92 protein-coding genes, 3 tRNA genes and 1 pseudogene (2 of these 96 cut by a window edge) are annotated in these 115,343 nt (G+C 33.3%); 44 read left to right on the forward strand and 52 right to left on the reverse strand.

The features are described from left to right. The 5 genes and pseudogenes from KF896_01565 to KF896_01585 form a co-directional block, all read left to right on the forward strand. Positions 1-184: the end of a serine hydroxymethyltransferase gene (locus KF896_01565; protein ID MBX3042381.1), read on the forward strand. The gene continues 1,112 nt to the left of window position 1, outside the view; only the last 184 of its 1,296 coding nucleotides appear in the window; the start codon falls outside the window, past its left edge; it ends in the stop codon at positions 182-184. A 105-nt stretch (positions 185-289) separates the two neighbouring features. Continuing rightward, positions 290-1,363 (forward strand): ATP-binding protein, encoded by a 1,074-nt coding sequence (locus KF896_01570; protein ID MBX3042382.1) that lies wholly within the window; start codon positions 290-292, stop codon positions 1,361-1,363. Between the two features lies 1 nt (position 1,364). Further along, positions 1,365-1,880, forward strand: coding sequence for a hypothetical protein (locus tag KF896_01575; GenBank protein ID MBX3042383.1), 516 nt, complete (start codon positions 1,365-1,367; stop codon positions 1,878-1,880). Positions 1,881-1,989: 109 nt separating this feature from the next. Then, a complete protein-coding gene (locus KF896_01580) occupies positions 1,990-2,214 on the forward strand; it encodes a hypothetical protein (protein MBX3042384.1) in 225 nt (74 codons plus the stop codon). Next, positions 2,211-2,629 (forward strand): annotated as a pseudogene (locus KF896_01585) (nucleotide-binding protein). The gene KF896_01580 and the pseudogene KF896_01585 overlap by 4 nt, the downstream one beginning before the upstream one ends. A gap of 198 nt (positions 2,630-2,827) precedes the next feature. Here KF896_01585 and KF896_01590 read toward each other — a convergent pair. Next, positions 2,828-3,181 (reverse strand): hypothetical protein, encoded by a 354-nt coding sequence (locus tag KF896_01590; protein MBX3042385.1) that lies wholly within the window; start codon positions 3,179-3,181, stop codon positions 2,828-2,830. A 107-nt stretch (positions 3,182-3,288) separates the two neighbouring features. On the opposite strand from KF896_01590, the gene KF896_01595 reads away from it, so the two are divergent. Further along, positions 3,289-4,467, forward strand: a complete 1,179-nt coding sequence (locus tag KF896_01595) for a hypothetical protein (protein MBX3042386.1) — start codon at positions 3,289-3,291, stop codon at positions 4,465-4,467. On the opposite strand, the gene KF896_01600 is transcribed toward KF896_01595, so the two are convergent. The 11 genes from KF896_01600 to KF896_01650 all read right to left on the reverse strand — a co-directional run bounded on the left by KF896_01600 (position 4,468) and on the right by KF896_01650 (position 17,024). Continuing rightward, positions 4,468-5,625: a PAS domain S-box protein gene (locus tag KF896_01600; protein ID MBX3042387.1), complete on the reverse strand. Its 1,158-nt coding sequence runs from the start codon at positions 5,623-5,625 to the stop codon at positions 4,468-4,470. An 18-nt stretch (positions 5,626-5,643) separates the two neighbouring features. After that, entirely contained in the window at positions 5,644-7,389 is a 1,746-nt protein-coding gene (locus tag KF896_01605; GenBank protein MBX3042388.1) for a HAMP domain-containing histidine kinase, read from the reverse strand. Positions 7,390-7,432: 43 nt separating this feature from the next. Beyond that, positions 7,433-8,374 carry a hypothetical protein gene (locus KF896_01610; protein ID MBX3042389.1) on the reverse strand — a complete coding sequence of 314 codons (942 nt, stop codon included), beginning with the start codon at positions 8,372-8,374 and terminating at the stop codon, positions 7,433-7,435. A gap of 20 nt (positions 8,375-8,394) precedes the next feature. Next, complete coding sequence (locus tag KF896_01615) at positions 8,395-9,270, reverse strand: N-acetylneuraminate synthase family protein (GenBank protein ID MBX3042390.1); 876 nt, start codon at positions 9,268-9,270, stop codon at positions 8,395-8,397. Positions 9,271-9,306: 36 nt separating this feature from the next. Then, positions 9,307-10,119, reverse strand: a complete 813-nt coding sequence (locus KF896_01620) for an SDR family oxidoreductase (GenBank protein MBX3042391.1) — start codon at positions 10,117-10,119, stop codon at positions 9,307-9,309. Then, positions 10,120-11,454, reverse strand: a complete 1,335-nt coding sequence (locus tag KF896_01625; protein ID MBX3042392.1) for an aminotransferase class III-fold pyridoxal phosphate-dependent enzyme — start codon at positions 11,452-11,454, stop codon at positions 10,120-10,122. It lies immediately after the preceding gene. Positions 11,455-11,471: 17 nt separating this feature from the next. After that, positions 11,472-13,430, reverse strand: coding sequence for a 1-deoxy-D-xylulose-5-phosphate synthase (locus tag KF896_01630; GenBank protein MBX3042393.1), 1,959 nt, complete (start codon positions 13,428-13,430; stop codon positions 11,472-11,474). 14 nt (positions 13,431-13,444) lie between these two features. After that, entirely contained in the window at positions 13,445-14,212 is a 768-nt protein-coding gene (locus KF896_01635) for a glycosyltransferase family protein (protein ID MBX3042394.1), read from the reverse strand. Then, positions 14,209-15,291, reverse strand: coding sequence for a hypothetical protein (locus KF896_01640; GenBank protein MBX3042395.1), 1,083 nt, complete (start codon positions 15,289-15,291; stop codon positions 14,209-14,211). The genes KF896_01635 and KF896_01640 overlap by 4 nt, the downstream gene beginning before the upstream one ends. Positions 15,292-15,499: 208 nt before the next feature. Beyond that, on the reverse strand, positions 15,500-15,961 hold the full coding sequence (locus KF896_01645; GenBank protein ID MBX3042396.1) for a DUF2141 domain-containing protein: 462 nt from the start codon (positions 15,959-15,961) through the stop codon (positions 15,500-15,502). A 1-nt stretch (position 15,962) separates the two neighbouring features. Further along, on the reverse strand, positions 15,963-17,024 hold the full coding sequence (locus tag KF896_01650) for a metallophosphoesterase family protein (protein ID MBX3042397.1): 1,062 nt from the start codon (positions 17,022-17,024) through the stop codon (positions 15,963-15,965). 232 nt (positions 17,025-17,256) lie between these two features. On the opposite strand from KF896_01650, the gene KF896_01655 reads away from it, so the two are divergent. Both KF896_01655 and KF896_01660 read left to right on the forward strand, forming a co-directional pair. Then, positions 17,257-18,858 (forward strand): hypothetical protein, encoded by a 1,602-nt coding sequence (locus KF896_01655; GenBank protein ID MBX3042398.1) that lies wholly within the window; start codon positions 17,257-17,259, stop codon positions 18,856-18,858. A gap of 20 nt (positions 18,859-18,878) precedes the next feature. Further along, complete coding sequence (locus KF896_01660; GenBank protein MBX3042399.1) at positions 18,879-19,715, forward strand: Omp28 family outer membrane lipoprotein; 837 nt, start codon at positions 18,879-18,881, stop codon at positions 19,713-19,715. Between the two features lie 2 nt (positions 19,716-19,717). On the opposite strand, the gene KF896_01665 is transcribed toward KF896_01660, so the two are convergent. Beyond that, on the reverse strand, positions 19,718-20,470 hold the full coding sequence (locus KF896_01665) for a glycerophosphodiester phosphodiesterase (protein ID MBX3042400.1): 753 nt from the start codon (positions 20,468-20,470) through the stop codon (positions 19,718-19,720). A gap of 155 nt (positions 20,471-20,625) precedes the next feature. Here KF896_01665 and KF896_01670 point away from each other — a divergent pair, with 155 nt between their 5' ends. Then, on the forward strand, positions 20,626-21,069 hold the full coding sequence (locus KF896_01670; protein MBX3042401.1) for a CBS domain-containing protein: 444 nt from the start codon (positions 20,626-20,628) through the stop codon (positions 21,067-21,069). 77 nt (positions 21,070-21,146) lie between these two features. Here KF896_01670 and KF896_01675 read toward each other — a convergent pair whose 3' ends face one another. Next, entirely contained in the window at positions 21,147-23,216 is a 2,070-nt protein-coding gene (locus KF896_01675) for an AAA family ATPase (protein ID MBX3042402.1), read from the reverse strand. Positions 23,217-23,226: 10 nt separating this feature from the next. Beyond that, positions 23,227-23,964, reverse strand: coding sequence for a UDP-2,3-diacylglucosamine diphosphatase (locus KF896_01680; protein ID MBX3042403.1), 738 nt, complete (start codon positions 23,962-23,964; stop codon positions 23,227-23,229). Between the two features lie 95 nt (positions 23,965-24,059). Between KF896_01680 and KF896_01685 the strand changes: the two genes are divergently transcribed. Further along, positions 24,060-24,698: a CoA pyrophosphatase gene (locus tag KF896_01685; protein ID MBX3042404.1), complete on the forward strand. Its 639-nt coding sequence runs from the start codon at positions 24,060-24,062 to the stop codon at positions 24,696-24,698. Here KF896_01685 and mfd read toward each other — a convergent pair. Further along, positions 24,689-27,982 (reverse strand): transcription-repair coupling factor, encoded by a 3,294-nt coding sequence (gene mfd / locus KF896_01690; GenBank protein ID MBX3042405.1) that lies wholly within the window; start codon positions 27,980-27,982, stop codon positions 24,689-24,691. The two genes, KF896_01685 and mfd, sit on opposite strands and share 10 nt — an antisense overlap. Positions 27,983-28,004: 22 nt before the next feature. Continuing rightward, on the reverse strand, positions 28,005-29,342 hold the full coding sequence (hflX, locus tag KF896_01695; protein MBX3042406.1) for a GTPase HflX: 1,338 nt from the start codon (positions 29,340-29,342) through the stop codon (positions 28,005-28,007). 107 nt (positions 29,343-29,449) lie between these two features. Here hflX and KF896_01700 point away from each other — a divergent pair, with 107 nt between their 5' ends. After that, complete coding sequence (locus tag KF896_01700; GenBank protein ID MBX3042407.1) at positions 29,450-29,710, forward strand: hypothetical protein; 261 nt, start codon at positions 29,450-29,452, stop codon at positions 29,708-29,710. A gap of 66 nt (positions 29,711-29,776) precedes the next feature. Here KF896_01700 and KF896_01705 read toward each other — a convergent pair whose 3' ends face one another. Next, a complete protein-coding gene (locus KF896_01705) occupies positions 29,777-30,283 on the reverse strand; it encodes a hypothetical protein (GenBank protein MBX3042408.1) in 507 nt (168 codons plus the stop codon). 179 nt (positions 30,284-30,462) lie between these two features. On the opposite strand from KF896_01705, the gene recG reads away from it, so the two are divergent. Next, complete coding sequence (recG, locus tag KF896_01710) at positions 30,463-32,718, forward strand: ATP-dependent DNA helicase RecG (protein MBX3042409.1); 2,256 nt, start codon at positions 30,463-30,465, stop codon at positions 32,716-32,718. Positions 32,719-32,733: 15 nt separating this feature from the next. Here recG and KF896_01715 read toward each other — a convergent pair whose 3' ends face one another. Beyond that, positions 32,734-34,482, reverse strand: a complete 1,749-nt coding sequence (locus tag KF896_01715; GenBank protein ID MBX3042410.1) for an ABC transporter ATP-binding protein — start codon at positions 34,480-34,482, stop codon at positions 32,734-32,736. Positions 34,483-34,757: 275 nt separating this feature from the next. On the opposite strand from KF896_01715, the gene KF896_01720 reads away from it, so the two are divergent. Next, complete coding sequence (locus KF896_01720) at positions 34,758-35,165, forward strand: hemerythrin family protein (protein ID MBX3042411.1); 408 nt, start codon at positions 34,758-34,760, stop codon at positions 35,163-35,165. A 57-nt stretch (positions 35,166-35,222) separates the two neighbouring features. Here the strand turns inward: KF896_01720 and KF896_01725 are convergent, their stop codons facing one another. From KF896_01725 to KF896_01740, 4 genes are read right to left on the reverse strand one after another with little or no spacing between them, the layout of a single operon-like run. Next, positions 35,223-38,126, reverse strand: coding sequence for a cache domain-containing protein (locus KF896_01725; GenBank protein ID MBX3042412.1), 2,904 nt, complete (start codon positions 38,124-38,126; stop codon positions 35,223-35,225). After that, complete coding sequence (locus KF896_01730) at positions 38,123-38,899, reverse strand: metallophosphoesterase (protein MBX3042413.1); 777 nt, start codon at positions 38,897-38,899, stop codon at positions 38,123-38,125. The genes KF896_01725 and KF896_01730 overlap by 4 nt, the downstream gene beginning before the upstream one ends. Before the next feature lie 8 nt (positions 38,900-38,907). Then, positions 38,908-40,818, reverse strand: coding sequence for a cation acetate symporter (locus KF896_01735; protein ID MBX3042414.1), 1,911 nt, complete (start codon positions 40,816-40,818; stop codon positions 38,908-38,910). Then, on the reverse strand, positions 40,815-41,099 hold the full coding sequence (locus KF896_01740) for a DUF485 domain-containing protein (protein MBX3042415.1): 285 nt from the start codon (positions 41,097-41,099) through the stop codon (positions 40,815-40,817). Before KF896_01740 ends, KF896_01735 begins: the two co-directional genes overlap by 4 nt. 341 nt (positions 41,100-41,440) lie before the next feature. Here KF896_01740 and KF896_01745 point away from each other — a divergent pair, with 341 nt between their 5' ends. From KF896_01745 to KF896_01765, 5 genes are all read left to right on the forward strand, one after another. After that, positions 41,441-43,486: a methyl-accepting chemotaxis protein gene (locus KF896_01745; GenBank protein ID MBX3042416.1), complete on the forward strand. Its 2,046-nt coding sequence runs from the start codon at positions 41,441-41,443 to the stop codon at positions 43,484-43,486. 19 nt (positions 43,487-43,505) lie between these two features. After that, on the forward strand, positions 43,506-44,546 hold the full coding sequence (locus KF896_01750; GenBank protein MBX3042417.1) for a hypothetical protein: 1,041 nt from the start codon (positions 43,506-43,508) through the stop codon (positions 44,544-44,546). 3 nt (positions 44,547-44,549) lie between these two features. Then, positions 44,550-46,226 (forward strand): PP2C family protein-serine/threonine phosphatase, encoded by a 1,677-nt coding sequence (locus KF896_01755; protein MBX3042418.1) that lies wholly within the window; start codon positions 44,550-44,552, stop codon positions 46,224-46,226. A 2-nt stretch (positions 46,227-46,228) separates the two neighbouring features. Further along, positions 46,229-46,798: a phosphatase PAP2 family protein gene (locus KF896_01760; protein MBX3042419.1), complete on the forward strand. Its 570-nt coding sequence runs from the start codon at positions 46,229-46,231 to the stop codon at positions 46,796-46,798. 122 nt (positions 46,799-46,920) lie between these two features. Next, the gene (locus KF896_01765) at positions 46,921-47,610 is read left to right on the forward strand and encodes a hypothetical protein (GenBank protein ID MBX3042420.1); all 690 of its coding nucleotides are present in this window, start codon (positions 46,921-46,923) and stop codon (positions 47,608-47,610) included. 20 nt (positions 47,611-47,630) lie between these two features. Here KF896_01765 and KF896_01770 read toward each other — a convergent pair whose 3' ends face one another. From KF896_01770 to sppA, 3 genes are all read right to left on the reverse strand, one after another. Continuing rightward, positions 47,631-48,737 (reverse strand): alanine racemase, encoded by a 1,107-nt coding sequence (locus KF896_01770; GenBank protein ID MBX3042421.1) that lies wholly within the window; start codon positions 48,735-48,737, stop codon positions 47,631-47,633. A gap of 17 nt (positions 48,738-48,754) precedes the next feature. After that, positions 48,755-49,198 carry a GNAT family N-acetyltransferase gene (locus KF896_01775; protein MBX3042422.1) on the reverse strand — a complete coding sequence of 148 codons (444 nt, stop codon included), beginning with the start codon at positions 49,196-49,198 and terminating at the stop codon, positions 48,755-48,757. Positions 49,199-49,631: 433 nt separating this feature from the next. After that, positions 49,632-51,608 carry a signal peptide peptidase SppA gene (gene sppA, locus KF896_01780; GenBank protein MBX3042423.1) on the reverse strand — a complete coding sequence of 659 codons (1,977 nt, stop codon included), beginning with the start codon at positions 51,606-51,608 and terminating at the stop codon, positions 49,632-49,634. Between the two features lie 162 nt (positions 51,609-51,770). Between sppA and KF896_01785 the strand changes: the two genes are divergently transcribed. After that, the gene (locus KF896_01785) at positions 51,771-52,424 is read left to right on the forward strand and encodes a hypothetical protein (protein ID MBX3042424.1); all 654 of its coding nucleotides are present in this window, start codon (positions 51,771-51,773) and stop codon (positions 52,422-52,424) included. A gap of 155 nt (positions 52,425-52,579) precedes the next feature. Here KF896_01785 and KF896_01790 read toward each other — a convergent pair whose 3' ends face one another. Beyond that, positions 52,580-53,761, reverse strand: a complete 1,182-nt coding sequence (locus tag KF896_01790; GenBank protein ID MBX3042425.1) for an aminotransferase class I/II-fold pyridoxal phosphate-dependent enzyme — start codon at positions 53,759-53,761, stop codon at positions 52,580-52,582. Positions 53,762-54,087: 326 nt separating this feature from the next. On the opposite strand from KF896_01790, the gene topA reads away from it, so the two are divergent. The 9 genes from topA to KF896_01835 all read left to right on the forward strand — a co-directional run bounded on the left by topA (position 54,088) and on the right by KF896_01835 (position 65,580). Then, on the forward strand, positions 54,088-56,421 hold the full coding sequence (gene topA / locus KF896_01795) for a type I DNA topoisomerase (GenBank protein ID MBX3042426.1): 2,334 nt from the start codon (positions 54,088-54,090) through the stop codon (positions 56,419-56,421). Between the two features lie 150 nt (positions 56,422-56,571). Further along, positions 56,572-58,761: a tetratricopeptide repeat protein gene (locus KF896_01800; GenBank protein MBX3042427.1), complete on the forward strand. Its 2,190-nt coding sequence runs from the start codon at positions 56,572-56,574 to the stop codon at positions 58,759-58,761. A gap of 146 nt (positions 58,762-58,907) precedes the next feature. After that, complete coding sequence (locus tag KF896_01805; GenBank protein MBX3042428.1) at positions 58,908-59,621, forward strand: response regulator transcription factor; 714 nt, start codon at positions 58,908-58,910, stop codon at positions 59,619-59,621. Beyond that, positions 59,621-61,363 (forward strand): HAMP domain-containing protein, encoded by a 1,743-nt coding sequence (locus KF896_01810; GenBank protein ID MBX3042429.1) that lies wholly within the window; start codon positions 59,621-59,623, stop codon positions 61,361-61,363. Before KF896_01805 ends, KF896_01810 begins: the two co-directional genes overlap by 1 nt. Next, positions 61,360-62,028: a phosphate signaling complex protein PhoU gene (gene phoU, locus KF896_01815; protein MBX3042430.1), complete on the forward strand. Its 669-nt coding sequence runs from the start codon at positions 61,360-61,362 to the stop codon at positions 62,026-62,028. The genes KF896_01810 and phoU overlap by 4 nt, the downstream gene beginning before the upstream one ends. Before the next feature lie 62 nt (positions 62,029-62,090). Then, a complete protein-coding gene (locus KF896_01820; protein ID MBX3042431.1) occupies positions 62,091-62,714 on the forward strand; it encodes a sigma-70 family RNA polymerase sigma factor in 624 nt (207 codons plus the stop codon). Positions 62,715-62,805: 91 nt separating this feature from the next. Then, positions 62,806-63,747 (forward strand): hypothetical protein, encoded by a 942-nt coding sequence (locus tag KF896_01825; GenBank protein ID MBX3042432.1) that lies wholly within the window; start codon positions 62,806-62,808, stop codon positions 63,745-63,747. 1 nt (position 63,748) lies between these two features. Further along, positions 63,749-64,489 carry a glycosyltransferase family 2 protein gene (locus KF896_01830; protein ID MBX3042433.1) on the forward strand — a complete coding sequence of 247 codons (741 nt, stop codon included), beginning with the start codon at positions 63,749-63,751 and terminating at the stop codon, positions 64,487-64,489. Next, positions 64,486-65,580: a glycosyltransferase family 4 protein gene (locus tag KF896_01835; GenBank protein ID MBX3042434.1), complete on the forward strand. Its 1,095-nt coding sequence runs from the start codon at positions 64,486-64,488 to the stop codon at positions 65,578-65,580. The genes KF896_01830 and KF896_01835 overlap by 4 nt, the downstream gene beginning before the upstream one ends. A gap of 187 nt (positions 65,581-65,767) precedes the next feature. Here KF896_01835 and buk read toward each other — a convergent pair whose 3' ends face one another. Both buk and KF896_01845 read right to left on the reverse strand, forming a co-directional pair. Continuing rightward, positions 65,768-66,838, reverse strand: a complete 1,071-nt coding sequence (gene buk, locus KF896_01840) for a butyrate kinase (GenBank protein MBX3042435.1) — start codon at positions 66,836-66,838, stop codon at positions 65,768-65,770. Between the two features lie 18 nt (positions 66,839-66,856). Then, entirely contained in the window at positions 66,857-67,753 is an 897-nt protein-coding gene (locus KF896_01845; GenBank protein MBX3042436.1) for a bifunctional enoyl-CoA hydratase/phosphate acetyltransferase, read from the reverse strand. Between the two features lie 201 nt (positions 67,754-67,954). On the opposite strand from KF896_01845, the gene gap reads away from it, so the two are divergent. Next, positions 67,955-68,956 carry a type I glyceraldehyde-3-phosphate dehydrogenase gene (gap, locus tag KF896_01850; GenBank protein ID MBX3042437.1) on the forward strand — a complete coding sequence of 334 codons (1,002 nt, stop codon included), beginning with the start codon at positions 67,955-67,957 and terminating at the stop codon, positions 68,954-68,956. Positions 68,957-69,024: 68 nt separating this feature from the next. On the opposite strand, the gene KF896_01855 is transcribed toward gap, so the two are convergent. Both KF896_01855 and KF896_01860 read right to left on the reverse strand, forming a co-directional pair. Next, positions 69,025-69,243: a hypothetical protein gene (locus KF896_01855; protein ID MBX3042438.1), complete on the reverse strand. Its 219-nt coding sequence runs from the start codon at positions 69,241-69,243 to the stop codon at positions 69,025-69,027. Between the two features lie 299 nt (positions 69,244-69,542). Beyond that, positions 69,543-74,144: a choice-of-anchor D domain-containing protein gene (locus tag KF896_01860; GenBank protein MBX3042439.1), complete on the reverse strand. Its 4,602-nt coding sequence runs from the start codon at positions 74,142-74,144 to the stop codon at positions 69,543-69,545. A 307-nt stretch (positions 74,145-74,451) separates the two neighbouring features. Between KF896_01860 and KF896_01865 the strand changes: the two genes are divergently transcribed. Continuing rightward, positions 74,452-76,290 carry an ABC transporter ATP-binding protein gene (locus KF896_01865; protein MBX3042440.1) on the forward strand — a complete coding sequence of 613 codons (1,839 nt, stop codon included), beginning with the start codon at positions 74,452-74,454 and terminating at the stop codon, positions 76,288-76,290. 4 nt (positions 76,291-76,294) lie between these two features. On the opposite strand, the gene KF896_01870 is transcribed toward KF896_01865, so the two are convergent. Genes KF896_01870 through KF896_01880 form a run of 3 tightly spaced genes read right to left on the reverse strand, consistent with a single transcriptional unit; the run spans position 76,295 to position 79,824 of the window. Continuing rightward, entirely contained in the window at positions 76,295-78,217 is a 1,923-nt protein-coding gene (locus KF896_01870) for a TlpA family protein disulfide reductase (protein MBX3042441.1), read from the reverse strand. A 10-nt stretch (positions 78,218-78,227) separates the two neighbouring features. Continuing rightward, on the reverse strand, positions 78,228-79,085 hold the full coding sequence (locus tag KF896_01875) for an LOG family protein (protein ID MBX3042442.1): 858 nt from the start codon (positions 79,083-79,085) through the stop codon (positions 78,228-78,230). A 22-nt stretch (positions 79,086-79,107) separates the two neighbouring features. Then, complete coding sequence (locus KF896_01880; GenBank protein ID MBX3042443.1) at positions 79,108-79,824, reverse strand: SDR family oxidoreductase; 717 nt, start codon at positions 79,822-79,824, stop codon at positions 79,108-79,110. A gap of 72 nt (positions 79,825-79,896) precedes the next feature. Between KF896_01880 and KF896_01885 the strand changes: the two genes are divergently transcribed. The 3 genes from KF896_01885 (at position 79,897) to KF896_01895 (ending at position 82,200) form a co-directional block, all read left to right on the forward strand. Next, complete coding sequence (locus tag KF896_01885) at positions 79,897-81,951, forward strand: S8 family peptidase (GenBank protein ID MBX3042444.1); 2,055 nt, start codon at positions 79,897-79,899, stop codon at positions 81,949-81,951. 87 nt (positions 81,952-82,038) lie between these two features. Next, positions 82,039-82,111, forward strand: a tRNA-Ala gene (locus KF896_01890). Between the two features lie 14 nt (positions 82,112-82,125). Then, positions 82,126-82,200 (forward strand) — tRNA-Asp (locus KF896_01895). A 31-nt stretch (positions 82,201-82,231) separates the two neighbouring features. On the opposite strand, the gene KF896_01900 is transcribed toward KF896_01895, so the two are convergent. The 3 genes from KF896_01900 to KF896_01910 all read right to left on the reverse strand — a co-directional run bounded on the left by KF896_01900 (position 82,232) and on the right by KF896_01910 (position 84,900). Further along, the gene (locus KF896_01900; GenBank protein MBX3042445.1) at positions 82,232-82,702 is read right to left on the reverse strand and encodes a hypothetical protein; all 471 of its coding nucleotides are present in this window, start codon (positions 82,700-82,702) and stop codon (positions 82,232-82,234) included. Between the two features lie 150 nt (positions 82,703-82,852). Next, positions 82,853-84,103, reverse strand: a complete 1,251-nt coding sequence (locus KF896_01905; protein MBX3042446.1) for an OFA family MFS transporter — start codon at positions 84,101-84,103, stop codon at positions 82,853-82,855. 377 nt (positions 84,104-84,480) lie between these two features. Further along, positions 84,481-84,900 (reverse strand): response regulator transcription factor, encoded by a 420-nt coding sequence (locus KF896_01910; GenBank protein MBX3042447.1) that lies wholly within the window; start codon positions 84,898-84,900, stop codon positions 84,481-84,483. 234 nt (positions 84,901-85,134) lie between these two features. Here KF896_01910 and KF896_01915 point away from each other — a divergent pair, with 234 nt between their 5' ends. The 5 genes from KF896_01915 to KF896_01935 all read left to right on the forward strand — a co-directional run bounded on the left by KF896_01915 (position 85,135) and on the right by KF896_01935 (position 88,581). Next, the gene (locus KF896_01915; protein MBX3042448.1) at positions 85,135-85,635 is read left to right on the forward strand and encodes an archaeosortase/exosortase family protein; all 501 of its coding nucleotides are present in this window, start codon (positions 85,135-85,137) and stop codon (positions 85,633-85,635) included. Beyond that, entirely contained in the window at positions 85,602-86,252 is a 651-nt protein-coding gene (locus KF896_01920) for a hypothetical protein (protein MBX3042449.1), read from the forward strand. The genes KF896_01915 and KF896_01920 overlap by 34 nt, the downstream gene beginning before the upstream one ends. Positions 86,253-86,359: 107 nt before the next feature. Continuing rightward, positions 86,360-87,799 carry an aldehyde dehydrogenase family protein gene (locus KF896_01925; protein MBX3042450.1) on the forward strand — a complete coding sequence of 480 codons (1,440 nt, stop codon included), beginning with the start codon at positions 86,360-86,362 and terminating at the stop codon, positions 87,797-87,799. Beyond that, entirely contained in the window at positions 87,789-88,226 is a 438-nt protein-coding gene (locus KF896_01930; GenBank protein MBX3042451.1) for a hypothetical protein, read from the forward strand. The genes KF896_01925 and KF896_01930 overlap by 11 nt, the downstream gene beginning before the upstream one ends. Beyond that, a complete protein-coding gene (locus KF896_01935) occupies positions 88,216-88,581 on the forward strand; it encodes an MmcQ/YjbR family DNA-binding protein (protein ID MBX3042452.1) in 366 nt (121 codons plus the stop codon). Before KF896_01930 ends, KF896_01935 begins: the two co-directional genes overlap by 11 nt. Here KF896_01935 and KF896_01940 read toward each other — a convergent pair. The 6 genes from KF896_01940 to lnt all read right to left on the reverse strand — a co-directional run bounded on the left by KF896_01940 (position 88,571) and on the right by lnt (position 93,002). Further along, positions 88,571-89,017: a hypothetical protein gene (locus KF896_01940; protein MBX3042453.1), complete on the reverse strand. Its 447-nt coding sequence runs from the start codon at positions 89,015-89,017 to the stop codon at positions 88,571-88,573. The two genes, KF896_01935 and KF896_01940, sit on opposite strands and share 11 nt — an antisense overlap. 28 nt (positions 89,018-89,045) lie before the next feature. Continuing rightward, the gene (locus tag KF896_01945; protein MBX3042454.1) at positions 89,046-89,684 is read right to left on the reverse strand and encodes a response regulator; all 639 of its coding nucleotides are present in this window, start codon (positions 89,682-89,684) and stop codon (positions 89,046-89,048) included. Between the two features lie 32 nt (positions 89,685-89,716). Beyond that, complete coding sequence (gene csrA, locus KF896_01950) at positions 89,717-90,007, reverse strand: carbon storage regulator CsrA (protein ID MBX3042455.1); 291 nt, start codon at positions 90,005-90,007, stop codon at positions 89,717-89,719. 16 nt (positions 90,008-90,023) lie between these two features. After that, positions 90,024-90,443, reverse strand: coding sequence for a flagellar assembly protein FliW (gene fliW, locus KF896_01955; GenBank protein ID MBX3042456.1), 420 nt, complete (start codon positions 90,441-90,443; stop codon positions 90,024-90,026). Positions 90,444-90,572: 129 nt separating this feature from the next. Continuing rightward, a complete protein-coding gene (locus KF896_01960) occupies positions 90,573-91,328 on the reverse strand; it encodes an OmpA family protein (GenBank protein MBX3042457.1) in 756 nt (251 codons plus the stop codon). Positions 91,329-91,370: 42 nt separating this feature from the next. Further along, positions 91,371-93,002, reverse strand: coding sequence for an apolipoprotein N-acyltransferase (gene lnt, locus KF896_01965; GenBank protein ID MBX3042458.1), 1,632 nt, complete (start codon positions 93,000-93,002; stop codon positions 91,371-91,373). A gap of 123 nt (positions 93,003-93,125) precedes the next feature. On the opposite strand from lnt, the gene KF896_01970 reads away from it, so the two are divergent. From KF896_01970 to KF896_01995, 6 genes are all read left to right on the forward strand, one after another. After that, on the forward strand, positions 93,126-96,554 hold the full coding sequence (locus KF896_01970; protein ID MBX3042459.1) for a T9SS type A sorting domain-containing protein: 3,429 nt from the start codon (positions 93,126-93,128) through the stop codon (positions 96,552-96,554). 90 nt (positions 96,555-96,644) lie between these two features. Then, a complete protein-coding gene (locus tag KF896_01975) occupies positions 96,645-97,253 on the forward strand; it encodes a bifunctional nuclease family protein (protein MBX3042460.1) in 609 nt (202 codons plus the stop codon). 21 nt (positions 97,254-97,274) lie between these two features. After that, complete coding sequence (locus KF896_01980; GenBank protein ID MBX3042461.1) at positions 97,275-98,000, forward strand: FkbM family methyltransferase; 726 nt, start codon at positions 97,275-97,277, stop codon at positions 97,998-98,000. Between the two features lie 85 nt (positions 98,001-98,085). Continuing rightward, positions 98,086-98,159 (forward strand) — tRNA-Met (locus KF896_01985). Between the two features lie 252 nt (positions 98,160-98,411). Continuing rightward, a complete protein-coding gene (gene lpdA, locus KF896_01990; GenBank protein MBX3042462.1) occupies positions 98,412-99,812 on the forward strand; it encodes a dihydrolipoyl dehydrogenase in 1,401 nt (466 codons plus the stop codon). Positions 99,813-99,977: 165 nt separating this feature from the next. Next, a complete protein-coding gene (locus tag KF896_01995) occupies positions 99,978-100,427 on the forward strand; it encodes a hypothetical protein (protein MBX3042463.1) in 450 nt (149 codons plus the stop codon). Between the two features lie 49 nt (positions 100,428-100,476). Here the strand turns inward: KF896_01995 and KF896_02000 are convergent, their stop codons facing one another. The 9 genes from KF896_02000 to KF896_02040 all read right to left on the reverse strand — a co-directional run. Continuing rightward, entirely contained in the window at positions 100,477-102,660 is a 2,184-nt protein-coding gene (locus KF896_02000) for a T9SS type A sorting domain-containing protein (GenBank protein ID MBX3042464.1), read from the reverse strand. A 475-nt stretch (positions 102,661-103,135) separates the two neighbouring features. Then, on the reverse strand, positions 103,136-103,225 hold the full coding sequence (locus KF896_02005; GenBank protein ID MBX3042465.1) for a nucleotidyltransferase domain-containing protein: 90 nt from the start codon (positions 103,223-103,225) through the stop codon (positions 103,136-103,138). 98 nt (positions 103,226-103,323) lie between these two features. Beyond that, complete coding sequence (locus KF896_02010; protein ID MBX3042466.1) at positions 103,324-104,550, reverse strand: hypothetical protein; 1,227 nt, start codon at positions 104,548-104,550, stop codon at positions 103,324-103,326. A gap of 277 nt (positions 104,551-104,827) precedes the next feature. Then, positions 104,828-106,915, reverse strand: a complete 2,088-nt coding sequence (locus KF896_02015) for a T9SS type A sorting domain-containing protein (GenBank protein ID MBX3042467.1) — start codon at positions 106,913-106,915, stop codon at positions 104,828-104,830. Between the two features lie 72 nt (positions 106,916-106,987). Then, entirely contained in the window at positions 106,988-107,734 is a 747-nt protein-coding gene (locus tag KF896_02020; GenBank protein ID MBX3042468.1) for a hypothetical protein, read from the reverse strand. Positions 107,735-107,748: 14 nt separating this feature from the next. Continuing rightward, the gene (locus KF896_02025) at positions 107,749-108,897 is read right to left on the reverse strand and encodes a response regulator (GenBank protein MBX3042469.1); all 1,149 of its coding nucleotides are present in this window, start codon (positions 108,895-108,897) and stop codon (positions 107,749-107,751) included. 1 nt (position 108,898) lies between these two features. Beyond that, positions 108,899-110,086 carry an HDOD domain-containing protein gene (locus tag KF896_02030; protein ID MBX3042470.1) on the reverse strand — a complete coding sequence of 396 codons (1,188 nt, stop codon included), beginning with the start codon at positions 110,084-110,086 and terminating at the stop codon, positions 108,899-108,901. 3 nt (positions 110,087-110,089) lie between these two features. Then, positions 110,090-112,243, reverse strand: a complete 2,154-nt coding sequence (locus tag KF896_02035; protein ID MBX3042471.1) for a response regulator — start codon at positions 112,241-112,243, stop codon at positions 110,090-110,092. A gap of 11 nt (positions 112,244-112,254) precedes the next feature. Then, positions 112,255-115,343: the 3' portion of a PAS domain S-box protein gene (locus KF896_02040; protein MBX3042472.1), read on the reverse strand. 1,381 nt of this gene lie beyond the right edge of the window; the window shows 3,089 of its 4,470 coding nt (coding positions 1,382-4,470); its start codon lies off the right edge, out of view; the stop codon is at positions 112,255-112,257.

A 115,343-nucleotide genomic window follows, 5' to 3' on the forward strand; every position in this document is an offset into this window, starting at 1 on the left:
ATCGGGCATTCGTCTTGGCACTCCTGCAATGACTTCACGCGGTTTCCGTGAGGATGATTTCCTTTATGTAGCCGAGTTGATTGACCGCGTCATCACAAACATTGACAACAAAGCCCTACACGCAGAAATCACCGAAGAAGTAAAACGCTACACAGCTAAATTCCCTCTGCACCAGAAGATGTGAGAAAAATAAATTTGTAGGGATGAGATTATTCTTGTCCCTACTTTTATATCCAACTAAATCCACTCTAAAATCGTTATAATGTATATAATTTTTCAGGTGCTGTAAATGAGTGAACATTTTTTTAGTAAGGTTGAGATTAAGAATTTCAAATCAATAGAATACATTGAATTTGAATGTAAAAGAATCAATGTATTTATCGGCAAACCTAATGTCGGTAAGTCATGTATTATTGAGGCACTATCCTTGCTTGCAAACCCGGATTTATTATTTCAGCAAGATTTAAAATCTGTGATTAATTTTGAGGATAATTCTAATTTATTTCACAATAATATAAACAGAAATAATATTAGCATTAGAACTGATAATTCAATCGCTTTAATGAATTATGACAAAAATTATAACTTTCTAAAATCAAATAATAAACTATTATTAGAGCCATCAAATCATTATTTATTTGATGATTTTAAGAGTATTAATGAAATATTTAATCAATTTAAACAGAAGTATGGTAATCCTGATTTAGTTTTATTAAATCCTTACAACTCAGACATTCATTATTATCAAATAACAGAGCATTTGAATGATTTTTCTGGCTTTACAAAACCATACAAATTTAAGGCAAATATAAACTATTTAAGCAAAGATAATTTAAGTTTGTTAATTCCTAATGGGAATAATCTGTTTTGGATTTTATCACAATATGAAGATTTACAAAATGAATTTGCTGAAATCCTTGGTGAATACAATTTAGATTTAGTCTATGACCCAAGTAAAAATCTATATTTCAGCCAGAAAAAATTGCAGAAATATAACGTATCACAAATCCCATTCTCAATGTTAGCTGATACAATACAGAGGATTATTTTTTATTCAGCAGCAATCGAATCAAACAACAATTCAATTTTATTATTTGAAGAACCTGAGGTAAATTCTTTTCCACCATATATACAAGAGCTTTCGAATAAAATTCTATTGAGCAAAACAAACCAATTTTTTATAACAACTCACAGCCCTTACTTACTTACAACTTTACTTGAAAGTTCAACTAATGAAGTTATACTAAATATTGTGGGTTACAAGGATGGTAAAACAACAATTTATCAAACAAGTTCCGATGAAATTAGCGAGCTGTTGAGTTATGACTCCGATATCTTTTTAAATATTGACAGATACATCTGAAATGAAAAATTTTCCGATTTTTATTGAGGGTTATCTTGATGAGTCCATCATAAATCAAACTGTGGATTTAATTGCAAAACAAAGCAAATACCAAATTACGCGAAAAGACTTTTTCATTGACAGAGCGAAAGGTATTAATGCTGTTCTTAATAGAGTTATCAAAATTGATAAATCTTGTATTGGAATTATTGATGACGACAAAGTAAAATCAAATATTATTGATAAATTCCAGCATTGTGGTTCTTTGGGAAATTTGAATTTCTACTATTCAGGAAATCATAATACTCACAAGTTTGTAATTGTTTTTGTACCTGCAAGCGAAAAGTGGATTATTGATTCTGCAAATACAATTGGAATAGACAACACTACGACAACTTTAAAAGAATTTACAAAATTCAGTAAATCACATATAATGATTGAAGAAATTCAAAACATTGTTAAGAAGGTTATCTTTGGTGAGGCGAGGAATGCAGTCATTTTTAGAAGAATAATTTTTGGAATTATCAAAAGGTATTAATTTTTCTTAGGAATATCTACTCCCCGCTTCGGAATGAGGCGGGGAGTGGGTTAATAATATTAATCATAATATTTCGTTTTAAATCATATAATAATTATTAGGTGACGTTATGGAAAATTTTATTATTGAAAATAACAAAGATGAGTTAATATTCAAACTGAAAAAATCTGACTTTGACAGTAATTTTATTCTCTCATTAATAAAGAACTTAGAAACTGAAAGTCTGGCTCAAAGATCCGGTTTTGATGAATCAATATTATCAATAGCTGAAGAAATCAAATCTAATTGGTGGAAGCAGAATCGAGATGAATATATGAAGGATGTTTCTATTTGAAGAGCAAATCATCAATAGTTGATACTAATATCATCTTTTCAGCTCTAATACCCCTATTGAGTCTAAAATTAGAAGTTGTCTCATTGACTCAAATTACCAATTTTATTGTCCAAATTATGTGATTTATGAAATTTATGCTCATAAAGAAAAGATGATTAAAAATTCCAAACTTTCAGCTACTGATTTTTATATTCTAATGAGTAGAATCATTGATTTCATAAGATTTATTCCTTCAAGTTTGGTTTCTTATGAAAATAAAAAAAAGGCTTTTGAACTTTGTTTTGATATTGATGAAAATGATGTTCCATTTATTGCATTATCATTAGAACTTGATATTCCATTATGGACAGGAGATAATAAATTGATTTCAGGTCTTAAAGAAAAAGGTTTTAACAATTTTTTTGAGCTCAAATGAGAATTGAATATTATCCCGAAACTGATACACTTTATATTGATATTAATGATACTGAAAAGAAATTTTGAATATTAAGAGAAACCAATATTCATTTAAAGTCGCAGAGTGAGTAATTGTCAGCTACCAACCACCCCATCCCAAAACCTCAGTTTTAGAAGAAAATAATCCAATTTTTTTATTAAACCTTAATTAAAGCGTTTAATCAAGTTTTTTTCCGGGATATCTTTTTATATATTCTGTTTCGCTTTGCATTTTAAGGCTTGTACCTTCCTTAATCATTTTATTTCCTTCCTGGATTTTTGCTTCGGATTGGTTAAGAAGTTTTTCAGCTTCTTCTTTCATCTTAATTGCTTTTTGCTTGTCTTTCTCACCATCAGAAACAAGCTTTTCACCATTAGTTATCATTTTATCTCCATCTTCCCACATATCTGCAAGGTCAAGTTTGAGATTTGCTCCATCTCGCATCTTGTCTGCTGCTGTAGGTTTTGAAGTTGAACATGATACAAATAATACGAACGATATTAATACTAATATTTTTGATTGAAAATTCATTTTAAGAGACCTTATATTATTAACTATTATTTATTAACGCATCAAAGGATGTTATATTATTACAATAACATTTCAATCTTAAGGAAATTTTGTTATTTTTGCAAATTATGAAAAATACAATATCAGAACAAACAAAAAAATTTATAAGAGATAACTTTGAAAATGAGCCCTATCAACTTTTATTGAATAAGGTACATATTCCAGATATTGATATTGCATTTGCAGTAAATGAAATTCAATGTCGAAAGAAATTATCTCACAAAATGTCTGATTGGGCTGATAATTATGATTTAATTATGCCTCAGCCTAAGAATATCGAACAATCATCAGGTTTCTTGGCAGCAAAATATAAATCTAATCTTTTTAAGTATGAAAAATCGCTTGATTTGACAGCAGGCTTTGGTGTGGATTCATATTTTATTTCCTCTAATTCAAAAAGTCATATTTGTGTAGAATCAGATTTATCTTTACTGAATATTCTTGTTCATAATTTTGAGGCTCTTTCAGTTCAAAATACTCAGTTTATAAATATTTTTGCCGAAGATTTCTTAACAAGTAATATATTAAAATTCGACTATGTTTATATTGACCCTGACAGGCGCGATAAAGCAGGAGAGAGGAAATTCAGTATTAATGAATGGCAGCCTGATATATTGAAAATTTTCCCGGAATTGAAAGGAATAACTAAATTTTTGCATATCAAGCTTTCACCAATGATGGACTTAACTGCAGTAATGAAGTTGTTTCCGGAATTATCAAAAATTTATGTAATTTCAGTCAATAATGAATGTAAAGAACTTTTGATTGAATTTGATTTTACTGCATTAAATCTTTCTAAACAAATTGTAGCTGTCGAATTAAGTGATAGCCCTTTCGAGCATATTTTTAATTTTAATGATAAAATTGACATAAAGACCGAGTATCCGAAGAAATACATATATGACTCACACCCTGCAATTTTAAAGTCAGGATTTAGTGATTTTTATGCAGGTAAATTTGGTTTGTCAAAGATTGGAGTGAATACTCATATTTATACTTCTAATGATTTGATTGAGGGATATGCCGGCAAAGTATATCAAATCATCGGACTGACAAAGCCTGACCGAAAAGAAATCATGAAATTTTTACCCGATATGAAAGCTATTGTAATCAGAAAGAATTTCCCTCTTAAAGTAGCTGAAATCAGAAAAAAATATGGTATAACTGAAGGAGAAGAATATACCATATTTGCTGTAAAACTTAGTGATAACAAGAACAAGTTTCTTGTAAGTAAGAGAATAAATTAACTACTTAAATGAAATATCTGCATATTTCGGAAAAAATACTGAAAATATTGAGCCACTTCCTTTTGTGCTTGATACGCTAATAAACCCATTGAGCTTGTCAACCAGCCTTTTTGCTGTTGACAGACCAAGTCCAAGCCCTTCATAATGTCGGTCGTGTCCTTCGCTGATTTGTCGGAAAGGTTCGAAAATTGTATCAAATTTAGAGTCACTTATACCAATCCCTGAATCTTCGACTGATATTTCAATGAATTCTTTGTCGTTAATTTTTGTTCCAATTATATTTACACAAATATTACCTTCATCAGTAAATTTAATAGCATTGTCTATTAATTGATAAAGAATTTGATAAAGGCAATTTTCATCAGTAACAAGACCTTTTACAGAGATATCAATATTAATATCAAATTCAATTTTCTTGATTTCAATAATTGGCTGAAAAGTATTTTTCAAATTATTCAGAATTTCATATAAATCAACATCAATATTTTCAATTTGAAGTTGATTACTTTCAATAGCTGCTAATGTTACAACTGAATTCAAAGCCGCATTTAATCTTTGGGCTGAGTGATATATGTCATTAAGCATATCAGATTCATCATCCGAATGTGCATTTTTTGATAATATTTTTGTAAAACCTAAAATACCATTTAAGGGAGTTATAAATTCATGACCAACTAAACCAAGTATATTTGAAGTAAATTGTCTGGCTATAGAATTTCTTTCTTTCTCAATTAGAAGCTCATTTTGTAATTTTAATTCTTCAGATATTTTCTTGCTGATACCATAAATTCCTCTAAATATCCCGTATTCATCATAGATAATATTTCCTTTAACCTCGACCAGAACAATTTCACCCGATTTTGAGATATACTCAATCTGAATATTATCAAAAGCTCCGTCCTGTAATTTTGTAGTTGAAACAAGTTCATAAATTCTATTAAGCTTATCTATTGTGGTTTCTGTGTATTTTTGTTCTTTGGAAAGCAGTATAAATTCCTCTTTTGTATAACCTGTGATACTCTCTATTGCAGGACTTATAAAAACCAGCCTGAAACTTTGGTCAATAATCCAGAAAATATCATTAGAATTATTAAACACAAATTCAATAAATTCAAGATTTACAATATTGTTAATTAACTTACTTGTCATTTTATTCATAATTATTAGATTCCTTTCTTACTTAAATGCTATGGGAATAGTAAAGTGAAAAGCGCTGCCTTCACCTAATTTACTATCTACCCAAATTTCCCCGGAATGTTTTTCAACAAACTCTTTACATATTATTAACCCTAAACCTGTTCCACTTTCCTGATTTGTTCCAACAGTTGAAACACTACCTTCAAGTTTAAACAGACCTGAGATTAGTTCCTTCGATATACCCACACCATCATCAATAATTGATATCCTGCAATAATCACCAATTTGCTTTGTTCTGACAATTACATTTCCATTTTCTTTTGTAAATTTAATAGCATTTGTAATCAGATTTCTTAGAATTGTGTTAAGCATATTTGGGTCAGCATATACATCAATATCACTTTCAATTTCACCTGATAAATTGATAGACTTACTAACTGCAGCAGCATTCAAAAGCTCTAAATTATGTTGCAAGATCTGTGTAAGTTCAAGATTCATAGGGTGATACTGTATCAAACCCCGCTGAGTTCTTGACCATAGAAGCAAGTTCTCCAATAATTCAAATAGTCTCTTGGCAGTATTGTTGACTCCATCTAAGAATTCCTTGATTTCTTCACGGCTCAGGTCTTGAAATGTCTTGACCAGGAAGGCTGATACACCCATAAAAGCACTGATTGGATTTTTTAAATCATGAGCAATGATTGAAAAGAATTTGTCTCTGGTTGCATTAATTTCCTTTAGTTCAGAATATTGCTCATTAAGCTTGTTTTGCTGATTTACAATTGTATCATTTGCTTTAGCAATTTTTTCGGTCATAATATTAAAAAATCTTGCAACCTCACCAATTTCATCATTCGATTCTATTTTGACTTTGTAGCTTAAATCCCCATCAGCGACTTTAATTGTTGCATCTTTTAAATGGATTAAAGGTTTTGTGATACTTCTTGCTATTAAAACCGACAAAATTATGCTTACAAAAATTGAAATTGCAAAAATCGGGACTAGTGACATCACAAAATTATCTATTACTTCGCTTTCACTTATTACAAGATTAGTTATCAGTTTTTCAATATCATTTTCTATTAGACTCATCTGCTGCTCTAATTCGGATAGCTTTTCAAAAATTATTACAAATTCAGCAAATGATTTATCATAATCCTTTGCCAAACTTATAAACTCAACTTTATTGCTTTTAGTCATTTTTGACTTTTCCACTTCTTCAACAAACCTGTTTATTAAATGATGCACCTGGTCAGCATATTCTTCTCTGCCCCTCATTATATAGTCTTTTTCCCTTCTGCGCGCCTGCAAAAGAAAGAAAAGAAGCCGGTCATCATTATTATTTCTCAGGAATTCTTCGAGTTTATGGATTTTATCTCTGAATTTCCCTTCAATACCAGTATCCTCACTCAGACCGAATTCCCTGAATAAAACATCATATTCTTTAATTAAATCTTTATAAAATTTCTTTAGACTGTCAAGTGAAAATAACTCATCAATACTCGATAGCTCTTTTGAAATACTATCATAAATTTCCAGATTAACATTAATCTGACTAATATTATTATTGTAAATCTCAATAAAGTCGGAATCACGCCTTAAGAGCAATTCTAACCTCATATTTTTACAATTATTTAATGTTTTCTCAAGGTCAAGTAGATTTTGCTTTTTATCATTCAACCGAAAAGAGTATAATGATAAGAAAACTATCAGTAGCAGGAAAATTTCGATCATACTACTGAATATTATCATTTTGCCGAACATAGAAATTTTTAGTTTCAACATAATTTTCACTTATAGTTAGTAAATTTCGAAATTGTTTAAATATTTATCTGTTGCTTAATACTTTCATATTTTCTAATGCATCATCTAAATTGCCTTCAGCCAATTGATTAAGTATGATAATGGCTTGCTTAATCGGTTTAACAATTTGTTTTGATGTAACATAAGAGTAAATAACTGTTAATATAATTGAAACACCAATAACAGAAAATATTAATATTTTGTAATTGATAATATTTTGTGATTCTTCAATAATGATGGTATTCAATTTCTCGCTCAATATTATTTCATTTGTTGTAATTGATTTATTTAATTGAGTAATTTTATCTCTTGTATCAGCAAAAAGTAAAAAATATTCTAAATATAGCTCTAATAAATTATTTAAATCATTTTTATTGTTGTCACCAATATTAGACTCCTTGATAACAATTTGCATCGTTGAAATAAGTTCCTGAACTTTGTCAACATACTCGGATCTACCTCTAATTATAAAATCTTTTTCTCTTCTTCTTAATTGCAGTTGAAGGATTTGGAGGTCTTTATGATTGATACTTTTAAGATAGGTTTCCAAATTATGCACACTTTCTCTGAACTTACCTTCAATTCCTGAAGTTTCATCTAATCCAATTTCAACCAAAAAATTTGAATACAAATCAATATTATTGAAATATTCCGGAATTAAGATATTTAAGCTTCCAAAATCATTATTTTGTGAAGCCTTTTCAAAGGTAGCCATAAAGTTTTGTTTTTCATGTTTAATCTTAAGTTCATTCTCTAAGAATATAGCTTTGTAAGAATCATCTTTTTGCGAATTTAACTCAATTCTCAATTTTGAAATATGAATAAATATTTCATTAAGAAATCTCAAATTCCCCTGATACTCATAAAGGCTATATACTACATTAGCAAGAAATACAGTAAACAGCATCACAGAAATTATGATGCTGTTTAAAAGCAATATTTTTCTAAATAATGATAGTTTTGACATTTTAGAATAAATATAATTTACTACAAAACTCTTCTTAATTTAGCTCTTACCGGAAGTTCACTATCATAAACCCTTTTTACTCCATCGCCAATAGATGACTCAATGTCACGGATATTGCTGACAAGCCTAATGAAACCACCAATCTCAACTGAAGCAGCCTGATCTGTACCCCACATAGCTCTATCGAGTGTAATATGACGCTCCACAAAGTTAGCTCCCAGTGTTACAGCTGCAAAAGTTGGTGCTAAGCCTACTTCATGCCCGGAATAACCAATCGGAATTTCATTAAATGAATCTTTGTAAGTTTGGATGCATTTTAAATTCAACTCCTCAATTTTGCATGGATATGTGGATGTTGAATGAGCCATCATCAGATTGTACTTTCCAATAACTTCCAATGCATTATTGATTTCATCAATTGATGACATACCTGTAGAAATCATAAGTGGTCTTCCGGTTGAGCGGAATTTCTTAAGAAGTTCATGGTCAGTCAAAGATGCTGATGGTGCTTTATAAAATGGCAAGTTGAATTCTTCCATAAAATCAACTGAAGGCTCATCCCAGCAGGAAACAGTCCATTGAATTTTACTTTTAGCACAAAATTCATCAATTTCAGCATATTCATTTATTCCGAATTCCACCTTATACCGATAATCAATATATGTCATTCTTCCCCAAGGTGTATCACGCTCTAAATTCCACTGATCTTTTGGAACACATAATTCAGGTGTTCTTTTTTGAAATTTAACACAGTCAGCTCCGGCTGCAACTGCACCGGAAATAATTTTTTTGGCAATTTCAACAGAGCCGTTATGATTAATACCAATTTCTGCTATTATGAATGTAGGTTGTCCGTCACCAATTATTCTATCGCCTACTTTTACACTTCTTGACATTTGAATTCTCCAATTTTTTAATTTTAAAATAGTTTATTACCAAGTTGTCCAGCCGCCATCAGCGACAAGATTGTGTCCGTTTACATATTTAGATGAATCTGATGCAAGATAAATCAAAGCCCCGGAATAATCATCAGGTTTTGACATTCTCCCGGCAGGAGTCATCGAAGAATATTTTTTAATAAAGTCTTCAGATTGATTATTTTCAACACCGCCCGGAGATAAACAATTAACTCTAATACCACTGGTTCCCCAATAAGAAGCAAGGAATTTAGTCAGCATTATTACAGCTCCTTTGGAGCTTGGATAAGCACATGATTTGTAAAATTTTTGCCTGCCTTCGGAATCAATATACAAATTTTGATTCGGTGCTGTGATGCCATAAGTAGAAGCAATATTTATAATTGAACCACTGCCGTTTTTTGCCATAATGCTTCCAAAAATCTGACAACAAAGGAATGTTCCCGTTACATTTACATCCATAACTTTGCGGAACAATTCAAGCGGATAATTCTCGAATTTTGAATCTTCGAGTGCGTTGATTGGATTTTCAACCATATCGTTGATTGCTGCATTATTGACAAGAATGTCAATTTTTCCGAACCTGTTTATAATTTCATCCTTTGCTGCAATCAAGTTGCTTTTGGATGTAATATCACATTCAATCGCAAGAGATTCATTTGGCAGTTCAAATGCAATATCCTGACAGTCATCTTTGTTTAAATCCAAAAGGACAACTTTGGCTCCAGCATCAGATAATACTTTTGAATAATTTCTTCCCAATAAACCGCTGGCACCGGTTACAATAGCAACCTTACTTTCGAGTGAGAAAATTTTGTATGCTGACATCTAGAAATTCCTTGGCTTAGTGTTAAAATTTCCAACTTTTCTAAACACAGGTTTGAGCATTTCACCCTTCAAATACGACTCGGGATTTCCGCTGTCAACAGCTTCTTTTAATAAACCAAGACAGTGTTTATAGGCTTGTAAAGTATAATCAATATCTATCTGAGAATGACTGAAACTCATATTATGAAATCCTCCCCAAAGTATTCCGCATTTTATCAACTCTTGCTGAAGTATAGATTTGAGGAGCAATCCATTATGGTCAGGATGATTGAATACCATCATACTACGAAAATTGTATCCTTTTGCGAAAGTATAATCCATCGAAAGTTTTTTAGCAATTTCATTATAACCGTCTTTTAGCAACTGCCCCTTTTCATTCAAATATGAAATTACATTTTTATCTTTGATTTCATTTATTGTGGCAATAACTGCAGCTAATGAAAGCGCTTCGCCACCAAAAGTTGTATAAAAAAATACATCATTTTCAAATAAATTCATAATTTCAGATTTGCCGGAAATTATCGAAACAGGCATTCCGTTTGCAACAGCTTTTGAGAAAACTGCCAAATCTGCATTGATTCCGAAATATTCCTGAGCTCCGCCTAACGCCATTCTGAAGCCTGTCCACATCTCATCAAAAATCAGTACGATTCCTTTTTCAGTACAGATTTCCCTTAGTTTGTGCAAGAATTCATTTTGTGGCTCATCGAAAGTGACCGGTTCGAGAATTACAGCAGCAGTGTCCGAATCAATTGCAGCGAGAAGTGATTCAATATCGTTGTAATTGAAAGTATAAGTCAACTCTTTGGTAACTTCAGGAATGCCAATATTTTTGTCGGTTACAGCTATATACCAATCATGCCAGCCGTGATATCCACAACAAAGAACAGTGCTTTTTCCGGTGTATGCTCTCGCAGCTCTGATTGCCGCACTTGTAACATCAGCACCCGATTTGCTGAACCTGACTTTTTCTGCATTAGGTATTACTTCGCTAATAAGTTCAGCAGCTTCTATCTCAAGATAATGAGGGAGAGAAAAAGTAATACCCGATTCGAGTTGCTTTTTGATTGCTTCATCTACAGCAGGATATGAATATCCGAGCGAGAGGGGACCTACAGCCATTGTAAAATCGAGATACTCATTGCCATCAACATCAATAATTTTCGAACCAATTGCTGATTTTGCAAATATTGGAGCAATCCCTTTTACATATTGAGAGGTTCCCTTCGCAAGAGTCTGAGTTTGTGAAGGAATAAGTTCCTGTGATTTCCCGAATAATCTTAAAGATTCCGAAATATCAGGATAATTATCATTAAATTTAATTGTATTTGTCATATTATTTTCCTTTTCTATTATTGGGGCGCTTCAACACTGTAAATATGATTGCTTTCTGTTTTATCAATAGTTTTTGATGTAATTCTTTCGCATAGTGAGTGTGAATCAAGTCTGTGATATTTTAATACTTCATGTGGAACACCACAAGCAGGGTAATCATCAAGTCCTATTTTTTCAAATCTATCGAATTTGATTCCATTTCTTACTAATTCGTAAAGGATTCTATCGCCTAAACCACCAAAGTTAGAATGGTCTTCGAGAACAAAAATATCATTAATACCTGAGCATACTTCAATAAGCCAATTGCTTTCAATTTTGTTAAGCCATGGCATATTCACAACTTTTAAAGAAAAACCATTTTGTGATAATATTTCCTGAGCACTAAGAATTTCATGAAGGATCACAGGACCATAAGCAAATACTAATGCATCATTTCCACTTGTCAAAACTGTTCCTTCGCCGAATTTAAAAGAGTAGTTTTCAGGAAGTTCAATTTTACGTGGAGATGGACCTATCACCATTCTCAAAGCGACATTTTCAGTTGCGTCGTTGACAGCATACCTTACTGCCAATCTCATTTCTAGCGAGTTGCAGGGCTGTATAACAGTCATATTCGGAATTGCACCAAGAAGGCTGATATCTCTTACACTTTGGTGCGATTTGCCGGGTCCGGCAGGTATCATCCCTGCAAAGTGTGTGGCATAAATTATTTTTGTATGCTCGCAGGCATTGTTGTAAATTTGCTCGTTTGCTCTTGATGTCAAAAATGATGCAAAAGAACTGACAACAGGTATCAGACCACAGCGAGCCAAACCACCTGCCATAGAAACCATATCCTGCTCAGCAATACCATTTTCAATAAATCTTTCAGGATATTTAAATTCAAATTTTCTCAATTTACAATCAGCCGATAGATCAGCATCCATTACAACTAAGTCTGACCTTTCATCGGCAAGATTGCATAATTCATCTCCGAAAGCATCTGTTATATATTCTCTGTAAGATAGGGGAGATTGCTTGTTAAATTCCTCATAGAAGGAAAATTTTATATCACCTAATCCAAGGCTTTGAGAAGTTTTATTAATTCGGCTTTTCAGCTCATTAACACCCGTTTCAAAATGCTCGTCGTCAGGAGCTCCCGAATGCCATTTGTAGAGCAATTCTCCATGCTCATCTTTGTTTCCCGATTCAAGGAATGATATGCCTGCACCTTTTACAGTATCAGCTATTATTAGCTTAGGTTTATCAGTTATCAATTTACTTGACCGTATAGCATTCTGAATTTCATCAAAATTATTTCCATTGATTCTCTGAACATTCCACCCAAATGCAAGTCCTTTTGCTGATAAATCCTCAATATTATTAATCGAGTCAACAAGTCTGTCAGTTTGAAACTTATTTCTATCAACAATTACTGTGATATTTGTGATTTTTTGATGTGAAGTTGATTGCATAGATTCGTAAATCTGTCCTTCCTGAAATTCGCCATCCCCTGTGAGCACAAATACTCTGCCTTCTGAACCGGAATATTTTTTTGCCCAGGCAAAACCTTTGCCTTTGGAAATTCCCATTCCAAGAGAGCCTGTATTAGATTCGATACCTTTTGTTTTTAAATCAGGATGTCCGTCCGGTCCGTCAATTCTTCGAAGACTCATAAGTTGTTTTTCATCAATAAATCCAAGTGCATAAAAAACAGCATAAAGTCCCGGTACATCGTGACCTTTTGATGAGAAGTAAATATCTCTATCAGGTGATTCCGTGCCGAGTTCTAAAATATTTAGCTCGTTCAGGTATAAATATACTACAATATCCATAGCACTGAAACTTGAACCAAGATGACCCGAACCTGCTTTTTTTACAGATACAAAGCAGTTGTAGCGACACATTGCCGCAAATAGTTCCGACTTTTGTTTTTGGGAAAGATTGGAATTTAATACTTTATCAAATTCTGTTTTTTTAATTATATCAAATTGCATTGTTAGTTATCCCGTTATTTTGTTTGTGAATATATTGAATTGTACCAAAATTTTCCATTATGAATTTTGTTAAATTCCTTTAGTTCTGGTTTGCGGTTGAGTAATTCGAGAATATCATTTAGATTAAAATATTCATTTTGAATTGACAATTCCTCATAAATTGCTTTTATAAAATCAAAATCCTCCGGATAATCAACTGTCAACCTTATTTCTTTAGAATAATCAAGACCGTTCTCCCATTCAATATTGGCAATCCTGAAAATATTCGAATTTTCCAATATATAAGGTGTTGTATGTTCTCTCTGGTGAGGAGATTTTGCTTCTATCCACATTCTTTCAAGTGCCTGAAATGACATAATTTCAACATCATTTCCATCGGGATGAGTCGGGGGATGAAGATTGCTGACATAATCATAATTTGGATGATTATTCATATAAAAGCCAACAACCTTATCTATTATCTCAGGGTCAATAAGTGGACAGTCTGATGGAATTTTAATCACGGCATCAGCATGCATCAACTTAGCTACTTGGTAGTGTCTGTCAAGAAGGTCATTTTCATCACCTCGAAAACATTTCAGTGATAATTCAGCAGACAAATTTTCGATTAGGTCATCGTTAGGATTTGTAGTAGTCGCTATAACAAAATCAGTTAAGTATTTAGATTTTAAAATTCTGCGTGCTTCAATTTCAAGCAGAGTTCTATTTGAAATCTCCTTTAAAACTTTTAAAGGAAATCTTGTTGACCCACAACGCGCCTGCATAACTGCAAGAATTATCATACCACACTTGCAACTAAATTTACAAAAGCATTTCTTATTGGCTTAAGTGGCTGAAATTTTAGTAAATTTGCTTTTTTTCTTTTTACTTTATTGCCTATTAATATCCTGCATTCATTAGCAATATTTACAGCTGAACTTCCACCATTCTGAAGGGGAGAAAGGCTTATTAATTCATCAATATCAATCTCTGATAATACTTCCTTGCCGAGTGCAATACCGGTATAAACAACTGTGGAATACTTCGTTATAAGTACATCACAATTTGCTATCATCTCATGAATATTTCCGCTTGAGTAAACAATTGCATCAGGTGCAAGTCTTTTAATTTCCCGGGTCGCACGCTCTACTTTTTCATTAGGATGAAGTTTGAAAATCAGCTGCCTTCCATCTGCTATTTTTATAGCATTTTTGATAAACTTACTTCTGTTTTCATATTTGAATGTTTCTCTTGCATCACTTGTAGCTACTAATACAAAGTTTCGATGCGGGAAGTTATTTTGAGTATAACTTTTGCAATTATCGTAGTTTGGTATTCCTGTCACTCTTATCTTTTCTGCTCTGACACCTTTTTTGATAAATTTTGCTTTATATCCTTCAGAGGCTACACAAAAAATATCATATTCATCGGAAAGTCCCATAACTGATGTAGATGCCAAGTATTGAGGGAATTTGAAATATTTAACAAGTAAATATCTTAAATCTTCCGGGTCAGTCATACCTTCCTGTACGTGGACTATTTTTGTATTTTTTATATTTCTTGGAATTATTAGATCTGTGCATGTAACAACTAAATCATAATCATTCGCTTTACCGTAGTAATCAATTTTGAGATTATTGTCCTGAAAATACTTTACAGTTGATTGTTTTATTGGTCCGCTAAGCGGTACAAAATTCAATAAATCTTTTTTTGCAAGAAAGTCAAGTAACCCATCTGCATACATGTGTGTGAAATAACAATCCATCTCAGATAATTCTCGGGAAATTGCATGTAGCATTGTAGTTGTATTCATCGTGCCACATATAAAAAGAACTTTTTTATTCTTAATTATAATATTATTGTGAATATTGTACTCAATCATTTTTGCTCCACTATATGACTACAAATAAAATACAAATGTAATGTTTTGGTGTGAAGATTAAATAAACTATAAGTTAATAGATGCAAGTATTTTATATTTTTAAATTATGTTCCTAATTATTAATTATATTAAACATTTAGATGATGTTTGTCATAACAAATATTTAATTCTAAACAAATATATTAACATAATATTCAGATTAAGATTGTTAATATCTCATTTCGACATTAATTGTAATGTCATTATTGTCAAGAATAAAACTGCACTCATCAAAATTTGGAAGTCGCATAAATAGTTTTACATTATTTGAAATTCCCCAACCCTCAGTAGGAAGTCCAAGGATATTTGTGTCCATCTTTTCATTTGCATTCTCATCATGATGCACCGAAAAGCAATATGTATCATAAGGTAAATCATTAAATGACAGCCGGCAAATACCATCCTTAATTTCTATGACTTGCCTTTTGTAGCACTGTAATGTTTTCTTAGGAAAAAAATCTTTTCTTTCACTATTATATAAATGTACTCTCACGAAGCCTGAGTCACTTTTTATGCCACTAACAACAATATTCAGATTACTTGATTTATTCTTTTTTGGAGATTCATTGTCATCTCCAATCAATGGTGAAAAAAAAAGTAAAAGCAAAGCAAAAATATATTCAATTCTCATATTAAGCCAGAAGTTTAATTCTTAAAAAAATATTTTCCAAACTATCTCTTTTCAATATTGCTTTATGGAACGAGGTTGTACCCATACGCTTGCTTACAACTCCGTCATAATCCAAGTATCTTCGGCTTCTTCTTTCGTCAAACCAGTAAACAAGAGAAATTTTGCCTTTATTGATTTCAATACCTGTAGCTCCACGCTTTCCGATTACGCTTCCAGAATTAAATAAGCATGGCACCATAAGTTTATTGTTATATATGCTATTACGCTGATTTGATTTGCGTTTTTCATCATACAGCTTATCAAGCTCGGTTTTATGGGCTTTTATCGTTTTTACCAAATTATCTCTGTTTCCATTCTTGTTTGCATGGAGTTCTGTCAAAAGAAGCTCGATTTTCATTTTCAGAGAATCAATTTTTGAATGAGATTCAAAAAGTGGTCTGTGAGTGTGACCAATTATTGATATAACTTTTTTTTCTGCTGAGAAATTATAAGCAATCTTTTCAGTAGTCAATTTTGATTCATCATCAATTGGTAAAGTCATATTTTTGTAACCAATAGGATTTAAAATATATCTGCCAAACATACTTGAAAGCCTGAAATAATCCTCGAAGAAATTTGTAGTCTGGTGGCCGTGATATACAAAAATTGTATTGCCATTATACTCAAGTCTTACTCCTTCAAAAAGGTTTAAACTATGCTCATCAAAAAAGTGCCTGTGTAAAGCAAAGTCATGATTACCAAATATCTTTATTAATCTGTCTTTTGACCTGAATTCGTTGAAAATATTAAAAACATCACCCCATGCATGAGTTATTTGCGACATTTTGAATTTATAAAGCTCTTCAATATCGCCGTTAAGTATTAGTTTGTAATTTCTTGGCAAATAATGACGGGTTAATATTTGCTTAAATAATTCTGAGTTTTGCTTGAAATCATCCTGATACCCACCGTTTCCGAGATGGACATCGCTGAATATTACATATTTATCTTCATCTGTAATAGAAATTTGTGGACAGCTTTCATAAAGCGTGTTTAATTTTTGAAATATAGTCTCTTTCTTCATTAATCATTTTGCAATTGTAAATTAAGAATTTACAAACTTATAACAATAGCTTGAATATTGAATAAAGATTTAATTAATCATAAGTTAAGAAAAAAAGTGTAATAATATATCTTTGCTATTGTAAATTATTAAAAAAGTGTTATTTTTAAATTTTAAAAATTTACTTATTGAACGATTTATGATTATTAAATATTGTCTCTTAAGTTTGTGTATATTACTAAGTGCACAAATATTGAAATCGCAAGGATTTGATGCCGGTTCAATATCCGGAAATGTGCAAATTGAGGCACAGTCTTATACACCTGACTCACTTATGGGAGCACCTGTCGTAGATGAAAAAATTCTATCTAATGCTTTTGTAAATTTAATTTACAGAAATCAAGGTGTGGAAATTGGTTTTCGATACGAAAATTATCTTAACCCAATTTTAGGATTTGATGCCAGATTAAAAGGTCAGGGTGTCCCTTACCGTTACATAACATATCGTGAAGATAAGTTCGAAATTACAGGTGGTGACTTCTATGAGCAATTCGGCAGCGGTTTGATTCTTCGTGCATATCAGGAAGTTGCTCTCGGCATTGATAACGCAATTGACGGATTCAGATTCAAGCTCCGTCCGGTTGATGGAGTTGAATTTACAGGTCTTATTGGGCAAAATCGTGTATTTTGGGCTAAGGGAGAAGGAATAATACGTGGTGGCAATTTGAATATCGAATTAAATGATTTGTTTCCTGAACTTATGCCTGAAAATTACAGATTCACTCTCGGCGGAAGTGTTGTGAGCAAATATCAACCTGATAGAGATATATTTCTAAAAATGCCTGAAAATGTACTTGCATACTCAGCTCGAGCCGGTGTGATTTCTAATGATTTTGCCATTGATGCTGAATATGCCTATAAATACAATGACCCCAATGCAACAAACAGACAAAAATATAATATTGGTCAGGGACTTATTGTAAAAAGCTCGTTTTATGGTGACGGAATAGGTGTTGCTCTCAATGCTCACTGGATTGATAATATGGATATGAGAAGTGACCGTAATGCCAGAGCTCAGGAATTATTCCTCAATTTCATTCCCCCTCTGACAAAGCAACATGCTTATGCTCTAACATCACTTTATCCATTAGCAACTCAATTTAATAATGAAGCTGGGATTCAGCTCGAAGTTACTTATCAGATACCTCGAGGTTCTGCTATTGGTGGCAAATATGGCACTATGTTGACTTTTAATTATTCTGATGTTTTTACGATTGACACAAACAATATTGATGAATTTACTTATAATTCGAAATTTCTTGGAATTGGTAATAAAAGATATTTTAGAGATATAAATCTTGAAATTTCAAGGAAATGGTCGAATAAGTTTAAAACAGATGCAACTTTACTCAATATTATTTATGACAGAGATGTAATGGAAAATGAGGGTGCACCTCTTTACGGTTCAGTATTTCAAAATGTAATTGTAATGGATGCTCAATATATGTTCGATAATGGTCATTCGTTAAGAGGAGAATTTCAACATTCATGGTCAGTTCAGGATTCTGCAATAATAGAGCCTGAAAATATGAATGGAAACTGGGCTCATCTTTTAGTTGAATATACTATTGCACCAAGCTGGTATTTTACTGTTTACGACCAGTTTAACTACGGTAATGATGACCCTGACAGACGGATACACTATATAAACGGTTCAATCGCCTATTTAACAGGTACAACGAGACTTCAGGTTGGATTTGGTAAACAAAGAGGCGGTATTATCTGTGTAGGAGGTATTTGTCGTGCAGTACCAGCCTCAAATGGTGTGTTTTTGTCACTGACGTCAACATTTTGACAAATTAAGGAGAATTATTTATGAATAAGATAAATTTTATATTTGCATTTTTTATCGCTTTTGCGATCATCGGATGTGATATTGTCGAGCCACCATATAGAAAAGGGGGCGACATCACTCCTGTTGACACAACAAAGAAGAAAGTATTGCTGGAAGATTTTACTGGTTTTCGCTGTGGAAATTGTCCAGAGGCAACTCATGTTGCTGAGATGATAGCTAATCAATATCCCGGAAGAGTTATAGTGATTGCTTTACATGCAGGTCCGCTTGCTGTACCAACTCCAATCAGACGCTATGATTTTCGCACTCAGGAGACAAATGAACTGGCTACTTTTTATGGTTTGATAGCCACACCTTATGGGTTAGTTAATCGCAGACAGTATGTTGGTCAGAATTTACTGGCACCAACGGCTTGGGGCGGATATGTTCAGGAACAGTTAAATGTTGACGCTGATTTAAAAATGTATTTAGAAACTGATTTTAATGAGAGTACACGTGAGATTTCACTTCAGGTTCAGCTTGAATATTTAAGGCAGGGCAATGTCAATCATAATCTTGCTGTTTACATACTTGAAGATAGTGTAGTTCAATATCAGCAGGATGACCGCCAACCTGCGATTCATATATCGGATTATGTACATAATCACGTAATGAGGGGTTCATTTACCGGAACTTGGGGACTTCCTGTTTCGGATGTTGCTGTATCGGCAGGCTCCAAACTTACAGTTCCCTTTAAATACACCATATCATCTGAAAGGGACTGGCGACCTTCAAAACTTAGTCTTGTGGCTTTTGTACATGACAATACTACTAAAGAAGTTATCCAGGTAGAGCAAATTAAGCTTTTTAAAGAATAAAATTACTTCTTATCCAATAGTTTTAATATTATATCCGGGTAGTTGGTTGCAATTGCCCGGATATTATGTTTTAAGACCTTGTTTAGAGTTGCTTCATCATTTACAGTATATACGCCTGTAAAAATATTATACCGTGTAACATCATCGTCCATCTCATCTGAAAGTTCGTTAACTGAGCAAATAAATGCCTCACAACCTGTATCATTTTGTATTTGAGATGGCAATCTGTTATCTCCGGGAATCTTAATTGCAGCTGTATAAATTGAGCTGTTAATTAATTTGATTTTTTTTAAAGCATCATGACTGAAAGAGCCAAAAATAGTATTCATCTGATAATTATTATTGAGAATCATATTTATTAGTTTTTCAACATTTTGATTGAACTTATTACCTGTATTGACCTTTATTTCAATCATCAGGTAGCATCGTCCTTTCAATAATTTAACCACATCCTCCAGAAGTGGGATATGCACCGAATCATAATTACTGGCTGAGGATTTACCAATTTTAAGATTTTTAATTTCATCATATTTAATTTCCGAGATCCTTTTATCAAAACCAGGTGGACAAAAATCATGGTAAACCACAGGAATATTATCTTCAGTAAACTGAATATCTAGTTCAACAATACTAACACCTGATTCTGCGGCATCATTGAAAGCGGCGAGGGTATTTTCCGTAATTGTTCCGGAAGACCCTCTGTGAGCTGCTACCATCAGCGATTTAGTCTGTTCGTATTCGTATAAAGATAGCATTGTCATTCTTCAAAAATTATAAACTAAAAAATATGCAAATATTTTCAAATAAAAAATATATATAATTGTAACGAATTAAATAAGATATTTGTGTTTAATAAAAAAAAGTGTTATTTTGTATTTAGTTTTTTTGCGATTTTTCAAAGAGGTTTAACATGCCTAATAAAGCGAAAGTTTCTGAAATAATGACCACAAATGTGTTCACTGTAAGTATTGATGACACAGTCCGGGATGCCGAACTCATAATGAAAAATGAGAAAGTCAGACATATACCTGTTCTTGAGGGAACAAAAATTGTTGGTATGATATGTGATGATAGAATCAGGGAGTACTCTTTAAGAAAAATTTATGACAGCGATCAGAATTTTGGAGAGGAAGCATTCAATAAAATTACCGACTTCGAGAAAATCATGAATGAAGTAACTCATGTAATTTATCCTGAAGACAGTGTTGCTAAAGCTGTAAAAATATTTGCTAAGCATAAAGTTAACTGCCTGCCGGTTGTGGACTGGGAGATGAATCTGGTAGGATTGATTACCAATACTGATTTGCTTCTATATTTCCACCAATTTCTTGAAGAATTAGAAAGCGTTCCTTAGTAGCTGGTTTTTTGAATGCTATTGATTAAATTTCGATTAATTAATAGAAAAGATATTTTTAATATGATAAATTAATTTTATAATTCAGCTAATTCCTCACTTAATTTATAATAATTGAGCGAGTTACTTAGTTTTAATGCTGCTCTGAGATATTCAGCCGATTTATCGGGGGTAGAATTTTTTGTATTGATTGCAATATTTGCAAGTGTAAGCAATCTTAGCTCTTGTGGCAATTCATTTGATAAATTTGCGGTTTTATCCAAATAGTAAAATACCTTTGGCATATTTCCTGTTTGTGAGAAGTATCCTGCAATAGTATTATAGGCAAGGCATTCCGATTGTACATTTTTGCTTATCTTGAGCATTTCATTGATTGAAAAAACCAAATCTTCAGCATTTTTCAGGTCTCGTACTTCACCTAAACATTTTAATTTAAGACAATTTAGTTGAATTCTCTCGCTTGAATTGAGTTCATTATCCAATTTGCTTAAGACATAATCAGTCTTATCAATCGCTGATTCAAATTTATTAGACAGAATATCTGAAGTAATTGATTTTACATAAAGTTTAAAATCAAGCAGCGAGTCATCGAAAGCGCTATCATTACCGGCATTATTGGAATCTGATACAGATGTTTCAACTTGTTCGGCATTAGAATAATTTCCTAACATTTGCATAAACTCAAGATTGTTCAGGTTATCGGTTTCATTATCAGTTTCAAATTCTCTGAACTGCTGAAATGCATTTTTCAAAGTATCAGGATTTCCATACTTTTGAGCATTTTTAGCTGATTCGAGAAGCATAGATTTGGCAGTTTCTCTATCGCCGGATTCGATGCTGTGAGCCGCTAAATATGGAGCGATATCTACTTTCAACGATTCGTTGTCAGTTTGTTCGTATCTTGTCTTCAGAAATGCCGCTATTTGCCCATGTAGGGCTGTGTATTCCTCATACTCGAGAGAATTTTCAAAGTAAGTATGATAAAATGCCTGAGAAAATTTGAAAACTGTAGTTTTTATGCCATAGCGATGCTCTGGTCCTATACTTTTAATAATACCGGTTTTAGTTTGTAATGATTTTAACTTTTTGATAGCTGTCAATACATCAGTATTCATAAGCTGTGAAACTACAACAGCGGTAAATTCCCGACCTTCAGAACTGCAAATGGCAAGAATATTTCTTTCTTCATCTGATAAAGTATCCAAATGCTGAGTAAAAACAGACTGCACTGTTGATGGAAGAAATTCATTACCTTTGAAATTCATCACTAAATTACCGGAATCATCAAATGGCGGGTATTTCTGGAAGTACTTCAAATATTCGGCGGCTACACCCGGCACTCCGTAAGAATGTTCAAAAATCCATTCTTCAAATTCATCTATATGCTTATAATTTTTAAAATATGATGCAGCAAGTTCGCTGATTTGAGCCTTTGAAAAGGAGTCGAGTTCTATTGAGGATACAGTCTTTCTATCCTTGTAATTCATAATGAAGGACATCAGCGGCATACCGTGCATTTCGAGTGTGCTGCGTTTATAGGCAAGAACCAAAACAATTGGAATATCAGCAAGGTTTTCTGCAAGCAGAGAAATCAGTTCAACAGATTGAGAGTCCGCCCAGTGCATATCATCCATAAAAAAAATAAATGGGAATTTATCGGCAAATGACTGTAAGGTGTCGTAATAATCAGCAGTTGCAGTACTAACTTTTTTCGCTTTCTCTGATGATTTCTCATTTTTGAACTGTCTCCAGTCACGACCGATTTCTTTCACAGCATAGAACACAGTATCAATCAGTGGAATCGAAGCAAGCAGAGTAAGCCCGACATTCTTGGCAAATCTTTTCTCAGGAGTTATATCATTTTTTTCTAGTAAATGCTCAATTGCTTTGGAAAATGGGTAGAGGGGCTGTAAATTGCCGACATTGAACTTGCCAATTGGTGATTGACCTTCAGCAAATACGGACCTAATGCCACTTGAGCCGGTTTTGTAAATATTATGATAATGATTTAATAAATATGTTTTACCAAATCCTGCCTCACCACTTATTATAATTATACTTCCGTTGCCGGATTTAGCATTATTTATGGCTTCATTTAAAATATTACCAAAATATTCATTACCAATCAAAACATTTTCTTCTGCCATGATTTGCCTTTTATTGATTTCCAATAACTAAATTCCGAACAAGTATGTGTTTTATTTCATTTCCATCGAAAGAGACTATTTTGGGCTCTTTAATCCACTCACCGATATTTATGTATTTGCCTGATTTATAATCCTGAATTGATGCCAAATGTCTGTGTCCCATTATAACATAATCAAATCCTTCATCAATTTTACTTTTTGCAAATTCAAATAGTGCGTCACCTTCTGAATAGTGCTTCTTCTGCGTATATTTCCGGCTTTCTTTTGAACTGCCTGAAGCCAAGCCAATTCCAGTATTTGGGTGTAGTTTCATATACAACTTCAAAGAAAGTGGGTTTCTCATCACTTTTTTTAGAAGCAAATATCCTTTGTCTGACGGGTCTTTGCCATCGCCGTGAGAGATGTAGAAGCGTTTGCCGTAATGCTCACGCTCTATATCGCCACTGTGAACCGGTATATTAAGCTCTTTTTCGAAGAAATCGAGATGACCAAAATCATGATTTCCCATCAAATATTCAATTTCGCAATGATTTTTCTTTAAGTCATAAAAAGCTGAAAGAATCCTGAAGAATTTCTTCGGGATTACAGTCTTATAATCAAACCAGTAATCGAATATATCTCCTACAAGATAAATTTTTTCAGCATTCTGCTTGATATTTCGGAGCATTGCAAGAAATAATTCTTGCATTTCAAGCTCTATATTATCGTCATAAACACCTAAATGAACATCAGAAATAAAATAAATCATTAATTGAAACCGATATATAAAAAACTTTTTAAATAATTGCTTTTGCCTTTTTTTTAAAAATATCTAATAATTGTCAATAATTAAAACTTTTTATTATGAATAAATTTTCTGAATACCTAAAAGTACGATTAAAAAATGATTTACCTGCAAAAATTTCTCATATAAAAATGACGCCGAAAATATTTCAGCGAAGTTTCAGGTCATTAGACGCTGCAGAAAATGCAAGAAAAAGTGCAGTAATGATAATTATGACAAACAATTCCGAGCCGGACATTCTTTTCACGCTAAGGAGCAGTAACATGCGTAGTCATAAGGGGCAAATAAGCTTCCCGGGTGGCAGGCTTGATGAAGGCGAATCACCGCTCGATGCTGCAAAAAGAGAAACTCACGAAGAAATCGGTCTCAATCCCGGGCTCCTTGATGTTGCAGGTAGTCTAAGTCCACTTTTTGTGCCGCCTTCAAATAATTTAATTATACCTTATGTAGGGTTTCTTGATAATTATCCCAACTTCAAACTCAGCATTGATGAAGTTGAAGAAACATTCTCTGTGAATATCAGGCATTTTACAGACTCGCAAAACTTAAAAATTACGAAAGAAATTCTTGAAGGTTATGAGGTTGATATCCCTTTTTGGGATGTTGGGAAGAAAACCCGTCTTTGGGGTGCAACTTCAATGATACTTCAGGAGTTGATTGATATATACAATGATTGGACAAACGCAAATCAGGTGTAAGAAAGCTCTGTAATTTTCTTGATTTTCCAGATGTATTCAAGTGTTTCATCTCTTTTCCTGAGCGGAATTTCAAGAAAGACTTTTTCTTTTGCTTGTCTTAAACTGACTCCTTCTGTCTGGTTGAGGTAATCCACAATATGAGGGAATACTTCATCATAATATTCTTTGAAATCAGAAGGAGGAAATTCGCAAACCAGTTTATTATGCTTAATTATCAATCTTGTAAATCCGGTAGTGAGAGCCGCAATTCTTAACCTCACAGCAAAAACCAGATTCTTTGCTGGCTTTGGCATTTTGCCGAACTTATCCTCAATTTCATTTACAATATCTTCCAGTTCAGATGTATTTTTTAGTGAGTACAATTTTTTGTAATACATAAATCTATCTGTATCGCCTTTGATATAATCAGGTGGGAAGAGAGCATCTTCATCTGTTTCGATGGCAATTTCCTCGTTGAGATATTTTGGTTTATCATCAATTGGACTTTCACCGAAAATATCTGAAAATTCAGAAACTTTGAGCTCATTAACAGCTTCGTCTAATACTTTTTGGTAGAGTTCAAAACCTATATCAATAATAAAACCGCTTTGCTCTGCACCAAGAAGATTACCTGCTCCGCGAATCTCCAAATCACGCATCGAAAGCTTAAATCCACTTCCAAGCTCTGTAAATTCTTCTATTGCCTGAAGCCTTTGGATTGACTTTTGCTGTAATTTGTGAGCAGGTGGAGCAAGAAGGTAGCAATATGCCTGTACATTTGACCTGCCGACACGTCCACGTAACTGATAAAGTTCAGCTAACCCGAAATTCTGGGCACGATTGATTATCATTGTATTTGCATTAGGAATATCTATGCCTGACTCAATAATTTTCGTAGCAACAAGAATGTCATATTTACCTTCGATAAACTCCTCCATTATTTCTTCCAAATCACTTGGCTTCATCTGTCCGTGTCCGACAGCTATATTCAGGTGTGGTAAATATGCTTTAATATCAGTGGCAATTTTTTGAATATCCTCAATTTTATCACTTACAAAAAATACTTGTCCGCCCCGCTCAATTTCAGTATTGATTGCCTGAATTATTATATCTTTATCCCATTCGATTATTTCGGTAATCACGGGAATTCTGTTTCTCGGGGGAGTTTCGATTAAACTCAAATCACGTGCACCCATAAGCGAGAAATTCAGGGTACGTGGTATTGGAGTTGCAGTAAGAGTAAGTGTGTCAACATTTGCTCTGAGCTGCCTTAGTTTCTCTTTGTGACCAACGCCAAAGCGGTGCTCTTCATCAACAACAAGTAGTCCTAAATTTTTAAATTCAATATCTTTGCTTAAAATTCTGTGAGTACCAATCAAAATATCAATTTTTCCTTGCTTTATCTTTTCGGTAATTTCGATTTGGTCTTTTCTTTTTCGGAATCTGGAAATTACATCAACATTAACAGGATATTTACTCAACCTGTCTTTGAATGACATAAAATGCTGCTGAGCAAGAATAGTCGTTGGAACCAGCACTGCTGCTTGCTTGCCGGATTGAACTGCTTTAAATGCTGCCCTAATTGCGACTTCAGTCTTTCCGAAACCGACATCACCACAGATTAACCTATCCATCGGTGAAGTACTTTCCATATCTGATTTTACATCTTCAGTAGCTGTAGCCTGATCCGGTGTATCCTCATATATAAATGATGCCTCAAATTCACTCTGCCAGGTTGTGTCAGGAGGAAAAGCGTATCCTTTTTGAGCTTTACGCTCTGCATAAAGTTTAATTAAATCGCGTGCAATATCTTTAAGGCGTTTCTTAGTGCGTGCTTTTCTGCGAAGCCAGTCGGTGGAACCCAACTTAGACAGTATAGGTGCAGCGCCATCTTGTGCTGAATACTTGCTTAATTTCCCTATATAATTCAAATGAACATATAGCATATCGCCGTCTGCAAACCTGACCCGTGCACAGTCCTGCATAGAATCGCCAATTTTTATTGTCTGGAATCCATCAAATATACCGATACCTTTATCTTCGTGGACTACATAATCACCTATTCTAAGCTCCTGCAGTTCTTTGAGAGTCAGACTCTTGCTTTTTCCGGAACGCTTGGAATCATAAATCCTGTGACGCTCAAAAACTTCATGCTCGGTGAAGTATGCCGCTTTTAATTCATCTGAAATGAAACCTTTTGAAAGTGATTCGCTATCCCAATTTACTACTTTGTCAAGTATTTCATCATTTAAAACAAAATTTGTATTATCTTCTGACTCACTTATATCTGCTACTGTGGATTTTATAAGCTGCTTAAATCTGTCAAGATGTATCTTGCCTTCACAAGAAAGAAATATTTTGAAATTTTCAAGTGATAATCTATTTATCTCATTTGCCAGAATCTTCACAGCTCCGTTGAATGAAGGTTGATTTACTGAATTAATCCCTGATTTTGAACTACCAACAGGATTTAGTATTAATGATTTTACATTCTTGCCACTAATATTCTCAAGAATTTCGCTTGGGTTAACATTATCATCAAAAAATAAAATTGTGTCTGAATCAATATAATCATAAGCTGTTTTGTCATCTTCGAGGCTATCTGAATCTATAAACATACTGTCAAGGAATTCAACAGAGTCAAATTCTCGGATACTTCGTTGGGATAGAACTTCAAATTCCCGGATTGAATCAATGTCATTACCCCAAAATTCTATTCTGAGCGGATTTGTCCAGCCAATAGGGTAGAGGTCAATAATGCCGCCTCTTACAGCAATTTGTCCTTGCCCACTGATATAATCCATTCTTTCGAAACCATTTAAAACCAGACTTTTAATAAAAGAATCATAATCTGTATTATCACCTTTTGAAATTTTTCTGTAATGTCCTTCAATTTTTTGGTTTGATGGTATTTTATGATAGAACATTTCAGGTTGACAAATCAAAATATTTGAATCATTTCTGCTGAATGAGATAAGACCTTCGATTAAGCTGTCGAGCATACTGCCTGTATTGCTGACTTTGCTTCTCAGGCTTGCCTGAGGCTCTTTAATTAGGTTAAGATTGCCGGTAAAACCGTATAGTTTAATATCATGAAATACATCATCAAGTCTTGAAATATTATTCGATATAAAGATAGTATTACCTGCCAAATCTTCACTAATTGACAATATAAGCAAAGAAATCAATGAGCCGGCAGAGTTTTTTAAATGAACTTCATTTTCTGTGCTGATTTGAGATAGCAAACTCTTGTAAGAATCATTTTTTTTAATTAGCTTTAGAATTGTACCGAGATTTTTATTCATAGAAATTAAATCAAATTAACTATTATTTATTGATGAACAAACCAAATTTATTATTGAAATATTCAGCATCTTCCGGTTTTACTCTGACTTTGAAAGTGATACCTTCATCAGTGTCAATACGCTCAGTAATTTCAGCGCATTTATACAGAAGTGCTATCATTTCCATACGGTCATAGGGAAGTCTGAACTCGACTTCTTTGCTGTGCTCATTATAAACATCCTGCATTTTATCGAGCAAAGCAGTGATATTCATGTTCTTCTTGGCTGAAATAAATATTGAATTTTCATATTCATTTTTTATTGAATTCAATCCGATATATTCATCCATTAAATCAACTTTGTTAAGAACCAGCATCGTCGGTTTCTCGAAAATTTTCAGAGAATCAAGTGTGGCTTCAACAACTTTAATCTGGTCGCGAAAATATGGATGCGAAACGTCAACGACATGAATTATGACATCTGCTTCAGCAGCTTCAGCAAGTGTGCTTCTGAATGATGCAACAAGATGCGTCGGGAGTTTTCTGATGAATCCTACAGTATCGGATATCAACGCTTCCATACCCGCAGGCAGAAGAAATTGGCGGACAGTTGTATCAAGAGTAGCAAATAATTTATCTTCAACATAAACTTCTGCTTGAGTAAGTACATTCATCAGTGTAGATTTACCTGCATTTGTATATCCAACAAGTGCAAACCTTGGAAATTTAGACCTGTTACGACGCTGAATTTCTTTATTTCTTGAAATATCGTCCAGCTTGTCCTTCAGCATTTGAATTCTTTGCTTTACCATTCTCCTGTCGGTTTCAATCTGAGTTTCACCCGGACCTTTAGTGCCGATACCACCAAATTGCTTTGACAAGTGAGTCCACATTCTCGTGAGTCTGGGCATCATATACTGGAGCTGAGCTAACTCTACCTGAGTTTTGGCTTCATTTGTTCTTGCATGATTTGCAAATATATCAAGAATAATTCCGCTTCGGTCAATAACTTTTATTTCAAAAATTTTCTCGAGATTTCTGAGCTGTACAGGAGATAAATCTTCATCAAATATTGCAAGATTAATTGAGTTTTCTTTTACGAATTCTTTAATTTCCTCAGCTTTTCCGGAGCCTATCATTGTTACGACTGAAGGTTTGGCAAGCTCCTGTACAAATCGTTCAATAATCTCAGCTCCGGCAGTTTCTGCAAGGAATTCGAGCTCATTAAGATGCTCGTTAGTAATCTCGCGGTCAGAACCTTTTTTTACAACTGAAACAACAATTGCTCTTTCTCTTAAAATGGTATTGTCTATCAAATTTATCCAAAAAACAGTGAATATATTTCCAATTTTTAAATGACGATTTAACTGTATATTTAGCATTGAAAAAAATAAACTAAATAAATTACAATTATTTGTGAAAAAATCGTTTGTATATGAAAAAATTTTATTATATTTGTTTTATTGTATAAGTGTATGAGGAAAATAAGATGCAAATAGAAGGCTTAAATTATCAGTCTCCTGAATTCACAAGACCTGTGGAGCCGGTGAATAATACTGAAGAGCTTGAAAAACAGAATCCGAATATTCAGCAGAATATTCAGGAACAGGTAGTTAGAGATGCTACTCAGACTCCAACAACTCCAACAGCACAGAATACTCAGGTACTTGCTACGGTACAGGGTGCTGCGACTCTTCAGTCAACTGCACAGCAACAGATCAGACAAGGATTTCTTGATATTAAAATATAGTAAATTTGACAATTTTGAAACTAAAGAAAAACGCAGAGAAGTTCATTGAACTTCTCTGCGTTTTTTTTACATCTTCAATTTTCCGATGGAATTTAAAATTTCTGCCAATTCTGTTGGTTTATTTGTTCCTATCAGCAATTTTTTATTATCATTGAACACCAGTTGCAAACCTTGATTTCCGGATGTATTAAACGCTCTGTTTTGCTGAAAGCCGCGCAAACCCCAACCGCCATATTCTACAATTGGTCTGTATTCACGGACATAAGATTTGCTGATTATATTCCATGGATAAAATTTGAACTCAAGGTGAAATGGGAAAAGCCTGACGTAGATACCGCTTTTTTCAATTCTCGTATCCAGTTTTACAACAGCAATTAATAATGTAAACAGAAATGTAACTGATGTAATAATAATCAGCCCGACATCGCTTGCAGGGTTATTGCCAACAGGATTACCATAATATAGCTGCTGAATCAAAGCCCATACGGAGAAAGCATTTAATCCTATTATAAAAGCCCAAATCCATATTTGTGTAAATCTCTGCTTTTCTGTGTATATTATTTCGCTGCTCATATTATTCTCCGATTTATCAATATTAAATAATCTCACCACATTTACAATTACGAAATGGAATTTAAAAATGTTTCAAAATAATGCTGATTATTAAAAAAAATCATAATTACTTGATTTACAGCATTTAATTTATTATTTTTATATTAATGAAAGTTGTTATTAACTAAAAATACTAAAAATTGTCGGATAATCAAGAAAATAATTCTTACGAGCAAGACCAGCAATTCCTTGAAAGACTGCAGTTTATCAAGGGTGTTGGTCCGAAAAGGGCTGCGGCGTTAGTTAAAGAAGGTCTTAAGACATCTTATGACCTGCTTACATATTTTCCAAGGGCATATATTGACAGAAGCGGTGCAAACTCTATTAAGCAGGCATCATTCTTTTTATTCAAACAAAATGAATTAGAAAGTTCTCAGACAATATCTGATTTTTCACTCTCGCCTGAAATAACTATCATTGGTCGAATTATATCAATTCACGAAAGAGCATTCGGTAAAAGCAGGAAAATGTTGAAGATTGTCCTATCTGATGGTAGTGGAGTTGCAGCAAGTATCATTTTCTGGAATAGAATTCAATCCTTCAAAAATTTTTACAAAGAAGGAATGATACTCGCTGTCAGCGGAAAACCTCAACAAGACAAATTCAATTCAATTTCATTTACTCATCCGGAAATTGATGTCATTGATGCTGAAGAAGAAGATATTTACAAATCCGGTGGAATTATTCCCAAATACCGCATAAGCGAAAATATGGCAAGTGCTGCTATTGCACTGAAAACAATGCGTGTAATAATGAGAAATATAATTAATGAAGATTTGAAATTTGTTACTGAAAATCTTCCTAATGAAATTTTGAGTAATTACGGACTTCCTGACATTAGAGAAACTATTAAAAACTTACATTTTCCCGAATCAAAAGAAAAACTTGAAAGTGCCAGATTTCGAGTGAAATTTGAAGAAATATTTTATTTTCTGCTTAGAATAGAACTTGGGAGATTGAACATAAAAATTACCGAACAAGGAATTGTTATAAACCCAAAGAGTAAACTGGCTCGACAATTATATGATTCACTTGGTTTTGAACTTACATCTGACCAAAAGAAATTTTTGAGGGATGTTGCTGAGGATATGTCAGGTGGAAAGCCTATGAACCGCCTTTTGCAGGGTGACGTTGGTTCAGGAAAAACAATCGTGGCTTTGCTTTCTATCCTGATGGTTGTTGATAGTGGATATCAGTGCTGCTTTATGGCTCCTACCGAAATATTAGCGGAACAGCATTTCAAAACAATATCAAAATATTTAGAGCCATTTGGTGTTGAAGTTGCTCAGCTTGTTGGCGGGCAAAAAACCAGAGTCAGAAATTATACTTTGGAAAAGATCATGAGTGGCTCAGCCAGTGTAATTGTAGGAACTCATGCTTTATTCCAAAGTGAGATTGAATATAACAAATTAGGTTTGATTGTAATTGATGAGCAACATAGATTTGGCGTAGAACAAAGAGCAGATTTGATTAAACTTAGCCAAAAATCTCATGGAGGTCAGAGGATAGTCCCGCACGTTCTGGTTATGAGTGCTACACCAATACCGAGAACTCTTACAATGACGGTTTACGGTGATTTAGATGTCTCAATAATCAAAACAATGCCTAAAAATCGTAAACCAATACTGACAAAAGTAATATTCGACAGTCAGCTGGAGGAGGTTTTTACTTTCCTTCGTAATGAAATTACAAAAGGCAGGCAAGGCTTTGTAGTTTATCCTCTTGTTGAAAAATCGGATAAAATTGAGTTCAAGGCTGCTACAGAGCATTTTGAACACTTAAGAACAGAAATTTTTCCTGATTTGAAACTTGGACTTCTGCATGGTCAGATGTTCTGGTACGAAAAAGATGAGGCAATGCAATCTTTCCTTGCTAAAGAGTATGACATTTTGGTAGCCACGACTGTCATAGAAGTCGGAATTGATATTCCCAATGCTTCAGTTATGGTAATAGAAGACGCAGAAAGATTCGGGCTCTCTCAGCTTCATCAGCTGAGAGGCAGAGTGGGAAGAGGTGCTGAGCAGTCATACTGTTTCTTGATTACCAAGGATAAATTTAAGTATAAAATGAAATCCGGAGGTAATGATGAATCCGAAAGAACTGCCGCTATAGTTCGTCTAAAAACAATGGAGGAAACTTCTGATGGATTCAAAATCTCTGAAGTTGACTTAAAACTACGTGGTCCGGGTGATGTTCTTGGTACTCGTCAATCGGGACTTCCTGATTTCAAATATCTGGATTTAATCAACGACCATGATATAATTGCAGAAGCAAAACAAGCAGCGGCTGATATAATATCCACTGATCCAAAGCTTAATATGAAGAAAAACGAAATTCTCCGAAATGAACTTTATAAGAGATTTGGCAGAGATAAATCATTTCTGAATATCGCTTGAGAATTATCTTGTATATCAGAACTCATCAAGTTCTTCGGCTATTTGTTGTAGTTTGTTGATTTCTGCATACTTGCCATTAAGTGCAATAAGTTCTTCGTGAGTACCTTCTTCTGCTACACCTCCCAAATCAAGCACAATTATTTTATCAGCATTCTTAACTGAAGATAATCTGTGTGAGATTATTATTGTAGTACGGTTTTTCATAAATTCTTTCAGCTCCCTGAGAACAAAATCTTCTGTACCGGTATCTACTGCCGAAAGTGAATCGTCAAGAATAAGAATTTTTGGGTCTTTTAGCAGTGCTCGGGCTATAGATACGCGTTGTCTCTGTCCACCGGAAAGAGTTACACCTCGCTCACCGAGCATAGTCTGAAATTCATCTTTGAATGTCTTAACTTCTTCAATCAACTTACATTTTCTTGAGGCATCGATAATGTCATCCATACTTGCATTTTGATTGCCAAATCTCAGATTGTTTTCAATAGTATCTGAAAAAAGGAATGAGGATTGCGGCACAAATCCAACTACAGACCTCAAGCTTTCAATGCTGTAAGATTTTATTTTTTTGCCATCAATTAATATATCACCTTCAGTAACATCGAATAAGCGGGTAATAAGATTAACCAAACTGGTTTTGCCGCTTCCGACACTACCAACTATCCCGAGTGTCATACCTGCATCTATCTTAAATGATACGTTCTTAAGAGCGTAGGGGAGACCATCGCCATACTTGAGTGATACATTCTGAAACTCTATATTTCCTTCAGGAATCAGGCTTTCAGTATCTGTTTCCACATCATCAAAAATGGTTGATTTTTGCTCCATCAGACCTCCAAGCCTGGAGGCTGATGCAGAGCCACGCTGAACAAGATTTGTTATCCAACCTATTGCTGCCACGGGCCAGATAAGAAGTTCAAGATAAATGAAAAATTGAGTTAATTCACCAAGTGTAGCACTTCCTTTAATTACCTGATACCCGCCATAAGCCAGGACCCCGAGCTGTGAAAGACCAACAAGAACCATCAAAACGGGCATCATAATTGCTTCAAGGCGGGCAAGGCGAAGATTTTTAAGTAAATATTCTCTGCTCAGTTTAGCAAATCTTAAGTTCTCAAAAGCTTCACGTGTATAAGCGCGAATAACTCTGACGCCTGATATTGATTCCTGAGCCTGAGTTGTCAATCCTGCAAACTGGGCTTGTACATCCTTAAATGCAATATGAATTTTTTTACCTATTAAATAGGTCACATAGGCAACAATTGGAAGCGGGAGCAACCCAACTATTGCTATCATTGGGTCAAGGCTGAACATAAAGTATAAAGCAAATGAAAATGTAGTGATTGTATTAGCAGAGTACATTATCGCCGGTCCGAGAAATTCGCGGGCAGCAGGGATATCGTTGGTTGCATAAGCCATCAAATTTCCGGTCGGATTCTTGTGGAAAAATGTAGAGGATTGTACTTTGATAGAGTCGAACATGTCATGACGAAGATCATATTCAATTTCTCTTGATGCTACAATTATAGTTCTACGAGTCCAAAACATGAAAAATCCACTAAAAAATACTAATATGAGAATTTTTCCGATTTCAGTTGTCAGGTTTTCCATAGTAAAATTGCCTGAACTGATTGTATCTATTGCTCCTCCTACAATTCTCGGAACATAAGTTGAAGCTAAATTTGAGATAGTTACAAACAGAAAACCAAGTAATAATTTGTTCTTATATTTTAATAAATAGGGATAGAGTCTTATTAATTCTTTCATCTGAAAATTTTGCAATTTAAAAAGTGAAAAGACGATAATAAATGTTTATATTTGTTTGATTATCATAAATTCTTAAGTTTTTAAAATAATCAAATAATGTTAAACTTAGCCATCATTATATGTTAAAATCTTCATAAATTTTATAAAGTTCTTAACTGCACATTAACACTAGCTTTATAACAGATTAAAATCAAATTATTAATTTTAATTTTTAAATTAAAATGATTACTTTTGCATAATAAAATTGGTATTTTTTTCTATTAACGGAGAATCTTATGGCTTTAATCAGTTGGAACAATAGCTTGAGTGTTAATGTTACAAAATTTGACGACCAACATAAAGTTTTAGTCAATTTAATAAATGATTTGCATGAAGCAATGATGAATGGAAAAGGCAAATTAGTTATTGGAAAAATATTGCAGGATTTAACATCCTATTCTGAGTCTCATTTTGCTGAAGAAGAAAAGTATTTTGCTCAATATAGTTATCCTAAAACAGTTACTCATATCAAAGAACATCGCGATTTTATCAACAAAGTAATTGATTTCAGACAAGGTTATGACAGCGGTAAATTGTCAATTTCAGTCGAAGTTATTAATTTTCTTAAAACTTGGCTTCAAAATCATATTAATGTGGTTGATAAAGAGTATTCAGATTTCTTCAATTCCAAAGGTCTGAAATAATAAATTATTAATTCAAAAGTAATTTACAAGAAAATAATTCAATTTCAGTCAGGAATTTTAATTGATTCCAAAATCAAACTTAATTTTTGACTGAAATGTTGAAATATTTCCAAGAATTAGTTTAAGGAATGAAATCTCAGTTTCAGAAAGTGTAGAAATATTCAGATAATTACCGGCAGGAAGTCCGTGGGATATATTTCTGGTTTGATTTTTGAACTGTAAATTCATTAAATACTCAAAACTGAGTTTTACATCCTCATAAAAAGCTGTTGAAATATGGTTATTATTATGTAGTGCTTCAAGTCTCAATAATGTGTTGGTTTCATTGATATTAAATTTCATTGCATAAAGTCTTACAATATTTACAAGAAGTCTGAGTGCATTTTTCAAATTGAATTTGTCCGATTGGTTTTCTTTTGATTCGGTCTGAATTTTGCCGAAGATTCCGACCGGAAGTTTGTAATTAATTGACATCAAAGCCATTTGACTCAAAAATGCCGGATTGCTTCTAATTGTAGAATTAATATATTTCCTTAATTCTTCTGATAATTCTGAACTACCATAAATGGACCTGAAATCAAAAAATATGCTTGAATCAATCAGATTTTGTGGTTCAGGTAGTGTAATCCAGCCATGGAAATATTGTTTCCAAACCTGTAATGGCTCATTCCATCTGGGATTTTTAGCCATTATATCACCGGTACATAATTTATATCCAACATAATCAAGCTGTTTATTGACAATCTCTGCCAAATTCAGAAAATAACTTCTAACTTCATCAATGTTATCAGTTAAATCCTTGATAATTATTGCATTATCCTGGTCGGTTGATAAACCCTGTTCTGAGCGTCCTTCACTTCCGAGCGCAAGAAATGCGAATTCCGCAGGAGGATTTCCAAGTTGTTTGATTGAATTGGATATAAGCTTTTTAGTAATTTCTTCACTTAAATTTGTTATCGTTTTTGTAATAATTTTAAGATTAGTTCCGGATTTGATATAATTTTCAATATTATTAGGCAGATCACTAAGGATTTGCTTAAGCTCAAATAAACTCTCTGAAATCTCCGGTTTCTTCGTTATTAAGCCTGAAAAATTCTCCAACAAATATCTAAGAGATGAAATTTTAAGTTGCTTAATCGAGCCGTTGTCATTAATTAGTACGAAAGATTTTTGATTACCTATCAATTCCAAAACACATTTAATGACAGTAATATCGGATTTGAATACATTTTCAATTGTGAAAGATTCAAAAATGCAACGTTCATTAATACTGAATTTTCCACTTGACAATTGATTGAAAATTGTATCTTTTGAAACAAAACCAAATGTTTTATTTAGGTTACTTTTGTGCATCAATACATCAGAATTTTGAAATTCCAATAATTCCAAAGCATCCTTAATTATTAATTCATCACTACATACAGGAATTGAATCTAAACGAACATCTTTTGCTGACAAATTCATTAAAGCAGTTTGTGAGATTAAATAGCTTAATAACTTCTGATTATGAATAGAAATATTTGCTGATGGGGCATTTTCTTTTACAAAACCTTCGATATATACGGTATTGTCGTCATTTTGTTTATTTAAGACAGCACTTATGAATAAATATCTAACGGTCTTATCTTTATTTATAATGCTTGCTCTGAATTCAGGAATATAGCGATTTTCAAAAAGTAAAGAAATGAATTCACGGCGTTCTTTGACATTCTCAAACAAATTGAACAAGTCAATATTTTTGATTTCATCAATTGAATTATATCCTAATATTCCGGCAAATGAAGTATTTGCTTCAATAAGTCTGGCTTTTCTATCAGCACTTGCTTTGAATATGCCATACTTTAAGCCCTCAGAGACGTTATTTGATATTATTTTCATTGACTGTTCAAATTCGGGTTCATTTGTATCTCGAGATAAATCCTTGATTACTATAATTAAGCCTCTGGAACCGGATAAAAATACTTTAGAAAAACTAATAAGCACATTAATCTGATGATTTTCTAAAGCAACTATTTTTGTTTCTATTTTGAAAGAATCATGATCGGAATTTAAAAATTCATTAATTGTCTGCAAGTCATTAACTGAATTACTTGAAATAATACCTTCCAGATTGGGCTTTAGTGTGAATTTGTCAGCACAATTAATCAGTTTGCAAATTGTAATATTTTTGTAAACACATTCGCCGTTTAGAAACAAAAGTGTACCGTCGGTTGATGCCTCGACAAGAGATTTATATTTTTCGTTGGATTCTTTCAGACGTTGTTCGGCTTTATTGCGCTCACGCTCGACTTTCAAATTTCTTCTTGCAATTACAACCAATAAAAATGATATAAGAATGAAGATTCCCAAAGAAATCCAAATCATAGATTTAACTACTCGGCTTATACTGCTTCTCACATCTTCAATATAGACTCCGGTACCTAAAATCCAGTTCCATTCTTTAAATTCCTTAATATACGATATTTTAGGAACAATTTTAGTTGAATCATCCATCCATTGCCACATATAGTCAACATAACCTTCACCATTAATGTTTACTTTTTCGACCATTTCAGCAAACATTTTTTTGCCATTAAGATCGGTGAAATTCTCGATATTTTTTCCGATTAAATCCTTTCGGTATGGGTGCATTATCATATTAGGAACTGTATCAGTAATCCAGATATAGTCCTTATTTGCAGTTCCATAGCGAATACTGGCAATAGATTGAATTGCAATTTCCTGTGCTTCCTGATGAGTTATTAATCCGACTTCTGCATCATGGAAGTGCTTTTCTGCAATACAAATACTTGAATTAATCAGTTCAAGAATCATTTCTTTTTTAGCTTCAATCAAATTATGATTAAAGTATGGAATAATAACTGCGAAAATCAATCCAATAAAAAGCGCCTGAGCAATAAATGCCGGCAAAACTACTGTCAGCAGGAACTTCTTCTTGTCAATATTTTTGATTAATTTCATAGGAAGAAACCGCTGTGTTTAGGAGTTCTAAGTGGAATGGATTCTATCGTTTTTGATTTAGTGTCTAATATTGTGAAACCGTTATCCTGTATGCCATCTGCGATACAAGGAATTATAAACTGAGATTTTGTATCCTCTGAAATTTCCATTAATGCAAACTTTGGATGGTTTACTTTTTTTCCAGTTATTCGAAGCAAGCCATTTGGATGTAAGTGACCTGAAATTCCAATTTTACAATTATTATTTTCAAGGAATTGAAAATGATTTATAAAATCATTTAATTTGACAGGTTTTTTTGTTAAAAATCCTGAAATATCGGGAGCAACTGAATGAGTTAGCAGAATTTTGATTTCTTCATTCTCAATTATATATTTGTTTATAAAATCTTCAAAGAGAGTACTGAATTTGTAAATATTTCTTATAGGATAATCTTTATCATAGAGCCATATAAGCCCGTTACTCAAAGACTTTCTTTCTTTAAAATCAAGTTCATACCAATTATCAGGAAAATGAAATACTGTATTATATTCAGGCAATTTTTTTAGATGAAATAAATCGTGATTGCCGGGCAATACAACCCGGCAATTCACTTTTATAATATCAACACAATAATCTAAATTTTTGCTGTATTTGAAGCTGTAAAATCTTTCATCAAATCCGGATATATCACCGAGACAGACCAGATAATCGCAGTTGTACTTTTCAAGACTTTTAATTGCTGATAAAAGTCTTTCTGCGTCTTCATGTATATCTGAAATGATGCCAATTTTCACATTTTTACTCAGTCTTTATGATTACTACGGAATTTTTTGGTCATTAATGATACTACTATCAGTGTTAGAAATCCAAGTGGAATAGAAATTATACCCGGATTCTTTAAAGGTATAATCGCAGTAGCCGGATCCAGCCCATAAATTTCATACATTGTAGGAGATAATAAAATTATAATCAGAGCAGAGCACATACCTACAACAATAGCCCATGCAATGCCCTTTGATGTGGTTTTTTTCCAGAATAACAGCATTACTATTGCGGGAAGATTTGCTGATGCGGCAATTGCAAAAGCCAGTCCAACAAGGAAGCTTACATTTTGTCCTTGAAAAATAATCCCCAAAATGATTGCAAAAACACCCACAACCACAGCACTAATTCTCCCAGCCATAACTTTTTGATTTTCAGTCATTTTAACTTGCATGTACTTGTCCATCAAATCGTGAGCAACTGCGCCTGAAGATGCAACAATCAAACCGCTGACGGTTCCTAAAATGGTAGCAAAAGCTATTGCTGAAATTATTGAGAAGAGGAGTACACCAAATGCTTTGGAAAGAAGCGGAGCCGCCATATTTGAGTTCTCAGGGTCTAAAGTTCCGTTAACCATAGCACCCGTTCCGAGATAAAGGGTAAGCATATAGAAAAAGCCAATTGCAAGAATTGCAACAATTGTTGACTTTCTTGCGGCACTCTGGCTCGGCACAGTATAGTATCTGATTAGAATGTGGGGAAGAGCTGAAGTTCCCAAGAACAGAGCAAGCATCAGTGAAATAAAGTCAATCCTTGCCCAAAGTGAATTTGGACCATCCATTTTATAGAATAATCCGGGTTTCATAATATCTTTACCGGAAGTAATTTCCTGATAAAAGATTGTAACTTGGTTGTCCTCGTAAGTAAGAATCTTTTTTGTAAATCTTGTTACTTCAGACTGTTCGAGAACTTTAATATAATCAAACGGACCAAGTGGACCGGTTTTTTCAACTTCTTTACCGTCAAATATTATTTTATTCAAATGTCCTACCTGGAAGAATTTTCTTTCTTCTTTTGGAGCACCGTTATAAAGTTTTGTGCCATCAGGTTTTGTAATTATTGAAAGTGCTTCTTCAAGGTAATATCCTTCATCATTTTGCATTAATTTCCACCATGAAGGCGAACCGCTTTCATCAAGATAAATAAATGAATGATTGCCATCATCAACCTGCCCGATAAAATTATACCCTTCATTTTCAATTGAGGTAACTTTACCATTATCAACCTGAACAGGTACTGTCTGGAACTTGTGATAGTTTTCACCCGGCTGAAGATTTAATCCATTATTGAGAACATAATATGTGATGATTATTGAAAAAAGTATAAGCAAACCGCCTTTAATAAACTGCACGTAAGTTGTAGAAGTCATTCCAGCTGTAGCAACTATAAACACTACAATTGAACCAACTAATACCACACCAACCCAGTGAGGAAATCCAAGCAGAGGTGTAATAATAACTCCGGCACCAACCATCTGAGGAATTAAATAAAATATTGAGACAACTAATGTACTGATTGCAGCTGTCAGCTTAATTGCTCTTGAGTCGAATTTAAAATCGAGCGCATCTGTAAATGTATATTTACCCATTCTCTTAAGAGGCTCTGCAACTATAAAAAGTGCAACGACCCATCCGGCAAGATAACCTATGGAATATATAAATCCATCATAGCCATAAAATGCTATCATTCCGCAGATACCAAGGAATGAAGCAGCTGACAAGTAATCACCTGCAAAAGCAATACCATTTACAGCCCAATGAATATTCCCACCGGCAGCATAATAACCACTGGCAGATTTTGATTTACGTGCAAAGAAAAACGAAAGTCCGAGTACAGCAACTACAAATAGTACGAATACTACAATCGCATAAATGGAGACATCATAAATCATTTTATTTCCTCCTCTTTATTGTATAGTCTTTCGTACCTTGTGCAAAAGTAATTGTATGCTAAACCCATTATTGCGGCTAATAAAATCAACCCCATTCCGTAAACAAAAGCAAGGTTTAATCCACCAAGAGTTGCTAAACCCAAGCTTTCGGGGTGAACTGTCCCAATATATACAAATCCTGCATAGACAACAGAGTAAATTATGAAAAGAATTACACCGAGGCGAGTCTTCTTCGGTATGGAGTTGTCTTTTCCCAACTCAACTGCCGGACCATGTAACATCTGATACCTCAAATAATATTTTAAAAAATAATGATTTAAAAATTTTAATTCTTAATATCTTAAAAATATGACATTTGCATCACAAAAAAAAATTATTTATGTTTTTCTTATCAATAATTAGTAATAAATTTAAAGAAATATCATTCATACTAATCCTAATATATTTATTAAGTCTATAATAATCAGATAATTGTTATTCGATGTAATATTGATAGTAATTGAATAATGAAATTGGTAATATTAAAAAATATATAGTTTGTCGTTTTTTTTTATTAAATGAATTGCAATAAACAATAATATAAAGTATTTTTGCATATTGAATTTAGTAAATCAGGCAAATTATGTTTAGAATTCGTGGATTAACTTTTCAGTTATCACTACTGATATTGACTTCAGCAGGTATAATATCAGTTCTACTGTATGGTTATAACTTTTATAACTCAGCAAATATACTATATAAGGAGGTAGATAAAAATGCTACATCAACTGTCGAGAAATTTGCATTTCGAATCGAATCAATAGTTAAAAATGTTGAAAAAGTTGCCTATCTAAGTCGTAATTTTATTGAAGAAACTAATCCTACAGAAGAAGAATTAGAGAGGTTTCTAAGAAGAACTGTCGAAAGGAACAACGAAATTTTTGGTTCGAGTATTTGCTATGAACCGTATATGTTTGATTCTACAATAAATCTTTTTTCAAAGTATTATTATAAAGATGGTGGTGATATAAAATCAGCTGATTTATCATCAGTTAATTATTACTACCCCGAACAGAACTGGTACAAAGTTTCCAAAGAATTTAACACATCAAATTGGAGTGAACCATATTATGATGAGGGTGGTGGCAATATACTGATGACTACTTTTTCAATTCCTATTTATAAGCATACTCTTGAAGGGCAGGTATTTCGTGGTGTTATTACCTGCGATTTATCTCTTACATGGCTGAAAGATCTAATCTCTGAAATGAATGTTTATGAGAATGGTTATGGTTTCTTAATATCAAAAGAAGGACGGTTTATAGCACATCCTGACACTAGTCTCATAATGAACAAAACTATGTTCGACTTGGCTAATGATTCTGCAATACCGGTTCTTAACGAATTAGGAAAAAGAATGATAGCCGGTGAACGCGGAGATATTACAACAACTTCTGTAGTATTAGGAACTAAGTCGCTTGTAAGGTTCTATCCTGTTGAACAAAACGGATGGTCACTTGCTGTACTTTTCCCTCATAAAGAAATATACAGTGATTTATTTTCATTAGGTATAGAAGTCGTTGTGTTTGGATTTCTTGGATTTGTGTTATTGTTTCTTGTTTTGGTCTGGATATCAAAAAAGTTATCAAAACCATTAAATGTCATTATGCAGGCATCCGAAAAGATTGCAATAGGCGACTTGAAAACTGCTACCGAATTATCATTTGAATATAGCGAATTATATAAACAGATTTCTGATGACAGCGGAAAAAAAGGAAGAAAGATTTATAATGAAATTATACGCTTATTCATATCAATAGACCAAATGACTGCTAATTTATATAGATTGATTGGACAAGTTCAGCGGTCAGGTATTCAGGTCGGCAGCTCGACTAATGAGATAACAGCTTCCTCAAGAGAGCTTGAAGCAAATGCCTCACAGCAGGCAGCATCTACAAAAGAAGTAAGCGCTACAAGCAGGCAGATTTCAGAGACATCATCTGAACTTTCAGACTCGATTGACAATATTAACAAAAAAGCTACTTATACATTGGATATTGCACACAAAGGTAAGGAAAGTCTTGCCGGACTCGAAGATGCAATAGGAAACCTGAACCTGTCTACAAAATCAATCACAAATAAATTATCTGTTATAAATGAAAGAGCAAACAAAATTAGCAGTGTTGTAACTGCAATCAATAAAATTTCCGAGCAAACTAATCTGCTATCGTTCAATGCTGCAATCGAAGCTGAAAAAGCCGGTGAATACGGCAAAGGATTTGCAGTTGTCGCACGAGAAATCAGTCGTCTTGCTGACCAAACTGCTGTTGCAACCGAAGATATCGAAAAAATGGTTAAAGAAATGCAATCATCTGTATCTTCAGGCGTTATGGAAATGGATAAATTCAGCGATGAAGTTCGAAAAGGCGCAGGTCATATTTATTCAGTTGCCGAACAGCTTGGAGAAGTAATTGAGCAGGTTAATGATTTTGCACCAAGCTTTAATAAGTTTGCCGGTGGTATGCAGCTCCAAACCGAATCTGCGATGCAAATAAGCGATACAATGACGCAACTTGCTAAAGCGTCTGAGCAATCTAAAGAAGCACTTGCTGAATTTCGTAAGGCAAGTAGTCAGCTTAATGAAGCTGTGATGATTTTACAAACTGAAGTGAAAAAATTTATTTTATAAATTATATTGGGTTGGATTTATGAGAAATTTAGTTCTTATATTAATACTTGTTATAATTGCTTCTTTCGGGTGTTCTCCTGATGAGAAAGTAATTAATCCGGTTGATACAAGCGAGAAAATATTTGTTGCTACCGATGAAGATAATCCTAAGCTGAAAGTGCTTGAAATTCCAAGCCTTAAAGTAATTCATGAAGATTTATTGAAAGGAGTTTTATCTTTAGAAATTAAATCGCCCATCGAAAATATAAAAGAAAATGGTGGCAATGTTTACCTGATTATCCCGGGTGATAATAAAATATTGATTTTAAGAAAAAATGATTTGTCATTATTGACAACTGTGGACTTCTCGGCAGATAATTATGAGCCGATAGATATTGTTTTCCCAAATTCAACAGACGGATATATCATACACAAAAACTCAATTTATGTATCACTTCTGGATATTACTAATTTCGTAGTTGCAAGAAATATAACTGTCGGCAATCCTCCGCACTCTATAGCTCAATCCGGTAATCAGATTTATGTAAGCAATATGCCTGACAATTCTATTTCAGTTGTTGATTCTCGTGACAGAAAGGAAGTTGCCAGAATTATAACTGAGCCGAATCCTGTATTTTTGTCTATGACACCCGATGGAAAAAATGCTGTTTGCATAACTTTAGGACAAGGGAAAAAAGGAGAACCCGTAACACCTACTGCTTCATTTATTCATTATATTGATTTGATTTCAAGAGAAATCATAGGCACTTTCGAACTTGGTTTTGCTCAGATTCTTGCAACAGAACAAATTCCGCAAGGGTTTTTAATAACACCGAAAGACTGGGGTTTCGTGCCTACACGTGATAATTTCTTAAGAATTGATATTCGCTCTAAGGATAGAATAAATTTAGTTACAAAAAGAAATTTTTACTTCATATCTCATGACAAAAAAAACGGTCGTTTGATGCTTCTAAGACAGAACGATTTTGGCACTGATATTATGCTGGCAGATGACAGTTCCGGCGAGATTGGAGACAGCTACCCGCTTCCTTATAAAATCAAATGTGTAAGTATTTTTTAATTTATGGCAAATAACAGCATAATAAATATCAACTCACTTCTAAATCTGACAGCGAGTCTGTATCGTTCGGATGATGAAAATTTTATTCTAAATTCCACTTTGCTTAGCTTGATGGGAAAGTTGAAAATTATTCGCTCTGCTGTATTTCTGAAAATTGAAAAAGAGAAACTTTTTCCGGCTATTATTAAAGGAAATTTATCGGTTGAAAATATCGAATTTTTCGATATTGAGGAATTTAGTAATTTAAATAAAGAATCAAAATATTATCATTTGAAAGATATTGGCGTAGAATATTTAATTCCTGTAAAAGACGATGAAGATTTCTATGCTTTAATATGCTTGGGAAAAAGCTTTTCAGCTATGGAATTAAGTGATGATGAAATTGATTATGTGAACCTTATTTCAAAAATCGCAGCAAATTCCATTAGAAACGCCCGCACTTTGACATCTTATAAATCTGCAAAAATGAGCGTAGAATTGAGGAATCAACTTCTTTCCACACTTTTTGAGGTTTCAAAGGATTTTAGTCAGAATTTTTCTGCCGAAAAAATAATCAAAACTCTTGCACTCAACCTTATGGGGCAGCTTACTGTTTCAAGATTTGCTGTCATTGTTATTGATGAAAACGGCAACAAAAACACTATCGTAAATCGTTTCAATGATAAATTCAATTCCGAATTTTTAGAGATTATTTCTCAAGCAGTTTTTGCCTGCAAGATTGAGGCCTTAAGCAATTACGAAGAAATAAAAAGCATATCGGATAAAATAAAAATTATGGCAGTAGCACCAATGATAGTACAAGGTACAACTCGTGGTATGCTTGTTGTTGGTCCGAAGATGAATGGTTCTGATTTCTCAGACGAAAATTTACTATTCATTGAAGCGATTGGGAATTCTGCAATTTCAGCTCTTGAGAATGAACGGCTGTTCAAGGAAGAACTTGAAAAAAAACGAATCGAAAGTGAACTCGATATTGCACTTGAAATTCAAAAAAATCTTCTTCCCGATAAAAGTCCGGAGCTTAATAGCTTTAAGATTCATGGAATAAGCATTCCATCTCGTCACGTAGGCGGAGATTTATTCGATTATATTAAGCTCGATCCCGATAGATTTCTTGTTGCAATTGCCGATGTTTCCGGCAAAGGAATTCCTGCATCACTCATAATGGCTAATTTTCAGGCGGCTCTGCGAGTGCTTGCGGTTTCAGAAATTGAGCTCGAAGAAATGATTCTAAAAATCAATGACCTTCTATGCCATAATACAGGTGCCGATAAATTCGTTACAGCATTTTTCTGCATTTTTAATGACAAAACCGGCGATATTACATATATTAATGCCGGTCATAATCCTCCAATATTGAAACGCAAAACTGGCGAAATAGAGTATTTAGAGCATGGTGGTCTTATTCTCGGATTTCTTGAAAAACCGTTTAAATATAAAACGGGTAATACAAAAATGGATTCCGGTGATTTTCTTGTACTATTTACTGATGGAGTAACTGAAGCAGAAAATCATGCAAAAGTGGATTACGGAGACTTAAGATTGGCAGATTTACTCATCAGCATTAATGATAAATCACCTGAAATGATTGTGGATGAAATTGTACAAGATGTTAAAAAATATCAGGGTTCTGTTCATCAAAGCGATGACATAACATTAGTTGTAATAGGGAAGGAATAATAATGCCTGAATTTATTCAAAACATTGATACTGCAATTTTCTACTGGATAAACAATGGCTGGTCAAATTCTCTGCTTGATAAAATAATGCCATTTGTTACAACGGTGGATAGTTGGATTTTGATTTATTTGCTTGGATTTTATGTGCTTTTTTTCAAAACCGGTAAAATCGGGAAAATTACAGGAATTACTCTTATACTAACGATTATAATTTCAGACCAGATTAGCAGTTCCGTTCTGAAAGAGTATTTTGGAAGGATTCGTCCATGCCATACACTTCCCGATGTGAACTTGCTTGTAGGTTGTGGTGGTGGAAAATCCTTTCCTTCATCACACGCTGTTAACAATTTTGCTTCGGCTACTGTAACTACATATTTTTTCAAAAAGAATTACATGTTATTTTATTCAATTGCGGCGATTGTGGCAATTTCAAGGGTTTATGTGGGTGTGCATTTCCCGCTTGATATTACTGCCGGAGCAATAATCGGAACTCTGATTGGATTTGGTGTTGCTATCGGCATTAATTATTTTATTACAAGATTTAATTATTCCCATTTTTTTAAAAAAGAGTAAAATAATATATTTTGGTAATAATTAGGGACAATTGGATTATTGCATTTTGTTATCTATTTCAATACAACTGCTTTCTTAACAGATTATAAATTTTTAAAATAAGTTTTCTGATAGGTACAAATATGTTTATAAGAATTATTGCATTTACTTTAATTGCTGTATCATTCATTTCTTGTCAAAGTCTGGTTTATAGTCCTTCAATAAATTTGCCCGATAAAATTCAAAAAGACGAAACGACTTTGATGCTTGCTTATGAAAGACTTCCTCTAACCTATTATGATGAAGCAAAAAACTTGTCAAATGATGGTTTTATGATGTCTTTGCAACATTCATTTTCTGATAAATTTGCTCTTCAGAGTAAATATTTTGCTTCAATAAATTCTATGAAAAATGATATTCGATTTAAGCATGGCGCTTCAATCAGTGGATATTTTTTATTGAGTCAACCCTCATCTGATTATAAGTATTATATCGTGCCTACATTCGGAATGTCATTGGAGGAAAATGAGATTATGCTTGGCACAGGAGGTGTTTGGATTGCTATGCAAGTTCCTGAGTTGTATTTTATCGAACCATATTTTGCACTTGGAGTATTATATGGAAATACATTTTATTCACAATCATACTCTCAGGGTTTCCGCCAATATAATACAAATAACGATGGGATTGCAATTGTTCCAAATATTGGCACTTATATAGCACTAACTTCAAGAATCAAGCTGAATATCGAAATTACTTTGCCATTCTTTAGTAATTTCGATTATTCAGATGCTTATTTTGTACCAACTTTAGGATTCAGATATAAATTTTAGATGCCTTCAAAAAAACAATTTTAATCGTCCTGGCAGAAAATAGTCTTATCTACAAATTTTGAACTCATCAGGCGAGCTACACCCATATAGCTTGGACTAAATGAAATACTGTCACCTACTTTATATTTTGTTGAGCCGTCGGGATTTTTATTATCTCCTAAGTCAAATACTGTAATATCTGATGTTGTACCAATAAAACTGACATCTTCATCATTGGACTCAATATTTTCAATATTTACATCAAGAATTCCAAAATCAACAAGTGCTTTAGAGCTTGTTCCTTCATCATGCGATGAGTTGTCACCGGTATGTCCGACATTACCATCGCTAATTATCCCTTCAGGTAAATATTCTTTTTCCTCGATTTCAACAATAGTTGCCTCGACATTGAATGCATCAGTATGAAGTTCAAGAAATCGTTCATTATTAAGAGGAGAAACACCCAAAAATGCAGATTCACCAATTCGGAAATGATTGATTTCTTTAGGTACTTTACCTTTTTCGATTAAAGGCAACGTGATTGATGTTCCACCAGAAATTAAATTTAGATTCTGATTAAATTTAATATCAATTAATTGCTTATAAAGCGAAAGTTGAAGTAATTTATCAAAAGTAGGCTCTATTCCGTACATACAGCCTAAATTAGTTCCTAAACCGACAATTTCGATATTAGGCAATTCAAATACATTCGAATAAAAATCAATTACATTTTCGTGTAGAATACCTTCACGAAGTTCACCCATCTCAATCATTATTATTGCTTTGTGGATTTTATTCCTCCTGGATGCTGCCTCATTAAGAACTACAAGTGTTTCTATTGATGTATTCATTGAAATATCTGCAACTTCGATTATTTCTTGTGCGTAATTAATTGCAGGTGGTTTGATATACATAGTAATCACATCAGGATTCAGCTCTTTTACAGCTCTCAAACTTGATATTCTCGAATCACCAATTGAATGTATTCCACTTAAATTTCCGGATTTTATGATTTCATTTAAAATTTTTTTATTGCCGGATAATACTTTAGAAATTAATGTCCACTTCTTATCATATTTTGCCATAAAATCATTTAGAATTTTAATATTTTCAATGATTTTGGCACTGCATATATTTAGTTGAGCCACTTTTGAAATTCTCCGAATTATTTTTTATAACGCATTTCTGCATATTTTGTATTAAATCCAATTCTTTCGTATAGTCTCTTAGCAGGATTTTCATACTCAACGTGCAACTTAACATCACCTTCAGTTTCGCCTAAAGCGAAATCAATTATTTGAGCTCCAATTCCTTTGCCCCTTGTTGATTCATGAACAGCTACATAAACCAATATATTTTCGGGAATATATCCGCTCATTCCGGTCTTATTCATTATCAAAGCACCAATCATGTTGGATTTATCATCCATACAAACCAGTGCAAATCCTCCTAAGCCGCCATTTTGCTTAAACGCAAAATCAAGACATTTTGAAATGGCTTCTTTGGAATCGCCAAATTTATCTAAATGCACATATAAAAAATCAATAAAATCTTGTTTCTTGATAACTTTTTCTAACTGCTGATAACTTTCTGTTTTGAATATTTTCATTGTTTTTTCCTTGAATAGTGTTTTAAAAATGCAATAATTTTACCATAGAATTTAATATTAACTATGGTTTGAATTCTGGATAATAATTTTTGTAATGTAACAATAAACTAATTTTGTTACTAAGAAGTAAAAAATTAATAACAAGAAGATAACAATCGTCACAATCTTCGGTTGATTCAGGCATATCAGTTTAATAAATACTCTTTAGAGCACTATTATTTATTTGTTACACATATTAAGACTTCAAAAATACGCATTTATTTTGACATAAGCAAATTGATAACCATAAATTCAATTTATTGTGTATCAAATTGAAGATAATTCAACAAATAAAACTCATAATATTCAAAAAGACATAGAGAGTATCTTAAAAAAACTTCCGAAAGTTTTTTACCTTCGGAAGTTTCAATAATACACATTTAAATTATTATACTTATTTGATATTAATCATATAAGGCATAGCTACCATAGCACTTTCTCTACTTGAGATTTTTGATAATTCGAACATATATTTCATTTGTTGTCTGATGTCATCAGGAAGCATATTCCAGTTATTTATGAATGCTTCAGGAGTAAGCCCCATCATTTTAGCAAGTTCGAGCTTGAATTCTTCATCTTCTTTTTTATCTTCAAGACCCAATAAGCTCAATAATAATTGCATATCATCAACTTTTTCAGGATAGAATCTAACATAAACTTTTTTATCAAGAGGAATACCAAGGCGGTTTTTCACCATATCAATAGATGTATTTAAACCCCCAAGAGCATCAACAAGATTTCTTTCTTTTGCGTCTTCTCCGGTCCATACGCGACCTTTGGCAACCGAGCGTAATTCCTCATAAGTCATACCTCTGCTTTCGGCAGCACGCGTAATAAACCTGTCATAAATTCCTCTTGACAAGCCACGTAGCTTATCCATAGATTGTTTATCATAAGGAAACATTCCGTTCATAAACTGAGCAGCATTGCTAAGACTGATTGTATCTGCTGTCATACCTAATTTGCTCATAGTGCCGCTAACATTAGGAATAGCCATAACAACACCGATAGATCCGGTAATAGTTGCAGGGTGAGCGATAATAGTATCGCAAGCCATTGCCATATAGTAGCCGCCTGATGCAGCAACATCACTCATTGATGCATAAACCGGCTTTACACTTTTGGCACGTATAATTTCATCCCATATTTCTTCTGAGGCAATAACAGAGCCACCAGGGCTGTCAATTCTAATAATTATAGCTTTTACTTTATCATTATTTCTTGCTTTTCTTAAGTTCCTTACAAAATCCCCTGAGCGAATTGTGTAATCACTGCTGAATCCATCGTCTGTATCTCTTCCTGAATTGATAGGACCGACACCATTAACTACTGCAATTTCAATATCTTTATCAAAAACATCTTCTTTAGTAGGTTTTAGGGTTGTAAGATAATCAGATACACCAACCAAATTTAGTTTACCTTTGAAATCCTTATTATAAAGATTTTCTTTATCATCCTGACTAACAGTCAATTTCAGATTGTAAGGCTCATCATTAGCACGATATCTGATAAAATCGCGAACATTCAACTCGGTAGCAAATTCATCAATGAAACCTTCCGTAAGAAGAGAATCTGCTGTATAAATGCCCCTATTCATTACATCTGTGACTTTCTCTTCACTCATATTTCTGTGTTTTGCCACAGAAGAAACAAAATATTTGTTACGCTGTTCAAGAATAACACGGATTTGGTGTTTGGCTGAATCTGTATATTTTGTTTGATTATACATATCTGCAGCTGACTTAAAGTCTTCATAATGCACTACATGATAATCAATACCTATTTTCTCGAAAAATCCTTTCAAAAACAGTGAGGAAGCGCCAAAACCATTAAGTTCCATTATACCTTCGCCGGGCATAAATATTGAGTCAGCCGGAAGTATATTGAAATATTGATTTTCTGCACCTACTTCCATAAATGCATAAATAAATTTTCCGGATTTCTTAAATTCTTCAAGAGCTTCCTGAAGTTCTAATGCTTTAGCCCAACCAAATGCCTCAAAATCTTGCTTAATATAAATGCCCTTGATTTTTTCGTCATCAGCAGCATTCTGAATAGCACGAATTGTTTCAAAAAACGATGCTCCACTACTAGTACCGGTAAATGCTGAAAAAGGATTACTTTTTGCATATTCCTGCATTCCACCTTTGAAAGTCAGATATAGAACTGAATTGTTTTTCACTTCTACTTTTTGTTTTTCAAAAGATCCTCCAATCTGTGATATGATAACGGCAATAAAAACAAAGAATAGTGCTACTACCACACCAATAATCAATAAGGGAATCCACCAATTGCTCGTTCTTCTTCTTTGACTCCTGTGTGGAGGCGGATAAGCCGGCATTTTAGGCTGTTGTTGGTTCATATCTTCCATTTTACTTGTTCCTTATTTAATAAAAAGTTTAATTTATTTTAATTACGTTTATTTTTTGTCATTGTTTCAATTATAAAAATAAGTAAATTATCCCAACAAATACAATAACTTTTAATTATTTTTCTCATATAGTAATTTTTAGTCTAAAAATATGGTGAATTAATGATTTGGAATAATATTAAAACAAATTGGCAAGTGGAATTAAGTAATAAAAAGTTTTTGCCTTATTTCATTTTTTCCGCTCTGAGTGTCGTAATCGGTTTATATATCTTCACTAGATTTTTAGCATTTGTTGAAGACCGGCCGGGTGTAATTTTGCCTGACCCGATTCTAGAATTATTCAATCCTGTTGATATTTCGTGGTTCACTTTTATAATAATGTATTCAACAGTGGTTATTGCAATTATCAGTTTGTTGCAATCGCCAAAAGCTCTTATACTTGGACTCCAGAGTTACGTTCTGATGCTTGCCATACGTATTTTAGCCATGTATTCTATTCCGCTTGAAGCACCGGCTACAATTCTGCCGCTTATAGACCCGTTGGTCTCGGAAGTAGGTGTTGGCAAGTTGATGACTAAGGATTTATTCTTTTCCGGTCATACTGCAACGATTTATATAATGTATTTAGTATCGCAAAAAAAATCTTATAAAATATTTTTCCTGATTGCTACCATCATTATTGGATTTGCTGTTGTAATTCAGCACGTACACTATTCGGTAGATGTAATTGCAGCTCCATTTTTTGGTTATGGTGTGTATAGAGTCGTATATTTACTAAATACAAAGTATTGCTCAATTTTTAAATCAAACAAATAATACACACTTGATTATGTCTGGCAGTGGAGGATCTATAATTTAATGAAAAATTATTAAATATTCTTAGATGTCCAAAATCATTTGTTTGATTGTTGGACATCTAATTTTTAATAGAGAAGAGTTATTATTATGTTGTTATTAAGAAAAATTCCGGATTAAATTCCTGCTAATCCTTTGTCCAGTGCAGCAATCAGGTCATCAGCATCTTCGATGCCGATAGCTATGCGAACAAGTCCATCGGTTATATGCGCTTGCTCGCGAGCTTCTTTGCCCATTGAATTGTGAGTCATTGATGCTGGATGCTGAATAAGCGATTCAACACCACCTAAGCTAACAGCAAGTACAAAAAGTTCTATTGTATCCATTAATTTTTTCCCGGCATCGTATCCGCCTTTTAATTCAAGTGCAATCATCGAGCCGTGACCGGTCATTTGTTTGAGTCCGAGTTCGTATTGTGGATGTGATTTTAGTCCGGGGAATCTTACCCAATCAACTTTTGGATGATTTTCAAGATATTCGGCTACTTTTTGGGCATTTTCAGCTTGTTTACGCACACGTAAAGCCAATGTCTTCAAACCGCGATGAACAAGGAATGAATTGAAAGGATCAATTACACCACCTATTAAATTGGACATTTTCCTGAAATGTTTGTATTCGGCTATGTCATTTAATACGACAATACCTGCAACAACATCAGCATGACCATTTAAAAATTTTGTCATTGAGTGCATGATATAGTCAGCACCAAACTCGAATGGACGTTGATATACCGGGCTCATGAAGGTGCTGTCAACAGAAAGTTTTGCACCACGGCAATGTGACATATCAGCTATTGCTTTGATATCTGCCATTATTAATGTTGGATTCCCGGGTGTTTCTATATGAACAAGCTTGGTATTTGGTTTGAAAGCTGCTTCAATCGCTGCTAAATTTGATGTATCAACAAAAGTAGTATCAACATTATAATGTGTGAACAAATCCTTCAAGATTGTTACAGTTGGACCATATACTGCTTCTGAACAAATTACATGATCGCCTGTTTTTAAGGTTGATGCAATGATTAGATGAACTGCAGCCATTCCGCTGGCGCATCCGATTGCTTTTACTCCGCCTTCCAACGCAGCAACAGCATCCTCCATAGCTTCTACAGTAGGATTACGCATTCTGGTATAAATATAACCTTCTTCTTCACCATTGAAAAGTCTGGCGCCATGGTCAGCTGATTGGAATTTGAATGTTGATGTTTGAAAAATAGGGGTAACTACTGCACCTTCAGGGCTTTCTTTTAAGCCGGCATGAACGCAAATTGTGTCAATATTTAAACTATGATGACTCACTTAATTTATCTCCTAAAAAATTAAAGCAAAATTATTTTTTTGCTCAAAAATAAAATACAAACTTAATATTAACTTTTTTAATATCAAAATATTATTCAGAAATAATTAAATTAATTCCAAAAAGGATAATATATATACTAAGCCATTATAATAATAATACTTTGTAAGTATTTTAATTTATTCTCAAATGGATTGAATCCTTTAAGGAGTTATGAATTTTGCTGGTTTGCATTATTGCCAAAAATCTTTCAAGTGCAATTCAATTTGTTTTTAATCGTAAACTAAATTCTTTTGTTTTACAAAATTTCAAAAACTAACAAATCAATATGAGTGTTGAAAAAAAAATAAAATCACTGGTCATTGTGGAATCGCCGGCAAAAGCCAAGACCATAGAGAAATTATTGGGTAAAGATTTTTATGTTACTTCGAGTGTAGGACATATTCGTGACCTTCCTAAAAAGGAAATGTCTATAGATATTAAAAAAGGCTTCATACCAAATTACGAAATTTCTCCGGAAAAGAAGAAAACAGTATCTGAATTAAAAAAATTAGTAAAAGAAAGTGAAACTGTATGGCTTGCTACCGATGAGGACCGCGAGGGTGAGGCAATTGCATGGCATTTGTGTGAAGCTCTTGGACTTGATTATAAAAAAACAAAGCGCATAGTGTTTCACGAAATTACTAAAACAGCTATCAGTAAAGCTATCCAAAATCCAAGAATCATAGATAAGAATCTGGTTGATGCCCAGCAGGCAAGGCGTGTTCTGGATCGCCTTGTTGGTTACGAACTTTCGCCTGTTCTTTGGAAGAAGGTCAAGAAAGGACTGTCTGCAGGAAGAGTTCAGTCTGTTGCGGTGAGATTAATTGTCGAAAGAGAGCGTGAGATAGAAGATTTTAAATCAGAAGCTTCTTTTAGAATTATTGGTGAATTTCTGACTGAAGAGAATAAAAAATTCAATGCTGAATTAAAAAAACGCTTCAAATCTCTTGAAGAGGCAGAGAAATTTTTAAATCATATCAAAAATTCGACTTTTACTGTGTCAGATTTGATTGTGAAGCCGAGCAAGAAATCACCTTCACCTCCATTTACAACTTCTACTCTCCAGCAGGAAGCCAGCCGCAAATTAGGTTTCTCGGTAAAGCAGACTATGATAGTTGCTCAAAAATTATACGAATCCGGAAAGATAACTTATATGAGAACTGATTCGTTAAATTTATCTGATGATGCTCTCAATAATGCAAAAGATTTTATTTCAAGTGAGTTTGGCAAGAATTATTCAAACCTTAGAAAATTTAAAACCAAGAACGAATCAGCACAGGAAGCACACGAAGCAATCCGACCAACTGATATTTCTGCATCTGAAATCAAAGGTGAAAGAGACCAGTCAAGATTATACGAATTAATATGGAAAAGAACTGTAGCAAGTCAGATGGCTGATGCTGAACTTGAAAAAACGACCGCTAATATTGAAATTTCAAATTCTGAAGAGCTTTTTGTAGCAACAGGCGAAGTTATCAAATTTGATGGCTTTCTGAAGGTTTATATTGAAAGTTCGGATGAGGATAATGGCGAAGAAAATGGGTCAAAAATGCTGCCGAAAATAAGGCAAGGTGAAAATCCTGAAAGAGAAAAAATCACCGGCAGACAGGTTTTCAAGAATCCACCTGCCAGATATACAGAAGCAAGTTTGGTGAAAAAGTTGGAAGAATTGAGTATTGGAAGGCCATCTACTTACGCTCCGACAATTTCAACTATTCAGGACAGAGGCTATGTTGAGAAGGGTGACCGTGAAGGTAAAATCAGAGAATACTTTACTCTTGAGCTGGCAGAAAATCAGGTTACAATCACAAAAAAATCTGAGACAACAGGCAGTGAAAGAGCAAAATTATTTCCAACTGATATGGGATTAGTTGTAAATGATTTCTTGGTTAAATTTTTTCCGGTAGTTGTGGATTTTAATTTTACTGCAAAAGTAGAGGAAGAATTTGATGAGATAGCTGAAGGAAAAATTGAGTGGCAGAGTATGATAGCAGGATTTTATCATCCTTTTCACAAAACAATTGAAAGTTCAGACGGTATTTCTCGTGAAGAAGCCGTCCAATCGCGCGAACTTGGTACTGATCCTAAATCAGGACGTCCAATTTATGTAAAAATCGGTCCATACGGTCCTATGTTTCAGCTAGGCGATAAAGAAGACATTGAAAAACCCAAGTTTGCATCTCTTCCAAAAGGTATGAGAATGGAGCAAGCAACAATATCTGATGCTCTTCAGTATTTTGCCCTCCCAAGAAAAGTTGGTTTAGCTTCTGACGGCAGCGAAATTACAGCTCAGATAGGAAGATTCGGACCTTATGTTAAGTTAGGGTCAATCTTTGCATCTATAAGCGAAGATGAAATATTTACTATCACACCTGAAGAAGCAGAAGCAAGAGTCAATGCAAAAAAAGAATCATCACAAGGTGCAAATATTAAAGAATTTCCTTTAAATGATAATATCAAAGTCAAGAAAGGTAGATTTGGTCCTTATGTTACCGATGGAAAAACAAATGCAAAGATTCCTAAAGGTACAGAGCCTGCTTCATTAACTTTGGAAGAATGTTTAGCATTGATAGAGAATTCGTCTTCTAAAAAGAAAACAACCCGCCGAGCAAAAGCATAATATTTTTGATAAATTTGAACAAAAGCATATAATTCAGATTGAGTTATATGCTTTTTTCCAGTTAAATGAAACATTTTTGAGATTTATGTGTCTTAATGTTAAGATATTTGCAATAATAATTATTTCTAATAAATATATATAAAAAGTAATATGAAATTGAGAAGAATATTAGCTATCATTTTGATTACAGCAGCATCGTATATTTTGATGGGCAGTGCTTGTTCTAATTATACGAATTTCACAACTTACTTCAATACTTTTTATAATATGGAACGGCTTACTTACGAAGCCGAAGAAGAATTTGAATTTCAGGAAGAAAAGCGCAGAGTCCAACCAAGGGTATTTGTACCACAGCCCGAAATATTCGTATCTGAAGAAACTACAATGGGTCCTCCTGCATTTTTGACCGAATTTATAGTTAGTAAACAAAAACGTCAGCCTGTACAGGTAAAACTTGACTCAATAATTATAAAAGGTTCAAAAATTTTAGCAAGAAAAGGAAAGAGCGATTATGTCGAAGGTTCGCTCTGGCTGATGGCTAAATCATTCTTTTATCAGGAAGACTGGCTAAATTCTCAGCTCAAATGCAGTGAACTTGTAGATAAATTCCCTGACGGTGATTTATCGCCGGATGCACATCTGCTTTATACAAAAAATTTATTGATTCAGAGAAAATTCTTAGCAGGCGAAGTTATGCTTTCGCGAACTGTTGATATCGCTTGGCAGAAAAAACGCTATGATATTCTATCGGAAGCTTTTAGAATTGAAGCTGAGCTTGCACTGCTGAATAATGACCACGAAAAAGCATTGAGACCCTACCGAAATGCAATATCGCAGACTGATGACGGCAAGATAAAAGCCCGCTGGCAACTTGATATGGCGGCTCTTTTATTTAGGATTCACAGATTTGAAGCTGCTGAAGCCGCTTTCAGACTTGTTCACAGATATTCACCTGAATATATTCAAAAATTTGAAGCATATTTATATCAGGCTGCATCATTGGGTCGCTTAAAACGATATGATGAAGCTGATGAAATACTTAGAAAGTTAGAGCGAGACGGAAAATATGAAGAGTGGATTGCTCACACTAAAGTGCAGCAACTACAGATTGCACGATTGAAATGGCTTGATACAAATTATGTACCTAATCAAGACGAAGTTAAGTATACAACAGAAGAACTTGCGAAATTTGAAAAAACCGTTGATTCTGCATATTCAAATAATCCGGCATTGCTTACATATTATTACGAAAAAGGACAAAATTATTACGATAGGAATGATTATGTAAGAGCAAGGTCAATGTTTGCTAAAGCTCGTGTAACAAGAACGCCTGTTTTCAAAACAGCGGAAAAAATGTTCCAGCTTATGAATACTTGGGATTTGAAGCAAAAAGCAGCTGAACCACTTCTGGCTAAATTGAAATCCGATGAAAGTGAAGTTACTGATTCAACGCGGCTTGAGCTATGTTCTCATTTGTATGCAATTGGTAGAATTCATGAGGAATTGGATAATAAAGATTCTGTTGAATATTATTTCAAATTAGCTGTAGATAATGCTCCTCTTCGACAGCCGGAAAGTTCGCAGTATTATTATTCTTATTCCCGAATTATGAAAGAAAAAGATGCATTTCTTGCAGATTCACTTCTGGAAATTATTGTCATGAATCATCCATTGACAGAATTCGGCAAAGATGCTCAGCTTCAGTTAGGTTATACAAGTAATTTCGTTATTGATACAGTTGCAGAATTATATACATCCGGATTGAATTTAATGCGGCATGGTGATTATAATTATTCTATAGACCAATTTTCCAAAGTATATTTCAAATACCCTAACTCAAAATACACTCCTGCTTCGGTTTATACAATCGGATGGATTTATGAACGATATTTAAGGCTTCCGGATTCTGCTCTTGCATATTATAAAATTCTGCTTGATGAATATCCTGAGACAGAGCACGCCAAAGAAGTAAATTTAGGCGTTGCTTACAAAATGGCAGTCAATACAGGTGAAATACCCGATTCACTTAAAGAGCGTGAGGTTGTATTTCCACCAAAACCGGTAACTCCTGAAAAAGGTAAAATTAAGCCGGAACGAAAACCACCTGTTCAAAAGCCAAATGCTTTGGACCCTAAACAGTTGCTTAAAGACCCGGCATCAATATTAAAAAGCGCCGAAAGCTTGATTTCTGATCCGGTGGAAATGCTTAAGGACATTGAATTTCCTCCAAAATTAATTGAAAATCCTGATGATATGATTCTTGAGTCACCGTCACAAACGCCAACTCCTCCTGACTCAAATACGTTTGTTGTGCCACAAGTTCAGGAACCAAAAAAGTAATTTTATTCATCTAAATTAAATTATTTTAAAAATTAATATGTTTCATTCTTTAAATTAACGATAAATTAACAATAATTTTATAGTTTTGAATATATTTATTATTCAAAATTGAAAAAAGAAAAATGGAAAACGAAATCATTGATAACATGAATGAAAATTTACCGGGCTTTAAAGCTCCGGCAGCAAAGTTAATTGCTGTAGTTGATGATGAACCTGATATTACAGAACTTTTATCAATTCATCTTACAAAAGCCGGCTACAAAGTCAAAACTTTTGAAGATGCAAACGGCTTATTTAAATTTTTAAAAACAAATACACCTGATTTATTTATTCTCGACCTTATGCTTCCCGATGCAGATGGTTTTGAAATCTGTAAATATTTAAAAAAAGAGGATAAATTCTCTTCAATTCCCGTTATAATGCTTACTGCGAGAATTGATGAAATGGATAAAGTTTTAGGACTTGAACTCGGTGCTGATGATTATGTTACAAAGCCCTTTTCGCCTAGAGAACTTACTGCAAGAATTAAAGCTGTGCTTCGAAGAGATGAAAAAACTGTGAAATCAAAAAAAATCGTTGTAGGAGATTCCCTTACAATAGACCTTCAGAAGTATGATGTTCTTCTTGATGAAAAGAAAATTGAACTTACTTCAACCGAATTTCGTATTTTGAGACTACTATCAGAGCGTAAAGGCTGGGTTTATTCACGCGAGCAAATTCTTGATTATTTAGGTGCTCAGGATAAAGGTGTTTTGGACAGAACTATTGATGTGCATATAAAAAACTTGAGAGAAAAACTCGGAGAAGCCGGTAAATTCATTAAAAATATCCGTGGCATTGGATATAAATTAGAAGACTAATGAAATCCTTATCATGGAAGATATTTTTTGGATTTCTATTGGTAATTTTTACTTTTACCGGACTTATTATGTTTTTTTCATATAAAACAATCAAGCAGTATTATGTAGCAATTGCAATCAAAAACCTACAAACATATAATGATATAATTTCTAGCAATATAATTGAATTCTATGATAAGAATCAACTTAATGAACTCAGAGCATTTTTAATTGATATTGGAAGCAAAACACAAACCAGAATTACAATTATTGATAGTAAAGGTAATGTTGTTTCAGATTCGGATATTAATCCTCAACTAATTGACAATTTATCTTCAAAAATAGATGTGGAGCCTTTAATTTCCGGCTCAGAAATTTCTTACTATTACTTAGACCAAAGCATATTGCATGTTTCAAGCAGAGTCAACATATCGCCTGATGATTTTATAATTCTGAGAGTCGGGATATTTTTCTCTGAAATTATTAATATATCTAAAATTTTAAGAAGTGAAATACTTCTAATTGCAATATTTATAATAATTTTCGCTATTGTATTTGTTTTGTCCTTTTCCTATAAAGTAATAAAACCTATAAGCGAGCTCACCCGTGCATCCAGAAAAGTCGCTCTCGGTGATTTTGACAATAAAGTTTTTATTCCCGGTAATGATGAAATATCACATCTTGCCAGGAACTTCAATCAGATGACTGAAAAATTAAAGGATTATTTTGTCCTTGCCGAATCTCAGCAGGATCAGTATCTTACTTTAATTAGTTCGCTGCAGGCTGGATTAATTGTGCTTGATAAACAAGGTAAAATTGTTATCCATAACAAGAGCTTTGAAAATATATGCAAGACAAACATAGTCAAAGGCAGATTTGTTTGGGAGCTGATTCCTCCAATTGAATTTGGAGATTTAATTAAAGCTGTGGTAAAGAAAAAGAAACATATTACAAAAGAAATAGAATTTCATAATTTGATTTTCATTTGCAGTGCAAATTATATAGAATCCAAAAGTGAAGTTGTAGTACTTTTCCATGATATAACAAGTATAAAAAAACTGGAAAATGTAAAAAGGGATTTCGTTGTAAATGTTACTCACGAGCTCAGGACACCACTTACTGCAATCAAGGGTTTCATTGAAACTCTTGAAGATGATATCGGCTCAGGCCAGGATATTACACCCTACATCGAAATAATAAAAAGACATACAGAAAGATTGATTAGTATCGTGCAAGACCTTCTGACACTTTCTGAGGTAGAACAAAAAACATCTCACATCCAGTTATCGAAGGCAAATATAAGTACTTTATTTGATAGTATGATACGTGTTTTCGAGCAAAAAATTAATACAAAAGGTATCAAATTAATTACTGAAATTGAAGAAGGTTTGCCTGAAGTAATAATTGACCCGTTCAGAATTGAACAAGTGCTCATAAATCTTATTGATAATGCGATTAAATATACAGACTCAGGATATGTCAAAATCACTGCATGTCGAAACGACGGCTTTTTAGTATTAAAAGTCGAAGATACCGGATTAGGCATTCCAAAAGAACACCACAACCGACTTTTTGAGAGATTCTATACAGTTGACAGATCTAGGTCAAGAAAAGTTGGTGGTACAGGTCTTGGGCTTTCGATTGTCAAACATATCATTTTACTTCATGAGGGTGATATAAGTATTGAAAGTGATGCCGGCAGAGGTACAAAATTTATAATTCAGATACCACAAAAAGAGTTTGTTATCAAAGGGAAATTATGATAAATCTTGAGACTGCTTTCGAGATGGAATTAAATATTTTGAAAGGTGATATTTCGAGCTATGTTTCTCTAATTGAGACTATGCTTGACAAGGCTGTAAACGGATTATTCAGCAAAAATACGGATTTGCTTAATGAGGTAATTTTCAGTCATGAACCAAGAGCAAACCGGTTAGAAATAATTATTGATGAAAAGTGTATATCACTTATAGCAAAATATTCACCCAAAGCATCATCACTCAGGAATATTCAATCATTGATGAAAATCAATCTTGATCTGGAAAGAATGGCAGACCATACTGTTAATATAAGCCGTGATGCGATTGATTTATTGAATATTTCTCCAATTCTTTCCCATTTCGAAATTGCTCAAATGGCTGAAGGAACAAGGCAAATGATTCTGTCAGGTTTTAAATCATTCATAGTTCAAGATATTGATCTAGCAAGGCATGTTTGCAATTCTGACAATGAAATTGATTCATACAGGCAAAATATTATGGCTGAAATCATTGCAACAATGAAATCTGACCCAAAAACTATTGAAAAGTCACTTCATTATATCAGTATAATAAGAAATATTGAACGCATTGCCGACCTTGCAACAAATATTGCAGAGAATTCAATTTTTGCAATAAATGGCAATACAATCAAACATTCTTATAAATAATTTTAATTTTTGAACTATTTTTATTACTTTCAAATTCTTGAATTTTGTATTTTAGTATAATTATGTCAGAAATTAAATCTCGCGACAATAATATATCACAAAACGAGGATTTAAAAGTAATCGAAAGAATTCTTGCAGGTGATAATAATGCATTTGGTATTTTACAAAAAAAATACCAAAATGTACTTTCATCCTTAATCAGAAAAATGGTCAAAGACGAAGACGATATAGATGATTTGCTTCAGGAAACTTACATAAAAGCATATAGAGCAATGGATAGATACAAGTCTGATTTTACTTTTTCTGCATGGATTTATAGAATTGCATCAAATACTTGTATTGATTTCTTGCGAAAAAAACGACTTAATATTATTTCTCTTGACAAGCCAATTGCAGGGAAAGATGACGACGATGACGCTATTTATATGGAAATCGAGGATAATTCACTGCAACCCGATACTGAGTATATTAATCAGGAAAGAGTTAAAGCTCTCCAAACTGCTATTGAAAATCTGCCCGAAAAGTATAGAATCATTATCAAATTGAGGCATGATGATGAAATGGATTATAACGAAATATCTAATCGGCTGGATATGCCGTTGGGCACCGTAAAAGCACATTTGTTCAGGGCTAGAAAGATGCTGTTAGATGATTTGAAGAGAATTAATTATATGTTTACTGATTAGCTTTTCCTAACAAAATATCCAATAAATTTTTTAATAGTAATATTTTTACTATTTTTGTTTTTCCAAATTTGTAAAATTTATTATAGAATTAATGAAAATCAGCGGTTTCTCATTTGTAAGGAATGGAACAAAATTATATTATCCTGTTAAAGAGTCTGTTCAGTCAATTTTACCAATTGTAGACGAGTTTGTTATTGCTGTCGGCAATAGTGATGCTGATGACAAATCCCGTGAAGATATATTATCTATTGGAAGTGATAAAGTCAGGATTATTGATACAGTTTGGGATGAAAAATTCATGCAAAAGGGTGCAATACATGCTTTACAGACTGACATAGCTATGAATGCCTGTTCAGGTGACTGGTTATTCTATCTGCAGGCAGATGAAGTTGTCCATGAAAACGACTTGCCTGTGATAGAATCTCGCTGCAAGGAATTCCTTGATGATGATGAAGTAGAAGGATTTCTGTTTGATTACTATCATTTCTGGGCTGATTACGAGCATTATCATAAGTCTCATGGATGGTATCCCTATGAAGTGAGAATTGTGAGAAATAATCCGAAAATACACTCATGGGAAAGTGCTCAATCATTCAGATATTTTGAGCATTACGAAAAGCCCCACCAAAATGAAGGGACACGCAAATTAAGGGTTGTTAAGGCAAATGCAAATATTTACCATTATGGATGGGTCAGACCTCCGGAACTAATGCAGGCAAAAAGTAAAGCGATTGATTCAAATCACAAAGGAATCGAAAAAGCTAACGAGTTATATATCAATAAACCAAAAGAATTTGATTATGGTCCACTAAATCGGGTTCAGAAATTTGAAGGGACTCATCCAAAAGTAATGAAGAATATGATCCAAAGGCACCACTGGAAGGATAAACTCCAGTATTCAGGTGCACCTGATGCTCAAAGAGAACCACACATGCATGAGAAATTCAAATACAGACTTGTTACTTTCATCGAAAATAAAATTTTAAACAGACCTGTGGCAACATTTAAAAATTTTGAGCTTCTAAACAAGTAATATGGAAAAAATATCAGTTGTAATTATTGCCAAAAATGAAGAGAAAAACATCTCAAGATGCCTTGAGTCTGTGGCTTGGGCTGATGAGATTATACTGCTTGACAATGGCTCAACTGATAAAACTATCGAAATTGCCCAAAAATTCGGATGTAAAATTTATGATGGGGGAGAGTGGCATGGATTCGGAATCGCCAAGCGTAGAGCCGTGAATTATGCAAACTTTGACTGGATTTTATCTCTTGATGCTGATGAAGTTGTATCAGGGCAGTTGGCTGAAGATATAAAATTAATTCTAATTAATCCTACATTCAATAACTTTAAAATAAAGCGTAAGTCATTCTATCTAAGTAAATTAATTAAATATTCGGGTTGGCAGAGAGACTATCCTTTAAGACTTTTTAATAAAAATTTTGCAGGATTTAATGAAAAAAAAGTTCATGAATCAGTTATAACAACTTACCCGGTTGGAAAAATCGAAAGCCAGATTTTTCATTATACTTATGATGATTTGAATTCACATTTTCAAAAAATGATACTTTATTCTGACCTCTCTGTCGAAGAAAACAAAGGAAAAAAAGTATCAAAAATTGGCATAATTTTTAGAGGATTCTGGAAATTCATCAATACTTACTTTCTTGATAAAGGCATACTTGATAGCAGACAAGGCTTTATTTTGTCTGTAATGTCATCAATCGGTGTGATGATTAAGTATCTTAAAATTTATGAAAATGAGTCGGAATGAAAAATCTATCTGTACTTCACCTTGATTCTGAGTCTTACTGGCGAGGCGGTCAGCAACAGGCATTTTATCTTCATACGTATCTTTTAAATATGGGAATCAACTCGAAATTTATTTGTAAAACCAATTCGGAAATGCATATAAGACTAATTGAAAAGGATGCACCATTTATTGATTTGCCAATGAGTAGTGAATTTGATTTATTTTCAGCATTTAAAGTAGCTCAGTTGGCAAGGAATAATAAATTTGATGTCCTGCACTGCCATTCATCCAAATCCCATTCAATAGGCTTAATGTCCAAATTATTCTTTTCCAAACCAAAACTTGTTGTATCACGCAGAGTAGAATTTCCAATTAAGAAAAATATATTAAGCCAAAAGAAGTATTTCTCCGATAATTTAAATAGAATTATTTGTGTTTCGGAGGCAGTTAAACGCTCACTTCTTAAATCCGACTTACCTGAAAACAAACTATGTGTTATATATGATGGTATTGATTTGAATAAATTGGAACATAAATTTTCTGATAAAATCAAACAATTATACAATATCTCCGATAGCGAAATTGTTATCGGAACAATTGCAGCATTTTCAGTTGAAAAAAATTACGAGGGTATGCTTAGTGCTATTGCACCTATTTTGCGAGATAAATCCAACGTCAAATTTTGCGCCTTAGGTTCAGGTGAAGATTTCGAAAAGATTAAAAATTTATCAGTTAATCTTGGTATTTCGGAAAAATGTATTTTTCCGGGGTTTGTTAATAATGTTGAGGATTATTTAAAGGTTTTCAACATTTTTACTCTTTTCTCTAAGTCCGAAGGTCTTGGCTCGTCCATACTTGATGCGATGGCAATTGGATTGCCTGTTGTTTGCTCCAAAGCAGGGGGTATTCCAGAAATAGTTAAGCATAATGAGAATGGATTTCTTGTTGAAATTGGGGATAATATTTCTTTAAACACACGTTTGAATCAATTAGTTAATGATACTGTTCTTAGAAAGAAAATGGGTTTAAGATCAATTGAAATATCAGCAGATTTTTCAATTGATAAAATTACAAAAAGACATATTGACTTGTACCATGAATTAATATTATAACCTTAAAATTCTTTATTATTTATCAGGAAAAAATCAATAATAAAGGTATATCTAACATGCATTGTAAAAATAACAAAATATAAATGCTGGATACTTCTTTAATCCATTTTTTATATAAATATGTCCCGACTATTTGATAAAACTGCCGGGACATAATTTAATAGAAATAATATGAATATATAAAATATTAGATATAATTCTTTATTGGTATTTCACCTTTAGTAGCATAATAAACGCCTTCAGTGAGCGCCTGCATTTCGTCTTCTCCCGGATAAATATGAACAGGTGCAAGGAATGCAACTCTTTTGTTTATCCATTTTGTGAGTAATTCTGAATATGCAAGACCGCCGGTAATGAGAATTGCATCAATTCGCCCCGACAGCACTGTAGCACATGCACCAATTTCTTTAGCAACCTGATATGCCATTGCAAGATAAACCATTTGAGCTTGGTGGTCTTCATTCTCAATTCGTTTTTCGACTTCTGTGCCATTGTTTGTACCAAGATATGACACCATCCCACCCGCTCCTGTAATCATCTTGCGAACTTCATGAAGCTGATATTTCCCGGAAAAGCATAATTTAATTAGTGAGCCGACCGGAAGACTTCCGGTTCTTTCGGGTGAAAAGGGACCTTCTCCATCCAAGCCATTATTTACATCAATAACTCTTCCATTTTTGTGGACACCAACAGTTATACCTCCACCGAGATGAACAACTATAAGCGAAAGCTCTTCATATTTTTTCCCATGCTCTCGAGCGAATCTTCTCGCAACTGCTTTTTGGTTAAGTGCGTGGAAAATACTAACTCTTGGCATTTCCGGACGCCCGGAAAATCTGGCAATTTCATCGAGTTCGTCAACAACTACAGGGTCAACAATATAAGACTTGTCTTCCTTTCCGGCACTTTTGGCAATCTCAAAAGCAAGTATTCCACCAAGGTTTGATGCATGCTCACCCATAATACCTTTTCGCAGGTCACGAAGAAGTGATTCGTTTACTTTGTAAACTCCACCCGGAATTGGCTTCACAAGACCTCCACGTCCAACAAAAATGTCAATTGATTTAGGGGAGTCATTTTGTTCAGATAGAAAATCAAGAATGCAATTTTTACGAAATTCATACTGTTCAATTATTGAATTAAATCCTTGCAAATCCTCAACACTATGTCTGAGAGATTTATCATACTTCAAAACCAAATCGTCAAATACTGCAATTTTCGTAGAAGTAGAGCCCGGATTAATAGCTAAAATCTTCATTGTTTTTCTCCGATTATTTTAATATGATGCCGCAAGTGCAATTGACATTAATTTGCTTTTGTCCGAATCGGCTCTAGATGTAAGAACTATTGGTACAGATGCACCCAGAATTACAGCAGCAACTGTTGCACCTCCAAAATATGTAAAGCTCTTGTAAAGTGCATTACCAACTTCGATATTTGGAGTAAATATCAAATCGGCATCTCCTGCAACATCGCTTATTATTCCTTTATGCTCTGTAGCTTCTCGGCTGACAGCATTATCAAATGCGAGTGGACCGTCAATAATGCATCCTTTGATTTGTTTTCTACGATTCATCATAGTGATAATAGCAGCATCTGTTGTCGCAGGCATTTTTGGGTTGACACCTTCGATAGCAGCAATAAGTGCAATTTTCGGATTCATAATACCCAAGCGATGGAACAAATCGACTGAGTTATTAATAATAGCCACTTTCTCGGTAATATCCGGAGCTAAATTTTGAGCAGCGTCAGTCAGTGCGATAACTTTATGATAAAATGGTGTTTCAAAAAATCCAATATGTGAAAGAAGTTCCCCTTTTCTGAGTCCTAACTCTTTATTTAATATTGCTCTCAAATAATCGGCTGTATTGACAAGCCCTTTCATCAAAATTTGTGCAGCATTATCCCGAATTAAGCAAACTGCTGTTTTTGCTGATTTTGCCGGGTCGTTTTCATCAATAAATTCATATTTTGATATATCAATATTTGCTTTATCTGCAATACTTTTTATTTTATCATGATTACCCACTAAAATCGGGTCTGCTATTCCTTCCTTATATGCTGCATCTACAGCGAGAAGTACTGGCTCATCCTCAGCAGCTGCAACTGCAATTTTCTTGTGCGATTTTTGTTTCGCAATCTCTATAAAGCTATTTAAATTTTTAAGTTCCATGATGTCTCCAATAATGATATTTTAATCACAAAATTTTCAATTTCTCTAATAACAAAAATACAAAAAAAGAATGTGAAAATGAAACAATGTTTATTAATTTTTAGTAAATTTAGATAATTATCTAATTTTTATTTACTTTTTTCGTCTTTTTAAAAATGGTGATATATTTTGTTTCATCTTTTTAATAAAGGTAATATTAACATGGCACTAAAAGTTGCGATAAACGGTTTTGGACGTATCGGAAGATTAGTTTTCCGGGAATTAATCAATAGAAATGCAGATGTCGAATTTGTAGGCATCAATGACCTTACAAGTGCAGCCACTCTTGCACATTTATTTAAATATGACTCAGTACACGGCAAATTCAAAGGTGAAGTTTCCGTTGACGGAAATAACATAATTGTCAATGGAATTACTATACCTGTATCAGCTGAAAAAGAAATTACAAATATTCCTTGGCGGAATGTTGATATTGTTATCGAATCAACAGGTGTGTTTACTAAACGCGACCAATTGCTAAAGCATATCGAAACATCAGGAGCAAAGAAAGTTGTTCTCACAGCACCGGCAAAAGATCCCCTTGATGCAAGTGTAGTGCTTGGTGTGAATGATTATGTTATCAAAGGTGATGAAAAATTACTTTCGAATGCATCTTGCACAACGAACTGTCTGGCTCCTATGGTGAAAGTGCTAAATGATGAATTCGGTCTTGAATCTGGATTTATGACTACAATTCACGCTTATACTAATGACCAGAGGATTCTCGACCTTCCTCACAGTGATTTGCGCAGAGCACGTGCTGCTGCAGTAAATGCTATTCCGACTACAACAGGCGCTGCAAAAGCAGTTGCTGAGGTTTTGCCGGAAATGAAAGGCAAATTAAATGGATATGCTGTTCGCATTCCTGTACCGGATGGCTCTCTGACTGACTTAACAGCCGTTCTTTCACGCGAAGTAACTCCTGAAGAAATCAATATTGCAATGAAGAAAGCTGCTGATGGACCGATGAAAGGCATTCTCGAGTATTCAAATGAGCCGCTTGTTTCAAGCGATATCATAGGAAATCCTCATTCATGTGTTTTTGATTCACTGCTTACACAAGCTCGCGGTACACATATTAAGATAGTTGGCTGGTACGATAATGAATTCGGTTACTCAAACAGAATTTGTGATTTAGTTCTTAAGCTTAAAGATTCTATCTGATTTTTTAGAGAATACTTTTCAGAAATGAAAAAGTCAGTCCATAAGTATTGGGCTGGCTTTTTTTATTTCTATTGAATATTATTATTTAGATTGTGCAAAACATCTTTTATCTGCACATATTTTGCCTTAGCCCTCTCAACAGTAGCATTTCTATACGACTCATCCTCATGATACTTCTTTTTGTATCGTTCTTTGATTTTGTTACGATACTCTTCGTCTTGCTGATATTTATCTCTTAGTTTTTTCAGAATTTTCTTCTTGTTGCGTTCGTAGTAAGTCTTTTTCATAAATTCTCAAGTAAAAAAAAATAAAAGTAATAAATATTTAAAGAATTCAAAAAAAAATAATTATTAAAATGACAATTTCAGGTTACATTTTATTACTTAGATGGATCTTAATATTTATCTTCACAAACTATTCAGAAGAACGAAATGTCCATAATACTAATTGAAAAAATATTATCAATTAGCAAAGTATAAGTAAATAATAATATTAATATTTAAGGTTGCAGGAAAGCTTTAGTTACAATTAAGTGAATTGGATTTGAAATTTCAAATAAATGTGCGAAACAGCTCGTCCATATTCACTATCTGTTTACAAGAAATTTTATTGTTTTATTGATAGTTGGGGTTTTTAAATTTATAATATACACACCATTTGAAAACTTGGTTGAATCAACAGTTAGTTCTATATTTCCTGTTTCATTTATAAAGTTTTGATATAAAACAACATTTCCTATAGAATTTGTTATAATTAACGAAGTAAGTCCTTTTTCAATTAGATTAAGTAAAATGTTCAAGTCATTAGAAACAGGGTTAGGGGATACACTTATTATGTTTTCTGAACCACTTGGATTCAATAGTCTAATTCCGCCTTCGAAGCATATTCCCAAAAGTTTGAAGCTGCCATTAACTAAGCTTAAATTCCAAAAGCTATTACTGAATTTAGCATTGTCTATTTCAAGTTCACAATTTTCGGCATTGCCAAGTCCAACTTTAAATTTTATTTTTTCAATAACATTGTTTGAAACATCATATAAATTCAAATCTCTGATTTCGATTTTAGCTAATCTATCATTTATGTGATTAGCAATATAACCTACTGGATTTATCAAAGTAGGATTGAAGTATAAATCAAATGATATTTGGCCAAAATCTAATAAGTTAAAATTATCAGGATTATTAATCATTATCGGAATAATAATTTCATCTCCCGGAAAAGCCTCGTAGCTGCCTATTGATAAGTTTAAGGAAGAAGGAAATGGTAAGCCTGTGAGTTGAACCTCTTTTATATAATTACATTCATCAACATTAACAAGAATGGATTGATTGTAAACATTAGTGTCAAGTGGATTAAATTCAACTGTAAGGTCAAGATGAGAATTAGATTCCAAATAATATGGAAATGGATTTTCTATAATTCTAAAAGGTTCAATAATATTTGATATACCATTAATTGTAATATTCCTTTCAGATGAATTGAATAATCTCAACTTATCTTGGCTGGTATAACCCAATACAGATTTTATTTCAATATTATTTGTAGTCAATTCCGGGAAAACAACAGTGCCCTTCAAGGTGATTTCTAACTTTCTATGGCATATATCGTCTGTTAAAGTGATTTTTTCAACTATTTCTCCGACATTATCAAAACCTTTGAGTATAGCTCTGATTTTTTGAATCTGACCGATTTTAAGATTGACTTCCTTGCTGACAAGTTCTATATTATTTGTTGAACTGATAAGTGCCGATACATCTGTAGTACTTTTATTTTCGATGGTAAATTCAAATTCGATTTCTTCATTAGGGCATAAAACACCAAAATCTATAAATTCTTCAGCTGATAGTTCAACTTTTTCCTTCTTACCGATTATTTCCATAACAAATACTGAATCAGGAACAGCATTTGATGTAACTTCTAAATAAGTGGTTTTCTCGCCAATACTACCGGGACTAAAATCAATCAGAATTTCGGTACTGTCGTTTGGAAGTATTGTTACAGGCAGGATTTTATAAACATTAAAATCATTTTTATCAGGTCCTGTCAAGATTAATTTATTAACAATAAGAGGTGTACCACCAATATTATAAAGCAATATTTCTGTTTGTGCTGTCTCATCGCAAAGAATTTCGAGAGAATTTTGAACACTTGAACTAATTTTAGGAAATGATATTATACCTTCACCAAACAATTGAATTTTTGCAGGTGATCCAAAACTTTCGTAATCAAATAGTATCGTTCCATTAGTTCTGCCCTCCATTGCAGGCGTAAACCTTATATCCATATATCGTGTTTCACCGGGCTCAAGAGAAAAATCTCCGCCGCCGGATATAGTCATAAAGTCTCTGTCATTAGGATAGCTGTGCCTTGTATTTTTTATAACGATGACTTCATCGCTTACATTTTTTATTGTTGCTGATTTTAATGTATCTTTACTGCTTCCGATTTCAACTCTTCCGAAATCAATGATACTTGTTGATAATTCTAACGGGTTATTAACACCTTCTCCACGTATTTTTTTGTATATCTCTTCATTCTGCGTAACAATAACAATATCAGCATTGTACACTCTTCCTTCTTTTGGTGAAAATCTAAATTCACCTGAGTATGAACTGTTTCCTTCAACATGATACACCGGTAAGCCAGATACTAAAGAGAAAGCAAATGCATCGTTACCCCGAATATAAATTGAATCAACTCTGAATTTCCAGTTATCTTTGTTGAAGACAAATTCATTTATAGTGGAATCTTTGGATTGTCCGACATAGCACAGATTCAAATCAATATCAAGAGCATCTGCCATCGGCTTAACTATTGAAAATGTATTGTCAGAAATATCCGATTGGATTTGAATATCATCTAATTCCCACACTTTTACAAGATTATCATCTCCTCCGGAAGCTATCAAAATTCCGAATGGGTCAAACCTTACACTCCGGACTCCATAAATATGCCCTTTTAAAGTTGTTATTAATTCACCTGTTTCGAAATTCCATGTTTTTACAGCCCCATCAATGCCTGCAGATGCTATTCTCATCCCATCAGGACTAATGGCAATACTATAAATAGTTGACTGATGTGCTGATATCGTCCTTATATGTTTGCCTGTTCTTGAATCCCAAATTCTGATTTTCCCATCAATGCCTGCTGATAAAACCTTAGTGTCATCAGGGCTAAATTGAACTGAATATATGTAACTCGTAAAATCCGAGATTGACAAAAGTTCAATACCGGTATTTGCATCAATAACCAAAACTTTTCCAACTGTTGTACCGACAGCAATTCTGTTGCCTGAATAATCATAATCAATATTTAAAATATTTCCATTGATTTGAATCTGTTTTTCAGTAATCCAGGTATTTGTATTCCAAATTTCGATTAAATTGTACCCTGCACTTGCGAGTTTTTTCCCTGACGGATGGTAAACAACTGAACTTACAGTACCATTACTATGAAAATTATTAATTGCTTGTCCCGTATTTAAGTTCCATAGATATAATTCTCCCCAGGCTCCGGATACAAGAAAATTATTATCGGGACTAAAAGTAAGACATTCAACCGAATTCCAGTTACCCTCAAGTTTTTGAATCAGTTTACCCGTATATGCGTCATTTATGTGAATGGTTTTATCATCACTGCCAGATGCTACATATCCTCCGTTTGGACTGAAAGCCACACAATTTACATCATTTGAATGCAAATCAGAAGTCCACAAACAATGATTCTCATTGCTGGACTTTTTCTTAACTTGCAGGACTTTAACTAAGCATTCATTGCTCACAGGAGGTGGAATATCTTCCCATTTATACATCAGGTTGCTGGCATTATCAGCTATTTCAATCCAATTCTTACCATTATCAATGCTATATTCGAGAGTAACTACTTCAGATGGAATTATTCCTTCCCAAGTAATAACAGTATCACTGCCTATAACAAAAAATTCATCACCATTTGGGTGAGTGAGTTTTAAATTTTTTGGAATATTAAAATTATTATAATACCCTCCATTCATAGAAAAAAATGAATTGCAAACATCAGAAAGGATTTCAAAACCAACATAATTAAATGATGAGTCTTTTGGCAGATAAGATAATTTTATATTTTTGGATGTATTTTCTGGTATATTTAGCGGCAGAATTAAATCTCTAAATTCAAAATCAGTAGTAGAACCAAATTTTTGATTTATAGATGCAATATTAAAATCAGAATTAATTGCTATTAAAGTGATTGTTGTATCATATCTTATACCTAATTCTCTTCTACCAAATGTAATTTTATAAGGAGTTACTTTCAATTCAGCTAAAGAATTGTCCGGAGGGAAATATTCGCTGTAACCTTGAATACCATCCCATAATAAATCAACTCTGGTTTTTTCGGAGAAGCAGGTATTATTGCTCAACCACTCAATCGTGCAGGGAGAATCATTTTGAACAATTTGTAAAATATTTTTATAAACTTCTTCAATCTCACTTATGGTTCTAATCCTGTCAAACCAAAGACCGCCGGTTTGTAATGCTACATCCTTTAAATCGTTTGGACAATAACCTTCAAGAGTTACGACATAAATTTTGCAATTTTGGCTGGCGGCTAATTCAAGAACCTCTCTTTTCATTGTCAATTCTGCCATGCCATCAGTTAATAATACTATTACTTTGTTATTTTTGCCGGAGCCACTTATAAGAAGAGCTCCTGCCATAGGATCAATCAGAGCGGCATTAAAACTTGTAGCGCCATCAGGATTCAATTTTTTAATTGATTCTGTAAGCATTTGTTTGTGAGTTGTAAAATCCTGTATTAAATAGTTGAAATGGTCAAAGGATGTTATTGCACATTCGCTGACACCTAAGGATAAATAATTTATCCACGCATTAGCTCCTGCTTTTGCCAGTTCCAGATTTCTGCCCTCCATCGAGCCACTGACATCTATTGTAAGTACGCTTGAGATTGGTTTGGGAGGCTGGGGAGTAGGGCAGGTAACTGATATAATCTCCCTTTCTACATCGTTCTCAAATATTTTTAAATCTTGCCGGTTAGGTATGAGTTGAATTTCTTCTTCATCAAAAGCATAAAAATTTGCTTTAATTATGGGGAAATTCCTTGAATCAATATTATACAATTTTATTTCTTTGCTAAAAAATAAACCTGGTAAAAACCAAATAAACATTAAAACTGTAATCTTGACTTTCATTATATTTTTCACATAATTAGTTGTAAGCTATTGTTTCTTATGAATTTGATCAGAGTATATTTTTACTTTACTTACCTTTTTCCTTAAACTTTGTACAAAATATGCTCATCTTCAAACTAATAACATAAATAAAACAATTTAGTTACATAATTAACAGATTATTCCTGTAATTATTTTAAATTATCAAATTTATATAATAAAAATATTTTGAAGTATGAATCCAAACAACAAATATTTAAAAAATATAAGTAAAAAAATCAAAAAAATGACTAATTCGTGTTACACTTTTTTACTTTGACGAATTTTAATGAAAAGAGAAAAATCCGAACAAAATAGCATCAGCACACTGCTTAGAGTAGCTGGTTTTATTAAGCCATTTAAATATTTACTAATTCTACAAATTATCTTAAATGCTATATTTTCAGCACTCAGTACGATTTCTGTAACACTTATTCTACCTATACTTGAAATTATTTTTGGCAGCAAATCCGGTCAGGTCAAAGCTGCACCAACCGGCAATCCTCTAAAAGACTGGAGCAATTCATTTTTTGATGGTATTTATTCTCTCATAAATTCTCAAGACCCTTACCAATCTCTTCTAAATATCAGCTATTTAATAATTGCTGTATTTATACTTAAGAATATTTTCAAGTACTTTTCATCGGTTACATCCACAAGACTTGAAGAAAATGTCATTAAATCAATCAGAGACTTGATTTTTTCAAAAATTACAAGCCTTTCGATTGACTTCTTCTCACGAAGTAAACAAGGTAATCTGATTTCTACGATTACAAATGATGTAAATTCTGTAAATTCTACTACTCTCAATTCTTTCACTGTATTTTTAAGAGAAATTATTCAGGTTATACTCTTTCTGTTTCTACTGCTTTCAATATCAGTAAAACTTTCGCTTATTGCATTTAGTACAAGTATTATCAGCCTAATCTTAATCAGAATAGCAATGAAATACCTTCGACGTTATGCTTCAAGAATGCAAACTGCGATGGCAGATTATACTTCCACTCTCTCCGAGACTATTTCCGGAATTCGCGTTGTTAAAGGATATAATGCAGAAGCAACAGCAAACAATAGATTTTTCAAAGATACTTTACAATATGTAAAGTCAGCCATTAAACATAAAAAAATTATTGAACTGATTCCGGTATTCAATGAGATATTTGCAATATTTGCTCTATGTGTAGTTCTGTTTGTTGGTGGCTCAGAAGTGCTTGCCGGAAAAATGGCACCAGAAAAACTGATGCTGTTTCTTTTTGCACTCTTTTCAATAATGTCGCCTATTGCTACAGTTGTAAATTCAGTCTCAAGGTTTCAGCATGGCGTGGTCGCTGCAGAAAGACTTTTTGTAGTTCTTGATGAAATTCCAAGTGTAGTTTCAGGTATTGAAAAAATTGATGAAATTAAAAGTGAAATTGAAGTTCGGGATGTTTCATTTGCATATATAAATAATCCTGTTTTGAATTCAACAAATTTTATCATTCCCAAAAATAAGAAAATTGCATTTGTGGGCTCAAGCGGCAGCGGAAAATCAACGATGCTTGATTTAATTATCAGATTCTACGACCCTCAAAGTGGAAACATATTAATAGACGGGAAAGATATAAAAAATCTTGATGTTATTGACTACAGAGGTCTTTTTGGTATTGTTTCTCAGGAAAATATGCTTTTTAACGATACAATTGCAAACAACATAAGATATGGACTTGAGAATATTAGTGATGAAGAGCTATATAACGCTGCAAAAAAAGCTAATGCTTATAATTTCATTATGAAAATGCCAAATGGTTTCAATACACAAATAGGGGATAGAGGCGTTACTCTTTCCGGTGGTGAAAGGCAAAGGGTAGCAATTGCAAGAGCTCTCGTCCGAAATCCTCAAATTCTTGTATTTGACGAGGCTACTTCAGCACTTGATGCCGAATCCGAAAAAATTGTACAGTCGGCTATCAATGATTCTATGACCGGAAAAACAGCAATCATAGTAGCTCACAGACTTGCAACAATTATTGATTGTGACGAGATTCTTGTATTTGATTCAGGTGTTATCAAAGAAAGAGGAACCCATAAAGAGCTCCTCGATAAAAAAGGCATTTATGCAAAACTTTACGAAATTCAGTTTAAGGGCTGATATTTTATTTAACATCAGGATTGTCAAGCAAAAATTCTACTCGTCCAGCAACTTCATCAAGCAGGCTTTCGTTGTTTGAAAATCCGCGTACAAGGAATCTGACGTGAGAATTTCTGTCAAATATTGCGAGTGTAGGCAAACCGATTACTCCCATTTGCCTTGGAATTACTCCCATTACATCCCGAACTACCGGAAATGTTAAATCATTCTGAACAACGAAACGCTTTAGTGATTCAAGATTGAAATTATCTTTTTCGAGAGTATTAACTGATACTAATTCAACATCAGGACTATCAAAATATAAATTATATAACTCAACAAATGCAGGAAACATTGTTATACAAGGGTCACACCATGAAGCGAAGAAATTGAATACAGCTACTTTGCCGCTTAAATCCCGAAAATCAACGAAAGTTCCTTCGAGGGTTTCAAGTGCATATTGAAACTCATCCTGATCTAAAATTTCATTCAAATATATTTCTTTTTTAATCTCCCTACTCTTTGAAAAAATCGTATCGGCTCTGAGATTGTAAAGTGAATCATTCATATAAAGCAGACTTTTGCATAAATCTCTGTGAATTTCACTTATATTATCGCTTAATTTACCCTTGATTAATGCATCTTCTGACACTTCAAGAGCTTTGGCAGAATCACTCAATGAAATCAACAATTCAATAAATCTTTCATAAATAGATGAATTTGAATTATTCCGTAAAATTTTTATTGCATTTTCATAGTAGGGGACAGCTATTGCCGGCTGAATACTGCTTAAAATCTCGGCTCTGATTTCCTTGATAGTGCCAAGTTGAACATCTAAAATATCCAGCCATTCTCCATTCGAATAAATAATTGGTTTATCTTCAAATTCAGATTTTGACTGTTTAGTGTTGTTATCTTCAGCTTTATTAATTAGTGAGATAAGAAAATCCTGATTACCGGCTGTACTCAGCAAATCTTTTGATTTATAATAAGCATAAAGATTTCTTGCTATTCTTGCATAAGCATATCCCGGTGCATTGGGAATCGAGTCAAGTTTGCTAATTAACTCATCAATTTTATTATTTTGCAAATAACCCGAAATATAAGCTAAAAATATTCTCTCAAGATTTATTGATTTTGGATATTTTCTAAAAAAATCCTCGCAGTATCTTGTAAAAGACTCCAGATTATCTGCAGATGAAATTTCTGAAATCATGAAGTCTTCCGCCATCTCGGAATTTGGAAATCTCTGTACGTAATTTTTCTCAAGCAATTCGGCTTCAACTTTATCATTGATTGCAAAAAGTGCACGGGATTTGCTTCTCACTGCTGATTCATCATTCAAATCAATTCGCTTTTTTGCAATTTCTTCAATTCTTTTCTGAAAATTATCGGAGTTGATTTTCTTTGTATCAAATAAGGTAGTTACTAATCCAAGTTCAGCTGCTAAATTATCAGGATAAAGCATTAATTCCTCTTCAAGTAACTTGATTGCGTTATGAAATTCTGGTAGCCTGTCTATATTAGAACTGATGCTTCCAAGCCTTGCAAGTGCAGCTCTGAGCTTAGCACCGCGCATGGGTTTGAGATCTTGATGGACGAGAATTTCCCAATAAAGTCCGTTATTAATATCAATCTTATCAATATAATCACCTGTTGCGAAAATCTTAAACATTGCATAGACAGCTTTTTCAGGAACTACGAAGCTACCTTTCCAATTGCTTCCGGATTTAATAAGCTGAGTTTCCATACCGACAGGATTAATGTCATTAGCATTAAATATATAATAAACTAAATCAATTTTATCATGATTATTAAATCTTTGATTGCCGGAGAACTGCACATTTACTGTATCACCTGTTTGTGGCAATTCAGGCGTGAAAGTGAGTTCCGAGGAATTTAAGACATAATTGCTGAATATCAGCATGATTGAAATTAAATATTTCATGACAATTCTTTTATTTACTGTTTAAAATTATTTTTTCTTTTAGATATTCGAAAGCATCATCGGGTGAATTCGCATAGACAAATAAATCCAAATCGCTTTTATTAATCATACCCATTTCAACCAGATAATCAAAATTTATAAGATTTCTCCAAAATTTCTCGTTATAAAGCACAATTGGAAGTGGTTTTGTAACTTTCAGAGTTTGTTTTAATGTTAGGATTTCCATCACTTCATCAAGTGTGCCGAAGCCACCCGGAAGTGCCACCAATGCTTTGGCATAATATACGAACCAAAATTTGCGCATAAAAAAATAGTGAAATTCGAAATTTAAGTCAGGTGTGATATAATTATTTGGGTACTGCTCGAAAGGCAAACTAATATTGAGTCCAATATTGGGAGAATTAGCTCTCGACGCACCTCTGTTACCGGCTTCCATCATTCCCGGACCACCACCTGTACAAATATATAATTTTCTTTGGTTTTCCGGTAATGTTTTTGCCCATTCTGCAAGTTTTTCAGCTAAAATAACAGCATCAGAATATGTGCGGGTCATATCATAAGTTTTCATGTGCATGTCAATTTTTTCCTGAATAAATATTTTTTTATCAGGTTCAACACGTGCGAGTTCATCATTTAAGTCTTTCAGCCGAACGTCAAATTCTTCAAGTGATAAAGTGCGGGCTGAACCATAGAATACTATTGTACCGTTTATACCATATTTTCTGAAATATTGGTCAGGGTAAGCATATTCAGACATAATTCTGATTAGTCTGCCGTCTTTAGAATGTATAAATTCTTTATTATCATAAGATTTTTGTGCTTTTTCGAGTCTGCCTTTTGCTACATTATCCGGATTTCTGAATTCCATTTTATTCCTTTATGTTAAATTATTATAGATAGTAACCACCATCAACATTTATGTTCTGACCTGTTATATAACTTGATGCCGTCGAAAAAAAATAAACTGCATCAAAAACATCTTTTATATTACCGTATCTTTTCATTGGAATATTTTCAACTTTTAGGGCAAGTCCGTCCGTTGGAGCTTCATTTTCAATATCAATGCTTCCCGGTGATACTGAATTTACAGAAATTTTTGGCGCCAGGTCTTTAGCAAGTGCCTTCGTAAGTTGAATAACTCCTGCTTTTGATACATTGTACGGAATGCGACCCTTCCAAATTTGAAATGCTCCAAGTGAAGCAATATTTATGACTCGTGAGCCGGTTTTGGCTTTCTCGCTAAATAATTTGGAAATTAGAAAATAAGCTTTCAAATTTGTGTTCATTACCTCGTCCCAGAGCCACTCGTCAGTATTTGATAAATTGCGGGATGAAGGATAAATAGCTGCATTATTCACTAATACTTCAGGATATTCAATATCATTTAATATTCTTTCAAAACCGGCTTTAAAATCATCGAAATTTTTTACATCAGCTTGAAAAATCGTAGCATTAACACCTATACTCTTTATTTCTTTTAAAGTGTGATAGGCGATTTCATTGGAATTATTATAATGAAGTATAACATTCCAGCCTTTGAGAGCGTAATTTAATGCAAGCCCTCTGCCTAATCTTCTGCCGCTTCCTGTAATTAAAATTGATGCCATTTTTTTATTTGAAAAAAAAGTCTTAAATTATACTTTTTAAACGTTTACTTTTGAAAAAAGTTAAAAATATATATGAAAATATTTATAATATTACGTTTTACATTGATTTTGCTTTTATTTGCAGTGAATACTCCTGATATTTTCTGTCAGGGAGATACATACAGAATATTTTTTAAAAATAAAGGAAGCGATGTATTTGAACCTGGAAGTAACTTATATAATGAAACACTTCAGGGCATTTCCGAAAGAGCTTTGCAGCGCAGACTAAAGACAAGAAATGAAAGCAATATTATTTCAATCGAAGATGCACCGGTCAGCAAATTATATCTGAATGAAATAGAAAATGCCGGCGGAAAGATTCTCGCAGTTGTTAAATGGGAAAATTACTGTGTAGCATATTTTAAAAATGAATCAGATGTAAAAAATCTTAACAATCTTGATTTTATTAAATATTACCAAACTACTTCATCTGAATTCAAACTTCTTAACTATGAATCTCCAAAAACTTTAAAATTACATCAAAAAGAAAGCCTCTTGAGCAAAATCAGTATAACAGCTGAAGACACAACCATAAATAAATACGGAGCAATTCAAAATGTAATGGCAATGATTCGTATCCCTGAAGTTCATTCTTTGGGTATTTCAGGCAAAGGTGCTTTGATAGGATTTCTGGATTCCGGCTTCAGACCTGATTCACTGAGCGTTTTGAGAAATCTTCAGATTTTAGATGAGTATGACTTCATATATCGTGATAGCAAAACTTCAAATCAACAATTCGACCATCCACAGCAGGACCATCATGGCACTCAAGTGCTATCAATCGCAGTTGCCAACAAACCTGAGTTTTACCTCGGAGCAGCACCAGAAGCCTCAGTTGCACTTGCAAAAACTGAAAATTTGCATTATGAGCGAAAAATTGAGGAAGATTGGTTTTATGAAGGGGTAGAGTGGCTCGAAGCGTTGGGAGTTGATGTTATAAATGCATCTCTGGGTTATTTTAATTTTGATAGTCTGCAGACATCATATATATTTGATGATCTAACAGGTAATAAAGCTATAACTTCACGAGCTGTAAATAAAGCAGCCGAGAGGGGAGTTCTGTTTATTGTAGCTGCAGGAAATAACGGACCCGGGACAGAGACAATCAATACACCCGCTGATGCCGATAGTGTTCTTGCTGTTGGTTCTGTAAATTTTGATAAGAATGTTTCGAGGTTTAGTTCACGGGGTGGTGATGCTTTGCAGCGTAAAAGACCACACTTGTCAGCACAAGGTGGTGGAGTGCTTGTTGTAAATCCAAATAATGATGAATCGCTTTTTATAAGTGGTGGTACATCGCTGTCTTCCCCTGTGATTTCCGGTGCTGCGGCTCTTATAATCTCTGCTTTTCCAGAAATCAAACCTTATGAATTGAAGGATATTTTATTTAAAAGTGCTGATAATTATCCAGAACAAAACAATGTCACAGGTTATGGAATACCGGATATCTACAGAGCTGTAACTAATTATGGTATCTATATTTCACCTCCTGTTATATACAGCATACATCATTTTAGAAGGGTGCTTGCAAAAGTGAAATATATTGAGCCAATTAGTGAAGTGAGTTTATTTGTACAGTTTTACGGCTCAGGCTTTTTTGATGAATTCAGAATGATTTACGGGGGTGATAATTACTTCTTTGCAGAGCTACCGATTAATTCTTTCAAAATGAAAAATGCATACGCATATATCACGGCAAAATCAGAAAGTAAGAGTAGAAGAATGCCCATTTACGAAGACAGTTTGTTTCCGATTTCTCCTGAAAACCTTGATATTGTACCTTTTGGTTTAACTTTACATAATGATAGGATCAGATACGTAGAGACTGCCGGAAGCTTTGTTTATCCTTCAATAATTCCAAGGTTTTCACGAAGTATTAATCTAATTACTTATTCCGACAGCAACAGCGAGGTGAGAGTATATGCAAATGATTTGCTTGGTAAGGAAATATTTAAGAAAATTATTGATAATCCGGGCATAGGCATCATAGAAACTGAAATTCCGACAAATGATTTATTATCAGGAATTTACACAATCCGAGTAATTTCTTCCGGAAGAAATGAAACTATAAAATTTATAATTTATTAACATTTTAAAAAATATTTCTTGCACAGAAATAAAAATATTCTTACTTTTGTATCTCCCAAGCGGGACGATTCTGAAAAAACCAGTAAGGGGCCCATAGCTCAGCTGGGAGAGCGCTTGAATGGCATTCAAGAGGTCAGGAGTTCGATCCTCCTTGGGTCCACAATTGAAATATATGGAGCTGTAGCTCAGTTTGGTTAGAGCGCCTGCCTGTCACGCAGGAGGCCGCGAGTTCGAGTCTCGTCAGCTCCGCAAAACCCCTTATAAATTTGTAAGGGGTTTTTTATTTTTTATTCCTCTTTTTACTTAAATGAAAACGCAAACTGATTATTATAAAAAGTCCGCTTAGGGAGGCGCTTGGCAAAATTGCCCATAAAAAGTTAATACTATCCTGATGTCCTAGCCATGTTATTGACGGCAATCGTTTGTAATAGGTTAATAAGCCGTATGAATCCATCAAGAGAAAGCAATCGTAACCTTTTGTGTATATTTTATCATCAATTCTATAACGGATTTTGCAGTGTTCAATCTGATAGTAGCTCGAGCCAACTCTGCTTTCAGAGTGTTGAATTCGTTGGTGTGATTTTGTTATTGTGAATTTAGAATAACCAAGATTGCTGTTTATGTCATATTTTAATACTAATATACAAATTGTGATGATATAAAAAGTTATGAAGAAATATCGGACATCTTTAAAACTAAATTTATCATCTTTCAAAACTTTTGCTTTGAAATATATATGATTATTTTTCATATATATGATTATTTTTCATAGAAAGCATGGAAGATTAGTAAATGATTTTACAAAAATAGGGAAAAAATGAGATAAATGAAAAATATTGATTAAATTTAAACAAAACTTTACATTTATCTCATATAATTTGTTAGCTTCCTGCCCAAGAGCTTAGTTCATACTCTTAATTTCAAGTAAAACAACTGTTAGGTACAAACACAATCCAAGACAGCAACCAGCAATCAGAAATGAGGTATTGTTACTTCCTGTGCTTGCAAATAGTGATTGAGCTAATCTGCTAAAAACAAATCCTCCCAATCCCCAGGCAGACATCAAAATACCATAATTCATTCCGAAATTTTTCATTCCCCAGAAACCTTTGGTAAAGGACGGAAATAATGATAAATTTGCTCCGTAATTAAAACCGATTAATGTAGCAATCAAAACAATGATTGATGCTGATGGACTGGTATCCATAATGAAATAACATAGAAACATTAATCCACTTTGTGAAACTAATATTATAAATAAAGTGGAGGATTTTGCCATTTTATCAGACACTACACCTGCAACTACTCTTCCTAAAGCATTGCCAATAGCCATTATAGCTACTGCGATGAAAGCAGATTCTCCCATGCTCGCTTTCGCAATACCGGATATGCTTCCAATGACCATCAAACCGGCTCCGGAACCAATAAAGAATATCACCCACATCAAATAGAATCTCAATGTCTTCAGCATTGCAATCGAATCATATTCTACTTGATTCTTGGGTTGATTTTGAGCATTATTGCTCTTGACTGCTTCTTTAGGAATATAACCGATAGGCGGGTTTTTAAGGAAAAATGCTAAGCCGCTTATAAAAATCAGAAAGACAATTCCGAAAATCATCATAGTACTCTGAAGTCCAAAACCACCTACTAGGAAAGATGCTAAAGGAGCAATAAAAACTGGAGCAAGTCCAAAACCTGATACCACAATACCCGCAATTAAACCCGTTTTTGCTGATGAAAACCATTTTAGCGCCGCAGGAGTTGTGGCTGAATATCCAAACCCAATTCCTGTACCGCCCATAATTCCAAAACCAATAATCCAGAGATAATAATTTGTTGACAAAGATGATAAAATGAATCCTGTCCCAACAAGAAGCCCGCCAATTTTAGCTGTGAAAGAAGGTCCTCTTTTATCCTGCAGTTTTCCGGCAAAGGTCATAGAAAAAGCAAATGCTAAAATACATACTGCATAAGGGTCGTTAAGCGATGCCATGTCGCATTTAAAGCCACTTAAGTCACCTGAATTGATTGACTGAAGAATAGATTCTTTTAATACACTCCATGCATACAGGATACCCAAAGCCAAATTAATTAAAAGACCAATAGATGTTACAAACCATCCTTTGTTTTTTGAATCTGTTAAACTCATTTTATCATTATTTTTGTTCTAAAAATATTTTTAAGGAATTTTGATTTTTTTATAAAATAATATTATTCCTTATTTATAAATAAGCCATATAATCGCATAAAATCAGTATTTAATAAAACTAATTTTCATAATGTGATTATTATAATACAAAAATACAGAATATTTTCTCACTTCAATAAGTGTTTCTGAATATTTTTTAATTTTGATTAAAAAAACTCTTTTTAAAATAAATCAGAATAAATTAATCATTTTTTGGAAAGAGCTTGTTTGATATCTAAAAATTTGTTGTTAAATCTGTAAAATAATCCATCGGAATGAAAATTAGAAGAATCTATTTTTATCATGAATCAATCATAAGCAATGATTAAGAAAATTCATTATACTTGTTCAATTGATGAATACTCAACAAATTCACCTTTCATCACTCTTATGAGGGCATCTTTCAAAGTTTCGACAGATGGCATCTTTACAAGGAAACCATTGGCATTTGCTTTACGAGCAGCGGTTATAAAGCCTTGAGTATTATATTGGCTCAAAAAGATTACTTTCAAATCCGGGTGGAAACGACGTGCCGAGTCCATAGCTGTAAATCCATCAATTCCTGTCATTTCAATATCAAGAATTGCCAAGTCCGGGTGAGTGCGCTTTACCAGTTCGACAAATTCTTCACCATTGTAAATATGAGCCAGTAAAACAGCAAAATCAATCTCATCCAATGCTTTTTCAACAATCAAATGAGTAAGTGGACTATCATCAATTAAGACGACTGTAAATGTATTTGAGTTATCTTTTTCCATCTTTTGAAATATGATAATTAAAGTAAATTCAAAAATACAATAATTTTCTGAGTATTAAAATTTGAAAATCACTTTTTATAGAGTAGTATATACGTAATTTCATCTACGTAGTTATACGTAATTTCTAAGTTTTAAAAAATAAAAATTAGAGTACAATATGAAAATAATATTTTTTATTTCAATAAAAAACACTTACTTTTAAAAATATTATGTTCAAATCTTTTCTAATTCAATTTGAAAAACAAAGATAAAATATTACGATTAGTTAAATTCTTCGGCATATATATTGGTTTTATTGCATTATATTATGTATTCATAAGTTTGGATGATAATGCTGCATTTAAAGCCTATATTAATTTCACAAGCTATATAAGCAGTTTGTTTATTGGTATATTTGACAGTTCGGTCAAGGTCTCTGAGCAGGTAATCCAAGGAAAGTCATTCAATATTATTCTATCATTCGGATGTGAAGGTTCCGAACCAATGGCAGTCTTTACAGCCGGTGTTCTGGCATACTCAGCCAGTATAAAATCTAAATTGTCCGGACTTTCAATTGGACTTGCATCTCTATATTTTCTCAATATATTGCGAATTGCACTACTTTATTTAATTGGCAATGTCTTGCCTTCATCTTTTGACCTATTTCACACGACAATTTTTCCGATAATTTTTATTATTGTTGCTTTGCTTTTCTGGATATTATGGATAAAAAAATCAGCCGATATAAAATCATAAATTTCATTAATGAAACTAAAGAGAAAAAGCCAATACATTATTTTTTTATAATGTTCATTTTAGCTTTTACTCTGTATTTTGGTGCATTCTATGCTGTAAAATCAGTGCATTACAGCATTGTAACCGCACTTTCCAAGTCATTGGTAGAAAGTAATGTAAACAATAAATTTGGAAGCGGCAGACAAGCCAAATTTGATTTTCCTAATGAATCAGATAAGATGGTATTATATACTGCTTATTACCAAAAGCCCAATCCGGATGGCTCAATAACTCAGAAAGCCAATACAATTGATTTGTTTAATGAAGCTTATATTCCACTAATTTTTTTATTAGCACTTTTTTCAGCAACCCCAATTGATTTGAAAAGAAAGCTAATCCGAACATTTATTGGATTTTCTATTATCGAATTATATTTAATGCTCAAAATAGCCGCACTCCTTTTTGATAATTACAGCTACCCTGAATACCAAATTGCTGATTTAAGCGGTATAATCGGTGGAATGGTTTATTATTACAACAAGCTGATTAAATCTGTTGGTACCGGAATCAATTATATTCTTGTGGCAATTATTTGGCTTGCTTTTAGCAACATTATTTCAAAAATTGATATAAAGTAAATGCAAATTTTTTTGATACAAATAATCTGGATTTGATTTCATTATGCATCCAATTAAGTTTTTTTTCATATTTTCGTATATTATTATGAATAAAAATCGGAGATACTATGTTGAAATTTAGTCTTCAAATATCAGGAGCTAAAGCGACCGCTAATTATAGGGATATTTTAAGCCCATATAATTTCGAAAAGGTAGGTGAAGTTGAAATTCCAGATGCAAATGCTGTTGCAATAGCCTTAAACAATGCAGAATATTCTTTTAGAGAAATTATGAAAAATATGCCTGCCTGGAGGCGAGCTGAAATTCTTTACAAAGTATCAGAACAAATCAGTAATGAAAAGCAGCTTCTTGCTGAAATAATTGCAGTTGAAGGTGGAAAACCTCTTAAGGACGCACTTATCGAGGTAACACGGGCTGTAAATACAGTTAAAATGTCCGGTGATTACGCTTTGAACCTGAATGGTGATCAAATTTCAATGGACAGAGCTGCAGGAAGTGAAAATCACATAGCATTTACTATTAAGCAAGGCATGGGTGTTGTGCTTGCTATTTCAGCATTCAATCACCCTGTTAATTTAATATGTCATCAGGTCGCTACTTCTTTTGCAGCTGGTAACAGTGTTCTGGTAAAACCTGCATCACAAACTCCTTTGTCATGTCTGAAGATTTGCTCATATTTTGAAAATGCAGGTCTGGATAGCAGAGTTATTAATGTCATTCCAATTTCAGGAAAAGATACTGAAAATATAATTGGAGATACAAGAATCAAATTTGTCTCATTTATTGGCTCTGCCGAAGTTGGTTGGAATATTCCAAAGCTTGTAGCTCCGGGAACCGGTTACGGACTCGAACACGGTGGAACTGCTGTTGCTGTAGTTGATGACAGTGCAGACCTGGAATTTGCTTCGACAAGTATAGTAAAGGGTGGTTTTTATCACGCTGGACAAGTTTGTGTTTCTACCCAAAATATTTTTGTTAAAAACGATATTTTTGATAAGTTTCTGGAACTTATTAAATATAAAACACTTAATTTAGTGACAGGTAATCCGCTTGATATAAAAACTGATGTAGGACCTATTATTAATTCTTGGGAACATAATAGAATTCTCAGCCAGATTGAAGAAGCTACTCAAATGGGTGCAGTAATTGTGGCAGGTGGTAAAGCTATTTCTGAAACCTGCATCGAGCCAACAATTATGATAAACACAAATTATGATATGAAATTGATGAACAACGAAGTTTTCGGTCCTGTTATTAACATAAATACTTATAATAAACTTGATGATGTTATTTCTGTCTGTAATAAAACTCCATTTTCGTTCCAGAATGCTATTTATACTAAAAATATTGATGCAGCATTGAAATTTGCAAAGAAAATTGATTCAAAAGCTGTGATTATTAATGATTCAACTGCTTTCAGAGTGGATTGGATGCCTTTTGGCGGTGCTAAAGAATCCGGTTTCAGAGTTGGAGGTATTAAATATTCAATTGATGATGTAACTGAAGAAAAATTAATTGTTATTAGGATGCATGATTATGATGCCTGATTTTGTCTTCAAAATTGTAAGTAGTTACAAGATTTCTTTAATAAAATTATTTGGAAGTAAACTAAATAAATTACTACTAAGTGTTGCAGATGAATATTACTTTTATATCTCAAAAGGCGTTATTCATGAAGAAGCAATTACAAAAATCATCAAGAGCAGATATATTGACGATAAAAAAGCAATAGATGATTGCCGCTATTTTGTATTCAACAGAAAACAAAGTATAGACTCAATATATGATGCAAAATATGGAAAAAGTGGAAGATTTATGAGTCAATTATTTAAACTGGTTCAAAAAATATATCTTGATACCGGTCTTGACGACAAAAGAAGAAGCTATGATGAAGAATTGAATGATTCTATGCTTATGCTCAATAAAAATTTTAAAAAAGTTGTATTATATAGCCATAACAAGTATGACACTTGAAGAAATTAGTAGGTATTGCCTGTCACTTCCATTGGTTACTGAGGATGTAAAATGGGATAATGTGCTTTGCTATTCAGTTGCAGGGAAATTATTCTTTGTTGTCAGTCTTGATGAAGTTCCGTGCGGAGCTTCTTTTAAGGTTCCGGATGATGTTTTTGAGGAGTTATCCGAAAATCCTAATTTTATTCAAGCACCATATTTTGCAAAAAATAAGTGGATTAAAATTCTTGATATTGGGAATTTGAAAATTTCGGACAAAGAAGAATTCATCTTGCAGGCTTACAATTTGATCAAGCAGAAACTAACAAAAAAATTGCAGAAAGATATAGATGATCTATTTACAACTATGGTTTAACTTTCCAGATACTGTCCGATGATTTTAAATATTCAGGAAGGGCTGCAGAGCCGTACCATTTATAAATATCGGCATCAAGTAATTTATTCGAGATTGCAGGGTCATCTTTCAGAGAAGATTCAACTTCGCTCAAATTTTCTAAATCAAAAATAAAGATTCCTCTGTAAGAATTATCATTTTTACCAAGTGGTCCGGCAACTATCAGTTTCTTTTCCAGAACCAGTTTATTAATATTATTAAGATGACCTCTGAAACAACTGTCAATAAATTTTTTGTCATCAGTTTTATTCGTTCCGGTTTTCAAAATTACAAAAAAGTAGCTTTTCATTCCGTAATCATCTGCTTTCAATTGCTTCGCCAGAGTGGAGTCATAATTTGGATTGGCCGTCTGACCAAATAATTCAGTATTCTGAAATGACAGGACTATAAATATTATTGAAATAACTTTATTCATTATTAATGATTTACTTCTTCTTAAGTAACATTTTACGGATAGATTCAATGCTTCGTTTTTCGTCTTCCTGATAATGCTGTAGTAGCTGGTCTTGTTTGGAGACGGGTGTAGGTTCTGATTTTGGAGCTATTTCATGTTCTGTGATATTCTTGATGATTGGTGATTCTGATAATAATAAATCTAAAGTTTCGGGTTCTTTTGATTTAACTACACTATAATCTTTTGGTTGCTCGAAACCATCAATTCTTTCCCCTCGCGAAATCATAGTTAATTTTTCTTTTCCGAAAATTTCAAGTAATTTATCGTATATTGTGGCTCTTGTAAAAGGCTTTGAGACAAAACCCGCAACACCATTTTTTACTGCCAATCCAAGATTTTCTACATCGCTCATTGCTGAAATTACTAAAATTGGAATATTCTGAGTTAGTTTGATTTTCTTGAGTATTTTAACTATTTGATGTCCTGAAAGTTCAGGCATTAAAATATCAATAATGATTAATGTGGGTTTATATTCGATAGCGTAAGCAATTCCATCAAATCCGTTTGAAGCAAGATAAGTTATCTTAAAACCATAGCTTTGCATAGTCTTGGACAATATTCTCTGCATCCAGACATCATCATCAATAACCAATATTGAGTAATCTACCATATTAATATATATATATAATTATTATAATTAATCTAATCATTTTTAGTAAAATTCTTGATTTGTAAACCAAGTTCATCTTCATTGCTTTGCATAAAATTATAAGCTGACATGCTGATAGCTTCTTTAATTGCTTTCAGTTCTGTTTTAGCTGCTTGTTTATTCAATTGAATAATTTTGTCATGAACTTCTTTGCGATGAACAGGTACTGATTTAGGGGCATTAATACCAAGCCTTACAACACCACGGTCATAACTCAACACAGAAATTTCAATAGAATTTCCGATTGTTACAATTTCACCTATCTTCCTTGATAATACCAGCATAAATTTTTACCGAAAATTACTTTTTACTTATAATATGATTTGTAGAATACTTATCAGTAGTTAATATTACCTGCTGACCATCCTGAGATTTCGAATTTAATATAATCGGGGCTTTCATATTTGCAGTCATTTGATGATTTTCATCTTCAAGTGTAATTATCACAAATAGCACAAGTTCTTCCTTATCGTGTGATTTTCCAGGATTATATTCCAGGTCTAATAGCCAGGGTGATAGAAGTGGGAAACCTATTTCGGGCTGTTCTAAACTAATCAGCCACTTAAACGGTGCCGATTCCTCTTCGCTGATTAACACAAATTCTCTAAGGTCTTCAAATCCCAGAATACCTTCAGGAAAAATAAATATATATTCTTTTCCAACCGTAATTTCTCCAAAGTGTGGAGTAAATATTACTCTCTCTTTCTGCCTTAAACTCATATTCAGCTACATCCTGTAATTGTTATCGTTTCTGTGCTTATTACAAAAAAGTAAAATTAATAAAAAAAATTATAACAACAAAAATTTATTATGCTATTTTCAATTTTTAAAAACTTTTTTCAAAAAAATCTATTGATAACCTTGGTCACTGGGAGATTCGGGAGTTAATTCTTTTATAGTAATCTCCACACGTCTGTTTCTTGCTTTACCATCTGTTGTAGTATTATCTGCTATTGGCCTTTGAGCTCCAAACCCGCGAATTACCATATTGAATTCAGGAACTCCGTCTCTGATTAACTTATAAGCAACATTTGTCGCTCTGGCTACAGACAAATGCCAATTTGACTCATATTGAAATGTTTTTATTGCATCAGTATCAGTATGACCATCAATAAAAATTTGCTGTTGTGCATCTCTAAGAATAATTGAGATTGAGTCAAGAGCTCCGAGACCTTCATTTCCAACTTCAGCCCTTGCAGACCGGAAAAGAAGCTTTTCTGATAATAATATCCTGATTTCGTCAGAGGACTTAATTAACTCAATATCTCCACGCGAAATAAATTTTGCAAGCAACGATTCGGTCATCTCGCTTATTTCAGCTACGCTTTTCTGTGTTACGGGCGGAAGAATAGGTTCGGGAATTCCCATTTTATGACCTTCAAGGACTCCGTCACCTCCCTGAATTACCATGTTATCCTTAGCTTTGAAATACTCCGAAAATGCTGATGAATACTCTTTAAATTTCTCCATATCAACTTGTGAGGTAGCATAAAGTATAACAAAAAGACCAAGCAGCAGAGTAATCAAATCAGCATAAGTGATAAGGTACCTGTCAGCGCCTACATTGTGCATCGCTCTGTTCTGTGTCCTTTTGTTTTCCTTCAACTTATACTCCTTAATTTATATCTTGTTTATCGTCAAATATTGTTAAAAGTTAAGTTTTTTTCTTGTATAAGCAATAGTAATTACTATGAAAGTGTAAATAAACACTGCGAAACCTAACCAATCACCCAAAATTGAATATATTGTCTTTTCCTTCAGTAACGGCAACTCTTCATATAAGCCAAGTCGTTGGTACTGGGGCAGCTTATTTATACTCCTTCCTGTGGCAGAGATAACTCCCGAGACACCGGTATTTGCACATCTTGCAATATATCTTCGGTTCTCGATTGCGCGAACTGCTGCTATTAAGTAATGTTGTTCAGGTCCGGGTGTATAATCATACCAAGCATCATTTGTAATTATTATTAAAAATTCAGCTCCATTCTGACTTGTATTGGATACAAATTCAGGATAAATACTTTCGATACAAATGATAGGACCTAATGAAGCAGAATCATCTCCAATATTTAATTTAAGGTTTTTCTGTTCTTTGCCAATACCCCATGAAGAAATTCCAACACCCCATTCAAACCATGATTTCATAAACATTATTTTGTCGGCATAGGGGAGACGCTCAGCCATTGGGGTTAGCCTCATTTTTCTATAAGATTCAGGAGCTACTTCAGAATTTGGTTTTATAAGTACTGATGAATTATAAGGCTCGTAATACACACCTTCCTGATTGTCGTCTTTTCTGGCTGTAGCTGTTTTAGTATTTTCATCATAAAATTCAATTTCTGAAAATCCTGTAAAGAGCTGAACATTATTCTTATCCACCCAAAGCTGTAAATATCTTAAGTCATATGGATTATTGACATTTATATATTTAGGGACTGCAGTTTCATTCCAAATCACCAAATCAGGTTTGTATCCTGCTAAAATCAATGAATCACAGATATCAAAATGCTGTTTAATCATTTCATCAACACTCATTTCCCATTTTCTCCAAGGGTTTATTGAAGGCTGAATAATTCCTACTGAAACAATTTTATTGGAAATCATTAATTTTTCATGTTGGAAAGATTGTGTCCGAATTAATCCATAAATTATTGGTAAAATTATAATTGCAATTAGCGATATAATCATTTTTTGTGCAAATTTACTTTGCCTGATTGTATCAATCGAAATATTGAAATCAATATTTCTCAAAATTTGAATTATGATTACATTGAAAAGAACAATCAAAAAGCTTGCACCCCAAACTCCTGTGATATCAATGAATTGAATCCAATAATAATTAAATATCTGAGTGTTGCCTATCGTCAGCCAAGGGTATGAAAATTCTCCAAGATTATGAAGCCATTCAAAGAAAGTCCAGAAAAATGGAAAAGACCATAACGCACAATTCAGAGAAATTCGTTTTTTTACTATAAAAAATAAGCCAAAGGGAATCATAAAAAAGAATGGGTGTACAAAAGCAAGAATTATACTTGATGCTGTAAGGTAGGGGTCACTGTCAGCCTGCCAGCTTCCTATCCACCAGTTTGTACCTGAATGATAAATAAAGAAAGTAATGTAAATTAACAAATATTTTCTTTTATATTCATGCTCCGAAAATTGCATTAATAAAGGGATAAATGCCAGAAAAGACAGAAAGAAAAATGGTATTGGCGGAAATGATAAAGCAAGCATTCCACCTGTTAAAACAGCCGATAAAAAAGGATTTATATTTTTCATTTCAAATTTTCAAAATTAAAAAAGCAAATGTAAGATTTTTTTTTATAAGAAAATAGCTTTTTATAAGTCTATTAGATAATTAATCTGAATTTGTTAGTAAATAAACATTAGTTTAACAATTAAATGAAAAGAAGTAATTATAATATAAAATTTATTAATGCTGATAATAATTATATCAAATTGTCATTGGTTCTGATTTTATCATTGATATTTTTTAATTTATCATTCTCAGATGATGAAACTAAGCAATATCGTCCAATCGGAAAACCACTTTTAAGATATAATGATTTTCTTGAGCGACGCTTTGATACTTCAAATGTTGATAGAAGTTTCAGAATTAGAGCTAATGAACAACTTCAGTCAATGCAAAATTTTACCAAAGAATATTTCGATATTCTTCAATCCTCACAACCTGATTGGAAAAATATCGGACCTTTTGATATTGGCGGTAGAGTCCGAACAATTGCAGTCCATCCGACAAACCCGAATATTTTATATATCGGTGCAGCTGCCGGTGGAATTTGGAAAAGTACAAATGGTGCTATAAGCTGGATGCCCATGTTCGATTTTGAAGATGCAACTTCTTTTGGTTCGATTTCAATTGATCCCAACAATCCTGAAATATTGTATGCTGCAACCGGAGAAATGATTATTGGCGGTGGCATACCATACCTGGGAGATGGTATTTATAAAACTACCGACTCCGGCAATTCTTGGTTTCAAATTGGGCTCACTGAGGTAGCTGCATTCTCGAAATTATATGTCCACCCTTTGAACTCAAGTATAATTTATGCAGCAGGTGTCGTCAGAAATGGTGGAGTTTACCGTTCTTCGGATGCAGGATTATCCTGGGAAAAATTATGCGATGGAAATATCACTGATTTAAGTATAAACCCTAATGATATTAATGAAATATTTGCCGGAGTCAATGCTGTGGGGCTGATGTATTCAAGTGACGGTGGAGTAAACTGGTTAGAGCGCTCTCAAGGTCTGACTCAGCTTGGCGGTCGGGTATCAGTACAGGCATTTTCAAAAAATACATCAATACTTTATGCCCTGATTGAGAGAGCGGACAGCCGAGGCGCAGTATTTAAGTCAACAAATAAAGGTAAAAGCTGGACTATGGTGTTAAATGGAAATCAGTCATTTTTTAATTCACAAGGTTATTATAATAATTATATTTCTATTCATCCTGATAATCCCGATATTGTTCTTGCAGGAGGAATTGAATTATGGAGAACAAGAAATGGAGGTGCAAGTTGGGATGTAATGAATAATCGTACAAGCCCTTCTACAATGCATGTTGACCAACATCACGCAGTTTATGCACCTTCAAACAATAATATTGTTTATGTTGCAAATGACGGCGGAATTTATAAATCCACAAATACCGGTCAGAATTGGTTGGATATGAACAAGGGATTGATGATTACACAATTTTATGCATTTACTGTAAACCAAAGACAAGTCAATCAGAATTTCGGTGGCACACAAGACCATGGTACAGTTGGTAATCCGGGAAATAATTGGAAAATGGTAGTTGGTGGAGATGGTTTCGATTGCTTTTTTCATCCTTCTGATCAAAATATTTTATTTGGGGAGATTTATTATGGCGATGTATTCAGGTATAACATTCGCAATGATAATTTCACTTTTTTAAGAAACGGGCTTCCTTCTGATGATATTGGCGCATGGCATTCTCCGTTTGTTCTTGATGAAAGGACTCATAATATATATTTAGGTAGAAATGCTATTTATGTTTCATATAATTACGGAGATTATTTTTATCAATTTTCACCAAAATATAATCATCAGTTCACTGCTATAGGAGTAAACAAATTAAACAGCAGAATTATGTATGCAGGAAATAGGGTAGGCAATATAATCAGAACCACAGATGCAGGAATCAGTTGGGAAACTTTGAATACATCTAATCTTCCCGGCAAATACATAACTGAAATAACTACATCATCATTTAATGAAAATATTGTTTATGTTTCATATTCCGGGTATGGGCATCGTCATATATTTAAGTCGGAGGATTATGGTAATTCATGGAGACCTATAGATTTAATGTTACCGGATGTACCGGTTAATTCTATTCTTCTTCATCCGGAAAATGAATCAATTATATTTGCAGGTACAGATGTGGGAGTATTTATGTCCGGAGATGGAGGTGAAAACTGGATGCCTTACGGAAGTAATCTGCCTCGCACACCCATTCTGGACTTGAAATTCCATAACAATAGAGTATTACTTCCTAAACTTACTTTGAGAGCTGCTACTTACGGAAGGTCAATTTGGGAGATTGAAGTTCCGGATCAACTAATACCTGAATCTGAGATAGTTTCTCCTTCAGGAATAGAAAACTATATTGGTGGCTCAAGTGCAGATTTATCATGGTTCGGATTTGAATATCCTGTAAGAGTTGAATTTACTTATGACGCGAGCGAAAACTGGATTTTAGTTGCTGATTCAGTATTTACTAATCATATTAAGTATAAACTGCCTGATATTAATACTTTTTCAGCTAGATTCAAAGTCACTTCATTAAAAAATGGAGTAAGTAAAATATCAAGAACTTTTTCAATAAAACCAAAATATCCGGGAGCAATTTTATTTCAAAATTCACTTGGGTACAATAGTTATGGACTTGTTTGTGATACCAAAAATAGAATTTTAGTAGTTGACTATCGCAACGGTATTGTGTATTTTTATGACAATAAAACATTTGAATTACTAAAAAAAATAAGCTCTCCTGTGCCAGGTTTCTATACCGATATAACTCTGAATTCGACTGATGATAGAATATTTCTTCACAAAATGTCTGACGAAAGCGGAAGCGATGCTGAAATAATTATAATTGATACTCTTGGAAATTTGATTTCGAGAATTCAAAGTCCGGCAGTTTATCCTATGGGCTTAGCTTTTGATAATAATAAATTATACATAAGTGAGCGTGACGGTCAAAAAAGAATCTTCGAGATGAATTTAAATAATGATTTCGAGATAAAATACTTATTGCAAAATCCTGTTACAGCAGATTTTGGTCCGAGGTGCTTCACTTACTCAGGAGGCACAATTCATCAGGTTTCTACCTTTTTTAATAATACGAACTTAACTAAAAGCGAAATAAGTATATTCTCGCCATATAATCAGGTTTATGAGAGCATTCCACTCGTAGAATCCACAGGGGTTATGAATGCAAGAGGAATTGACATTGATAAAGAAGACGGCAACTACTGGGTGAGTACATTTACAGGGAGCATTTATAAAATTGCATCTGGAAATGAGTTAAGTTCGATTTCTCATGAATTTCAAAATAATATTAAAGTATTTCCAAATCCAACAGGTGAATTTCTGAAAATTAATTTTGAAAGTTCTAACAATATATTAAATCAAAATATTACAATTTATAATTTACACGGAATTGAAATTCAAAATATTACGAATATAAATTCATCAAATTTAAAAATTGATGTATCAAAATACTCACAAGGTGTTTATTTTATTAAAATTGGAAATGCTGTTAGAAAATTTGTTAAAATCTGATCAAGCATAATTAACGTTAAAATCAAAATAATATCAATAGAAGTAAGTCATATTACAATTAAAATAATTAAATAAATTGAAAAGTTAGAAATGGAAAAAGTACAACTTATAGTTTTAGGATTATCGGCATCACCTGCAAGTAACAATGCGTATGCTTTGATTTTAAAGGAAGTTGACGGTGACCGCCGTCTTCCGATTATTATTGGTGCATTCGAAGCACAAGCAATAGCACTCGAAATGGAAGGAGTAGTACCTCCCAGACCAATGACTCACGATCTTCTGAGAAATTTTATTGACAGTTTTGGTGCAACACTCAGTGAAATTGATATTAATGACATGGTTGACGGTACTTTTTATGCAAAATTGATATTTGACACACATGGGATTGAACTCGATGCCAGACCAAGTGATGCAATAGCACTTGCAGTAAGGTGCAATGCTCCCATATATGTATCGAGCGACATATTGGATCAAACCGGCTTGATACCTCAGGGTGAAGACCCGCAAACAGGAGAACAATTTGCTGAGGATGAAGATATGAAGTTTTTGAGACAGGAATCCAAAACCGGAACAGGAATGAAGCCTAAAAATAAATTAGAAAATATTCAATTAGAACTTGAAAAAGCAATTAAAGATGAGAATTACGAAAAAGCGGCATCACTTCGTGATGAATTAAAAAAACTCACAGATAATCAATAATTATCTTAAGAATACTGAATAATGACATTAAAAAGAAATTTCAAATTAGCTTTAAAGAAGACTTTTCCTCGACCGGTTTATAAATATCTTGAGAGAAAGAATAAATATCTCGGGGAAAGAAATAAAATATTAAATTTTCTTGAGGTAGATGTGCTTTTCGACGTTGGAGCAAATGTTGGCTTGTACGGCCATTCTGTAAGGCATCATGGATTTCGTGGTAAAATATTATCCTTCGAGCCGCAAAAAAATGCTTTTGATAAACTTAAGGATTTATCAAGTGGTGATGGCTTGTGGTCTGTGTTTAATTATGGTCTTGGTAGTGAAAACAGCAGTGCTAAAATAAATATCTCTGCCAACTCCGTAAGCTCTTCAATTCTTAAAAGCGGCAGCAACCTTCAGGATATTTGTCCGGATGCTGACTACATTGGAACCGAAACAATTGAAATCAAACGACTTGATGAAGTTGCGGCAGAAATTTGCAAGCCTGAAGATAATTTTTTTGTCAAAGTTGATACCCAGGGATTCGAACTTCAGGTGGTTCAAGGTGCCGGAAAAGTGCTTGATCAGATAGTCGGATTTCAGCTCGAAATGTCGCTTATTGAGCTATATCAGGGGGAGAAAACAATTTTGGAAATTATTAACTATATGGATGAAATCGGATATCGTATTGCTACAATCGAACCAGGATGGAACGACCCCAAAACCGGCTTTGCTATGCAACTGGATGGTATTTTTGTAAAGAAATAATGAATTATTTAAAAAATATTTTGCCCAATAATTAAAAAAGAATTATATTTGTATTCTTTTTTGGTTGCAATAATAAAAAAGTAACGCCGGGGTAGCTCAGTCGGTTAGAGCAATGGAATCATAATCCATGTGTCGGGGGTTCAAATCCCTCTCCCGGTACACAAATTAACGAAAGGCTGTGAAATCAATCGCAGCCCTTTTTTTATAGTATTCATCTTTTATTTTCATGAATTTTTACTCACACACGCCCTGAAGCAATTTCAAGCATTATAAAGCATATTTAAGCTCTTCTTCTAGACAATTTGGACACACCTTTTTTACTAATTTTTTAATCTTAATTAACAATTTATTATAAAAAGTAACGTTTTAATATTTTTGTATTAAAAATAGTTTGAAAATTAAGGAAATAAAATGGCTAATCATCAATGTGATGTTGTTGTTATAGGCTCGGGACCCGGTGGTTATGTTGCGGCTATCCGTGCATCTCAGTTAGGATTGAAAGCAATTTGTGTGGAGCGTGCAGAAATTGGCGGAGTTTGTTTAAATATCGGATGTATTCCGACAAAAGCATTACTCAAAAGTGCTGAGTATGCTCATTTTATGGGACATGCAAATGAGTTTGGATTCTCTTTTGATAATTTAAAGGTTAATTATCCCGATGTAATAGGGCGCTCACGTAAAGTTGCAGGGCAAATGTCTAAAGGTGTAACATCATTATTCAAAAAATACAAAGTTGAAACAGTTGTCGGATGGGGAAAAGTCAAGAAAGATAAAACAGTCGAAGTAACTGATAAAGATGGAAAAGTTACTGATACAATCACTGCTAAAAATATTATTATCGCTACAGGTGCTCGCCCCCGTATTTTTCCGGGAATAGAAGTTGACCACAAGAAAATTATTACAAGTACAGAGGCATTATTAGGCACAACCTTGCCCAAATCTATTATTGTAATGGGTGCAGGTGCTATCGGTGTTGAATTTGCATATTTTTTCAATGCTTTCGGAGCACAGGTAACAATCGTAGAGTATATGGACAGAATCCTCCCAATCGAAGATGTGGAAGTTTCTAAAGAATTAGAGCGTCATTTCCGAAAATCAAAGATTGAAATTAAAACCAAATCTATGGTTAAATCTGCAAAAGCTGTTAAAGATGGAGTAGAGGTAACTATCGAAACCAATGGCAAAACAGAAGTACTAAAAGCTGATATGGCATTAAATGCAATTGGAATTCAGGCAAATATTGAAAATATCGGTTTGGAAGACTTAGGCATTAAAATGGAAAAAGGATTCATCAAAATTGATGAGTTTTGCCGTACAAATGTCGAGGGTATATACTCAATCGGTGATGTTGCCGGTGCTCCATGGCTTGCTCATAAAGCATCTGCTGAAGCTGTTGTTTGTGCAGAATTTATTGCCGGACATCATCCTAAAGGAATTAATTATAATACAATTCCGGGCTGTACATATTGCAATCCGCAGGTTGCGAGTGTCGGTATGACAGAAGAGAAAGCAAAAGCTGCCGGTCACGAAGTAAAAGTCGGCAAATTCCCATTCCTTGCAAGTGGAAAAGCCCACGGTATCGGCGAAGCTAAGGGTTTTGTCAAATTAGTATTTGATGCAAAATTTGGTGAAGTTTTGGGTGCCCACATGATTGGTCCTGATGTAACCGAAATGATTGCAGAGATGGGCTTGGCAATAAACCTTGAGGCAACTGCTGAAACCATATTCAAAACTATTCATGCTCACCCGACATTGAGTGAAGCAGTTATGGAAGCTGCAGCACAAGCCTATGGCGAAGCAGTGAATATTTAAAAAAATTTCTAATATTTTCAAAGCCCGATACAAATAAGTGTTGGGCTTTTTTTGTAAATCAGGAAATTTTTATTTAAATTACACAAATTATGAAAACAATTTTGTAAATACTTTTAAATAATATTTTTTGGTACAATGAATGTACTGCATTTTAAGGAGTTGATTATGAAAAAATTCTTTTTCCTTATTTTATTAATGGGGTGCACAGTCTCCCAAGAGATATACAATGTATCAAAAGTTGAAAATCAATACATATATGAAAAATCAATAAAAATATTTTCTGGTGAAGAAATTTACATTGATGCCGAAGTTGTTGATAACAAGATAATTAGTTATAAACGTGTGGATAATAAAAAACACTCACCAAATACAATAGGTTTATCACTTTTTAGTAACAATTCAAGTAATAAGAAAACATCTAATATGTATGTAACTAACCAATTTGAAAAAAGGTTAACTTACAAAGCCAAGTATAAACAGACTTCTCAGAATAAATATAATAATGCAAGAGTTCATCCTGTTATGCCCAAAGCTTTTTCAGGAACATTATTTCAATTTGAAGTAGAAAGTATTATTTTTTATGACTTTGAAATTGAAATTGAAAAAACCGAATGATTCCTTTTGATTGAATCATATTCATAAAACCTTCGGAAGGTTATTTATGCTATATCTTCACAAATTTCTCAACTTGAGTGCCTAATCTGATGAAATAAACACCAACCGGCAACCTCTCTACATTCAATAAATGGGTAGAAGTCATAGGAGGAATTAATTCTGATATTTTTTCTAACCCCAACAAATCAAAGACTTGCACCTTATCTTCAGCAATGGGCTGAATACTATTCTTGCTTAAATTGATTAAGATGTAATCATTTGCAGGATTTGGCAAAATAGAAAATCTGAAATTTAATTCATTAACTCCTGTTACTATTCCTTTTGGGATTACAGTTAGTTTTATTGTGTCTGTAATTGTAACATTGCAAATTATTGAATCATTAGTTATGCTATATCTTGAAACAGCATAATAATAACCGGCATCTTCATAATTAACCTTTTTGATATGATTATATAACTTACCTATCTGGGGAATCCCTACATCAATTAACTTAGGTGTATTTAATATTGAAGTAAAGAAATACAATTCTACTTCAATATTTTTATCAAAATCATTATCGAAGGTTATTTGAAAAACAGTATCTTGGCTATCAAATATTAATGTTTTATCATTTGGTTGGATTTTTATATTTGGTATATCTGCAATTTTGAGATAAAAACAGCAAAATTCGTCATAGTTCAACAAGCCAATGCCATCTTTCGATCTATGAACCCGATACCTTAAATCAAAGTATGAAACAGATGCGTTGTTCCTCCATTCATCCAAAAATTTTAAGTCAGTCAATTCTAATCTGTCTTTTGTCGCAGTATAGTACAAACTTTCATGGGGAGTTTCAAAATTAAAATGGCTGTCTTTATTGCTCTCCCAGACTATTTTCAACTCATTCAATGGGATTTTAGGTTGGTAGTCTAAAAATATTGAAATTGGTTCATTCAAGCATAATTTATGAAATTGATTAAATGGGTCACATAATGATTGAGCCATCAAACTGATTGTATCAGAGTATGCAATACCACAATCATTGTATGCAATGACGTAGTAACTTGATGAGTCTTTTTTGTTTGGGATGAATTTATTGTTAAACAAACATTCAAGATAAGAAATATTGCCCAAACTAAATACAGAGGAGTCTGAATGTCTTGAAGCAATTAGTTGACCGTTTTTAAAAATTTCAAAATAAATTGGTTTTGCATTTGACTTATAAAAAATATTAATCCATATTGAATTTTCAACTTTGCCACTAAAGTATTCAGGAGTATGTACGTCAATTAACGTATCCATTCTTAAACAAACAAAAACAGGTTCATTGCCTACTTTTATGAATACTTCATTTGAAAATTCAGAGAATTTTGTTCCTTTGATTGTTACTTTTAATTTATACTTACCGGTGTCGCTATAGTAAATTGGTTCAAATTTGAGTTCATCGGAAAAAATACCTTTAAAATTTTCTTTTTCTTGAATCGGTTTTCCATCTTTATACCATTGATATTCAAGGTTGTAGTTATTTGGATTAGATATAAAAGATTTTAATGACTCATAGTTTCCTTCGCAAGCTTCAAATCCGGAAATTGAAATAGCTAATAAATTGATTTCTTTAATTACATTTACTGTTTTTGTTTCTTCTTTATTGCATTTGCCCTCAATTTCAGCAAAATACAATCCATTTTTTTGTAGATTATTAGTATTTATACTTAAAATATTGCTATTTACTCCATCATAAATATCATTATTATGCAATTTAGTATTTATACCATTATCTACTCTAAACCATTGAATTTTAACATATTCTCCATTTCTAACTGCATCTACAATTCCCAAACCACTAACATGTGCATCAAATTCAAGTGTTACGGTTTCATTTTCTAAACCTACTTTAACATCTTCAGGTTCTTTTGTTATTGAAGTAGGTAATAAAGCATAAATAGTTGCCGGGTCAGTGAGAATTGTGTCATTCACGCCATTAGTTATTTGACAATAGTATGTTCCCGACTGATTGTGCTTCAAGGAGGGTAATTCTAATATAGGGGAAATTTCATCATTTAAAATTTTTGAATCTTTAAACCATTGAAAAGATATAGTATTACCAGATTTAGAATATGCAGAAACCGAAATTAATACAGAATTTCCAACACATTCTCTGATTGATTTTGTATGATTTAAAATGATTATATCATTAGCCGATAATTGAATATTCATGAGAATAAGAATCTTTATTAATAAGGCTTTTTTCATATATCTAACACTATTTTTAAATAACTTATATAATTTTGATAATTGAATATATGTATGACTCAATAAAAGACATTTTATTAATATATTATAATTTCGATGACTCCTCTATAACAAATATCTCAACAATTGTAAATTATCCTTTTTTACAGTTGATACCCGTGAAATATATGGTTTTATTTATTCTCCAAAGCGAAAAGAATTTGCATTTCAAATCCATCCGCAGGAGTGTGTTTCAAGAAGATTGGTTTAAAGTCAGAAGTATTAAATTCTACCAATAATTATATTGTTCTGATTATTCTCGTAATTTCATTGCTATAATCAGCAATTTTCCTCAATTCTTATAAAGTGTTATACCGTAATTTTTAACATGCTCAATGAATCCACTTTTATCGTGTGTCTTAATCAATAAAACAGTTTCAATCCTTGAATCTATTGTTGATGCTATTTGAAAAATATTTGATGCTGTTTCAAAATATTAATCCTCGATTGAATTGAATATTACTGCTAAATCTATATCTGAATCCACAGTATTTGAACCTTTTGCATAAGAACCATACAAAAGAATTTCCTGTGGCGATTATTCTTTTGTAATATTTGTTACAACTTTTTGCTTCATTTTATTAAATTCTGAATCCATGATTGTAACTCTAAGGTAAGAAACCATTAAAAAACATTCAGCCCTTTGAATGTAAGATAAATCGTATTATAAGAAAAATCAACATAGTTATTGTAAGATGAATAGCTGTAATTATATCCTAAACTTAAATGATTAGTTATAAAATTCGCAAAACCACCTGATACCTTGTTGCTAAGATATTTCATAAGTCCGTCTAAGGATATACCATATCCGTAATTATCTGTAAAATTGTCCTGATAATATGTAACGCTTTTACTTTGCCCGATTGCAATATGAAAAGTTTCGAATATCGTTGCATAAAGTCCGTAATTTACTACGACAGGATGATTTGGATTAAGCATTAACAGGTTTTCTACAGGTCTGGAATGAGAAAACGGTGCGACGTAATTAAAAATGCCTATTGAATCATAATCCACTGAATAGTCTCTAAGTTCAGCGGAGAAATTAAGAGTGAATATTTTAATTTTCACATCTGAAAAATCTCTTATGTATTTTGCACTGATATCATATCCGAAACTTGCAGTTCTGGGCAACGGCTCAACTTCCTCTCCAAAGGAAGAAATTTCATTACCAATATTGTTTAGGGACAGTCCTAAATTCAAATCAAGAATAAAATTGTCTGTACTGGTAAAAATTGAAGAATTTAAAATTGGAATTTGACAAATTGCACCAATATCAAAAGCGGAAGCATTATAATTAAACGAAGTTGTGCTTGTTATTTCCTTAAATTTTGTACTTATACTTTTATAGCTCAAACCCAATCCAAATCGGACACCATAATCCAAAAAGGCACCAACCGATAATACATTGGCACTTTCATAAGAACAAAATCTCCCGAGAACTTTACCGTCCGAACTTGTTAGAGTAAATTCTCCCAAATCTACACCATTACCTGAGTAGCCAAGTCCTATTGATAGTGGCAAAGATTTTCCGTCCGGATTGAAATTGTAACCGATATTCAAAGTATATGAAGCATAATCAAAAATACTATAACTATTCACATTCGAGGGCATAATCCCGATATTGATATTACTTTTTTCAATATCTGAAGCAACATGAGCCGGATTAACAAGGAATGAGAAAGTTGGGTCAATATTTGCAGCTACTCCGGCATTACCCATAGCATTTATTCGGGCTGAAGGAGGGAAGTTGAGAAACGGAGCACCATATTGAGAATAAGAAATGTTAGGAATGAAGACTACAAATGCTATTAAAGCAATTGTGAATTTCAGGAGATTTTTGCTGCAAATCATAAAACCCTCATAAATTATTACAATATTTTCTAATTTTAAACCAAATAACGAATATCAGTTAACTTTATATTAGACTGCTCAAAAAATGAAATAATAATAATTATAATAACATTACATACTCACATATTTTCCACTTGTATCGCCAATCAGAATAAATTACACGCCTGCGGGCAGATGCGAAACGTCAATTCCATATCTGGACATGTCTCAATTAAGAGTTCTCTTTACAATAAGGCTGCCAGATAAGACAGCCCTATTTGAATTTAAAATTGCATTATTATCTCAAAATTGATACTTTGGCAGAATACGCTTTTGAATCTGTAAATACAGTAATGAAATAAATTCCTGTTGATGCTTGTTTGAGGTTAATATTAAGATTATTATCCTTTACATCATTCATTCTAAGAATTTCATTACCTAATGCATCGCGGATAATTACTGAATTGATTATCTCGGAATTATTGAGTATAATATTAAAATTACCATTTGTAGGATTTGGAAATACTCTCAAATCAGAGTCTAATGTCAAGTCGGATACACTTGTGCCGTCTTTGGCAACAAAGCTCAAAGGGTCTGAGAAAGGACCTGAGCCTGAACTTGAATTAGCCCTGACTTTCCAGTAGTAAGTCTTGCCATCAGTCAGCAAGCCGCTTGGAACAGTGAAGTTAACGTCTTCCCATTTCGTTTCATTTACAATCAAACCATGGTCAAAACCTATTCTCTCTGCTAATTGAATATTATAACTGGTGGCACCCGGAACGACATTCCATGTGAGTGTAGGAGTGAGATTAGTTTCTATACCATCAGAAGGTCCTGTGAGAGTTGGTGCCGGAAGTGGTATGCCTGTATTGAATTTCCAGCTTGGAGTATAAGTACTTTCTCCACCTGCATTTACTGATTTTACTCTCCACCAGTAATCAGTTTCATTATTTAGTCTTGCAACCGGAATAACATCGAAGGTATCAGTAAGATTTGATTTTGTGTATCTCACAGCAAACCCTTCGAAAGTGTCATCTCTCGAAACCTGTAAAGAATATGTTTCAGCACCGGGTACGGATGTCCAGAATAGGGTAGGAGTAGTAGTGTTTGTTACGGCATTATTTGCAGGACCTGCAAGATACGGTCTGTCTGGTGTAGGTGAGGTAGTAGTGAATGAAAATACCTGCGACCATGGTGATTTGCCTGCGTCGTTTGATGATGCAACTCTCCAGTAATAAGTTGACTCGTAATCAAGTTCGTTTGGTACATAACCATTAGTTGATAATCCTTCCTTGTTGATTACTATCTTTGTAAAGGCTGCGTCTTCAGCTGCCTGGAGGTGATACCTGCTCGTATTTTGAGTTAAAGACCATTTGAAAGCATTACTTAATCTTACTCCAGTAGCTAAATTTGCAGGTACTTCCAGAGTAGGTGCCGTTGGTGGCTGTGTATGATTGATATTGGTAAGCTTGAACCAATAAGAATAATCTCTTGGAGATCCGTTTACTGAAACATTTTTGATTGAAACGTTATATCTTACATTATCAACCAAACCATCTGCTTTCCAGCTTAGGTTGTTTGGATAACTTCCCCATCCTTCATTATCATTTTTAACTGAATGGACATTAACAGTATTTCCATTTTCGTCAGTCATTGTTACTGAAGTATTTGCATAAGTAACATTCTGGTTTGCCCATAAATTTGATGGATTACTAATAGCATTAAATGATAAATAGAAAGATTTATTTACATAACTTGGAGGATAATATTCATAAGGATAAGCAATGTAATCAAGCTCTCCACCGTTATGATTGCCGTTAGTGAAATCCTGATAAAGAAACAGTGATGATGAGAAGAATCCACCAGAAACAGGAGTCCCGTCAGCTCTGCCGAAAGAAAACTTAGTCAAAAATGGATTAAGTATGGCACGTCGGTGACCAACCATATATTCACGCTCTTTATCAGCATTGTGATCATCAATAAGCCAACCTATTATTGAATTAATTGGAGTTGAAGCACCACCGCCGTATTCAATATTTGATTTCATACGTGCTTCGCCACCACCCGGCGTGTAGCATGGTGTTGATGGATTATCAATATGCCCCCCCTGACCGCTTGCCACCATATTGAGGCAACCTTCCATTGACATCTGCTGACCTGCCATTTCATAAGAAACCGGTTTTAGTTTATGAAGACTACGAATATGATTGACTTTATCAAGAACTTCTTCGATGACACTTTGTTTAAGAATTCCGGGAGTGCAGGAACTTACATTTGGAATTGCATCATAATACTGGTTGAACTGAACTTCTTCCGAAGTTTCCTTTGAAAGTAAACTAATTTGTAAGGCTGTGAATAGCCCAATAATTGCTATAAACTTTTTCATTTTAAAATTAAGAATTATTAATAAAATACATTATTACAAAAATAAGAAAAAAAAGTGATATATCATAATATTTCAGAAGTTTATTTTTAATATTTCCATTCTTGTTATATTTATTGGCATCAAACTATAGCTTGTACAGTTTATATTAAGGTCAACAGATTGGCTGGACTTGTTATAAACAGGACTTGCTGTAGAATGATATACTATAATTGGTAATACCATATTTGTTAGAGCTAAAACCGGCAAATTGAAATTATAAGCACCCAAACCAGTTCCTATCCATATTCCGGTACCTATAATACCACTAAGCAAAGTCAAACCGTAACTTCCATTGCCTCCAAAAGCTTTTCCGGCAATCCAAATACCCGTAGGTGAGCCAATTGCAACACCTCCTAAAAACCCTAATACTATTCCTAAAAGTCCTTGTTCACCTGAATAATAATCCATACCAAATCCCCTGTCCAACACAGCGATTATTCCCAGGGAAGCAAGAGTACCAAATGCAGTGCCGATGACAGAACCAAATACCTGACCAACCATAGTTAAGCCGTCAAAAGGTTTCCATTTCAATATTCCACGTGTCGAACCAATTTTTATATTGGCTGAGTCTAATTTATAAGACGGATTATTCAGTGCAATCGAAGTAGCTGGAGAAAAATATAAAATTACATCACCATCAGTCACCTCAGCTCCCAATTCCGTAAATACCGTATTTTGAACAGGTAAATCAGATTTGCTGAACTCAATACTATTTGTTTCTGAGATTAAATTCAGATTTGAAATCAAAAATAATACGAGAATAACATAAGATGTTTTCATTTAAATAAATCCTTTTATTCACTGACAATAAAAATAGGTTCAACGATAGTAAGCCTTTTTGATAGCATGTTAAGTTTCTCAATTGTTACTTCGCTAAGTTCCCGATCTTTGGAGATCAGCACCAGTCCGGTATCACTTTCAATGTTTTCGGCAGTTACCATACCGGGAACTAAATTACAAATGTTGACAGTAGTCTTTTTAATTTTACTTTCAGCAACAATTACATCTACCATTTTGCTGAGTATTTCCGGGTCGTAAGCACTTTTATTTATAAGTAATTGATTATACGCATAGTCAGAGTTGCCTGATTTTTTACTATTTAGTGTATAATCTTTGACAATTTTAATTATTCTGGAAATTATTGGAATATCATTCTTGTAGAACTCCTGATTCAGCCCCTTCTTATAAGTGTACTCGTAATTTTGATATTTTATAGCATTAGCAATTTCCTCGAGTCTTGGAATATTTTTCAGTATATCTGCTGAAAGTTGAGGAATTCTATTAAGTTCATCATTATTATGGGAGTCTGATTTAGAAACCGTATATGAATCATTCTCAATTTTATCAGCACCAGGAATCAAAATTGCACCTATTTCAGACAACAAAGCAGCAATTTCGACTTCCCACGGATTTATCCCTTTTAAAAATTTAGAGAGTCTTTTGGCAGTAATTCTGAATTGATTGGATAATGCAAATATCTCGGGTTTAGTTATACTTATGAGGTCAATCAGAATTTTGATACTTCCTTTCAATGTCTTGTCAAGCAATTCTTTCTCGGCTGTAACAAGTCGGTATTGCTCATCAGCAGAGTTAATTACTTCAATCAAGTTATCCATGGATATAGGCTTAGTAAGGAATCTGAATACTTTTCCATCGTTGACAGATTTAATTGCAACATTAACATCGGCGTAACCTGTAATTATTAGTCTCGATGAATCAGGGCTTATTTCCTTTACTTGAGTAAGCAGATTAATTCCATTCATGCCAGGCATATTGAAATCACTTAGAATAACAGAAAATGGTCCTTCATCTTCAATGATTCTAATTGCTTCATCACCAGAACCGGCAATTGAAACATTGTATAATTTAAATAAATTCCTTTGATAAGCCAATAAGACATCCGGTTCATCATCAACTAACAGTATTTTGCTTCGTTTTTTCATTTCAACTTTCCAAATTAATGTCTAACCACCATTTTCTAATTTTTCCTTCAGAATATTTACTAAGAACATATTCCTTATCAAAATCAATTTTATCAATATCAAAATCCTTAAATTTATAATACGCAAGTCCATTTGCTATATGTAGTATATCTATCATACAATCTTTATGGTAGATTAAATCATCAGGATTATGATGAAAAGCCACAGCCTGAATGATATCCTTATGCAATCCCCAAATTCCCAAGAGATAAGCACCAACACCGCTGTGATTATACCCAAAAAGCTCAGTTTCGGCTTGACTTATGCTGAGTGATGAATTACTTTTATGGTCAATCGCTTCGATATAGTTTTCAAAATTAATCAGAATCAATTTGCCTATATCATGCAGAATTCCACAAATGAAAATATCATCGGAAATTGTTTTTGGAATATGTTCTTTTTTACATATTATTCTGGTGATTTCAGCAACTCTAAGGCTGTGTTTACCAATCTCGTTTATAAATTTTGCTGCCTTATCATCAAAATGATTATCTGAAAAAGTTTCAAGATATAAAATTATGGACTTTACCAGATTTGTACCAAGAAGATTTAGCGCATCCATTAGATTTGAAATTTTCCTTGGAATACCGAAAAAACCTGAGTTAACAACCTGTAATATTTTCGCAGTAATTGCAGGGTCTTTCAGAATTATTTCTTCAATATTTTGAAAAGAAACATCAGGTTTATTTAGTTCATTTTCCAGTTTTATGTAAATGTCAGGAAGGGAGGGTACTTTACCAAGCCCGTTTATCAAATTAATTACTTTTTTATCTTCTAACAGATTTCTCAACGCATAAGCGTTTACGATAGCAGCTTTTAAATCCTCGGGTGTACATGGTTTAATTAAAAATTGATGAGCCGAACTTAGACTCCTTATAATTTTTATTTCATCCTGATGACCTGAAAGGATTATCCTGAGTATCTGCGGATGTGTTTTCTGAATTTCCTTCAAAAGTTCGTCACCATCCATACCGGGCATACGCATATCCGATACTATGACATTGATTTTCTCTTTATTAATGATTTCAATTGCTTGTCTTCCGCTTAAAGCAAAAAACATATCCCATTCACTTTTAAATTTGTAATAAATTCGACGGTATCCATTAATAACATCCTGATCATCATCAACAAATAATATTCTTAGTGACATAAATTACCTCGGTAATTGTAGAGTAAATTTAGTAAATTCACCGAATTCGGATTCAACGCTAAGTCTTCCTTTGTGTTTGTTTACGATTATATCATGAACAATTGGCAGACCCTGACCTGTACCTTTACCAACAGGTTTAGTAGTGAAAAATGGGTCAAATATTTTAGTGATATTTTCTTTGGAAATTCCTGTACCCGAATCTGTTATCTCTATCTTTACAAAATCTTCATCACTACTTGTCCTTATTGATATTCGCCCTTTTTTTCCGGTTTCTAACGATTTTTCTTTTTCCTGTATAGCATGTACTGAATTAATAATCATATTTAAAAGTACTTGATTAATTTCATCAAAGACAGCATAAATATGTGGAAGTTCCGGTTCAAGTTCGAGGACTAAATCGCAGTCGTATTTCCATTCATTATTTGATATAACTGCAGTAGTCTCAATTGCGTTATTGATATCTGAAAGTATTTTTTGCTTTTCCGATGGGTGTGCAAAATTTTTCATAGCCATTACAATTTTTGAAACCCTTTGGATTCCATCGAGATTGCTTTTTACAGCATTTTTGATTTCACTTAAAAGAAATTCTATGTTCAAATCGTTTTTAATTTCCTGAATATTACTTATTAAAACCTTGCAAATGTCAGTGGTTTTCAATTTTTTTAATTCATTGTCAACATGATTTAAATACTTAGTTAAGGATTCAGAAGCATCATTTAGAAAGTAATTATTATCACCGATAAATTGAAGTGGAGTATTGATTTCGTGTGCTATGCCTGATGCAAGCCTTCCTACCGATTCCATTTTTTGGGCAAGCGAAAGCTCATTGGAAAGTCGGGTTTGCTCTGTTATATCCTGAAAAAACATAGTTATTCCGGATAAATATTTGTCATTTGATTTAATCTCTGCCATTTTGCCTGACAATATGAGTTTCTTACCTGACTTAGATAAAATATTTATCTGAAACTTTATATCTCCTGTATCTGAATTTTGAATCATATCAATCGGATTGAATAATCCTGATTCTCCCTCAACTTCAAATAAATCGAATATCAATAATTCCTTAAATGAGTCTGGCTTAATTTCAAGTATTTCGGTAGCAGCGTTATTGAAATACATAATTTTTCCATTGGGCTGAAAAAATATCACACCGTCAGTAATGCTATTTAAGGTTGTGCTCAATTCCTCTTTTTCCCTGAATAATTCCTGTTGATATTTTTTTCTGTCAAATTTGTCAGATAATGCAGACTGTCCATAAACTAAACTTTGAGATATTGAGTTTAGAAGCTCCATTTCGTTTTCACTGAGAATATTATCATCAGGTACATATATATTTATAACAAACTGAGAAAAATGATGTTTACCAAATCTCATAGTAAGAATTCTGTGATTTGAATATTTCCGGAAATTTTTTGATATATCGCACTTCTTCATACATTCCGATATTGAGAGGTTATCTTTATCGGCTACAGAAGAATTTATGCAAATACATTCAAAAGGTTCTGAAAGTGAGTTTGACAATGTAGAAGTTCCAATAGGTTCTTTAGATGTGTAAGATATTAACTTAATTTTAACTTTGTTTTCTTCACTATCAATCAGCTTTCCAATCCAGACAAGCGGATAACCTGCTTTATCCACAATTATTGAAGTAAAGGCATTAAATATTTCATTTTCGCTTTCTGCATATACAAGTGCTGTATTACATTCATTGAGAATATTCAATGAACGGTTCATATCCTTTAGTTTAGCTGATTGAACCTTGTTAATCTTTTGTTCCCGGACGAGGGATAAGTATAACCGGACTTTACCAATCAGAGTATTTTTATCGAATGGCTTTATAATATAATCATAAGCTCCTAAGTTATAACCTTGCTTAATATAATCAGCTTGGTCATAGTAGGCAGTTACAAATATAACAGGAATATCTGCCAATTGCACGTTTTCTTTTATTATTTTGACTGTTTCAAAGCCATTCAAGCCACTCATGTGAATGTCCATTAATATCAATTCAATATCACTTACACTCTTCAGTATTTCGATAGCTTCATAACCTGAGGTTGCGGCAATAATATCCAGTTCTAATTCTTTCAAATTTTTTTTGATTAGAATTAAATTAATGTCCTGATCATCCACAATTAATATTTTAGGTGCGTTCATATGATTTCTTTTTATATTTCTGTAAATTTTCTGATTGAGTCAAGTAAATCCTTTTTAGAAAATGGCTTGGTTATACAACCATTCATTAAAGCATCAATTTTTCTCTTATTTTCTCCATCATTTGAAAAAGCTGTAAGTGCAATGATTGGTATGGTTGAATATTCATTAATTTGTCTGATTTCCGAAGCAATTTCAAATCCATCCATGGAACCACCCAAATGAATATCCATTAGAATTATATCAAATTTGTGATTTTTGACTTGAAGGATAGCATCTTCACGATTAATTGCAGATACAACATTTATTGAGTGCTGCAACAATTGTTCAACCAATTTGATTGTTATACTGTTATCTTCAACAAGGAGCAGACTTTTTTTGTTACTCATTTTTTTGATATTTTTATTAAAATGTTCAATTATCTTCAAGTCATCATAATTGTTTTTACTTTTATCGATAATCGGAATTATGACTTTAAATGTGCTGCCGAAATTGACTCTGCTTTCAACAAATATATATCCGTTAAGAATATCAACATATTTTTTGGTTAGCGCCAGTCCGAGACCCAATCCTTCATAGCCCCTGCTTAATCCTTCATCTCCCTGACGAAAACGAACAAATATATTTTCCATTTGTGATTCATTAATGCCAATGCCTGTATCCTTTACTTCCAGAATCAATGTATCATAATTTGTTTCTTTTGTAATACTTAGAGTTATCTGAACACTTCCTTCATTCGTAAATTTCACTGCATTGCTGACAAGATTATTGCATATATTTCTAAATGCAACAGCAATAATCTCACATTCAAAGACATATACTTGATTATCAAATAAAATTTCAATACCTTTAGATTTTGCCTCGGTATAGTTCTTTGAAATTGCATCATTTACTTCAGAGGCAGGCATAATCAATTCATTTTTCAGCTCAAAATCACCGGCTTCCAGTCTTGAAAGCTCTATCAGATTGTTCATAGTATCTAATAGTCGTGCTGCACTAATATTAATAATACCTGATATTTCCGCTACATCTTCGAGACTGTCTGAATCTTTAAGTAATTTTGAAAAACCAAGTATGCCATTCATCGGTGTTCTAAGTTCATGGCTGAGATTTCCTAGAAAGTATGTTTTCAGCCTATCGCTTTCTTCAGCTTTTTCTTTTGCTTTTATTATTTCTTCGATACGTTCTTTTTTCTCAGTAATGTCCTCTTTTACAGCAATATAATGAATGATTTCATTGTTATCATTAAAAATAGGCGATATCAAACACTTAACCCAATAATATGTCCCATTTTTTCTTCTATTGTAAATTTCACCATTCCAATCATTGCCTGATTTAATAGTTTGCCAAAGTGCTTTATAAAATTCTTTGCTGTGATTTCCTGATTTTAAAATTCTTGGATTATTTCCAATTAACTCACTTTCATCATAACCGGAATTTAATACACCAACCGGATTGATATATTGAATAGCTCCATCAGATGAAGTAATAGTAATACTAACCGGACTTTGCTCTACTGCCCGTGTAAGAAGTTTTGTTTTCTCTTCAGCTTCCTGCCTTTTAACAATTCTCCAAACGCTGTTCATCAAAAGTTTGAGCTGAAGTATATCTGTTTCATCATAATTGTTGTCTTTATTTGCAACTCCAACTACAGCCACTATTTCATTGTTGTCAAATATCGGTATGGTGAGATATTTTTCAAGTTTTACATGTCCTTCAGGATACCCTTTTTTCAGTGCATCATAAGCCTGAAAATCATTCATTATTATATCTTTACCCTGCCTGACGGCTTCGCCCCAAATTCCTGTTTTATCTAATTCATAGCAGGTTTGCGGATTTACAACTCTGCATTCATTCATTACTTCTTTGGACCAGGAATTGAGAATGAATTCTTGTTTTGATTCATCATAAAAATATATATAGCCAATTTTGCTTGAAGTGATACTGATTGCTTCATTTAAAGCATAGTCCAATAAATCCTGAACATTGTTCGACTTGTAATTATATATATTAACCAAACTTTCTAATCTGTCAGAATTTAATTTTAAATTCTTCTCGGCTTTTTTCCTCAAACTAATATCATGAATTATTGAATGTAAAACTATTTTATCTTTATAAACAACTTTACTGGTGAATACTTCAACATCCGATATTGTTCCATTTGCCTTTTTATGCTTAAATTCAAAGTAAACCTGTGATTGTGCTTTGGCTTTATCCATTGCCGACTTTACTTCCTCCAAGCTTAAAGTGTTTATTTCAGCAATATTCATACTTAGCATTTCATCTCTGCTCCAGCCATAGAAATCAACAGCTGCATTATTTACATCAACAATTTGCCCATTTTCTGGGTCAATTACAAACATTACGGAAAGGCTGTTATGAAACATACTTCTAAAGCGGCTTTCACTTTCAATCAATTTTTCAACAGCTTCCTCTCTTTCTGTTACATCCGTTGTTAATCCTCTGTAGCCAATTAGAATAGATTCTTGGTCGAAAATTGGTACACCACTTGTTTCACATATAATAATTTTACCATTGGAATGCAACATCCTGTTCATATAATTATAAAATGGTTTTTGAGTTTTAACAATTATTTCTGAATCTTTAATATTTGATTCCCGATCACTTTCAGGAGAAAAATAAAAGGGAGACTTGCCTAAAACATAGTCACATTGATAGCCGAGAAATCTTTCTACATGAGGACTTATAAATGTATAAACTCCATCTCTGTCGGTTTCCCAAATCAGACTATTTGAGGACTCAAGCAATGCTCTGAATCTACCTTCGCTCTCTTCCAATCGTATTTCTGATAATTTCAAACCGGTAATATCAACTGCTGTACAGAATATACCAACAATCCGGTTTGAATTATCTTTACGAGGTATAGCGGTAATCTCGAAATAATAGTCATTATCTCCAAAATTTAATCTGAAAATATCTTTTTGAGAAATTCCATTTTTTAAAACATTTTGTTTGAAACCTATCAGTTTTTTTGCATCTTTGTATTTCAATAATTCAAAATCCGTTTTACCAATTATATCTGATACACGGAAAAACACGGGTGGGTTGTATATCCAGGTATATTTCAAGCTTTCATCCTGAC

It is taken from the genome of Ignavibacteriota bacterium (assembly GCA_019637995.1).
GTDB lineage: Bacteria > Bacteroidota > Ignavibacteria > Kapaibacteriales > UBA2268 > JANJTB01.

Excerpts from the sequence above, each read along its gene's own strand:
- KF896_01570 (MBX3042382.1), top strand. The coding sequence starts at position 290 with ATGAGTGAACATTTTTTTAGTAAGGTTGAGATTAAGAATTTCAAATCA.
- KF896_01575 (MBX3042383.1), top strand. The coding sequence starts at position 1,365 with ATGAAAAATTTTCCGATTTTTATTGAGGGTTATCTTGATGAGTCCATC.
- KF896_01580 (MBX3042384.1), top strand. The coding sequence starts at position 1,990 with ATGGAAAATTTTATTATTGAAAATAACAAAGATGAGTTAATATTCAAA.
- KF896_01590 (MBX3042385.1), bottom strand. The coding sequence starts at position 3,181 with ATGAATTTTCAATCAAAAATATTAGTATTAATATCGTTCGTATTATTT.
- KF896_01595 (MBX3042386.1), top strand. The coding sequence starts at position 3,289 with ATGAAAAATACAATATCAGAACAAACAAAAAAATTTATAAGAGATAAC.
- KF896_01600 (MBX3042387.1), bottom strand. The coding sequence starts at position 5,625 with ATGAATAAAATGACAAGTAAGTTAATTAACAATATTGTAAATCTTGAA.
- KF896_01605 (MBX3042388.1), bottom strand. The coding sequence starts at position 7,389 with ATGTTGAAACTAAAAATTTCTATGTTCGGCAAAATGATAATATTCAGT.
- KF896_01610 (MBX3042389.1), bottom strand. The coding sequence starts at position 8,374 with ATGTCAAAACTATCATTATTTAGAAAAATATTGCTTTTAAACAGCATC.
- KF896_01615 (MBX3042390.1), bottom strand. The coding sequence starts at position 9,270 with ATGTCAAGAAGTGTAAAAGTAGGCGATAGAATAATTGGTGACGGACAA.
- KF896_01620 (MBX3042391.1), bottom strand. The coding sequence starts at position 10,119 with ATGTCAGCATACAAAATTTTCTCACTCGAAAGTAAGGTTGCTATTGTA.
- KF896_01625 (MBX3042392.1), bottom strand. The coding sequence starts at position 11,454 with ATGACAAATACAATTAAATTTAATGATAATTATCCTGATATTTCGGAA.
- KF896_01630 (MBX3042393.1), bottom strand. The coding sequence starts at position 13,430 with ATGCAATTTGATATAATTAAAAAAACAGAATTTGATAAAGTATTAAAT.
- KF896_01635 (MBX3042394.1), bottom strand. The coding sequence starts at position 14,212 with ATGATAATTCTTGCAGTTATGCAGGCGCGTTGTGGGTCAACAAGATTT.
- KF896_01640 (MBX3042395.1), bottom strand. The coding sequence starts at position 15,291 with ATGATTGAGTACAATATTCACAATAATATTATAATTAAGAATAAAAAA.
- KF896_01645 (MBX3042396.1), bottom strand. The coding sequence starts at position 15,961 with ATGAGAATTGAATATATTTTTGCTTTGCTTTTACTTTTTTTTTCACCA.
- KF896_01650 (MBX3042397.1), bottom strand. The coding sequence starts at position 17,024 with ATGAAGAAAGAGACTATATTTCAAAAATTAAACACGCTTTATGAAAGC.
- KF896_01660 (MBX3042399.1), top strand. The coding sequence starts at position 18,879 with ATGAATAAGATAAATTTTATATTTGCATTTTTTATCGCTTTTGCGATC.
- KF896_01665 (MBX3042400.1), bottom strand. The coding sequence starts at position 20,470 with ATGCTATCTTTATACGAATACGAACAGACTAAATCGCTGATGGTAGCA.
- KF896_01670 (MBX3042401.1), top strand. The coding sequence starts at position 20,626 with ATGCCTAATAAAGCGAAAGTTTCTGAAATAATGACCACAAATGTGTTC.
- KF896_01675 (MBX3042402.1), bottom strand. The coding sequence starts at position 23,216 with ATGGCAGAAGAAAATGTTTTGATTGGTAATGAATATTTTGGTAATATT.
- KF896_01680 (MBX3042403.1), bottom strand. The coding sequence starts at position 23,964 with ATGATTTATTTTATTTCTGATGTTCATTTAGGTGTTTATGACGATAAT.
- KF896_01685 (MBX3042404.1), top strand. The coding sequence starts at position 24,060 with ATGAATAAATTTTCTGAATACCTAAAAGTACGATTAAAAAATGATTTA.
- mfd (MBX3042405.1), bottom strand. The coding sequence starts at position 27,982 with ATGAATAAAAATCTCGGTACAATTCTAAAGCTAATTAAAAAAAATGAT.
- hflX (MBX3042406.1), bottom strand. The coding sequence starts at position 29,342 with ATGCTAAATATACAGTTAAATCGTCATTTAAAAATTGGAAATATATTC.
- KF896_01700 (MBX3042407.1), top strand. The coding sequence starts at position 29,450 with ATGCAAATAGAAGGCTTAAATTATCAGTCTCCTGAATTCACAAGACCT.
- KF896_01705 (MBX3042408.1), bottom strand. The coding sequence starts at position 30,283 with ATGAGCAGCGAAATAATATACACAGAAAAGCAGAGATTTACACAAATA.
- KF896_01715 (MBX3042410.1), bottom strand. The coding sequence starts at position 34,482 with ATGAAAGAATTAATAAGACTCTATCCCTATTTATTAAAATATAAGAAC.
- KF896_01720 (MBX3042411.1), top strand. The coding sequence starts at position 34,758 with ATGGCTTTAATCAGTTGGAACAATAGCTTGAGTGTTAATGTTACAAAA.
- KF896_01725 (MBX3042412.1), bottom strand. The coding sequence starts at position 38,126 with ATGAAATTAATCAAAAATATTGACAAGAAGAAGTTCCTGCTGACAGTA.
- KF896_01735 (MBX3042414.1), bottom strand. The coding sequence starts at position 40,818 with ATGATTTATGATGTCTCCATTTATGCGATTGTAGTATTCGTACTATTT.
- KF896_01740 (MBX3042415.1), bottom strand. The coding sequence starts at position 41,099 with ATGTTACATGGTCCGGCAGTTGAGTTGGGAAAAGACAACTCCATACCG.
- KF896_01745 (MBX3042416.1), top strand. The coding sequence starts at position 41,441 with ATGTTTAGAATTCGTGGATTAACTTTTCAGTTATCACTACTGATATTG.
- KF896_01750 (MBX3042417.1), top strand. The coding sequence starts at position 43,506 with ATGAGAAATTTAGTTCTTATATTAATACTTGTTATAATTGCTTCTTTC.
- KF896_01755 (MBX3042418.1), top strand. The coding sequence starts at position 44,550 with ATGGCAAATAACAGCATAATAAATATCAACTCACTTCTAAATCTGACA.
- KF896_01760 (MBX3042419.1), top strand. The coding sequence starts at position 46,229 with ATGCCTGAATTTATTCAAAACATTGATACTGCAATTTTCTACTGGATA.
- KF896_01765 (MBX3042420.1), top strand. The coding sequence starts at position 46,921 with ATGTTTATAAGAATTATTGCATTTACTTTAATTGCTGTATCATTCATT.
- KF896_01775 (MBX3042422.1), bottom strand. The coding sequence starts at position 49,198 with ATGAAAATATTCAAAACAGAAAGTTATCAGCAGTTAGAAAAAGTTATC.
- sppA (MBX3042423.1), bottom strand. The coding sequence starts at position 51,608 with ATGGAAGATATGAACCAACAACAGCCTAAAATGCCGGCTTATCCGCCT.
- KF896_01785 (MBX3042424.1), top strand. The coding sequence starts at position 51,771 with ATGATTTGGAATAATATTAAAACAAATTGGCAAGTGGAATTAAGTAAT.
- topA (MBX3042426.1), top strand. The coding sequence starts at position 54,088 with ATGAGTGTTGAAAAAAAAATAAAATCACTGGTCATTGTGGAATCGCCG.
- KF896_01800 (MBX3042427.1), top strand. The coding sequence starts at position 56,572 with ATGAAATTGAGAAGAATATTAGCTATCATTTTGATTACAGCAGCATCG.
- KF896_01805 (MBX3042428.1), top strand. The coding sequence starts at position 58,908 with ATGAATGAAAATTTACCGGGCTTTAAAGCTCCGGCAGCAAAGTTAATT.
- KF896_01810 (MBX3042429.1), top strand. The coding sequence starts at position 59,621 with ATGAAATCCTTATCATGGAAGATATTTTTTGGATTTCTATTGGTAATT.
- phoU (MBX3042430.1), top strand. The coding sequence starts at position 61,360 with ATGATAAATCTTGAGACTGCTTTCGAGATGGAATTAAATATTTTGAAA.
- KF896_01820 (MBX3042431.1), top strand. The coding sequence starts at position 62,091 with ATGTCAGAAATTAAATCTCGCGACAATAATATATCACAAAACGAGGAT.
- KF896_01825 (MBX3042432.1), top strand. The coding sequence starts at position 62,806 with ATGAAAATCAGCGGTTTCTCATTTGTAAGGAATGGAACAAAATTATAT.
- KF896_01830 (MBX3042433.1), top strand. The coding sequence starts at position 63,749 with ATGGAAAAAATATCAGTTGTAATTATTGCCAAAAATGAAGAGAAAAAC.
- KF896_01835 (MBX3042434.1), top strand. The coding sequence starts at position 64,486 with ATGAAAAATCTATCTGTACTTCACCTTGATTCTGAGTCTTACTGGCGA.
- buk (MBX3042435.1), bottom strand. The coding sequence starts at position 66,838 with ATGAAGATTTTAGCTATTAATCCGGGCTCTACTTCTACGAAAATTGCA.
- KF896_01845 (MBX3042436.1), bottom strand. The coding sequence starts at position 67,753 with ATGGAACTTAAAAATTTAAATAGCTTTATAGAGATTGCGAAACAAAAA.
- gap (MBX3042437.1), top strand. The coding sequence starts at position 67,955 with ATGGCACTAAAAGTTGCGATAAACGGTTTTGGACGTATCGGAAGATTA.
- KF896_01855 (MBX3042438.1), bottom strand. The coding sequence starts at position 69,243 with ATGAAAAAGACTTACTACGAACGCAACAAGAAGAAAATTCTGAAAAAA.
- KF896_01860 (MBX3042439.1), bottom strand. The coding sequence starts at position 74,144 with ATGAAAGTCAAGATTACAGTTTTAATGTTTATTTGGTTTTTACCAGGT.
- KF896_01865 (MBX3042440.1), top strand. The coding sequence starts at position 74,452 with ATGAAAAGAGAAAAATCCGAACAAAATAGCATCAGCACACTGCTTAGA.
- KF896_01870 (MBX3042441.1), bottom strand. The coding sequence starts at position 78,217 with ATGAAATATTTAATTTCAATCATGCTGATATTCAGCAATTATGTCTTA.
- KF896_01875 (MBX3042442.1), bottom strand. The coding sequence starts at position 79,085 with ATGGAATTCAGAAATCCGGATAATGTAGCAAAAGGCAGACTCGAAAAA.
- KF896_01880 (MBX3042443.1), bottom strand. The coding sequence starts at position 79,824 with ATGGCATCAATTTTAATTACAGGAAGCGGCAGAAGATTAGGCAGAGGG.
- KF896_01885 (MBX3042444.1), top strand. The coding sequence starts at position 79,897 with ATGAAAATATTTATAATATTACGTTTTACATTGATTTTGCTTTTATTT.
- KF896_01900 (MBX3042445.1), bottom strand. The coding sequence starts at position 82,702 with ATGAAAAATAATCATATATATTTCAAAGCAAAAGTTTTGAAAGATGAT.
- KF896_01905 (MBX3042446.1), bottom strand. The coding sequence starts at position 84,103 with ATGAGTTTAACAGATTCAAAAAACAAAGGATGGTTTGTAACATCTATT.
- KF896_01910 (MBX3042447.1), bottom strand. The coding sequence starts at position 84,900 with ATGGAAAAAGATAACTCAAATACATTTACAGTCGTCTTAATTGATGAT.
- KF896_01920 (MBX3042449.1), top strand. The coding sequence starts at position 85,602 with ATGGATAAAAAAATCAGCCGATATAAAATCATAAATTTCATTAATGAA.
- KF896_01925 (MBX3042450.1), top strand. The coding sequence starts at position 86,360 with ATGTTGAAATTTAGTCTTCAAATATCAGGAGCTAAAGCGACCGCTAAT.
- KF896_01930 (MBX3042451.1), top strand. The coding sequence starts at position 87,789 with ATGATGCCTGATTTTGTCTTCAAAATTGTAAGTAGTTACAAGATTTCT.
- KF896_01935 (MBX3042452.1), top strand. The coding sequence starts at position 88,216 with ATGACACTTGAAGAAATTAGTAGGTATTGCCTGTCACTTCCATTGGTT.
- KF896_01945 (MBX3042454.1), bottom strand. The coding sequence starts at position 89,684 with ATGGTAGATTACTCAATATTGGTTATTGATGATGATGTCTGGATGCAG.
- csrA (MBX3042455.1), bottom strand. The coding sequence starts at position 90,007 with ATGCTGGTATTATCAAGGAAGATAGGTGAAATTGTAACAATCGGAAAT.
- fliW (MBX3042456.1), bottom strand. The coding sequence starts at position 90,443 with ATGAGTTTAAGGCAGAAAGAGAGAGTAATATTTACTCCACACTTTGGA.
- lnt (MBX3042458.1), bottom strand. The coding sequence starts at position 93,002 with ATGAAAAATATAAATCCTTTTTTATCGGCTGTTTTAACAGGTGGAATG.
- KF896_01970 (MBX3042459.1), top strand. The coding sequence starts at position 93,126 with ATGAAAAGAAGTAATTATAATATAAAATTTATTAATGCTGATAATAAT.
- KF896_01975 (MBX3042460.1), top strand. The coding sequence starts at position 96,645 with ATGGAAAAAGTACAACTTATAGTTTTAGGATTATCGGCATCACCTGCA.
- KF896_01980 (MBX3042461.1), top strand. The coding sequence starts at position 97,275 with ATGACATTAAAAAGAAATTTCAAATTAGCTTTAAAGAAGACTTTTCCT.
- lpdA (MBX3042462.1), top strand. The coding sequence starts at position 98,412 with ATGGCTAATCATCAATGTGATGTTGTTGTTATAGGCTCGGGACCCGGT.
- KF896_01995 (MBX3042463.1), top strand. The coding sequence starts at position 99,978 with ATGAAAAAATTCTTTTTCCTTATTTTATTAATGGGGTGCACAGTCTCC.
- KF896_02000 (MBX3042464.1), bottom strand. The coding sequence starts at position 102,660 with ATGAAAAAAGCCTTATTAATAAAGATTCTTATTCTCATGAATATTCAA.
- KF896_02010 (MBX3042466.1), bottom strand. The coding sequence starts at position 104,550 with ATGATTTGCAGCAAAAATCTCCTGAAATTCACAATTGCTTTAATAGCA.
- KF896_02015 (MBX3042467.1), bottom strand. The coding sequence starts at position 106,915 with ATGAAAAAGTTTATAGCAATTATTGGGCTATTCACAGCCTTACAAATT.
- KF896_02020 (MBX3042468.1), bottom strand. The coding sequence starts at position 107,734 with ATGAAAACATCTTATGTTATTCTCGTATTATTTTTGATTTCAAATCTG.
- KF896_02025 (MBX3042469.1), bottom strand. The coding sequence starts at position 108,897 with ATGAAAAAACGAAGCAAAATACTGTTAGTTGATGATGAACCGGATGTC.
- KF896_02030 (MBX3042470.1), bottom strand. The coding sequence starts at position 110,086 with ATGTCACTAAGAATATTATTTGTTGATGATGATCAGGATGTTATTAAT.
- KF896_02035 (MBX3042471.1), bottom strand. The coding sequence starts at position 112,243 with ATGAACGCACCTAAAATATTAATTGTGGATGATCAGGACATTAATTTA.